This window comes from Streptomyces sp. NPDC111656, from assembly GCF_055656965.1.
In genome coordinates this window covers 1-115343 of record NZ_JBVKCA010000027.1, presented here as the reverse complement: position 1 = coordinate 115343, position 115343 = coordinate 1, and the positions used below count along the sequence as shown (strand labels likewise).

Genomic DNA, 115343 nt, shown 5'->3' with positions numbered 1-115343 from the left:
ATCCTCGCCGTGCTCGGGCAGGCCCCCGAGGGGCAGCTGCGGATGACCGACATCGCCGACCGCCTGGTCCACAGCCGCAGCGGGCTGACCTACCAGGTGGCCCAGTTGGCCAAGGCGGGACTGGTCACCAGGGCACCCTCGGCGGACGACGAACGCAGCGTCAACGTCACCGCCACCCCACAGGGCCAGGAGCTCCTCGACCGAGTGATGCCGGGCCACGTGGCGGTCGTACGCAGCCTCCTCGTCACACCCCTGAACCGCTCCGACATCACCACACTCAGCGACGTACTGGGCCGGGTCCGCACCCACATGCGCACGACCCCACCCCGCTCGGCAACCCCCCGCCGCAAGCCCACAACACACCACGACTGACCACCCGAGGTCGCCGACCACCCGAGGCCGCCATGCGACGCATGGCCACCACACGACGCGAGGCCACCACACGACGCGAGGCCGCCATGCGACGCGAGGGGCCGTGCCGGTACGTCGCAAGCCCGTCGCTTACGCCAGGATCGAGCAGCGGCTCCCATGCCCGGCTCACGTCTGATCCAGCGGCGACGGGCTCGACGTACCGGCACGGCCCCGCCCCACCACCGGCAGCGCACGCCCCACCACCGGCATGGGCGCCCCGCCACACGTCACCCCAGCCCCCACAACCCCTTCCCCAACGTGGTGAGCCCACCAATCAACGCCAGCAACAGCACCAGCATCCGCGCCCGCCGCTCCGGCACCCGTTCGGCAAGCACCCTCCCGACCGAGGCCCCCACCACCATCCCCGTCACCACGACCCCCCACCGCGCCGCCCCAAGATGCGGAACGCCGTTCGAGGCCACCGAGAAGGCGTTCACCACCACCCCGTAGAACAGCGCGTTCGGCACGAACTCCCGCACCGTCCACCCCGCGTTGAGGGCGTACAGAGAGACGGGCGGACCCCCCACCCCCGCCGCGGAGTTCATGAACCCGCCCGCGGCCCCCGCGGCCACCGCGCCCCGCGTGCCCCGCAGCGCGGGCAACCGGGCGCCCCGCATGACCACGACCACGGCCACCGTCACCAGCGCGCCCATGAAAACCAACAGCTCGGCGGGCGGCAGCCGCCGTGCGACCCAGCTGCCCACCGGCACGGTGACCGCCGCCGCCAGACACAACGGCACCATCGCGCGCGGCCGCACCCGCCGCCACCCACCGGCCAGCCCCACGACGCAGATCGCCCCGGCGGCGCAGTTCGCGAGGACGACACCCTGGGCGGGCCCGAGCAGCAGCACCAGCGCCGGCACGGCGACGAGCGCGAAGCCCATCCCGGTCAGCCACTGCACACAGGACCCCAACAGCACGATCCCGCCCAGCATCAACTCGCCCGTCACCCACGCCCCTTACCCCACCCGGCACCCCCGCACCCCCGCACCCCCACGCGCCCGTCACCACCCCCTCGCACAGCGTGAGTTGGCCGGGAGTCGGATCAGCCCTGCACGTCCGCTGGACGGCCCCCGACCAGCGCGAAGAGAGGGTGAAGTCGCTCCCGCAGCAAGCGGAGCACCCCCACCGCGCTGGAGTTCTCATGAAGCGCCGGATACGCAAGCGCGCCGCCGTCATCACCGTCTCCACCCTCGTCGGCTGGAACGCCGCGCTGAAGACCGGCGACCCTGAGACGGTGGCCGACCGCTATGCCGCCGACGCCGTCCTGCTGCCCACCGTCTCCCACAAGATCCGCGACACGCACGCCGAGATCGTCGACTACCTCGAGCACTTCCTCGAGAACAAGCCGGCCGGCAAGAAGATCGAGACGATCGTCGACGTCCTCGACGAGAACTCCGCCATCGACACCGGCCTGTACGAGTTCACGCTCACCGACCCGGACACCGGGGCCCAGCGCACCGTCGAGGCCCGCTGCACGTACGAGTACGAGAAGCGCGGCGGCAAGTGGCTGATCGTCAACCACCACTCCTCGGTGATGCCCGAAGGCTGACGGTCACCCACAGTCCGCCGCCGGGCGCGTCACGCAGGGCCACGGTCCCGCCGTCGTCCGCCACCAGCTGGGCGGGTCCGCAGCGCCTTGCGGACGTCGAGGCCGTCGGTGTCGGGCAGGCCGAGATCGAGGAGGACGATGTCGTACGGGCCCGCGCACAGCCGAACCTTAGTGCTTGAGAGTTAAGACACGGCGGTGTCGTGTGACACGGGGCACTTTCCGGAGTGGCGAGGCGTGTGGGCGGGCAGGTGCCGCTCGGAGCGGCCGGAGGAACCCTGCCGAAACCGGTGGATCTGACGACTCCGGTGGACTCCCGGTGGACCCTGACGGTCCGGAGTGATCACGTCGTGAGCGGGACATCTCACGATTCGATACCCCGGAAGGGAAATCCGGCCGCTCGTTAGACTGAGCCGACCGCAGTTGTGCGGTACAGAGACAGATTGAGCGAGGAGCGCACGTGGGCCTTGTCGTGCAGAAGTACGGAGGCTCCTCCGTAGCCGATGCCGAGGGCATCAAGCGCGTCGCCAAGCGAATCGTGGAAGCGAAGAAGAACGGCCACCAGGTGGTCGTGGTCGTTTCCGCGATGGGCGACACGACGGACGAGCTGATCGATCTCGCCGAGCAGGTATCTCCGATGCCCAGCGGACGAGAGTTCGACATGCTGCTGACCGCCGGAGAGCGGATCTCCATGGCCCTGCTGGCGATGGCGATCAAAAACCTGGGCCACAGCGCCCAGAGCTTCACCGGCAGCCAGGCAGGCGTCATCACCGACTCGGTCCACAACAAAGCGCGGATCATCGACGTCACGCCGGGCCGTATCCGGACGGCGCTCGACGAGGGCAACATCGCCATCGTCGCCGGCTTCCAGGGCGTCTCGCAGGACAAGAAGGACATCACCACGCTCGGGCGCGGCGGGTCCGACACCACGGCCGTCGCGCTCGCCGCGGCGCTGGACGCCGAGGTCTGCGAGATCTACACCGACGTGGACGGCGTGTTCACCGCCGACCCGCGGGTGGTGAAGAAGGCGAAGAAGATCGACTGGATCTCCTTCGAGGACATGCTGGAGCTCGCCGCCTCCGGCTCCAAGGTGCTGCTCCACCGCTGTGTGGAGTACGCCCGCCGCTACAACATCCCGATCCATGTGCGCTCGTCCTTCAGCGGACTCCAGGGCACGTGGGTCAGCAGTGCACCGATCAAGCAAGGGGACCAGAAGGTGGAGCAGGCCATCATTTCCGGTGTCGCTCACGACACCTCCGAGGCCAAGGTCACGGTCGTCGGTGTCCCGGACAAGCCGGGCGAGGCCGCCTCGATCTTCCGCGCCATCGCCGATGCCGAGATCAACATCGACATGGTCGTGCAGAACGTGTCCGCCGCGTCCACCGGCCTGACGGACATCTCCTTCACCCTCCCCAAGACCGAGGGCCGCAAGGCCATCGACGCCTTGGAGAAGGCGAGGAACGTGATCGGCTTCGACTCGCTGCGCTACGACGACCAGATCGGCAAGATCTCGCTCGTCGGCGCGGGCATGAAGACGAACCCGGGTGTCACGGCCGGCTTCTTCGAGGCGCTGTCCGACGCGGGGGTGAACATCGAGCTGATCTCCACCTCCGAGATCCGTATCTCGGTGGTCACGCGTGCCGACGACGTCCCCGAGGCCGTCCGCGCGGTGCACACCGCGTTCGGACTCGACTCCGACAGCGACGAGGCCGTCGTCTACGGAGGCACCGGACGATGACCGTCCTCTCGTACGGCGGCACTGGCCGCCGCTGATGACCAGACCGGCAGGACCGACGCTGGCGGTCGTGGGCGCGACCGGGGCCGTCGGCACGGTCATGCTCCAGATCCTGTCCCAGCACGCGGACATCTGGGGCGAGATCCGTCTGCTCGCCTCCCCGCGCTCGGCCGGCCGCAAGCTGGCCGTGCGCGGCGAGGAGGTCGAGGTGATGGCGCTCAGCGAGGCCGCCTTCGACGGGGTCGACGTCGCGATGTTCGACGTCCCCGACGAGGTGGCCGCGCAGTGGGCGCCGATCGCCGCGGCCAAGGGCGTCATCGTGGTCGACAACTCGGGCGCGTTCCGGATGGACCCGGACGTGCCGCTGGTCGTCCCCGAGGTGAATCCGCACGCCGCGCGCGTGCGCCCGCGCGGGATCATCTCCAACCCGAACTGCACCACCCTCTCCATGATCGTGGCGCTCGGCGCGCTGCACGCAGAGTTCGGCCTGCGCGAGCTGGTGGTCTCCTCGTACCAGGCGGTGAGCGGTGCCGGGCGCGCGGGCGTCGACACCCTGCGCCAGCAGCTGTCCCTCGTCGCCGGTACGGAACTGGGGACGAGCCCCGGTGACGTACGCCGGGCCGTGGGCGACAACACGGGCCCCTTCCCGGAGCCGGTGGCGCTGAACGTCGTCCCGTGGGCCGGGTCGCTGCGCGAGGACGGCTGGTCCTCGGAGGAGATGAAGGTGCGGGACGAGTCCCGCAAGATCCTCGGGCTGCCGGGCCTGCCCGTGGCCGTGACCTGCGTCCGCGTCCCGGTCGTGACCACGCACTCCCTCACCGTGCACGCCCGCTTCGAGGGCAGGGTCACCGTGACCAAGGCCCGCGAGATCCTGGCCACCGCGCCCGGAGTCGTCCTGTTCGACAACCCGGCCGCCGGTGAGTTCCCCACCCCCGCGGACGTCGTCGGCACCGACCCGACCTGGGTGGGCCGCGTCCGCCGGGCACTCGACGACCCGACCGCCCTCGAACTCTTCGTCTGCGGCGACAACCTCCGCAAGGGTGCCGCCCTCAACACGGCCCAGATCGCGGAACTGGTGGCGGCGGAGCTGTTCTAGACAGCCGCGTCAGCCGGGGCTCCGGGCGGTGGCAACCGCCGTAGCCGCGAACCGATCTCGGTGGCGCGCCTCCGAGCGTCGTCCTGCCCGGCCGGTGGATTTCCCTGCTCAGGGTGTCCAGGGGGCAAAATCTCCCTGGCCATGACCGGATTCGTTTGTAGGATCTGTGTCAGTTGTGTGGCCGGAATAATGGTCCGGACCACTTGTACGGGACCCGCTTGGCGTTCGAAGATTTCCCTCCCCGTTCTCCGCAACCGCGCGGAGGGCGGGGAGCGTCTTTGCGGTCGCCCTAAAGGGGTGTCCGGGGGCGGCACGGCATAACGGGGCATAGGGGATGAGCTAGTACGCATGAGGGCATTCAATGCACTGCCAGGCGCGCTTCCGGTCGCGTCGGCAGGCGTTCGGGCACATGGTCCGGCGGGCGTTGCGAGGTGCGTGGGGGCGGGTCTTGTGGAGCGCGTGGGGGCGGGCGTTGTGCGGCGTGTGGGGACGGGTGTCGTGGGGTGCGTGGGGACGGGTGTCGTGGGGTGCGTGGGAGCGGGTGTCGTGGGGTGCGTGGGAGCGGGCGCTTCGGCCGGTGTGAACCCTGGAGCGAATGTGATGCCTGTCGCGTACAACCCTGACGGGGGTAAGCGTGTCCAACTGGCGTGGCAGAGGTTCTCGAATTCACCGCGGTACAGACCAGGGGCACGTCCCTGCGTCCACCCCGCCGACTCCGCAGCCCCGGCGTGCCCGGCGGCATGCCGGTGATCGCGCCCATGCCCGCAGCGCGGCCCGCCCGCATACCGAGTCAGCGCGACGGCGCTGAAGACAGCATGGCCGCCGGCACCACGGTCGACCATCTCACCGAGACCTACCGCGCCCACTACCGGTCGCTGCTGGGCCTCGCGGCACTCCTGCTCGACGACACCGCCTCTTGCGAGGACGTCGTCCAGGAGGCCTTCATCCGCGTGCACTCGGCGCGCAAACGCGTCCGTGACCCCGAGAAGACGCTCGCGTATCTGCGTCAGACCGTCGTCAACCTCTCGCGCTCCGCGCTGCGCCGGCGCATCCTCGGCCTCAAGCTCCTCTCGAAGCCGATGCCCGACATGGCGAGCGCGGAGGAGGGCGCCTATGACCAGCTGGAGCGCGACGCCCTGATCAAGGCGATGAAGGGCCTGCAGCGCCGTCAGCGCGAGGTCCTCGTCCTGCGCTACTTCGCGGACATGACCGAGGCCCAGGTCGCCGAGACCCTCGGGATATCGCTCGGGTCGGTCAAGGCGTACGGCTCGCGCGGCATCGCGGCGCTCCGTGTCGCCATGGAGGCCCCGGCATGAGCCAGCGACGCGACAACCACGACCGACACGAGCCCTTCGAGTGGCATGCGCCGACACACCGGCCCACGCCGGCCGAAGACGAGCAAGAGCACGAGCACGAGCAGCAAGCTGGGAACGAAACTGTGAACCACGGCCCCGACGCAAACGGCCCCCACCCGCAGGGCCCGGACGCACAGGGCCCGGACGCACAGGGCCCGGACGCACTGGGCTCGCACGCACTGGGCTCGGACGGGTCCGGTTCGGACGAGCTGGCGCTGCGCAGGCTGCTGCACCAGGCCGTCCAGGAGATCGAACCCACCGACGGCACGCTGGAGCACCTGCGCCGCGCGGTCCCCGCACGACGGGCCCGCAAGCGTCAGGCCATCGTCGGCGTGGCCGCGGCCGCGCTCTTCATCGGCACCGCCGTCCCCGCCCTCGTGCACGTCTCGAACGCCTCCGGGTCGAACGCCGACCCGTCCATGGCGGGCAACAGCTCACAGGCCCAGGGCGGCACCAGCCAGGGCAAGGGCCCCGACGGCGGCGAGAGCTCCGTGGGCGGCAGCTCAGGCACCTCCAAGGGCACGGGCAAGGGCAGTCAGACCGGTACGCCCGACAAGGGCAAGGGGACGAACACCGGGTCGGCCACGGGCGGCCCCGATCCCTCGGCCTCGGCCGCGATCTCGCCCGCGTGCACACCGGCGCAGCTCGGCGGAGCCACGAGTTCCGTCGGCACCCCGGACGCCACCGGCGCGGTCTACGGCTCCTTCACCCTGTCGAACGTCTCGGCCACCAGCTGCACCGTCAGCGGCGCGGGCACGCTCGGCACCCTCGCGCAGGGCGCCGCGGACTCGGCCAAGATCAGTGTGGTGACGCATGTGGCGGGCGACGCGGCCACCGGGCTGCCCGACCCCACCACGGAGGTCGCCTCGGTGGTGCTGAAGCCGAGCGCCTCGTACGTCGTGAAGTTCGCCTGGGTGCCCTCGGAGACCTGTCCGACCACCGGCGGCGGTCAGCCCTCGCCGACCCCGACCACCACCACGGACGGCTCCACCAGCACGGGCGGCACCGGCACGGACACCGGTGGCACCGGCACCTCGACCCAGATGGTGACGGAGGACGGCGGACTGGCCGACGGCAGCGTCAGCGTGTCGTACACGGCGGAGACGGGCACGGCGACGGCCACGACGACCGTGTCCAACGCGTGCGCCGGGACGATCTACCGAACGGGGATGTTGTCGGCGTCCTGAGGGGTGTCGGCGGCATCGGCTCGGGCGGTGGCTTCGGCAGCGGTCTCGGCTTCGGCGGTGGCTTCGGTGACGGTGGCTTCTTCTTCGTCGTGCTCCGGGACGAGTCCCAGCTCCGCGTCCCGGGCGAACTCCGCCTCGCGGCGCAGCAGCCGGAACCACATGAAGACCACGAAGCCCGCGAAGACGAACCACTCACCGGTGTAACCGAGGTTCTGGAACGCCTTCAGGTCCAGGCCGGTGCCCTGAGGTTCGGTCGCGGGCACCGCACGCATCCCGCTGTCGGCCTTCGCGAGGGTGATCCAGGCGTCGTACACCTCGTACGGCACCAGGTTCACCAGTGACGCCGAGCTGATCGCGCCGGTCTGTCCTGCGGGCAGACCCCCGGCGGCGGTGACGCCGTTCGCCCCCGGGCTCTCGGACGCCTGGAGCGCACCCGTGACGGTGACCTCACCGGTCGGGGCGGCGGGCGCCTTCGCCGGGTCGGCGTTCCCGGGCAGCCAGCCCCGCACGACGGGCAGTGCCTTGCCGCCGTCGACGCGCAGCAGCGTCAGCACGTAGAAGCCGCGCTCGCCGTCGAGCTCGCGGCCCGGCACGAGGAGCTGCTTGCCGTACCGCCCGGTCGCGGTGGCCTGCTTTCCGGAGGTCTCCGTGCTCACGGGCAGCAGTCGGGCGAGCGGACGGGCCGCCTCCGTCCTGGCCGCGGCGGCCTGCTCACCGGCCGCGCGGTGGTCCTGCACCCGAGCCTCGAACCGGCTCAACTGCCACGACCCCATGAAGATGCAGAAGGGGATGGCCAACAGCACGAAGACGTTGATCCCCCACCAGCGGGGCGTCAGCAGGAACCGGTACACGGCTTAAAGGTACGGTGCCGAGCTCGACGCCGAGGCTTCGGGGCCCCTCCTGCCGGTGCTCTTTCGAAGTTCGTTCGACGCGATCGGCGAAGTTATCCACAGGCTGGGGACCTCGTCGGCGCGAGGTCGCTCGGGCCAGGCACTATTGGGGCCATGACTGAGAGCAACGGGTCCATCGAGCAGCAGCGGGCAGCCATGCCCGACTGGGAGAAGCGTTTCCGGGCGCCGCGGGTGTCGCTGCCCGACTGGGCGGAGGACGCCCCGCACCGCGCGCTGTTCGTCTCCAACGCGACGGGGACGTACGAGCTGTACGCGTGGGACCGCGGGACGGGGCAGCAGCGCCAGGTCACGAACCGGGCGAACGGTACGACGGACGGGGTGCTCTCCCCGGACGGCGAGTGGATCTGGTGGTTCGACGACAAGGACGGGGACGAGTTCGGCATCTGGCGCCGCCAACGCTTCACCGCTCCCAAGAGCACGGATGCCGTCGACGGCGACGCCGGCCTCAATGCCGATGCCGGTGTTACTGAGGCCGACGCCCCCGCCGCTCCGGGCCTGGAGCCCTCCTACCCCGGGGGCCTGGCCATCGGCAGGGACGGCCGGACGGCGGTCGTGGGCCGCTCGACGGATGACGACGGCTCGACGATCCACGTGGTCCGCCTCGGCGAGGAGCCGGTGGAGATCTACCGCCACCGGGAGTCGGCGGGCGTCGGCGACCTCTCGCACGACGGCTCCCTGATCGCCGTCGAGCACACCGAGCACGGCGACGCGATGCACTCGGCGCTGCGGGTGCTGCGCCCGGACGGCTCGACGGTCACCGAGCTGGACGACACCAAGGGCGGCACGGTCGAGCTGGGCCTGGAAGTGCTCGGCTTCGCCCCCGTCGATGGCGACACCCGTCTTCTCATCGGCCATCAGCGGCGCGGCCGTTGGGAGCCGCTGGTGTGGGACGTGGCGACGGGGGAGGAGACGGACCTGGCCCTGGACCTCCCGGGCGACGTGGCGGCCGAGTGGTACCCCGACGGTTCGGCCCTCCTCATCGCCCACAGCTTCGAGGCCCGCAGCGACCTGTGGCGCTACGACCTGGCCTCCCGCGAGCTGGTCCAGGTGCCCACGCCGCAGGGCACCGTCTCCGGGGCGACGGCCCGCCCCGACGGAACCGTGGAGTACCTGTGGTCCTCGGCGGCCGAGCCGTCCGTGGTCCGCTCGACGACGGGCGAGATCGTCCTCGATCCCCCCGGCCTGAAGTCCCCGGGCTCGGTCCCCGTGGAGGACGTGTGGGTGGAGGGCCCGGGCGGCCGTGTCCACGCGCTCATCCAGAAGCCGGCGGGCACGACGGGCCCCCTGCCCACTGTCTTCGACATCCACGGCGGCCCGACCTGGCACGACAGCGACTCCTTCGCGGCCGGCCCGGCGGCCTGGGTGGACCACGGGTACGCAGTGGTCCGGATCAACTACCGAGGCTCCACGGGCTACGGCCGCGAGTGGACGGACGCCCTCAAGCACCGAGTCGGCCTGATCGAACTCGAAGACATCGCGGCGGTCCGGGAATGGGCGGTGACGTCGGGCCTCGCCGACCCCGCCCGCCTGATCCTCACCGGCGGCTCCTGGGGCGGCTACCTCACCCTCCTGGGCCTCGGCACACAGCCGGACGCGTGGACCCTCGGCATCGCCGCCGTCCCGGTCGCCGACTACGTGACGGCGTACCACGACGAGATGGAAGCCCTGAAGGCGATGGACCGCACCCTCCTCGGCGGCACCCCGGAGGAGGTCCCCGAACGCTTCGAGGCGTCCTCCCCCCTCACCTACGTCGACGCGGTCAAGGCCCCCGTCTACATCTCGGCCGGCGTCAACGACCCCCGCTGCCCCATCCGCCAGATCGACAACTACGTAGCCCGCCTCACCGCCCGCAGCGCCATCCACGAGGTCTACCGCTACGACGCGGGCCACGGCTCCCTGGTCGTCGACGAGCGCATCAAACAGGTAAAGCTCGAACTCGACTTCGCAACCAGACACCTCCCCCAGTAGCCCACCCCCGACGGGCACAAGGACGCAGTCCACAGAACCCCGGCGACGCCCCCTTCGGCGGCCTGCGGGGACGAATCCCCACGCGGGCTGGGGCGCAGCCCCGAGGAGGTCTGGGGACGGCGTCGTCCGGCGGGGCGCGGGGGTGGAGCCCCCTCACGGGGCTTGGGGCGGCGTCGTTTGGCGGGGTGCAGGGGCGGAGCCCCGAGGGGGTCCTGGGGCGGCGTCCTTTGGCGGGGTGCAGGGGCGGAGCCCCGCGGGGGTGTGGGGGCGGAGCCCCTGGCGGGGTCTGGGGCGGAGCCCCAGAGGGATGGGACGGGTAGGGGCGGCGGGGGCGAAGAAAATCCCCCCACCCCACTCCCCACGCCAGAACCGGCACCGGCACCGGCCCCAGACACCCCCGAGCCCAAAAACCTACGTACCCGCCGATTCCCGTCGCCGCCGCCCCAACAACTCCGCCAGCCCCCTCCGAGTCGCAGCCAACACCACTCGATCCTGCGCCCGAAGCACATACGTAGAGGGAAGATCCCAGACCAGCCCGGAACCACCCCGCTCACCCCCACCGCTCCCACCACCCCCCACGGCGGACGCCGGTTCACCACCCCGCCGTCCCCCCGACGCAGCCGTATCCAACGCAAGCACCCGCCACGCCCCCGCCCGAAACGCCTCCCCCACAGTCCGCCCCTCCAACTGCGGATGCCCACCCACCACGATGGCCGCGAACAGCAACACCCGCCGCTCCACCGGAATCGCCCCAAGGATCTGCCGCCCCATCATGGCCCCGGCAAACGCGGGCGCCGCCAGATGCGACACGCTACGACTCCGGGTCAGCGCCTGCGGATGCGCGGCCCGCAGGGTCCGATACACGGCGGTGGCGAAGTCGTCGTCGTACAACCGCAGCACCACCCGAAGATCGGGCCGCACGCCACGCGCGTACAACGCGGCCTCCAGATTCGTCGTGTCCGCGCTGGTCAACGCGAGCAGCGCATGCGCCCGATGAATCTTCGCGGCTTCGAGCACACCCTCCTGAGTCACATCCCCCAACACCACCGGCACCCGCAACCGCCGCGCCAGCGCCAGTCCCCGCGCCTCCGGATCGGCCTCGACGCACACCACCGGAATGTTCAGCTCCCGCAGCCGCGTCAGCACCCGCGTCCCGATCTTCCCGACCCCGAGCAGCACCACATGCCCGGACAGCCCCCGCGGCGGCTTGCGCAACGCGGACCCGCTCCGGAACGTACCGAGCGCCTCCAGCACGGCGGCGAGCAGCACAGGCAGCAGCAACAACCCGACGAGCCCGGAGAAGAGCTGAAGAATCTGCCGCCCGATGGGCTCACCGATGGCGGGATTGTTGATGGCGAAGAGATCGAGCAGCGTCAGGTAGGTCGCCTGCAGCGGGGGCTCTCCGGTGACGACCATCGACGCGACCGCCAGCCCCACCACACACCCCACCAGCCCGGCGAACGACCAGCGCAGCCGCCGCGACAGCAGCGAGCCGAAGGGCACGACACTGCGCCCGGCGGACGGCGCGGACGCGGCGTACGACACGGTCTCCAGGACGACGGTCCCGCGCCCGGTGGCCGCCGCCACGGCCCGCTCGTCGGGCAGCAGCCGAGGCCCCTGCGAGCCGCTGCTCTCGGAACCGTCCGCGCCGGCAGGGTCGTTGGTGGTGGCCGACAGCAGCGCGAGCGTGCACAGCCCGGGATCGGCGACCTCGCCGGGCCCCGGCGGCGGCCGCTCCACCGCCCGCAGCATCAACCCATCGGTTTGGACAACCTTGCTGGTCCCGGCGACGGCGGTCGCGGCGAGCGCGGGCGCGGCGGTGTCGGCATCGGACAACACGGTGGTCGACGCATCGAACCCGAGCCCCCCGCTCCCGCCGCCACCGTCCCCCTCACCATCGGCCACGGCCATGGCCAACGCCGAGGCCTGATCGAGGAGTTCCTCGATGTGCTGTCCGAGGCGCCGGTTGTAGAGCCGTATGACGAGCCGCAGCCGCGGATTGAGGCGGCGCGCGGTGAGTGCGGCCCGGATGTTGGTCTCGTCGTCGTCATGGACGAGCGCGAGAGCGGCGGCCCGTTCCACACCGGCCTCGGCGAGTACGGCCTCGGTGAGTTCGGTGGCCTCCAACACCCGCTCGGAACCGGCGGGTTCGGCCCTTGGGTTGGGCGGCCCCTGCGGCCCCTCTCCGTTGCCCGCGGCGCGGTTCACCGCCGCGGACATCCGGTCGAACAGAGTCGAGGCCCGCGCCCGCCCGACCATCGGCGGTCGCGCACTGCGCTGGGTGGGCGGCACGACGAGGGTCACCCGTTCGCCGTACACACCCCGTAGTTCGGCGGCCAGTCGGTGCGCCAGGGCGTCGTCACCGGCCACCACCATGTGCGCGGTCGTGTCGGTCGACGGGCTTTGATACGGAAGGGTCCCCACGAGGGAGAAGAGTGCCGCACTGGGAGGCGTGGTTCCAGAGGGCGGCCGGCGGACCGACATCGCCTCAGCGACGCGTACGGGCCCGTGCCTCGCGCGGCGGCCGGACGAACTGCAACTCCAGCGCGACCGGAGGTTCGGCGACCCCCGGCCCTCCGGCGGACGCCCAACTCACCAGCTCCTCGGTGCAGTCGTCCCCCATCGCGAACCCGATCCAGATCGCCCGCGCACCCCGGCGCCGCGCGTCCCCCGAAGGCTGCACGACCACGACATTGGCCTGGTCGCAGGGCCCGAGACAGTCCACGGTCCGCACCACGAACCGTCCCCCGGACGCCTCGGCCCCCGCCCGCAACCGCTCCAGCTGCCAGGCGTGATCATCGTCGGGATACTTCCGCGGATCGCCACAACAACACCCACGGCAGACGACCAGCGTGCAGGGCCGCGACGCGGCGGCACCGATCGCCACCGTACGAGACCTGTCGGCCGAGGCTCGGTTCAACGGATCGGCTCTCCTTGTCGAACGTACGTCTACAGCCGCAGACGATAGTTGACACCGATACCGTCGATCACTGGCAGGTCCGTTGCCAGTGCCCGCGGATATGGTCTCCAACGCGCGGTCGGCTTGCGGGGGTTCCAGCTCCGAAGGGAATGGTTGCATCCCCGGCCTGTCCGGGGGCGGCCCGGAGATTCGTCCGGGACCCAGTCGACGGTCGGGCTTCGTCGATGGCCAGGAGACAACCTGCCGGCGCCGACCGATCATCCCGAGGCGTGCGCCGGGCCGGGGCGGGTTGCGGCGTCGGCCGGGGGGCTCCTGGTCCAGCGCCAGGGCCGCTGCCTGCTGATCGACGCCGGGCTTGGTGTTGCCGATGGCGACCTGGGTGTCGCCGTCAGCAACAGCGGCGCGCTGCTGGACACCCTGACCGCCATGGGGCACGAGCCGCAGGACGTCGAGGCGCTCGCCCTCACCCACCTGCACACCGACCACACCGGCTGGGGCTTCGTTCGTGACGCCGACGGGAAACTCGCAAAGACGTTCCCGAAAGCTCGCTACCCGGTGACGGAAGCGGAATGGGTCACTTACGGCCGAGACGACATCGACCAGGCGCGCCGGGAGACTTTCCTGACCTGCCGTTTTCCGGCCGAGGGCGCCCTCGCCCCGCACCCGTCCCACGGTGAACCGCGCTGTGACCTGGGTGAAGCGCGCTCGAAGGCAAGCCCCGGCTCACGGTGGCTGGACTTTCGTCCGGCTCCGAGGCGCGAGATCCTGGTACTCCGACCGTGGACCAGCGAGCAAGCACGGGCTGGTGCGCCTCTCACGCGTCGTAAAGCCCACCTCATGGTCATACGGCCCTCAGCGCGACGGGTACCGTCGCGCCTTCCCGAAGGAGGCCGGGCGATGAATCTCCCGTCGTACCGTGACTGCAGAAGAGCGACAGCACCGCCGCGGCTCCCCGGCCGGGCCAGGAACGCACGAAGACTGAGCGCTGTCGCCGCAGTGGCGGCGATGCTCCTGGTGGGCTGTGACACGGGCACTCCCAAGGCGTCTCCGCACTCCAGTGGTCCCGGCGTGTCCCTCGCCCCGTCCTCCACGCCTTCCCACTCCCGTTCGACCTTCGCTCCGGCCCTCTCCGCCTCCTCGTCCTCCTCCTCCGCCGCCACCGCGTGCACCAACAGCACGAAGCTGGCCGGGTGGTCGAACCGGCGGCTGGCCATGCTGACCATCGCCGTCCCGGTGTCGGAGACCTCGGTGTCCGACGCCACGTCCGAGGTGAGCGCCGGTGCGGGCGGTGTGCTGCTGTTCGGCAGCAAGGCGCCGTCCGACCTCGGCTCCCGGCTGACCACCCTGAAGTCCCATGTACCCGGCCATCTTGGCCTGTTGGTGATGACCGACGAGGAGGGCGGCGGCATCCAGCGCATGGCGAACCTCGTAGAGTCCCTGCCCTGGCCCGCGTACATGGGCGCGCACTGGACCCCGGCCCAGATCCAGCAGAACGTCACGAAGGTCGCCAAAAAGATGGCTGCCGCCCAGGTGAACATGGACCTCGCGCCGGTGGTCGACGTCGACGGCAGGAACGTGGCACCCAGCAAGACCAATCCCGATGGGTGGCGGTCCTTCAGCGGCAACACCACGGTGGTCTCCAAGGCCGGTGTCGCGTACATGAACGGGCTGCGCGCCGGAGGCGTGATACCCGTCGTCAAGCACTTCCCGGGCCTCGGCGGCTCCACTTACAACTCCGACTTCGGCCCCGCCCGCACCCTGCCCTGGTCCACCCTGCAGAAGGTGGGCATCCCGCCGTTCACGGCGGCCATCAAGGCCGGTGCCCCGGCCATCATGGTCTCCAACAACATCGTGCCGGGCCTGGGCACCAATCCGGCGAGCCTGTCGCCCACCGCCATCAGCTCCGAGCTGCGCGGCAAGATGGGGTTCAAGGGGCTGGTGGTCACCGACTCGCTCAGCGCCAAGGCGATCTCCGCCGCGGGATTCAGCGTCCCCGCCGCCGCCGTCCAGGCCCTGCGCTCCGGCGCCGACATGGTCATGTTCGACCTGCGGGGCAACGTCAGCTCCCAAACGTCCTCGATCGCCACGGCGATCACCAATGCGGTGAGTGGCGGACACCTCTCCCGCAGCCGCCTCATCGACGCGGCGGGGCACGTCCTGGCCGTCCGGCACGTGAATCTCTGCTCCTGAGCCCGACCGGAGCGCATGGCCCTTGGCTCACCCGACTCGGTACTGGCCACCGCTGGGGTCGCTGACGGGTGGCTCGGGTCGGCTACGGGCTGGGAGGCAGCTGCACTTCGCTGCTGTACGGCTGCGCCGGCACCTCAGGAGTTGTGCCCGGACTCCGGGCGAGCATCATCAGATACAGGCCGGCGATGCCGAATGCCGATCCTCCGTAGAAGAGCACGTCGCCGCTGTGGGGGGTGAAAATGATCGTTTGGTCCATGAGCTGCATGGCGAAGAAGAGGCCGAGGATCAGCTCGCCCCAGCCCCAGAGGCGTGGCCGTGCAATCGAGCCTCTGAGCCAGGGGAGCAGCCAGGCCGTTGTCACGGCAGCCAGGCCGGGCCCGAAGCAGATCGTCGCGGCCAAGATCGCCACTGCCCATTCAAAGGTGTCCACGACTGAAGACCCATCCCTCACCACGTCGGCTCTGCGGCTCGTTCCAGCAGCGTAGAGAGCATGTCAGGCCAGTCATACGACGGGAATGGACAGCGGCGGTTGTTGGCGCGATCTTCGCCCGGACCGGTGGAAACTGAGCAGGCCTCCTGCACCCACAACCCGCCCCGGGGCGAACCGAGCGCGACATCGCGGCGCGCACTGACTCGACAGGGGAGTACTCGACAGGGGAGTACTAGAGCACGATGATCACGACACCTCCGTGGTTGAAGAAGCGGTGGTGGTCGAAGCGGTGGTCGAAGCGGAACCCGTGGTGGTCGAAGCGGTGGTCGAAGCAGCGTCCGCCCCAGTCACCGTGGTCGCCGCACCAGTTGGTGGTCACCTGAGTGTGCACGGCAGGGGCTGCGGCGGCGGCCGTGCCTGCCGTGCCGATCGCGGCGCCGCCGGCCATCAGAATGCCGACCGCGGACACCGCGGCGAGACGCCTCGCGCGTTGTGCTCGCATGATGGATGCACCTTTCCTCCACCGTCTCGCGCGGCTCTCAGCGGCACGAGGTGGACAGCCGCAGCCGAAACGAAGAAGCGGCGCGGTCGCAGGCGTCGCCCCGCACAGACGAGGAGCACGTCTTGCAGCCAAGATCCCCTCTGTACGGGAACCAGCCGACCGGGGCGTATCCCCAGGTTGCGGCTCGCTTATCAGTACGTTGACGGCGCCCTTTTGGATTGCGGCGTCGGCTTTGGATTGCTGCGTCGGCCGAAAGTCCGCGAGGTGCCTGCTGGGACGGTCCGCAGGTGTCAGTGGTTGTCCGCCGCCGTGCGTCGCCGTTGTCACGCAGTGGACACTCACCGAGGCCGGCGCCTGGAAGGCTCCCGTGGCGCGGTTACTCGGCGTCGAGCTGGTGGTCGGCCCAGATGTAGCTTTCGGGGAGCAAGTCGGTGATGAGGACGGTTCGGATGCGGTCGTCCTCGCCGACGATGACCTTGAGGGCAGGGAAGTAGTCGAGAAGGACCTGACGGCACCGGCCGCACGGGGGGACAACTCCCCGGTCGCGGTCGCCCACGGCAACGATCGTGTCCAGCTCGTAGGCGCCCTGGGCGGCTGCCGCGCCGATGACGACCAGCTCGGCGCAGGGTCCTCCCGTGAAGTGGTAGGCGTTCACCGCCGTGACGATCCGGCCGTCCCGGGCGCGGGCCGCGGCCGCCATGGTGTGGTTGTCGCCCTGGCAGCGAGTGCGAGCGACGTGCTCCGCGGCCTGGATGAGTTCGTGGTCGAGGGGGTGGATCTGCGGGGTCATCTTCTCCGCCTTCATCAGGTGTCAGGCGACGTTGACCCGAGTGACGATGGCGTGCAAGCGAATATCCGCGGTGTGCCCGCGGCACCCCTGATGCGGACATCCCGGTCCAAATCTAGACTGGCGAAGGCATAGAAAGTATCGAATTAGGGAGATATGCACCATGGCCAAGCGAGGGAACAAGCGACGCGGCCGTAAGAAGAAGAAGGCCAATCACGGCAAGCGTCCCAACGCCTGAGCCAACCGAGCGGAGGGCCGCGGGGTCCCATGTCTTCGCCGCCCGGATCGAGGTCAAGGACTGGGACCCGCCGCGGTGCGGGAGCACGGCAAAGAGCCGGACCCGACGAGACCGAGGCCGGCTCTTGAAGCCTGGGTACCTTCCAGGGTTGCGCAGGAAACGTTCGAACCTGCGCGCGGGGGCATCGACTTTCCAGGCACTCACCGGCTCTGCCCACCGGCTCTGCCCACCACCTTCTTCGTCATGTGACCACCGGCGGTCAAAACCGTCCGCGGTTCCCCGTGTGAGCTCACTGAGCGGGGAAGGCGAGCCGCAGAACGATCTCACCGTCGTCCAACTCCCCGGTGGGCTCGAACCCGAACTTCTGGTAGAAGGGCCACGGTTCGCCGTCGCCGGGCTCGTAGCTGGTCAGCAACTCGGTGGCGCCGTCCGCGCGCACGAGGGCGGCGATCTGCGTGAGCGCCTCTTCGCCGATTCCTCGCCGCTGGTACCGCTTGTCGACGAGGAGGCGCCAGATGAAGTGCCGCCCTTTGAAAGGACCGGACGGCGGCTTCCACGACAGCATCACGAAGCCGACTGGCTCGTCGCCGCGGTACACGGCGCGATACCAGGGATTGGCCTCCGGTTTCTTTGCCGCCTCCTTGAGCGACTTGGACACGGAGGCGACGAACTGCTTCTGGTCACGTCGGACCCGCAGGGCGCGTACGGCTTCCCGGTTCTCGTCGGTGATCTCCCGTAGGTGCACACCTGGGGATCTCATGCCACACCTCTTCCGCATCCGGCAGCCGCGCCATCCGAACCGACGTGAAGAGCCACCACCGGGCGGCATCCCCTTGTGCGTACGCGTTGTCGAGGACGCCAAGTCGGACGTCTTCGCAGCGTATTCGACACGGGCGATATGGAGCGCGACTGGCACGCCGGACTGTGACCGCGTCCGAGGCAACTCCTCGTAGCGAGCAACTCGACCTGACGTGGCGATGCTCGTGCCCAGAGGCTGTCCGATCGGGCTCACAGGGGGCACACGTGCCCTTCTACGGCATCCCAGACCGCGAGTCCGATCCGGAGGACACCGGCCGCGCCCGAACCGTCCACCACCCCGCCCGCGTCACCAGGACTCGGCCTGCAGGAACAGCGTGATCACTTCCGCGAAGAACCAGATGGAGAACACCAGACACGCAAGCCACAGCCCCCACAGGACCCAGCGGACCTCTCGTCGTATGCGCACGAGCGGATCATCCCCCCTCGGTCCTGGCCTTGTCACCGGCCCGGTGCTCGCTCGGCGCGTCGTGAAGGCCGCACGCATACGCCGCTCCTGACCGTCTGCGAGGTGACACTGTGGTCGTACCCGGGCGTCCGAGCAGGGGCCTCTGGCCCAGTCATGTGTCGCCGGGCGCGGAGTTCCCGATCTGCACGGCCATCCTGCGACCGGGGTACCGCATGGGCGAACGCCTGCTGCGACCGGCGGTGGTGAGGGTGACGGGGCCGCCGCCCGGACGAGAACCGTCTGGCGCGGTGCCGTTGCCCGAGGCTCAACTGCCGTAGAACCAAAGGGCACTGCCCTTCGGGATACTGCCCGAAGAGACAATTCCGTCCCCTCACGCCCCCTCATACGCTCCATGGCGTCGATCTTGACAACCCATGCGAAGAGGGGATTCCCGCGTGACCATCAGGACCGCGATACGCGGGACCACAACGCTTGCTCTGTTCAGCTCCGTCTTCCTCGGCAGCCTCGCCGGAACCGGCGTCGCCGCCCCGGCTGCCCCGGCTGCCTCCGTCCCCCAGTGCAAGGGCGAGTTCAAGCACGCCGTCTCCAACGTGAAGTTCGCCCGCATGCCCAACGGCCGGCTCACCTGGAGCTTCAACCTGACCGCTGCGACGAAGAGGAACCTCGGCTCCCTGGTCAACGTCTCCATGCCGCAGGCCTTCGTCTCCGGCCACGAGATCAACCCGCCCTACGGCCCCCACACCCGCTCGAGCAGCTACGACTTCCACTCGAGCATCAAGAGCTACCAGCGCAAGGGCGGCGGCAGTAACTTCACCATCAAGACCAATGACGAGATCAGCTTCTTCTGGCTGATCAAGAGCATCAGCCACCCGAGGTCCGGTGCCTACCGCGCGATCACGTGCAAGGTAGCCTCGGCCTGATCCCGCACACGGGGACAGAAGGGGCGATGAGTCGGATGAAGAACGTTCCCGTTCTGGGCGGACGCCACGAGCTGACCATCGAGGGCTTCGCCGCCACCACCGAACACATGGAGCTGCGTTACCACCTCACCCCCCCTCTTCCTCAGAGCGAACCCGACGAGGAGAACGAGGTCGGCAACCACGAGCCGTACGTCTTCCTCGCCCTGGAAGCGCTCGACGACGTCGGCAACGAATACCTCGATTCGGGAGGAGCCTTCGGCCTCTCACCCGATGGCAGCGCCACCGAGGGTTCCCTCTCGGTGCAGCCCGGACCGTACGCGGACGCCCGTTCGGTCACCCTGCACCTCATCCTGTTCGACGGCACACGCGAGGAAACCCACGACTTCACGTTCCCGCTCGAAGCCGCCGCCGGATAACGCACGAGTACCCACGGCTCAGCGGCCCTCCCGCCGGGGAAGGCCGCCGAGCCGTGCAGGGCCGTCGGTCACGCGGCGGACGGCAGGGGTGGATCCTCGGCCGCCGTCACCGCGTGCCGACATGCGCAGTGCGTGTCGGTGCACAGCGCGTGATGTACGAGTACGGAGAGCACCGCGGCCTGCAACCGCGTCTGCTGACCCAGCTTGTCCACGATCCGCGCGATGTGGGCCTTCACCGTCCGTTCCGCGATGCACAGCTCCTGGGCCAGTTGCCGGTTGCCCAGGCCCGTGCCCAGCACAAGAAGTACTTCCTTCTCCCGCTCCGTCAGACGATCCAGTCCGAAGATCCCCCGCACCGGATCGGCCCCCGTACGGCGATAGGCGCAAGTCGACCTGTTGGTCATGGCAGGTCCTTCCTGATACCGCCGTCCAGCAGAGCCCCGTGCCCCGGTGCGGCGGTGGTCATGGTCAACCTGGCGCCGGCCACTGCATACCGTCTCCCGGCGGCTGAGGTTCGCCGCTCACCGAGCCCGCGTGCAGCCACCCGCCCGCGTCGCTCGCCGCCTTCACCATCACCTCGAACGCCGGCCCCTCGAAGAACTCCGCCTCGCTGACTGTGAAGACACGGTGGACCCGCCCCAATGGGCAAGCTCGGCCACCCGATCCCGGAGGAGCCCGACGGACGCCGCGGACACGTTGCCGCCGGCTGATGAGGACGAGATCGGCAGGCGCACGACTTCTTCGTCTCGAAGCAACCTGGGCGGGGGCCCTGCCTTGGGTTGATGTGCCTCTCGCCTGTGCCGCTGGTTCGCAGGCGTCCACGTCTTCCTCAGGTGCAAGCCGGACGCCGAGCCGCCGCAGCCCCCGCACATCGCGGTGTGGCGTTCGGTCCGGCGCGGCGGGGACACGAAGACTCGGAAGTCCCGGCGCACGCTCGCTCTGCCGGCGCGCTGCGCCGAAGCTCTCTGGCAGCAGTTCGAAGATCAGGGCGGGGAACGGCTCGCCGCTGACGACGCGTGGGAGGAACACGGGCTCGTCTTCTCCTCGGCCGCGGGCAAGCCGCTCGACGCGACCAACGTCCGTCGCGCCTTCCGCCAGGCGCTCAAGGACGTCGACGGGATCAGCGCGGACGAGTGGACGCCTCGGGAGCTCCGGCACAGCTTCGTGTCCCTGCTCTCCGGCCGGGGCGTCCCGCTGGAAGAGATCTCCCGACTCGTCGGTCACTCCGGCACGACCGTGACCGAGGAGGTCTATCGGAAGCAGATCCGGCCCGTGATCCACACCGGCGCCGTGGTCATGGACGGCATCTTCGGCGCCGTCCAGCAGCGGCAGTAGGCGCGCAGGAATCGATAGGCACGCAGATAGGCACGCAGCAACGCCAGAAGGCCCTTACCGATCCGGTAAGGGCCCTCTGAACTGCTATTTAGCTGTCGGGGTGGCGGGATTTGAACCCACGACCTCTTCGTCCCGAACGAAGCGCGCTGCCAAGCTGCGCTACACCCCGATTGTCGCTGCTCTCGTGGCGACGTCGTTTACTTTAGCCCACCGGTGGCCGGAGACGAAATCCGGTTTGCGGGGCGTCGGCCGCGGCGGTGGAACGGGTCGGGGCGGACGTGGTCCAGGGCGATGACGAGGAGGGCGAGGGCGTAGAAGGCGACGCCGAGGATCGCGGTGTTGCCGAGGATGCCCACGTAGCCGTGCCGGTCGACGTCGACGAAGGGGTAGAGGTAGCGCGCCGGGGTGCCCGGCGGCAGCATCTCTCCGCGCACGAGGGAAAAGACCAGGTAGGCGAGAGGGTAGACGAGCCACGTCGTCGCGTGCCGGACGGCGAACGGTGCCGGGCGGGTCAGCAGGAGCCAGTCGATCACCGCGGCGATGGGGATCACCGTGTGCAGGATCTGGTTCGACATCGCCTGCCAGCCGGTGTGCGGGGCGATGCCCCCGGTCATGGAGAAGCCGCTGGAGGGGTCCGCCAGGATCAGGTGGTAGACCAGGCCCGTGATCGAGATGTAGAGCAGCGTGCCGCCCATGAGGGCCGCGGGCAGCGGGCGACGCGCCGCCCGTGCCCGCCGGGCCGAAGCGACGAAGACCACCGCCACCAGCAGGTTGGCCTGGACGGTGAAGTAGCTGAGCACGTGGGGCGGACTGCCCAGGCGCATCTCGATGGCCACGCCCGCGGCCGCGACGAGGGCGACCAGGAGGCGGAAGACGGCCACCAGGGGGCGGCGCACCGGGGCCACCACTGCCGTCGCCGGGACGATGAAGGGGGTCGGCGGGAGGATGCCCGGTATGGCGGGCAGGTCGGGTATGTCCCTGGGGAGAGGTGGGATCATGTCCCCACGCTAAGCATGGGGGGCGAATCGGGCGATATAGGTCACCCGGATGGGTGACGGTCGAGCGCGGACCCGCGCCCCATCAGCATCAGCATCGACAGCTACATCCATCAACGCTGCGATCGACCCGAACGACGCGGTTGACCCCGACGACCTCAACGACCCCGGCGACCCGATCGGCCTGCACGGCGCCGTCGCCCTCGGCGCCGCTTCCGCTCGCCCCCACGCTCGACCGCCGCACTCCGGCCGACCCGCATCCGTCCGGTCCACCGCCCTCCGACCTGCTGCCAAGCGACCTACTGTCGAGCGACCAACGTCAGCAGTGACGCCTCCGGCGGGCACGCGAACCGTACCGGCGTGTAGCGGTTCGTACCGCAGCCCGCCGAGACGTGCATGTACGACGTCTGCCCCTCCGCCGTGTGCGTGGACAGGCCCTTCACGCGGTCCGTGTCCAGGTCGCAGTTGGTGACGAAGGCGCCGTAGAAGGGGAGGCACAGCTGGCCGCCGTGGGTGTGACCGGCCAGGATCAGGGGGTAGCCGTCCGCCGTGAACGCGTCGAGCGCACGCAGGTACGGGGCGTGGACCACGCCCATCGAGAAGTCGGCCGACTCCGACGGGCCGCCGGCCACGCGCGCGTACCGGTCTCGTTTGATGTGCGGGTCGTCGAGGCCGGTCAGCTCGATCTCGGCGCCTTCTATCTTGAGCGTCCCCCGGGTGTTCGTCAGGTTCAGCCAGCCCGCCGTGTCGAAGCCGTCGCGCAGGTCTTCCCACGGGTTGTGGATGACGCCCACGGCCGGCCTGTTGCCGTTCAGACCGTGGCGGCCCTTGGACTTCTCCAGCAGGTACAAGGCGGGGTTGCGGGGTTTGGGGCCGTAGTAGTCGTTCGAACCGAAGACGTACGCACCGGGGAACTCCATCAACGGGCCGAGGGCGTCCAGGACTTCGGGGATGCCCTCCGTGTCGGAGAGGTTGTCCCCGGTGTTGATGACGAAGTCCGGGCGCAGCCCGGCCAGGGAGCGCAGCCAGCGCTGCTTCTTGCGCTGACCGCTCACCATGTGGATGTCGGAGACCTGGAGGACGCGCAGCGGCCGCATGCCTGGTGGCAGGACCGGGACCGTCACCCGTCGGAGGCGGAACGAGCGGGCCTCGAAACCCGCCGCGTACAACAGTCCGGCGGCGCCCACCGCCGCGATTCCCAGGGGTACTCCGTATTGCGCGCGCATACGTCCATCGTGTCAGACCCCGACAGCCCCGCGTTCCACCCTGTGGACAGCCTCGAACCTGTGGACAGCCTCGCGCCCATCGACGGGGCGTCCCAGGGCACGGCACTGAAATCAGCAGGCGACCGCCGCACCACACCTGCGACAATCGACGGCATGACCACGCTCAAGTCGAAGCTGCAGGAAGACCTCAACGCCGCCATCAAGGAGCGCGACGAGCTCCGCTCCGCCACGCTCCGGCTGACCCTCGCCGCGATCACCAAGGAGGAGGTCGCGGGCAAGACGAAGCGCGAGCTCTCCGACGACGAAGTGCAGAAGGTGATCACCCACGAGGCGAAGAAGCGCCGCGAGGCCGCGGACGCCTTCGCGCAGGGCGGGCGTCCCGAGTCGGCCGAGCGGGAGAAGGCGGAGGGAGAGGTCCTCGCCGCGTACCTGCCCAAGCAGCTGTCCGACGAGGAGCTCCAGCAGATCGTCGGGCAGGCCGTCGAGGAGGCCAGGGCGGCGGGTGCCGAGGGGCCGCGCGCCATGGGCCAGGTCATGAAGATCGTGAACCCGAAGGTCGCGGGTCAGGCCGAGGGCGGCCGTGTCGCCGCCGTGGTCAAGAAGCTGCTCGCGGGCTGAGTCCGAGAGGGACCGGAACCAGTAGTAGACGCGGTACCCGGACCCGTACGAGTACCTGCACCCGTACTCGTACCTGCACCTGCACCCGAATCCGCACGAGCACCCGCACCCCCACCACCCCACTCACCAAACGCCATCGGCCTCGGCGCTCCCGATCGGGGAAGCGCCGAGGCCGATGGCTGTGCTGTGCCGTTCTCTGTCAGCGGTCGTGACGGGGTGGGTTACCCGCGACGACCCCCGTTGCCGTTCTGACCCTGAATGAAGCCCGAGGGGATCGAGAACGTGGGCGTCGGGAACCCGCCACCGTTCGTGTCACCTGTGGCGCCGTTGGCGCCACTGATGGTGTTGCCGCTGATCGTGTTCCCGTTGATGGTGTTGCCGTTGGTGGTGTTCCCACCGTTCGCGTTGCCCTTGTTGTCGCCGTTGTTCCCGTCGCCCGGGCCATGGTCGTTGTCCTTGGGCTTCTCGTCGGGAATGTCGACGAGGTTGAAGGACGGGGAGCCCTTGCCCGAGAGGGCGCCGGTCATGGCGTCCTTCCAGATGGGGCCGGGCACCTGACCTCCGTAGACGAGGTCGTGGTAGACGCCGCCGATGCGGATGCCCGTCATCTTGACGTTCTGCTTGGGGCTGCCGACCCAGACCGCGCCCGACAGGTTCGGCGTGTACCCGACGAACCAGGCGTTCTTGCGCTCGTCCGTCGTACCCGTCTTACCGGCGTTGTCGCGGTCGGAGAGGCCGGCCTGCTGACCCGTACCGGAGTCGATCACGCCTTGGAGCAGCGTGTTGACGGTGTCCGCGGTCTTCTCGGACATGGCTCGCGAGCAGGTCGACTTCGGGACCTCGAGCGACTTCTCCTTGCCGTCGGCCTTCTGGGTGATCGACTCGATGGCGATCGGCGTGCAGTACATGCCCCGAGAGGCGAAGGTCGCGTACGCGCTCGCCATGGTCAGCGGGGAGATGCCCTTGGAGCCGAGGGTGATGGCGGGCACCTCGGGCAGCTTGTCGCCGTTGCCCTGCACGACGTGCAGCTTGTCGGTGATCTTCACCACGGGGCAGATGCCGATGTCCGAGATCATCTGCACGAAGTAGGTGTTGACCGACTTGGCCATCGCCGTCTTCAGTGCGTACGGGCCCTTCTCCTCGGTGCTCTCGTTCGACAGCTTCTCGTTGGTCAGGTTGGTCCAGGGCTTGCTGCTGCACGTCTGTACGGGGCTGGGGTAGGCCATCTCGTACGGCGACGGGTACTGCTGGGTCGCCGGCCGGCCCTCCTCCAGCGCGGCCGCGGCCACGAACGGCTTGAAGGTCGAACCGGTCGGGAAGCCGTAGTTCGAACCGCCCATGTCACGGTCGACCGAGTAGTTGTACTCCGTCTCGTTCTTCCCATAGCCGTACGGCCTCGACTGGCCCATGCCGACGATCTTCCCGGTGCCCGGCTCGACCAGGGTGGCCGCCGTGGCGACCGAGTCCGACTTGTTGACGTGGGACTTGATCGAGGACTGCACCGACTTCTGCGCCTGCGGGTCGAGCGTCGTACGGATGGTCAGGCCGCCCTGGTTCCAGAGCTTCGCCCGGGCCTCCTTGGTCTTGCCGAAGACCGGGTCGGTGAGGAACACGTTCTCCACGTACTTGCAGAAGAAGCTCGCGCCCTTGGCCGCCGTGATGCAGCCGTTCTTCGGCTGGCTGACCTTCAGGCCGAGCTTCGCCTCCTTGGCCTGGTCGGCCTCCTGCGGGGAGATGTCGTGCACCTCGGCCATGCGCTGCAGCACGGTGTTGCGACGCTTGGTGGCCTCCGCCTCGTCGTTCACCGGGTCGTACCGGCTGGGCGACTGGACGATGCCCGCGAGCAGCGCCGACTCCTGGAGGTTCAGGTCCTTGGCGGGCTTGGAGAAGTAACGCTGGGCGGCGGCCTCGATGCCGTAGGCCTGCTCGCCGAAGAACGTGATGTTCAGGTAGTTCTCGAGGATCTTCTTCTTGCCGAGCTTCTCTTCCAGCTGGATCGCGTACTTGAGCTCGCGGACCTTGCGGCCGAGGGTCTGCTGGGTGGCCTGGGCGACCTTCGTCGGGTCGTCGCCTGCCTCCTCCACGAAGTAGTTCTTCACCAGCTGCTGGGTGAGCGTGGAGGCGCCCTGGGCGACCCCGCCGTTCTGCGCGTTCTGGTTCAGGGCGCGCAGGACGCCCTTCAGGTCGATCGCGCCGTGCTGGTAGAAGCGGGAGTCCTCGATCGCGACGATCGCCTTCTGCATGTACGGCGAGATGTCCTTGAGGTCGACCACCGTGCGGTCGCGCGAGTAGACCGTCGCGATCTGACCGCCCTTGCTGTCCAGGATGGTGGTGCGCTGACTCAGCGCGGGACTCTTCAGGTTGTCGGGAATCTCGTCGAACCCCTGGACGGAACCCTTGGCCGCGAGACCGAGCGCGCCCGCTGCGGGCAGCGCGATTCCGGCCATGACTGCTCCAGCGAGCACGCTGACACCGAGGAACTTGGCGGCCTGTTGCGTTGGCGACAGACCACCGCCCGAGCGCTTCTTTGGCATAGGGGCAGCCTACGTTCTCATTCGCCGGACACGCGTATATGCCTTGGCCTAAGCTGCTCTCAACTGTCACAGCAGTATGGCCACGTATCAATACGTCCGGCGACCCCGAATCGTTCCGGAGGTTCCCCAACTTTTTTGGGGAGGTCGTGTCCGAATCAGCCTCATGCGTCACCAGGCGTCCGTTGTGACTCAACTGAACTGTCCCGGTTTGCCGGGATACTCACGTATGTCCGCCGCTCACTCCCCCGGGTGATCTGCCGCTTACGCATAGTCCGTTCGGGCCATTCAAGATTGGGCCCGCAGGGGGTGTTGCGCTGTGCCTGCCTTCCGTAACGTCCTCAACTGGCGGCGGTGAATATGCCGCTGCCGCCGTGGGGGAGCCTCGATTCGGGAGAGGACGGCGCCGGTATGGGCTGGGTAACCGACTGGAGTGCGCAGGCGGCCTGCCGCACTACCGATCCGGATGAACTGTTCGTTCAAGGAGCAGCGCAGAACAGGGCGAAGGCAGTGTGCACCGGATGTCCGGTACGCACGGAGTGCCTCGCCGATGCGCTCGACAACCGCGTCGAATTCGGCGTGTGGGGTGGCATGACGGAGCGGGAGCGTCGCGCATTGCTGCGCAGGCGTCCCACCGTCACCTCGTGGCGTCGCCTGCTGGAGACCGCGCGTACGGAGTACGAGCGCGGCGCGGGCCTGCTGCCCCTCGACGAGGAAGAGGTGTACGAGCGCTACGCGGCGGTGGGCTGAGGGCGCCACGGAGGGCGTCCCGCGGGGCCACCTCGGCCCGCGTCGGACCCACCCGCCGCCTCGGACCCACTCACCGCCTCGGACCCACTTGCGTCAGGCCATCTCGGGCTTGCCTCAGGCCATCTCGGGCCGGCCACAGGTGCATGACTATGAGCTCATGACCACGAGCTCATGACTCAGGCCCGGCCCCGGGCCCGTGGACGGCGCCGCTCAGGCGTCGGTTTCAGGCAGCTCCGGCCGGTTGGCCGCGAGCCGGTCTCCGATGTCCCGCAGTCCTGCGAGGTCGTGTACGTCGCCGGGCAGTGCGGCCACTTCGGCAACCGCCACCTCCGGGTGGAGCGCGGCGAAGCGGTCACGCGTGCGCTGCTCGCGGGAGAGCAGCTGCATGCGCTCGGCGTGCAGTCTCAGCAGGCCTGCGGTGAGTTGTTCGACGGTCCGGTGCCCGTGCGGCGGCGTGTCGGTCGGTGCGTCGGTCCTGTCCGTGGCGTCTGTGCTGTCCGTGGCGGCGGGGGAGCCTTCATCGGAACCGTCGGAGCCGGCTGGACCTTCGGAGCCGTCGGGAGCTGATGTCTCGGAAGCGGGAGATTCTGAACTGCCGTACGTGTCGGGAGAGTTACGAAGTCCAGCTTTCCCGCCCTCCTGATCCACAATGCGGGCGTCGTCAAGATTTTCTGCAGCCGTGGATTCAAGATCTTCCGCAGCCTCGGCATCGAGGTTCTCCGCGGCCGCGAGCGCCCGCTCGGCGGAGAGGTGGGCGGCACCGCTGCCGTGCACCCGGTTGAGTACGAGACCGGCGAACGGCATGTCCTCGGCCGCCAGCCGCTCCACGAAGTACGCGGCCTCGCGCAGCGCGTCCCGCTCCGGGGCCGCCACCACCAGGAACGCCGTTCCGGGCGCCTGGAGCAGCTTGTACGTGGCGTCCGCGCGCGTACGGAAGCCTCCGAACGTCGTGTCCATCGCCGCCACGAACGTCTGCACGTCCTTCAGGAGCTGTCCGCCCAGCAGCTTCCCCAGGGTGCCGGTCATCATCGACATCCCGACGTTCAGGAACTTCATCCCCGCACGCCCGCCCAGCTTCGCCGGCGCCGTCAGGAGCCGGATCAGCCGTCCGTCGAGGAAGGACCCGAGCCGCTTGGGCGCGTCAAGGAAGTCGAGCGCCGAGCGGGACGGCGGCGTGTCGACGACGATCAGGTCCCACTCGTCCCGGGCCCGCAACTGCCCCAGCTTCTCCATCGCCATGTACTCCTGCGTGCCCGCGAAGCCCGCCGAAAGCGACTGGTAGAAGGGGTTGTTCAGGATCACGGCCGCCCGCTCGCCGTCCGCGTGCGCCTCGACGATCTCGTCGAACGTGCGCTTCATGTCGAGCATCATGGCGTGCAGCTCGCCGCCCGCGGAGTCGTCGATGCCCTTCACGCGGCGTGGGACGTTGTCGAGGGAGTCGATGCCCATCGACTGGGCGAGCCGGCGCGCCGGGTCGATGGTGAGAACGACCACCTTGCGGCCCCGCTCGGCGGCGCGCAGCCCCAGGGCCGCCGCCGTGGTCGTCTTGCCGACGCCGCCCGAGCCGCAGCACACCACGATGCGGGTGCCGGGGTCGTCGAGCAGGGGGTCGAGGTCGAGTACGCGGGCCGGTTCCAGACTCATGAGATCCCTTGAGTGCGCAGTTCCGTGGCGAGCTCGTACAGGCCCGCCAGGTCCATTCCCTCGGCGAGCAGGGGGAGTTCGTGCAGCGGGAGGTCCTGCTCGGTCAGGACGGCCCGCTGCTCGCGCTCCAGGGTGTGCCGCTCGGCGTACTCCTCGGCCTGCTCCAGGAGGGGCCCGACGAGCCGCTCGGCGTTCCCGCCGCGACGGGCGCCGCCGAGCCCCGCCGCCGAGAGCGACTTGGCGACGGCGCTGCGCGCGACGGCGCCCGTGAGCTCCAGGTCGACGTCGTCCAGGAGCGCGGGCCGCACCATGTTCACGATGATCCGTCCCACCGGCAGCTTCGCCGCCCGCAGCTCGGCGATGCCGTCCGCGGTCTCCTGGACGGGCATTTCCTCCAGCAGCGTCACCATGTGCACCGCCGTCTCCGGCGACTTCAGGACGCGCATCACGGCCTGCGCCTGATTGTGTATCGGCCCGATCTTGGCGAGCCCCGCGACCTCGTCGTTGACGTTCAGGAAGCGGGTGATGCGGCCCGTGGGTGGCGCGTCCATGACGACGTAGTCGTACGCGAACCGCCCGCTCTTGTCCTTCCTGCGGACGGCCTCGCACGCCTTCCCCGTGAGGAGCACGTCCCTGAGACCGGGCGCGATGGTGGTCGCGAAGTCGATGGCGCCGAGCTTCTTCAGGGCCCGGCCGGCGCCGCCCAGTTTGTAGAACATCTGGAGGTAGTCCAGAAGGGCCAGTTCGGGGTCGATGGCAAGGGCGTACACCTCCCCGCCCCCCGGAGCGACGGCGATCTTCCGCTCCTCGTAGGGCAGCGCTTCTGTTTCGAAGAGCTGCGCGATGCCCTGTCTGCCCTCGACCTCGACGAGGAGGGTGCGCTTGCCCTCGGTCGCGAGGGCGAGCGCGAGGGCCGCGGCTACCGTGGTCTTGCCGGTACCGCCCTTGCCGCTGACGACCTGGAGCCTGCTCACGTCTTCGAGCCTAACCAGTCCGCCGCCGTACTACGCAGGAGGCTGTGGACAACGTGCGCGCGAGGCCCCCGAGGCAACGACTACAGTCGGCGACATGACCAAGTGGGAATACGCAACCGTGCCGCTGCTCGTCCATGCCACGAAGCAGATTCTGGACACCTGGGGCGAGGACGGCTGGGAGCTCGTCCAGGTCGTGCCCGGGCCGAACAACCCCGAGCAGCTGGTGGCCTACCTGAAGCGCGAGAAGTCGGCATGAGCGGCGCCGTCGAGGCGAAGCTCGCGGAGCTCGGTCTGACGCTGCCGGGCGTCGTTCCGCCGCTGGCCGCCTATCAGCCCGCCGTGCAGTCCGGCGTGTACGTCTTCACGGCGGGGCAGCTGCCGATGGTGGACGGCAAGCTTCCGCTCACCGGCAAGGTGGGTGCGGAGGTCACGGCCGAGGAGGCCAAGGACCTGGCCCGCATCTGCGCGCTGAACGCGCTGGCCGCGGTCAAGTCCGTCGCGGGCGACCTCGACCGCATCGCGCGTGTCGTGAAGGTCGTCGGCTTCGTGGCCTCGGCCTCGGACTTCACCGGCCAGCCGGGTGTCCTGAACGGCGCGAGCGAGCTGCTGGGCGCGGCCCTGGGTGACAAGGGCGTCCACGCCCGCAGCGCGGTCGGCGTGGCCGTCCTCCCGCTGGACGCCCCGGTCGAGGTCGAGATCCAGGTGGAGCTGACGGCGGTGTAGGCGGTTGGGACCGGGGGCGGTTCTCTTCGCCCCCGCCGCCCCCACCCCCCGGCCCGGGGATCCCCATGGGCCCCTCGAACATTCGCCCGGCTCGGGATAGCCTCCGGCCATGGCGAATGGGCAGTGGTATCCACCGGAGTGGCCCGAGCGGATCCGCGCGCTCGCGGAGGGCACGCTGATCCCGGTAGCCCCCAAGCGCGCGGCCACCGTCATGCTGCTCAAGGACACCCCCACCACCCCTGTGGTGCACATGCTGCGCAGACGCGCCTCCATGGCCTTCGCCGGAGGCGCGTACGCCTATCCGGGCGGCGGCGTGGACCCACGCGACGACGAGCACCAGATCCGCTGGGCGGGCCCCACGCGCGCGTGCTGGGCGAACAGGCTCGGCACCGACGAGACGTCCGCCCAGGCCGTCGTCTGCGCGGCGGTCCGCGAGACGTACGAGGAGGCCGGTGTCCTGCTGGCGGGTCCCACCCCGGACACCGTGGTCGGCGACACCACCGGAGAGGACTGGGAGGCGGACCGTGCGGCCCTGGTCGCCCGCGACCTCTCCTTCGCGGAGTTCCTCGACCGCCGCGGCCTCGTGCTCAGGTCCGACCTCCTCGGCGTCTGGACCCGCTGGATCACCCCGGAGTTCGAAAGCCGCCGCTACGACACCTGGTTCTTCGTGGCCGCCCTCCCGGAGGGCCAGCGCACCCGCAACGCCTCCACGGAGGCCGACCGCACGGTCTGGATCCGCCCCGCGGACGCGGCGGACGGGTACGACAAGGGCGAGCTCCTGATGATGCCGCCCACCGTCGCGACCCTGCGCCAGCTCATCCCGTACGACAGCGCCGCCGACGTCCTCGCCGCCGCATCCGCCCGTGATCTGACCCCCGTCCTGGCCAAGGCCCGCCTGGAGAACGGCGAAGTCGTCCTCGCCTGGCCGGGCCACGACGAGTTCACCAAGCACATCCCGACCGGTGGAGCCTCCGCATGACCGACGCCGCAGCCCTCCCCGGCCAGCCGCGAGGCGGGGTCCTCTCCGGCTCCGCCACCCCGCGCGCCGTCAACGTGCTCGCGCCCAACGCGTCCGCGATGACTCTGGACGGCACCAACACCTGGATCGTCTCCGAGCCGGACTCCGACCTGGCGGTGGTGATCGACCCCGGGCCCCTGGACGACGTACATCTGCGCAATGTCGTGGACACCGCCGAGAAGGCGGGGAAGCGGGTGGCGCTGACCCTCCTGACGCACGGACACCCCGATCACGCCGAGGGCGCCGGGCGGTTCGCGGAACTGACGGACACGAAGGTGCGGGCGCTGGATCCGGCGCTGCGGCTCGGGGACGAGGGGCTGGCGCACGGTGACGTCATCGCCGTGGGCGGGCTCGAACTGCGTGTCGTACCGACCCCGGGCCACACCGCCGACTCGCTGTGCTTCCATGTCCCGGCCGATCGGGCCGTCCTGACGGGTGACACCATCCTCGGCCGCGGTACGACCCTGGTGGCCCACCCCGACGGCCGTCTGGGCGACTATCTGGACTCGCTGCGGCGGCTCAGGTCCCTGACCGTGGACGACGGCGTCCACACCGTGCTGCCGGGGCACGGGCCCGTCCTGGAGGACGCCCAGGGCGCCGTCGAGTTCTATCTTGCCCACCGCGCTCACCGCCTGGCCCAGGTCGAGACGGCGGTCGAGAACGGCTACCGGTTGCCGGCCGAGGTCGTCGCGCACGTGTACGCGGACGTGGACCGCTCGCTGTGGCCGGCGGCGGAGCTGTCGGTCCGGGCGCAGCTGGACTACCTCCGGGAACACGGCCTCATCTAGGCGCGAGAACCGGCGATAGCGGGGATGCCGGGGACAGCGGGGATACGAGAAGGGCCCCACTGTGCAGCGGGGCCCTTCAGGTGCGTCGAAAGTCGGCGCGCGGTGCGGTCAGCGCGAGCGCTTCGCGAGGCGCTCCACGTCCAGCAGGATGACCGCGCGGGCCTCCAGCCGGAGCCAGCCGCGGCCCGCGAAGTCGGCGAGCGCCTTGTTGACCGTCTCGCGGGACGCGCCGACCAGCTGGGCCAGCTCCTCCTGCGTGAGGTCGTGCACGACGTGGATGCCCTCCTCCGACTGCACGCCGAAGCGCCGGGAGAGGTCCAGGAGCGCGCGGGCCACGCGGCCGGGCACGTCCGAGAAGACCAGGTCGGACATCTGGTCGTTGGTCTTGCGCAGGCGCCGGGCGACGGCGCGCAGCAGCGCGGCGGCCACCTCGGGCCGCGCGTTCAGCCAGGGCTGGAGGTCGCCGTGGCCGAGGCCGAGCAGCTTGACCTCGGTCAGCGCGGTGGCGGTCGCCGTGCGCGGGCCCGGGTCGAACAGCGACAGCTCACCGATGAGCTCACCGGGGCCCAGGACGGCCAGCATGTTCTCGCGGCCGTCGGGTGAGGTGCGGTGGAGCTTCACCTTGCCCTCGGTGACCACGTAAAGGCGGTCGCCGGGGTCGCCCTCGTGGAAGAGAGCGTCGCCGCGTGCGAGGGTCACCTCACTCATGGAGGCGCGGAGCTCCGCGGCCTGCTCGTCATCGAGCGCCGCGAAGAGCGGGGCGCGCCGCAGAACGTCGTCCACGAGTTCTCTCCTTGTCGACCTGCTCAGGGGATCTTGCACCCCCGTGATACCAGGGGAGCGTGTTCCCCATCTTGCTGGACGGTCCAAACAGTGTGATCAGTCACAAGTCTGCCGCACTGGCGTGCCGGGCAGTGCGGCAGGGGGCCAATTGGGGGCTGATCTTCTGGGTCCGGGGCGGATGTCGGTGGGGGGCTTTAGGCTGGCCGGGTGTCCAAATCGCCGGTGAGAGCACAGGCCAAGGGGGCTGGGCGGGTGGTTGTACGTCGCGATTCCGCTGTGGGCGAACAGAGTTCCGCTGAAAGTATGAAAACGACAAAAGCGACAAAATCGACGCCGGTGAAGCCGGTCGAGAAGCCGGTCGCGAAGAAGGCCGCGAAGAAGGCTGCCAAAAAGGCGACAGCCACGACCGGGAAGACGACAGGCGTGGCCAAGAAGGCGACGGCCACGATCAAGAAGACGGCGGCTGCTTCCAAGAAGGCGGCACCGGCCAAGACGGCTGCTTCCAAGAAGGTGGCCGCTGCCAAGACGGCCACCAAGAAGGCGGTGCCTGCCAAGACCGTGGCCAAGAAGGCTGCCCCCGCCCAAGCCGCCCCCAAGAAGGCGATCGTCGAGTCCCACGCCGCTCTCGTGCGCCGCGCCCGCCGCATCAACCGCGAGCTCGCCGAGGTGTACCCGTACGCCCACCCGGAGCTGGACTTCGAGAACCCCTTCCAGCTGGTGATCGCCACGGTCCTGTCGGCCCAGACGACCGACCTGCGGGTGAACCAGACGACTCCGGGGCTCTTCGCCAAGTACCCCACGCCCGAGGACCTCGCCGCGGCGAACCCGGAGGAGGTCGAGGAGATCCTCCGTCCGACCGGTTTCTTCCGGGCCAAGACCAAGTCGGTGATAGGGCTCTCCAAGGCCTTGGTGGAGGACTTCGGGGGCGAGGTCCCCGGCCGCCTCGAAGACCTCGTCAAGCTCCCCGGCGTAGGCCGCAAGACCGCCTTCGTCGTCCTGGGCAACGCCTTCGGGCGTCCCGGCATCACCGTGGACACCCACTTCGGCCGGCTCGTGCGCCGCTGGCAGTGGACCGACGAGACCGACCCGGACAAGGTCGAGGCCGCCGTCGGCGCGCTCTTCCCGAAGAGCGAGTGGACGATGCTCTCGCACCATGTGATCTTCCACGGCCGCCGCATCTGCCACGCCCGCAAGCCCGCGTGCGGTGCCTGCCCCATCGCCCCGCTCTGCCCCGCGTACGGGGAGGGCGAGACGGACCCGGAGAAGGCGCGCAAGCTCCTGAAGTACGAGAAGGGCGGCTTCCCCGGCCAACGCCTCAACCCGCCGCAGGCCTACCTGGACGCGGGCGGCATCCCGGCACCCCCACTGGGCGCCGGATGACGGAACGAACACGGCGCCGCCCGGCGTTGGGGAGAGCAGAACGGGGGTGGCGATGACGCACGCGAGCAACACGCACAGCAGGCACGACGAGACGGGCACGCACGGCACGCACGACGAGACGGGCACGCACGGCACGCACGACGAGACGGGCACGCACGGCACGCACGACGAGACGGGCACGCACGGCACGCAGAACGAGACGGGCTCACACCGCACGTACGACGGACCCGGAGCACACCACCGCACGCACGAAGGCTCCGACTCGCACAACGGCCGGGTCGTGGTGACCAAGGACGGTCTGCCCGCCTGGCTCGACCCGGTGGTGCACGCCGTCGAGACCGTGGAGCCGCTCCAGCTGAGCCGCTTCCTGCCGCCGTCGAACGGCGCGGGGCGGCAGTCCGCCGTGCTCATCCTCTTCGGCGAGGGCGTCCGCGGCCCCGAGCTGCTGCTGATGGAGCGTGCCAGCTCCCTGCGCTCGCACGCGGGGCAGCCTTCTTTCCCCGGCGGCGCACTCGACCCGCAGGACGGTGACCCGAAGGCCGACGGGCCGCTGCGGGCCGCGCTGCGGGAGGCCGAGGAGGAGACCGGGCTCGACCCGAGCGGCGTCCAGCTCTTCGGCGTGCTGCCGAAGCTCTACATCCCGGTGAGCGGCTTCGTGGTCACCCCGGTCCTGGGCTGGTGGCGCGAGCCGACCCCGGTCGGCGTGGTCGATCCGGCCGAGACGGCCCGGGTCTTCACGGTCCCCGTGGCGGATCTCACGAACCCCGCCCACCGTGCGACGACCGTGCACCCCAGCGGTCACCGAGGTCCGGCATTCCTGGTCGAATCGGCCCTGGTCTGGGGCTTCACCGCGGGGATCATCGACCGCCTGCTGCACTACGCGGGCTGGGAGCTGCCCTGGGACCGCGAGAAGCAGGTCCCGCTCGACTGGCGCGCATGACAGGGTGGCCCCCGTGAACGTGCTGGACATCCTGTTGCTGGTCGCCGCCGTGTGGTTCGCGATCGTGGGCTACCGCCAGGGCTTCGTCGTCGGCATCCTGTCGGTGATCGGCTTCCTGGGCGGCGGCCTCGTCGCCGTCTATCTGCTCCCCGTCATCTGGGGTGCCCTGACAGACGACTCCAAGGTGAGTACGACCGCCGCCGTGGTCGCGGTGATCGTCGTGATCGTCTGCGCCTCCGTAGGCCAGGCCCTCACCACCCACCTCGGCAACAAACTGCGCCGGTACATCACCTGGTCCCCGGCCCGCGCCCTGGACGCGACCGGCGGCGCCCTCGTCAACGTCGTCGCGATGCTCCTGGTCGCCTGGCTGATCGGCTCGGCCCTCGCGGGCACGACGCTGCCGACGCTCGGCAAGGAGGTCCGCGGCTCCAAGGTGCTCCACGGCGTCTCCGGCGCCCTGCCCTCCCAGGCCGACACCTGGTTCGCCGACTTCTCCTCGGTCCTCGCGCAGAACGGCTTCCCGCAGGTCTTCAGCCCGTTCGCCAACGAACCCATCACCGACGTCCAGCCCCCCGACCCGGCGCTCGCGAACAGCCCCGTCGCCATCCGCGCCCAGAAGTCCATCGTCAAGGTGATGGGCACCGCGCAGAGCTGCGGCAAGGTCCTCGAGGGCAGCGGCTTCGTCTTCGGCAACCGTCGCGTGATGACCAACGCGCACGTGGTCGGCGGAGTCGACGAGCCCACCGTCCAGATCGGCGGCGAGGGCAGGAAGTACGACGCCAAGGTCGTCCTGTACGACTGGGAGCGCGACATCGCCGTACTCGACGTACCGAACCTGGACGCGCCCGCCCTCCAGTTCACCGCCAAGGACGCGGCCAGCGGCAACAACGCGATCGTCGCCGGCTTCCCGCAGAACGGCGCGTACAACGTCCAGCCCGCGCGCGTGCGCGGCCGCATCACGGCCAACGGCCCGGACATCTACCACCGCGGAACCGTGCGCCGCGACGTCTACTCGCTCTACGCGACCGTGCGCCAGGGCAACTCGGGCGGCCCGCTGCTCACGCCCGACGGCAAGGTGTACGGAGTGGTCTTCGCGAAGTCCCTCGACGACGCCAACACCGGGTACGCGCTCACCGCGGACGAGGTCCAGCCGGACGCCACCAAGGGCCGTGCGGCCGATCAGCAGGTGGACAGCGACAGCTGCGCGCTCTGAGAGCGAAGAGTGACGGGCCGCTCTGAGAGCGAAGGGTGACAGGCGGCGGTCTGCGGGGCCTCAGCCTCGTGGGTGACGCAGCCGTACCGAAACCCAGCGGGCCCGGCGGCGCAAAATGCGCGGGATCCCCACTTGGGGGTCCGCGCCCGGCAACTGCGGGGTGCCCCTCTGATGGGAGCTCAGGCCCGTCGCCGAGCGGCGGTTGCGTGGTGCGTCACTGTAGTCGTGCGTCCAGCCCATACCTCGACGTCTGCCCCTGCCCCAAGGTCGATAACCTCGCCCGAGCCCCCCAATTGGCCTATGCGCGAGGCATTTGGCTGTTCGTAGGACAGGCGTTCGCGTCCGCATACCGGGCGGGCCACGGGCCGCAATCGGACAGTCACCGACGGGTCACCGGTCAGGCTCGGGATCCTTCAGCCAGCTGACCAATTCGGTTGAAAACGCCACCGGGTCCTCTTCGTGGGGGAAGTGTCCGAGACCGTCGAACAGCCGCCAACGGTAGGGCGCTTCGACGTACTCCCCGGAACCGGCCGCACTCCGCGTCCGCATCACCGGATCGAGCGATCCGTGCAGATGCAGCGTCGGCACCCGAACCGGCCGCTTCATGCGCCGGTTGAACTGGATCCCGTCCGGTCGTGCCATCGAACGGACCATCCATCGATAGGGCTCGATCGAACAATGTGCCGTCGACGGGATGCACATGGCGCGGCGGTACGTCTCCACGGCCTCGTCGTCCGGCTGTCGCGGCCCCGACCAGTCCCGCACCAGACGACCCACCAGGGCACCTTCGTCCGCGACGAGTTGGCGCTCCGGGATCCAGGGCCGCTGGAACCCCCAGATGTACGAACCCGCCGCCGACTGCTTGACGTCGGAGAGCATGGCCGAGCGCCAGCGCCGCGGGTGCGGCATGGACGACACGGCGAGCCGGCGTACGAGCTTGGGGCGCATCACGGCCGCCGTCCACGCCAGATAGCCGCCCAGGTCGTGTCCGACCAGCGCGGCGTCGGGCTCACCGAGGGACCGTACGACCCCGGTGATGTCGAGGGCGAGGTTGGCGGGGTCGTAACCGCGCGGCGTGCGGTCGCTGCCGCCGACGCCGCGCAGATCCATGGCCACGGCCCGGAAGCCCGCGTCCGCGAGCGTCACCATCTGCCGGCGCCAGGTCCACCAGAACTGCGGGAAGCCGTGCAGCAGCAGGACGAGCGGCCCGTCGCCCATCTCGGCGATGTGGAAGCGCGCGCCGTTGGCGGCGACGTCCCGGTGGGTCACTTCTCTCCCGCCGGGGACGTCGAGCCGCACGACTGAGGTGGGTTGCGCCGAGGGGGTGGCGGGGTCCGTCATGACGTCGAGCGTGCCACAACCTCGACCGCGTCACTCACAGGGGCGGTCCGGGGGTGGGGTTTGGCGTTCTGGAGCACACCCGCGGTCTCCTTGACCGAGGCGGCGACCTTCTGCGGGCCCTTGCCCTTTTTCGCCTTCTTCGCGAAGACCAGGCCGATCAGCGCGAGGGCGCCGGCGACCAGCACGTTCGCGGCGAACGACAGGACGAAGCAGATCGCGAGATTCCAGTGGCTCCAGGTTCGGATGCCGTAGGCCAGGGCGAAGTTCAGCATCGGGAGGGAGAAGATCAGCACCGCTCCGGCCGCGGAGAACGCGCCGCCGCTGACCGCGCCGCGCTTGACGTCCTGCTTGAGCTGCGCCTTCGCCAGCGCGATCTCGTCGTGCACCAGTGCGGACATCTCGGTCGTCGCCGAGGCGAACAACTGGCCGATGCTGCGTTCGGCGCCGACCGGGCTGCCGTCGGGTGCGCTCATCGCGGACTCCCTCTTCTGTATGTGCCTGCTCTGTACGGGCTGCTCTGTACGGTTCGGCTGCCAACGGTGCCGGCACGGCCCTGGCTGCTCCAGTGCCCGTACCGTCTACTGCCGACCGCCCGGCCCCTGACCGTCCGGTCCCGACCATCCGGTCCTGACCGCCCGGCCCCTGACCGTCCGGTCCCGACCATCCGGTCCTGACCGCCCGGCCCCGACCGTCCGGTCCTGACCGTCCGGTTCTGCTCAGATCATGCCGGACCGCCGTTCTCCGCGCTTGCCCCGCCCGCCACTTCGGCAAGCCTTCGGTGCTCGGCGGCCTTCCGTTCGTGGATCTCGGCCATCCGCAGGTGGTACGCCGGGTTGTTCTGCTCGTAGATGTCGGGGATGCCGTCGCTGTCCTCGTCGAGCTCCTCGGCCTCGTACAGCGCACGGTACTTGGCGTTGCGTACCTTCAGCAGCGTCGTGGCGAGTACGGCGGCTATGAGCGAGCCGATCAGTACGGCGGCCTTGACCTCGTCGGTGAGTACCAGGTCGTCCTTGAAGGCGAGTTCACCGATGAGGAGGGAGACGGTGAAGCCGATTCCGGCGAGGGAGGCGACGGCGAAGACATCGGGCCAGGCGAGGTCGTCACTGAGCGAGGCCCTGGTGAAGCGGGCAGCCAGCCAGGTTCCCCCGAAAATGCCCACGGCCTTCCCGACGACGAGCCCCAGCACGACGCCGAGTGTCTCGGGCCGCGTGAACACGTCACCGATCGCCCCGCCGGAGACGACGACCCCGGCGCTGAAGAGCGCGAACAGCGGCACGGCGAGCCCGGCGGAAAGGGGCCGTACAAGATGCTCGATGTGCTCCCCGGGTGAGTGCTCCTCGCCCTCGTGCGGGTGACAGCGCAGCATCAGCCCCATCGCGACGCCGGAGATGGTCGCATGGACGCCGCTGTTGTACATCAGCCCCCAGATGACGAGCGCGAGCGGCACATACACGTACCACCCGCGTACGCCCTTGCGCAGCAGTACCCAGAACACGCCGAGCCCGACGACGGCCCCGCCCAGCGCGCCGAAGTCGATGTGGTCGGTGAAGAAGATCGCGATGATGAGAATTGCGAACAGGTCGTCGACGACGGCGAGGGTGAGCAGGAAGGCGCGCAGGGCGGACGGCAGTGAGGTGCCGATCACGGCGAGTACGGCGAGGGCGAACGCGATGTCGGTGGCGGTGGGTACGGCCCACCCGCTGAGGGATCCGCCCTCGATCGCATTGGTGAGGATGTAGACCAGCGCGGGCACGGCCATTCCGCACACGGCCGCGACGACGGGCAGTATCGCGGCCTTCGGATCGCGCAGATCCCCGGCCACCAGCTCGCGCTTGAGTTCGATACCGGCGACGAAGAAGAACACGGCCAGCAGTCCGTCCGCCGCCCAGTGCTGAACGGACAGGTTCAGCCCGAGCGCGGAGGGCCCGAGATGGAAATGGCTGACGCTCGCGTAACTCTCCCGCAGCGGCGTGTTGGCCCACACCAGCGCGGCAACCGCCGCGACGAGCAACAGCACCCCACCGACGGTCTCGGTCCGCAACGCCTCCGCGACGAAGTTCCGCTCGGGCAGGGACAGGCGTCCGAGGAGCTTGCGGTTGTTGGCGCTGGGCGTCGTCGCCACGGCGGGACCTCCGGGTCGTTACGGCTGTTTGCTGACGGCCGCCACACGGGATCGCCGACGACACCGTCGACCAGACTTCCCGACGCACCCTTGGGCCACTACTTTACCTTGCCATTACAGCGAGATATTTCGCGTTACGGACATATGGTGCGCAAGGGAGGTGGGTGGCCGCGTGGACGCGCGGGGGTGCGCCTCGGCACCAACGAGGGCTGGACACGATGGCTCGCGGCCGTGCCACACAGGCCTGCGAGAGCCCGACCGGGACACGGCGTACGAGAAGCGACCCCACGGCCGGGTAGTGGACGGGCCCCGACGAGCGCGGAGACCGGAGCGGCGGCAGGCCGACTCGACGGAGACCTCACGAGCCTCCAGGCCCAGCACGAGCCCCAGGCCTCAGCGCGGGGTGGTCATGGGGTGCGGTCCCCGCGGGGGTACCGGGGCGGAGCCCCGCAGGGGTGCGGGCGGGCGCAGGGCGGGCCCCAGCGATGCCGGGGCGCAGGGTCCCAACGATGAGACACCGACGGGGCCCAGCGATAGGGGCACGGCGGCGTCGGGGTGCGAGGGCGGGCGAGGCCCCGCGTGAGGTGCGGGCGCGGGGCTCCGCCGATGGCGGCACCGCGGCGTTGGGGGGTGCGAGTCGAAGCCTCGGGCGGGGTGCAGGGGCGGAGCCCTGCCTGGCGTGTGCATGGAGGTCCAGCAACGCTAGTGGCGCTGGTGGGGGGAGCGTCACGCTGCCGGGGATGCGGCGGCGCAGGCCTGCAGGGTGCAGGTGTGCGGCCCCGCGTCGGGTGTGGGCGCGGGTCCAGCGATGTTGGGGTGCTGTGGAGCGGAGCGTCGCGGTACCGGGGATGAAGGGGCGGAACCCTGCCCGGCGTGCGCGCGGAGTCCAGCGCCGCTGGGCAGGGCGCGGAGCGTCGCGGTGTACGGGGATGTGGGGCGGAGCCCCGCAGGGTTTGGGGTTTGGGGCGGAGCCCCGCAAGGTGGGGGTGTGGGGGCACGTCGGGCCCCCACACCCAAAAGGGGCGGGCGGGTGGGGGAACCCTCAGTCCTCGCTCGGCGCCGCCGGCAGCTTCGCCTGGATGAGATCCATCACCGTGGAGTCCGTCAACGTCGTGACATCCCCCAGCTCCCGGTTCTCCGCCACGTCACGCAACAACCGCCGCATGATCTTCCCGGACCGAGTCTTGGGAAGCTCGGCCACCGGCAACACCCGCTTCGGCTTGGCGATCGGCCCCAGCGTCGCCCCCACGTGATTCCGCAGATCCGCCACCAGCCCGGCATCCTCCGCGGAAGCGGTCCCCCGCAGAATAACGAACGCGACAATCGCCTGCCCCGTCGTCTCGTCCGCCGCACCGACCACCGCCGCCTCGGCGACCGAAGGATGCGAGACGAGCGCCGACTCGACCTCGGTCGTCGAGATGTTGTGCCCGGACACGAGCATCACGTCGTCGACCCGCCCGAGGAGCCAGATGTCCCCGTCGTCGTCCTTCTTCGCCCCGTCCCCGGCGAAGTACTTCCCCTCGAACCGCGACCAGTACGTGTCGAGGAACCGCTGGTCGTCGCGCCAGATCGTGCGCAGCATCGACGGCCACGGCTCGGTGAGCACCAGGTACCCGCCACCCCCGTTGGGAACCTCCCGCGCCTCGTCGTCGACCACGGTCGCCGAGATCCCCGGCAACGGCCGCTGCGCCGACCCCGGCTTGGTCTCGGTGACCCCCGGCAGCGGTGAGATCATCATCGCGCCGGTCTCGGTCTGCCACCACGTGTCCACGATGGGCGTCCGGTCGCCGCCGATGTGCTTGCGGTACCAGATCCACGCCTCGGGGTTGATCGGCTCACCCACGGACCCCAGCACCCGCAGGCTGCTGAGATCGAACTTCGCGGGGATGTCGTCGCCCCACTTCATGAACGTACGGATAGCGGTGGGCGCCGTGTAGAGAATCGTCACCCCGTACTTCTGCACGATCTCCCAGAACCGCCCCTGGTGCGGCGTGTCCGGTGTCCCCTCGTACATCACCTGCGTCGCACCGTTCGAAAGCGGCCCGTACGTGATGTACGAGTGCCCGGTGACCCAGCCGATGTCGGCCGTGCACCAGTACACGTCGGTCTCCGGCTTGAGGTCGAAGACGGCGTGGTGGGTGTACGAGGCCTGCGTGAGGTACCCGCCCGAGGTGTGCAGGATGCCCTTCGGCTTCCCCGTGGTACCGGAGGTGTACAGGATGAACAGCGGCTGCTCGGCGTCGAAGGCCTCCGGCGTGTGCTCGGCGGACTGCCGCTCGACGATCTCGTGCCACCACACGTCGCGGCCCTCGGTCCAGTCGACCTCCTGGCCGGTACGGCGGACCACCAGCACCTTGTCGACCCCGTCGACCCGGCTCACCGCGTCGTCGACCGCCGGCTTGAGCGCGGACGGCTTGCCGCGCCGGTAACCGCCGTCGGAGGTGATGACCAGCTTGGCGTCCGCGTCCTGGATGCGCGTGGCGATCGCGTCCGCGGAGAATCCGCCGAAGACGACCGAATGCGCCGCGCCGATCCGTGCACAAGCCAGCATCGCGACGACGGCCTCGGGGATCATCGGCAGATAGACGGCGACCCGGTCGCCCTTTCCGACGCCCAGCTCGATCAGTGCGTTGGCGGCCTTGCTCACCTCGTCCTTGAGCTCGGCGTAGGTGATCGCCCGGCTGTCACCGGGCTCGCCCTCGAAATGGATGGCGACACGGTCGCCGTGCCCCGCCTCCACATGCCGGTCGACGCAGTTGTACGCGACGTTCAGCTTCCCGTCGGCGAACCACTTCGCGAACGGCGGGTTCGACCAGTCCAGCGTTTCGGTCGGCTCGGTGGCCCAGGTCAGCCGGCGGGCCTGCTCGGCCCAGAAGCCGAGCCTGTCAGCCTTGGCCTGCTCATACGCCTCCGCGGTGACATTGGCGTTCGCCGCCAGGTCGGCGGGCGGCGCGAACCTGCGCTCTTCCTTCAGCAGGTTGGCCAGGCTTTCGTTGCTCACGACATCTCCCTTTCCCAGGGTGTCCGTTGTGTCCCAGGCCACAGCTCATCAGACCGGGGGCCTCGATGACAAGGGCCGATCTCAAATTGGTTTAGACCTATCGAGGAGCTGAGGTCCCTTCAGAACTGCGCACCAGGCACGCACGGGGTACGCACTCCGAGCCACGTACGGACAGGCGCGCGGGTTCACCCGCCAACCTTTCCCGCGACCGCCCCCCACGTGGATGCCATGACACACGCGACGCCCGGGCGTGTCGCACCCTCGCCACGCCCGCCCTTCACGCCCGCCCCCATGCCCGGCCCCTCACACCTGGCCTGCACCCCCGACCCCCGCACCCGCCCGGCCCCCGCACCCGGATCCCGCCCCCGCCCCCGGCAAAGGTGCCCTGCGCCCATACACCCGCAGCATCCCCACGCACGGCGTGGCGCGCACCCCCGCCGAGCGGGGTCGCGCACCACGCCGAGGTCACACGGGTGGCGAGGTCAGGCGGGGTGCCGCAGATCCTCCGTCGCCCCCACATGATCGAACAGCTCACCGTCGTCGCGTTCGACCAGCAGATACGCCTGCGCCTCCCCAACGTGGAAGTACATCCCGTGCAGCTCGAGCGCACCCTCCCGCAGGGCCCGCGCCACGGACTCGTGCGCCCGCAGATGCTCCAACTGCTGCACCACGTTGGTCAGACACAGCTGCTCCACCGCGTCGGCCGGCGCTCGCCCGGCGAGCCGGGCCCAGGGACGGTTCTTGGCGGCCATCCGCTCCAGACTGGGCACCCCGTGCCGCAGCCACCGCTTGAGCGGGGTCTGCGCCGCGCCGGGCTCCGCGTTCAACAGGGCCTGCATGGCCCCGCATCCGGAGTGTCCGCACACCGTGATGGATCGCACATGCAGTACGTCCACCGCGTACTCGATCGCCGCGGCCACCGAGTCGTCCCCGCTCTCCTCCCCGGGCCTCGGCACGAGGTTGCCCACGTTGCGTACGACGAACAGGTCGCCCGGTCCGCTGGAGGTGATCATCGAAGTGACGAGTCGCGAGTCGGCACAGGTCAGGAACAGCTGCGACGGCCGCTGCCCTTCCCGCGCCAGCCGTGCCAGCTCACCCCGCACCAGGGGTGCGGTGTTGCGCTGGAACGCGCTGATTCCACGCGCCAGTTGATGCCCGCTCTGCCCGCTGCGGCCATCGGGCCCGGCGGCACCGGATGCACCGTCCGCGCCGTCCGGCGCCTCCGACTCGTCTGTCGGGCCCGCCCCACCCGACCGGTCGTCGGCGGACGCGGGCTGCGGACCGGCGGAGGGTTCGCAGTGGTGGTTGCGCCATGGTGTCCAGGGGCGGCAGCGGCAGTGGGAGGGGCCCTCGGGCTCGGCGATCCGGGTGCCGGTCCGCCCGGTCAACTCGACCGTGCCACCTCGCGCGACATGCGCGCTCTGCCAGTCCTGCAGGGACTCGTATGCCGCGTGGTCCATGAACGATCCGTCCAACTCCAGGTCCACATGTGCCCCTTGAGGTACCAGGTGCAGGGTGCGGCTGAGCCGAGGCACCGCGAGGAACGTCAACTGCCCTCGTACTCGTACGTAATGGACTCCTCCTCTCTCGTCATGCGTGATGCGCGTGCGGGCGAGGCGGTGCAGGGCGACGGCGACGGCCATGGAGACTCCCAGCACCACGCCCTCGAGAACACCGAGGCACACGACGCCGAGCGTGGTGACGACGTACACCAGCACTTCGCGGTGGCGGGTGACCGTGCGGATGTGGTGCAGGGACACCATCTGGATGCCGACGGCCATCACCAGGGCGGCGAGCGATGCGAGGGGGATCAGCTCCAGGATCGGGACCATCAGCAGCGCGGCAACTACTACGAAAACGCCGTGCAGCATCGCGGAGTTCCGGCTCACGGCACCGGCTTGCACATTCGCCGAACTGCGCACGGCGACCCCGGCGATGGGCAGCCCGCCGAGCGCGCCGGAGACGACATTGGCGGCGCCCTGACCGAGCAACTCCCGGTTCAGGTCGGAGCGGCCCACCCGAGTTTGCTGCGCGGGCCGCCTCGCCACCAGCTTGTCCACGGCCACGGCGCCGAGCAGCGACTGCACACTGCACACCAGCGTGACGGTGAGGACGGCGGCGGCGATCCCGAGCACCGGCCCCTCGGGCAGCCCGGCCAGCGCGTGGCTGCTCCAGGACGGCAGGTCGACCTTGGGCAGGACCAGCCCGGTGAGTGAGGCGGTCAGGGTGGCCCCTGCGACGGCGACGAGCGCGGCCGGCACGGTGCGCAGGGCGTGCCCGACCCGTCCGGGAATCCGTGGCCAGGCGAAGAGGAGCGTCAGTGTCAGCACGCTCATCGAGACCGCCGCGGGGTGAACATGCGCCAACTGGGCGGGTAGCGCGCGCAGGTTGTCGAGCACGGAGCTCTGCGGGGTGCCGCCCAGCACGATGTGCAGCTGGGCGACGGCGATGGTCACACCGATGCCGGCGAGCATGCCGTGCACGATCGCGGGGCTGACGGCGAGCGCCGTGCGGGCCACGCGCAGGCATCCCAGGCCCAGCTGGGCGACTCCGGCGAGGACGGTGATGGCGCAGGTCGCACGCCATCCGTAGCGGTGGATGAGCTCGGCGGTGACGACCGTGAGCCCGGCGGCGGGCCCGCTCACCTGGAGTGGTGAGCCGCCGAGCCGGGCGGCGACGATTCCGCCCACGGCGGCGGCGACGAGGCCCGACTGGAGCGGCGCGCCGGTGGCGAGCGCGATGCCGAGGGACAGGGGTAGGGCGATCAGGAAGACCGCGATCGAGGCTGACAGATCGGCGCCCGCGATACGGAATCGGCGGGGCGGGGTCGGTGGGGGGCTGTGGGGTTGGTGGATGCGCCTGGGCCGAGTCGAGTCGGCGGCGCGAGTGGGGACGCAGGCAGGCATTCCCGTCTCCTCCGGGGCAGCGCGGTCGCGGAATTGGTGGTCCCCGTCCAGGGAGGACGGGGGCAGATCGCGGCCGTGGGTCACGGCGTGCAGCGGCGGGACTTTCAACATTCGGTAAATGGATCGTAATCCAGAGTAAAGCCCACATGTGGACTTTAGTGGCAAATGGGGCAGTAATTCACTCCCGTGGGTGAAGCGGGCTTTTTATCGGCTTGTCGTATTTATTCGATCTCGGCCTCGTGCGACCTTGACGGCGCTGTCGGCATTTCGCCGCATAGCACCCTAGAACGCCCAAAGCGGCGTTGCTCTGACAGAAGGAAGAAGGTGGGCGGAGATGGCCGCCACCCAGAGGATCGCCGCGGGCGTAGCAGTCGCCGCGGCCTGCGCCACGGCGCTCGCCGGCTGCGCCACCGGCACCACCGGCTCCAAGGAAGGCACGCACGGCGCGAACGAGGCGGAGGGGGCCCCGGCGCCCCAGAGCGCGGTCCGCCTGATCGGCGACGGTTCCACCGCGTACACCGGAGCGCAGCCGCATCTGCCCAAGCCCGAGCGGCTGAAGCCCGGCCAGAAGCCCCCGCAGTTCGTGGTCTTCTCGTGGGACGGCGCCGGCGAGGACAGTCAGAAGCTCTTTTCGCACTTCCGCGAGGTCGCCAAGGCCAACGGGGCGACGATGACCTACTTCCTGAGCGGCGTGTACCTGCTGCCGGAGGACAAACGCGTGCTGTACAAGCCGCCGGAGCACTCGCCGGGCAGCTCGGAGATCGGCTTCAACGACGAGAAGGGCATCAAGGACACCGTCGAGCAGCTACGCGGTGCGTGGCTGGAGGGCAACGAGATCGGCACGCACTTCAATGGCCACTTCTGTGGACCGGACGGGGGTGTCGGCGAGTGGTCGGTCGCGGAGTGGAAGAGTGAGATCGCCCAGGCGAAGGCGTTCGTGAAGTCCTGGAAGACCAACGCGGCCATGAAGAGCGCGGCTCCGCTGCCCTTCGACTACGACAAGGAGCTCATCGGCGCCCGCACGCCCTGTCTGGAGGGCCAGAAGAACTTCATGAAGGCGGCCCGGCAGCTGGGCTTCCGCTATGACACCAGCGGCGTCAACAACCAGGTCTGGCCCAAGAAGAAGAACGGCCTGTGGGACCTGTCGATGCAGCTGGTCCCCTTCCCCGGGCACACCTTCGAGCAGCTCACCATGGACTACAACTTCATGGTCAACCAGTCGGGCACGCAGACCCAGGGCGACCCCGACAAGCGGGAGTACTGGGGCAACCAGATGCGTGACGGCCTGCTCAAGGGCTTCGACCGCGCCTACGACGGCAACCGCGCGCCGCTGATCATCGGCAACCACTTCGAGTCCTGGAACGGCGGCACCTACATGCGTGCCATCGACCAGGTCGTGGAGAACGTCTGCAACAAGCCCGACGTCCGCTGTGTCTCCTTCCGGCAACTGGCCGACTGGCTCGACGCCCAGGACCCGGCCACGCTGGACAGGCTGCGCGGCCTCAACGTCGGAGAGGTCCCGAAGCAGGGCTGGGCGTCCTTCCTGTCGGGCCGCCCCGCCCCGGCCCCGAAGGGCATCCCCGGGGCGCCGGCCCTCAAGCCGTAGCCACCAGTCCCTCTCCCAGCACGAAACCGGGGTCGACCTGCGCCGCCAGGTCGGCCCCGGTCCTCTCGTTGCCCCAGCTGCCCGCGTTCTTCAGGTGGAAGTGCACCATCTGGCGCGTGTAGCGCTCCCAGTCCCGCAGGTCGTACGTGGCGTCGGCGGCGGTGTGCAAGGTGCGCAGGGAGCGGCGGTTGGCGTCCTCCAGGAGCTCGAACCGGGGCGGGCGGCCCTTCTCCATGGCGCGCACCCAGTCCGAGTGCCCGACTGTGACCAGGAGGTCATCACCGACCTCGGCGCGGAGGAAGTCGATGTCGTCCTGGCCCTGCACCTTGTTGCCGACGACTTTCAGGATGACTCCGAAGTCGCGGGCGTACTCCTTGTACTGCCGATAGACGGAGACTCCCTTCCGGGTCGGCTCGGCGATGAGGAACGTGATGTCGAAGCGGGTGAACATGCCGGACGCGAAGGAGTCGGAGCCCGCCGTCATGTCGACGACGACGTACTCGCTCTGGCCGTCAACGAGATGGTTCAGGCAGAGCTCCACTGCACCGGTCTTGGAGTGGTAGCAGGCCACTCCCAAATCGGCCTCGCTGAACGGGCCGGTGACCATCAAACGGACGGCGCCGCCGTCGAGTTCCACCGGCCGCGCACAGGCGTCGTACACCGGGTTGTTCTCACGCACCCGCAGCAGTCGGGACCCCTCACCGGGCGGGGTCGTCTTGATCATCGTCTCGGCGGACGTGATCCGCGGATTGGAGCCGCGCAGGTAGTCCTTGATCAGCTTGAGCCGCGGGCCCATGGCGGGCAGCCCGGCGGCCACCGCCTCGTCGAGGCCGAGGGCGGCCCCCAGATGTTGGTTGATGTCGGCGTCCACCGCGACGACCGGCGATCCCGAGGCCGCGAGGTGGCGGATGAAGAGGGAGGACAGGGTCGTCTTGCCGCTGCCGCCCTTCCCCACGAAAGCAATTTTCATGTTCACCAAGGGTAGTGGGATGATTGCGCACAGTGTCCTGGTGACGTGAAGAAGACCACTCCTTCGTGGGGTGGGCCGCCGGGGTGCGTAGGGTCGTACTCATGAGTACGACAGGCGCGACCGCCGATCCGCTCGCGGCCCTGGGCTCGCTGCCCGGCGTGGCCGAATCCGTCGAGTCCGTCCGCAAGGCGGTGGACCGGGTCTACGGACACCGGATCATGCGACGCCGCAGCAACGAGATCACTTCCGAGGCCGCACTGCGGGGCGCCCGTGGTTCCGCGGCGCTGTCCGGCGCCGACTGGGCCCTCGAAGAGGTACGCCGCCGCACCGACTTCAGCGGTGACGACGAGGCCCACACGGTCGGCGCGGCCCTGCGGTTGACCGCAGAGGCGGGCCAACTCCTGTCCATCTGGCGACAGTCGCCCCTCCGGGTGCTGGCCCGGCTGCACCTGGTCGCGGCCGCGAGCCAGGAGGACACCGTCGGCAGGCCCCGCCAGGACGGCGAACCGGTCGACGAGCCGCTCGTCGAGCTGCCCCTGCCGGACGCGACCGAGGTGGCGGGCCGACTCGAAGGGCTCTCGCAGCTGATCATCGCGGGCGGTTCGGCGCCGGCCCTGGTGACGGCTGCCGTCGTGCACGGCGAACTGCTCGCCCTGCGCCCCTTCGGTACCCACAACGGCCTGGTCGCGCGCGCGGCCGAGCGCATCGTCCTGGTCGGCAGCGGCCTCGACCCCAAATCTGTCTGCCCGGCGGAGGTCGGTCACGCCGAGCCGGGCCGCGCGGCCTACCTGGCGGCACTGGAAGGCTATGTCTCCGGCACCCCGGAGGGCATGGCGACCTGGATCGCCCACTGCGGCAGGGCGATTGAACTGGGAGCCAGGGAGTCGACAGCCGTCTGCGAGGCGCTTCAGCGCGGCGCGGCGTAAGTCTCCGGACAGGGTTGCGGCGGTACGAGTTTTCGTACCGCCGCTGGCATGCTCACCGGGTTACCAAGCGTCCTCGATATGTTGCCCATCAGGTCGGGAACTCCTGCCCGTCACCTGGTGCGGCTGGCCCGTAATCGACGGGTCGACGTCGCGTGGGTGCTCGATGTCCATGCGCGGTCCGTGGGGCCTTGGTTGCGTTTGAAGGTGATCCTTTCGGATGTCCTTGGTCTCGCGGGCCGTTAAACCCTTTCTACTCCTGGTCCAGAGGAAGCGGAACCCCTGACTGCACTTCTTTACTTTTAGGTTCAAATGGGAGTGAATCGGGACGTAGACGTGCTGCACGCACACGCGTGACGCGCTCACACCACCGTCGTGCGCCGTTTGCTCGCGTACCAGACGAGTCCCGCCGTTGCCGCCGCCGCTCCTATCGCGGCCACCGCGACGAGCGCCGGACGCGGCGGCACCGACAGCGCGGGCAGCCGCTGCTTGAGCCGGACCGGCCGGTGGAAGTCCAGAATCGGCCACGAGCGGGCCAGCGCCTCGCGTCGCAGCGCACGGTCCGGATTCACCGCATGGGGATGGCCGACGGCCTCCAGCATCGGAACGTCGGTCGCGGAGTCGCTGTAGGCGTAGCAGCGCGCGAGGTCGTACCCCTCGGACGCGGCCAGCTCCTTGACCGCCTCGGCCTTCGTCGGACCGTACGCGTAGTACTCCACTTCTCCGGTGAAGCAACCGTCCTCGCCGACGACCATGCGCGTGGCCACCACGCGGTCCGCGCCGAGCAGCTCTCCGATCGGCTCGACCACCTCCGCCCCGGACGTGGAGACGATCACGACGTCGCGCCCGGCGGTGTGGTGCTCCTCGATGAGGGAGGCGGCCTCGTCGTAAATGATCGGGTCGATCAGGTCGTGCAGTGTCTCGGCGACGATCTCCTTGACCTGCTGGACGTTCCAGCCCCGGCACAGCGCGGACAGGTATGCGCGCATCCGCTCCATCTGGTCGTGGTCCGCGCCGCCCGCCATGAACACGAACTGGGCATATGCGGTACGCAACACGGCCCTTCGGTTGATCAGCCCGCCTTGGTAGAACGACTTGCTGAACGTGAGTGTGCTCGACTTCGCAATGACCGTCTTGTCCAGGTCAAAGAAGGCTGCCGTGCGAGGCAAGGAGTGGTTTTCCACGGGCCCGAGCATATGCGCCCACCATTCGGGCTAGTGTGGGGCGCGTGGGTTTGCCTGAGAGGGCTCTCGGGTACACCATGGAAGTCACGGATCGTTCGCGACCGTGCTAACCCGGTCCGACTCCTCCCCCCCCGAGTCGGCCGTGGGGACGACCCCCGCTCTCCCCCCCGGCGGGGGTCGTCGCATGTCCGGGTGGGTTTTTCCCCTCTTTCGCGCGGCCCCAGGATCCCGTTGTCACCGCTGTGGCCGCTCCTCTGGCGCGCCCATGATTCGTCACTCTGCGTATCCGTGAGGCTGCTCTGTGGAAGTCACAGGCGACTCACCGGTATGGGTGAAGGCGATATTCACAACCACTGAGTTGTCCACAGTTATCGACCAAGATCCACACGATTTTCTGGATCGCTGCACCGTGATTCCAGCGCGTCCCGCTTGCGGCGAGTTCCTCGCGGCAAGTTCATGGCGGGTTCCGTTTGTCGGACGCGTTTGGCCGGTTCGTATCGGCCGTTCATATGGAGGCCGCTCGCCGGTTCTTCACACGAGCGGGAATCGCGGGTCCGACGAGGACCTTGCGAGTCCCGCGCAAGGAGCAGCGAAGGGGGCTGGAGATCGTGGCGGGAGCCATCACACACGACCTGCCACCCGCCGCCGACGGGCGGCAGGGCGGACCATTGATTGTCACGGAGGACGCCGAACTCCTCGACGACCTGCTGCGCCTGTGCGCCGCGGCGGGCGCGAGGCCGGAGGTCCACCACGGGGTGCCTGAGGGCCGCGGCAGCTGGGAGGCGGCACCGCTGGTCCTGGTCGGCGACGACGCGGCGTGGCGCCTACGCGGAGCAGCGCGCCGACGCGGAGTCGTGCTGGTCGGCCGGGACCAGGACGACTCCGGCGTCTGGAAACGGGCTGTCGAGATCGGAGCCGACCATGTCCTGATGCTTCCGGACGGCGAGCAGTGGCTCGTCGACCGCATCGCCGACGTGGCCGAGGGAGTCGGCCGACCCGCGCTCACCGTCGGCGTGATCGGCGGCCGCGGCGGGGCCGGAGCCTCCACGCTTGCCTGCGCGCTCGCCGTCACCTCTGCGCGCGAGGGACGCCGCACCCTGCTCGTGGACGCGGATCCCCTGGGTGGCGGACTCGACGTACTCCTGGGCGGTGAGGCCGCCGAAGGCCTGCGCTGGCCGGCGTTCGCCGCCTCCCGCGGCAGGGTCGGCGGCGGCGCCCTGGAGGAGTCCCTTCCCGAACTGCACGCGCTGCGCGTCCTCAGTTGGGTTGTTTCTGCTTACTTGCAGCGTCGCTTTGAGGCCGAAGCCCGTGGTCAGCGGCTGTTTGTGGGCGTACAGCAGGGGTGTCCCACCGGGTAGCGTCCACCGGCATGAAACAAGCGTTCTACTCGTCTTCCGGTTGGGAAACCTGGGGGATCGAGTTCAAGCCGGTCATCCCGGAGGGCATGTCGTTGATCTTCGACGAGGACCTGCTTTTCGAGGACGACCGCGGACTGCGGCCCTCTGTGGTCGTGAACCGCTGGGCCTGTGAGTTGCCGACCAACAAGTGCCCGTCGGACAACTCGTGGCCTTCGTATGTCCGTGCCGTACGGGAATGGATGGAGTTCGGCGACGAGTACGGGGTGGGCCTGCTCGATGGCAGGGATCGGCTCAAGGCCCTGCTGGGCGCCTACTCGGTCCACCGCGCCCGAGGCCCCCTTGAGGCCCGGTTCAAGGCGTCGACGTGGAACCAGCACATGGCCATGCTCGGCAAGTTCTATTCCTGGGCGATCGACAACGGCTACACCACCGCCTTGCCGTTCACCTACGACTACGCCACTGGCCTGTTCGAGGGCCAGATGAGCGAGGTGAAGGTCAACCAGGCCCGTCGCCGTCAGGCGAAGGGGCACGTGACGATCAAGTACCTCGAAGACGACTTCGCCGACCTGTTCCTCAAGGGTCTGGCGCGGTTGGAGCCGGACGGTTCGGAGGAACGCGGCTACCGGGGCCGGGAGATGGCCCGCAATTCGGCCGTGGGCCGGTTCGTGTTCGCCTCCGGGCCGCGCAAGCAGGAGTTCACCTACCTGCTGGCCTGCGAAGTCCCGGCATTGCCGAAGAGGCGAACCGAGGTCCCGACGCTTGTCCCGCTGCCGTGGGGTATCACCAAGGGCGGAAAGTTCCGCAACACGTGGGCGGACTACGACGCGCTGGTCGAGCTCCACAACTATCTGGCGTTCGAGCGGGCGACCGCGGTGGCGGGCTCGGCATGGATGCCGCCGGCACGCTGGGGAGAGCCGCTGATCGTGACCGAGGCCGATGCCCGGGGCGGCCGGGTCAACGGCACCCGGATGCAGTGGGAGGACCTGGGGCCGGGCGAGCGCCGCCGATTGGTCGCGCCCGGCGGCGGATCGATGCTCTTGTCGGTCTGCGGGCCGGGTCGGCCGTTCACCGCGTGGAACACGGTCTTCGAGCGGGCCTCGAACCGGATTCGTGAACGTTACGAGCCGCGGTTTCCCCACGTTCACCCGCACCGAGGGCGTCACACCTTCGCGATGCAGACGATGACGAAGCTCGCGTCGGGCTATTACGCGTGCTTGGCCCAGAAGGTCCAGCCCGGTGACACCGACGCCGCTCTGGCGCTTTACCTCACCAGCCATGAACCGCTGCTGATCCTGCGCGATTTGCTGGGTCACTCCAGTGCCCTGACCACGGAAAAGTATCTAAACCGCCTCGACACGACACGGATCTTCGCCGACCTGCATGCGGCAGGAGACCGGTCCACGGCCCGGTCGCGGGCTGCTGAGCGCGAGGCGGCGGCGGAGTTCGGCGAAGACGACGACGATGGAGACGGTGTCTGATGCCCGCCACCGTGATCGAAGAGCCGCCGGGCATCACTGCGATCTTCAGCGACGGGACCGACTGCACGCTCTGGGCGAACAGTCTGGCTCACGGTGAGAAGGTTTCCACCAAGAATCCGGTGCTGGCCCGTGAACTACTGCACGGCCTGGCTGACCTCGTGCATCCGCACGGCAGAGTCGACCAGGAGAGCACGTTGGCCGGATACATGGGAGGTATCAGGGCTCTCACGAACGGCCTGGTCGAGCTGGGATTCACCGGCGGTGCGGCCGAGTTGACCCGTGGTCGGCTGGCTGCCCATTGGATGAGCGGGAAGTACCGCCCGGTGGACGAAGGGCGTGCGCGGGCGATGCTGCGACGCCTGGACGATCTCCGCGGGCTGCTGCGTCCTGATGTTCGTGAGCTGGTCGTCGGACGGCGGTTCGTCTCGAACCGTCGCCGCGACCGGAACTTCTTGCAGCCCTACAGCGAGACCGAGTGGTCGCGCCTGACCGAGGTCTGCCGAAATGCGGTCAAGGAGTCGTACGCGGCTCACCGGCTCGCGGTGAAGACGGCAGAGTCGGGCCAGGATCCACGCGAGGGCGGGTGGACGGACGCGAACCTGCTCTGGATCTATGCCCAGTTGGGTCCCGTCGAGGCGGCCCCGTTCGCCACCTGGGCCTCGGACTACCCCTCGGGGTTGCCCCGGGTGAGGTTCCCGTGGCGTCCCAGATGGGAGTCCGCCAAGTTGTTCCCCACGGTCAACACCATGCTCGGCTACCGGCTGCTGTTCGGGGTCTACACCGGCATCGTGCCCGACGGTCTGGATGACCTTGGACTGGGCGACGTCGACTGGGCCGGGGACAAAACCATCCTGCTGGACTACGTCAAGGGCCGCACGGCCGAGGAGAGCCGGACGCTGACACCGCGGGCGACTCGACTGCTACAGCAGTGGACCGACCACTCCGCGCTGGCCCGCCAGTTCGCTCCGCCGGACCTGCGGGACGCGCTCTGGGTGCGCTACGACTCGCATGGCCGAGGCCCATGGGTCGCACGGCCGGCCACGGGCAACACGATCCGGCAGTGGGTCGCGGCCAGAGGGCTGGTGGGTGACGATGGTGAGCCACTGGCCTTGAACATGCACCGGATCCGCACCACCTACGACTCCATGCGGGACCGCCGAGTGTGGGCGGGCAGCCGGCGCGCGACCCTGGATCCCAACCGAAGTCCCCAGGTCGAGGGCGACCACTACCTTGGGGCCGGGACCCCGAAGCAACGTGCACTTGTGGACGAGATCATCGCCGAGGCCCAGAACGACATGCTGCGAAGGGCCGAACCACCGGTGGTCCTGGCGGGCGAGGACGTCGTCGAGCTTGTCCGCGACTACCCCCAGAAGGTCGCCTCGCTGGGACTGAACGACGAGGCTCTGGCCGCGCTGGTCGGCGGCGCCCGAGATGTGTTCACCGCCGCCTGCGGAGACCAGCTGTCGGGCCTGCACGGACCGAAGGGGAAGCCATGCCCGGCCCGGCCATGGGTGTGCTTGTTGTGTCCGCTGGCTCTGTTCACCCCTCGACACCTACCCAACTTGATGCGCCTGCGAGCGTTCTTCGCCCGCCAGTGGGACCAGATGACCCAGGCCGAGTTCATGGGCGTCTTCGGCCGCTACGACCAGCGCCTGGCCGAGATTCTGACGCCGGATGCCCACTTCACCTCGAAGGCCCTGCTCGCCGCAGCCGCGCAGGTCACCGATGACGACACCGAGCTGCCGCTGCGGCCGGAAGAAGGAACACGATGACGACTGTGACTGCGGCAGCATCCCCGGATCCCGGATGGCGAGGCAGTCCGTTCACCGGACTCGACGTCTGCGAGGCTGCCGGGCTGCGGGTGAGCCCCGGCGGGACACGACCCCGAGTCGGAGAACCGATCTGGTCCTTCGCCGATGTCGAGGGTCTCCCCGTCAGCCTGCGGCCGAGCGAACGCACGCTGGACTTCTCCAGGATCCGGAATCCGCGCTGGCGAGTCGTGGCCGAGGAGTTCATCCTCGCGCGCCTGGCTCCGGGGCACGAAGCCGTACGCGAACTGCCGCAAGCCTTCCGCTATCCCATCGCGATCAAGACCTGTCTGACTCGACTCAAGAACCTCACCCAGTGGTTCAACTGGCTTACGGAGTACGGAGTTACGTCGCTGAGCGAAGTCACACAGCAGCACTGTCACGCCCACTACCTGCACCGCAGTGATCTGCGGGACCGAAATGGCAAGGTCCTTCGGCCTGCTGCCCCAGCAACGCGGCTGGCCGCAGTGCAGGCCATGCAGGAGCCCGCCTTCTACAGCGAGTTGTTCAGCGCCGACCGGTTGACCGACGGGTTCGTTCCGTGGCCGGGCCGCAACCCCTTCGAAGTGGCCGGCTGCAAGACCCGCGGGGCGAACGTGACCCAGCCGCTGCGGCATGAGGCCCTGCAGCCGTGGCTGGCCGCCGCCCTCTACATCATCGAAAACCTCGGCCCGCACGTCTTGGACATGGCTCGCACGGCCCGGCGGGAGGAGGAACCCGCTCGCTGGACCAGCAGCGATACATGGCAGCCCCGTCTCAGTACGGCGATCCGTGCCCACATCACGGAGGGCGTTCCGCTGGAGGCACTCGAATACACCGAGATGGCCAGGCGCTTGCGCGACGGATGGTCCGAAGACGACCCGCTGCTTTCAGTGAGCATGAACGCCCTGGCCCGGAAGGCAGGCAAGGAGACGTTTCCCCACCGCTGGATTCCCGCCCTGCGTCCGTTGATGGAGCAAGCAGTGGCCGCCGTCGGCGTGAGAGCCCGATGGGGGCGGGATGCGCCAGTGGTGCCGCGCGCAGACGGTGGTGGCGAGGTGCCGTGGACCGAAGGGTTGGAGGACAACCAGGAGGTGAACTACCTGGTGGAGCGGGTGCGGACGGCCTGCATCGTCGTGGCCGCTCTGTTGACAGGTATGCGGGCGAGCGAGTTGATGGAGATGCCGGTCGACGCCTGCGTGCCGGCGCAGGACCTGGGATCCGGCCGGATGCGCTACCGGCTGCGGACCAAACTGATCAAGGGGCAAGAGCTCGGCGGAGTCTGGGACGAGTGGGTCACCGTCCTCCAGGCCCACAGCGCAGTCCAACTGGCAGTCGGGCTGAAAGATCCTCAGGACACGTCCCCATATGCGTTCGGCCGATTCACCTTCATCGGTCGGTGCGCGAGCCTGCGAGCTTGGGTCAACGGCCCCGAGGGGCAAAGGCTGGGATTGGCACCGATTCCGGACGACCCGATCAACCTGCAGATCACCCGTCGCACCCTGGCGATGGAACTCGCACACCGTCCCGGCGGGCTGCTGGCCGCGAAGATCCACCTCAAGCACGTGACCGTGGTGACCACCGAGGGCTACGCGGCACGACCCGGCGGTACACAGGCCGAGTTCCTGGCCGACGTCGCCGCGGAAGAGCAGGTCCGCAACCAGAACCTGACGCTGGCGGCCTTCCGCGACTCTCAGAAGGGGATCATGCCGACCGGCTTCGGGGCACGGGACCTGATCGAATTCTTCGCTTCCGTCGACGAGGAGCTGCAGAGAATGGAGGCATCCGGGCCGGGGATCAAGCCCGGGGATCAGGAAGTCATCAACCTGCTTTCCAAGCGGGCGAAGACACTGCACCTGGGCATCGCCAACTACTGCTGGTTCATCGATCCGTCCAAGGCCCTGTGCTTGATCCTCGCGGGGACGCCGGGGGCGGACAAGCCGCTGGCGGGCATGTGTGACTCCGTGCGCTGCCCGCAGGCCACCCATCATCTGAGCCACCGCCCGGTCTGGGCCGACAGCGCGGAGAACAAGAGGGTCTTCATCGGCAGCATCGGACGCGGCCAGCCGACGGAGAAGGCCCGCCTGCAAGCCGACTTGGACCGCGACCTGCGAGTTCTGTCCGAGATCGACGCCGCGAGCGGAAAGGTGGCGTGACATGGGGCGCATCAGCGAAGAGACCCGGAGCCGGAAAGAAGAAGCGATCCGGACCGCGATGGACCGGTTGCTGCGAGGCGAACTGCCGCCCGGCGGCAAGTGCGATCTCAGCACCCTGGCGGCCGAGGCGGGAGTGACCCGCACGGCGTTCTACCCGAAGAAGAACCGCGATGGCACTGCCCGCCCCGGCCCCTACCAACACCTGGCCGAAGAGTTCGAACGGCGCCTCAAATTGCTCCAGGACGCCGGGACCGTCGTCGACCCCAGAGCCGCGCAGATCCAACGACTCAAGGACAAAAACACCAAACTCGAAGAACGCCTGGAGGACCAGAACACCGAGATCGCTGAACTCAAGGAGTTCCAACAGTTGGCACTGTCCCGAATCGCCGCTCAATATCTTGAGATCGAGCGCCTGCGCGCCGAGAAGGCATCCGGCAACAAGGTCGCCGTTCTACCTCTGAGAGGCTAGGGGCGAGCAACTACCCTCCGGTGCGGCGGGTTTGGTCGCCATCGTAGGTATCACCGGGCTGCATTGAATTACGCCATTTAATCCGAAATTTCCCGGTGATGCCAGGGGCCCGTGATCACGCCCTGAATGGCCTCGTCCAGTTCGGTGCGTAGGGGCTTCACCTCTGTTTGCCACGCCTCGATGCGCTCCTCCAGGGAGGGCAAGCGATGAAAACTCACCTCCATCAGGAGCCCTCTGCACCGGCCGAAGATGGTCCCCGCAATGGCGGCTACCTCTCGAGGCCCCACTTCATCGACCTCATGAATGCCGTCATGCATCTCGTCGAAGGCCCGACGCACCTCATCGGAGTCAAAGTTGGCGGAGAAGAGGGCGCGGCGAAACCGAGACAACGTACTCTGGAAGAGACTGTACGCAGCGCGTCGCGCCTCCACTTCCCACCGCATGCGCTCGGCCTCGACGTTGTCGCGTGCGGCTTCCAAGGCGTTGCGATGGTTCGCTTCCGCCAACTCCAGGGCACTCCGACGACTCGCCTCCGCGGCCTCTAAAGCAGTGCGATGGGCCACTTCTGCCTGCTTCAGGGTGGTGCGCATCTGCCAGCGAGCTATCAGCACACTCGCCGGGATGCCGACGAGGGCAAGGAGGGCCGCGATACCCGAGAGGTTCATGCAGGCCATGGTGGCTGCTTACCCAATACCCGCACCCCCCGGTGCCCAATACGCCCTGAAAAGTACGTCTTCGCGCCTTCGTGAAAAGGGCGGCCTCCGGTCGCCACCGCCGCTTGCCGCATTCCGGCTGACCGCCCGCTCCGGGGTCGCTCCTCCGCCGCCAGCTCTTGGGCCATTGCCCTCCGGGCCCTGCCAGGACGTGCGCGACGTGGGCGGGGGGATTTCGTTGCTTGGGCGTGGTGGAGTTCCGGCGCGAGGTCGGGTTCTCCAAGGCCTCTCGGTCGTGGGCGGTGAGGGGATTGCTGCTCAGTCGACGGGACGGGGCAGTTCCTCGCCGCGCAACGCCGAGGGCATCGCGGCCGCGCTGTGCCCAGGGGCCTCGAGTTGCTGGGGCCCTCACCTGTCTGCGCGAGGTAGCCGAGAGCCGCCTCGACAGGTGACGTGTCACGCCTGGCCTACTTCACCGACGGCGGGCAGGTGGTACCGGAGTTGGGGTGGCAAGACCGGCGGGAAACGCCCGGCCGTCGAGTGCGGATACATCCCTCAGTGTCGCTTCGCGCCGGTCAGGTTCGCGTGGCTCAAGTTCGCCTTGGCCAGGTCCGTGTGTCTCAGGTCCGCGCGGCTCAGGTTCGCGTAGCTCAGGTCCGCGCCGGTCAGGTTCACGTGGGTCAGGATTGTGTCGTACAGGTCCGCGTGGCTCAGCTTCGCGCCGCTCAGATTTGCGCCGCTCAGGTGCGAGCCATGTAGGTCCGTAGAGTCCGGGTCGCTGTTCAGCTTCGCCTTGGTCAGGTTTGCACCAGTCAGTTCCGCGTCGACCAGGATCGCGTAGCTGAGCTTCGCCTTGGTCATGTTCGCGCGGGTCAGTTCCGCGCTGACGAGGTTCGTGAAGGCTAGGTCCACGCCCTGCAGTTTTGCGTCGACCAGTTTTGCTCCGCTCAGGTCCGCGTAGCTCAGGTCCGCGCCGTGCAGGTCCGCGCCGTGTAGATCCGCACCTGGCAAGTACGCGCCGGCCAGGTCCACGAATCCAGCCCCGTCATGGGAGACGTCTCTTTTGCCGAGGACCGTGAGTGCTGCCCCAACGTCTCTGGGGGGCGGCTCGGGTTCCGCTACCGGCCTTTTGGGCTGGGTGGCGTGGGCGCGTATGTAGGCCGATAGCACACTGATCACCGTCGGCTGGTCACGTGAAGAGTCCTGCATGATGCGTTGCAGCGCGTAGATACCCCCCAGGCGCACGTCGAGAGAGGCGTTACCGAGGTTGTCGACGGCTGCGTTGTACCGGTCGGTGATCTGCCCCTCGCGGGTGATGCTCTGCTCCTCCTGGACTTGTTGGATCGAGACCCAGGCGAAGAGCGCCACGAAGAGCGTCGCCGCCGTGGCCAGCGTGCTGACGCCACGTTCCACAATCGCCCACAATCGCCCACGGTGGCCGACTGAACCGGTGTTCGCTTGCTGGTCCTCGTTGGGACGAGCAGGGGCGGCCGTGTTTCTCGTGACTCGAAGACGCTCGGCTGCCCTGCTGCGCTGCCCTGGCTGCCGTGTTCCCAGCGGCGCCCTCGCCCGAGGAAACCTTGGATGCGCCCTTCGCCATGCGATGCGTTGTAACTGCGTGCTGCGTGCCCCTGCCCGGGGTGTCTCCCTCGTCACGACAGTATTCGAGTCGATCCATGCGGTTGCCCGCTACCTCGTTGCCGGAACCGGGTGGTGTTAACGGTCGTGGCGCACCGTCCCGGGCCGGTGCGCGACTGTTAAGACCACCCCGAGTTGGGTGAGAGTGTGTGTCCATGACGGCTGAGCAGAGCGCGCCGCGCGATACGACGGACATCGAGGCCGCCCTCGGGCGCATGGTTTACCAGGCCGCGTCCCTGGAGATGGTGATGCGCTTCGCTGGCGAGATGCTCGCCATGGCTGACAGGGATCGTGACGCGCTCGCGTCCAAGACGGCGGGCAGGTTGCTGCCGGCGGTTAAGGACATCGCCGCCCAGCGGACCGAGATCACCCCAGAGGAGCTCGCCGAGCTCGGTAAGATCATCAAGGATGCAGGGCCCCATCTGGAGAGCCGGAACACCTACCTACACGGGGCGTGGGGTGAGGTGAACGGCGACCTGCTGGCGATGAACCGCAAGCCGAAGAACAGATTCCGCACGAGGCCGCTCGCCGTGGCCGATCTGGAGACGCTCTCGGCCGAGCTGCAAGCCCTGGTGAACCGCACCATGGAGTGGACGTACGTGGTCTTGCAGAAGACGCACTCACACATCTTCAAAGCGGACGACGCCGAGTAGTCCGGCAACAACACCTGACGAAACACTTCCTGGACCACTTGCCTCATGTGCCTGAAAAGGTGATCAGTGGCCTGAGCTGCGGAAAGAAGCTCTGTCCCCTAGATAATCCTCAAGGCGTTGGAAAGCCGTAGCCAGTTCGTGTCTCCAGGGTCAGGTCGCTGATATCGGCAAGCGCAGACGCCGACCAGCCCTCGTCGTGGTCGAACAGGGACAGCGGGGCTCCGGGATGCCTGTAGGAGGCGGTCGTTGACTGGGACTTTCGGTTCCTGCAGCGGACCGTCAGGGCAGAGGTCCCGTCGTACCTCGGCTGGAACAGGCGGCGCGGTCTCTAGATTGCTGTGACTTCTGTCACCCGATATGCTCCCGGCGAGCTTTGGCAAGCGACATAGCGCGCCGAGCGAGCGCGACACGGGCTCAGGCTTCGCCCGTTGCCCAAAGAGACGTGACCTGCGAGGGACACGACTTTTGCGGAAAGAACGTGGGACCGCGGCGACTCCGTCACCATCCCGGCGCAGGCCGTCCGCGCGGTGCTGGCCGCCGCCAGACGGCGCGGCGGCACCGTGGTCGTCGACCTGCCACGCCGCGTCGACGAAGGAGTCGCGGAAGCCCTCGCCCAGCTCGACCTCGGACTGCTGGTCGTCCCCGCCGACCTGCGCGCGGTCGCGGCGGCCAAACGGGTGGCGTCCGTGGTCGGCATGGTCCTGCGCGATCTGCGCGTCGCGGTCCGCGGCCCCTACGCGCCGGGCCTCGACGACCGTGAGGTGGCCCGCCTGCTCGGACTGCCACTCGTCGGCGAAGTGCCGGCGGAGTCCGCGCCGCTGGACGCCGCCATGCCACCTGGGGGAGCGGCGCGGGGGCCGCTCGCCCGGTTCTGCACGGCCTTCTGGCAGCGGGTTCCGGTGGAAGGCGGGGACGTATGAGCCGGGAGGCGGGCACGGGCGCGGGGACCGGCACGGGACTGCTGGACGGCGTACGGCAGTGGCTCGCCGAGAGCGGGTCGGAAGCGACTCCCGCGCGCGTGGCACAGGCCCTGCGCGAGCAGGGGCGAGTGCTCGGAGACGCCGAAGTCCTCGGCGCCGCCGAGCGGTTGCGCTCCGAGCTGGTCGGCAGTGGGCCGCTGGAGCCGCTGCTCGCCGACCCGTCGGTGACCGACGTCCTGGTGTCCGCGCCGGACCGGGTGTGGGTGGACCGGGGCGGTGGCCTGGAACTGACGACCGTCTCCTTTCCGGACGCGGCGGCCGTACGACGCCTCGCGCAGCGCCTCGCAGCCGTGGCCGGGCGAAGGCTCGACGACGCCCGCCCCTGGGTCGACGCCCGGCTTCCGGACGGCACCCGCCTGCACGCGGTGCTGCCCCCGGTGGCCGTCGGCTCCACCTGCCTGTCGCTGCGGGTCGTACGGCCGCGCGCGTTCACCCTCGACGAGTTGGTGGCGGCGGGGACAGTCCCGCCGGGCGGGGACCGGGTACTCAGAGCCCTGCTGGACGCCCGGCTGTCGTTCCTGATCAGCGGCGGCACCGGAAGCGGCAAGACAACCTTGCTGAGCGCGCTGCTGGGGCTGGTCGGTGCCGGGGAGCGGATCGTGCTGGCCGAGGACTCGGCGGAGCTGCGGCCCGACCATCCCCATGTGGTTCGCCTGGAGGGGCGGCCCGCCAACCAGGAAGGCGTCGGACTCGTCGCGCTGCAGGACCTGGTTCGTCAGGCCCTGCGCATGCGACCTGACCGGCTGGTGGTGGGCGAGGTGCGCGGACCGGAGGTCGTGTCGCTCCTGGCGGCGCTCAACACCGGCCACGAGGGCGGCTGCGGAACGGTGCACGCGAATGCGGCGGCGCAGGTACCGGCCCGCCTGGAGGCCCTGGGTACCGCGGCAGGACTCGACAGAGCCGCGCTGCACAGCCAGTTGGCGGCGGCGCTGTCCGTGGTCCTGCATCTCGTACGCGACCGGGCCGGGCGGCGGCGGATCGCCGAGGTGCATGTCCTGGAGCGCGATGCGACGGGGCTGGTGGTGACGGTGCCCGCGCTGCGGTGGGGAGCGGAGGCGTTCGCGTACGAGCGGGGGTGGGAGCGGCTGCGGGGGCTGCTCCGGGACGGGACCGAGGGGAGTGGGCTGTGATGACGGGGGCCGGTGACATCTCGGTGGGAGCGGCCATGGCGTGTGCCGGGGCGGCGGCCTGGTTGATGGGTGGCTGGGACGTGGGGGCACGTAGGGCGCGGCTGCTGTGCGCGGGCGGCGGGGTGGTGGCCAACGGACCGCCGGCGTGGGAGTGGGCCCGGGCGGAGTGGCGGCGACTGCGCGGGCGGCTGCGTCCCGAGGGGTGGTCAATGGTGGCCGGGCTGGTGATCGCGGTACTGGGCGCGTCCGTGGTGCCGCTGTTCCTCGGGGCGGCCGGGATGCCGCTGCTCCGCCGAGTACGGCGGGCCGGGGAGGCGCGGCGCGCGGGGGAGCGTCGGGGTGAGGAGGTGATCGCCCTGTGCGGGGCGCTGGCCGGCGAGGTGCGCGCCGGGCATCAGCCGGGCGAGGCACTGCGGAGAGCCGCGCGCGACTCGGGTGGGCTCGGGGAGGCGCAGGCGGTGGTGCTGGCGGCGGCGCGGTTCGGCGGTGACGTGCCGGGCGCGCTCACCGACGCGGCACGGCAGCCGGGGGCCGACGGGCTGGTGGGGCTCGCCGCGTGTTGGCGGGTGGCGGTGGACCGGGGTGCGGGCCTGGCGGCGGGACTCGACCGCCTGGAAGGGGCCCTGTGCGCGGAGCGGGACCAACGGGCCGATCTGCGTGCCCAATTGGCGGGCTCACGATCTACGGCGGTGATGCTCGCGGGACTGCCCGTTCTGGGCCTTTTGCTCGGTACCGCGCTGGGCGCCGATCCGCTGCACGTGCTGCTGCACAGCGGGCCGGGCCTGGGCTGTCTGGTGGTCGGTGGGGTGCTGGAGAGCGTGGGGCTGTGGTGGGCGCTGCGCATCGTGAGGGGAGCGGAGGCGGCATGAGCACGGAAGTTGTCCACAGGCTGGGGGCGCTCGTGTGCGGGGCGCTGGCGCTGGGGTGGCTGCCGCGAGCGCTCGGTGCGGCGCGGAGTGAGCGACGGGCGCGCAGAAGGCTGACCGAGCTGCTGGCGCTGGAGAGGACGCCTGAGAGACGGCACTTCGCGGTCCGGGACGTCGTGCGGCGGTGGCTGCCGGTGGCGGGCTCGGTGTGCGCCGGCTGGGTGCTGGTCGGGGGTCTTGCCGGGGTTGTGGTGGGGCTGCTGGCCGGGTTCGGGGCCTGGCGGTGGCGGCAGCGACGCAGACCGGGGCCGGTGGAGGAGTACGACGTGGCGCTGGCCGCCCGGCAACTCCCCCTGGCGGCGGACCTGGTCGCGGCGTGCATCGCGGCGGGGGCGGACCCCGTGGTCGCGGCGCAGGCGGTGGGCGAGGCCCTGGGCGGACCGGTGGGGGAGCGGCTCGCGCGGGGCGCGGCGGAGGTGCGGCTCGGGGGCGAACCGGTCGAGGCATGGCGGAGGTTGGCGTCGCTTCCGGGCGCGGGGGCGCTGGCACGGCTGTTGGAACGGGCGGGGGAGTCGGGCGTACCGGCGGCCGTGCCGGTCGGGCGGCTCGCCATGGAGGCCCGCGCCGAGCGGGGCCGCACCGCGACGGCGCGGGCGCGCCGGGCGGCCGTCATGGTCACCGCACCCGTGGGGCTGTGCTTTCTTCCCGCGTTCCTCGCGATGGGTGTCCTGCCCGTGGTGATCGGGCTGGCGGACGGGGTGTTGGGAGGGGGTGGCGGATGACGGGCGGCGGCGTGCGGTGAACGACGGACGATCAACAGGTTCGAACCTTACGGGGGTTGAGATGTGCAAGACGGTGGGCGTACGGATGCGGGCGTGGCTGCTGGGTCTGACGGCGCGCAGGGACGCGGGAATGGTCACCTCGGAGTACGCGGTGGGTGTCCTCGCGGCGGTGGCCTTCGCGGCGGTGCTCTACAAGGTGGTGACAAGCGGCCAGGTCGGCGCGGAGTTGCAGGACATCGTGGGGCGGGCGCTCAATGCGCCGACGTGAACGCGGGACGCCAGGCCGGGACCGGGACCGGGGATTCGTGACCGCCGAGGCCGCCGTGGTGCTGCCCTCCCTGGTGCTCGTCGGAATGGCGCTGGTCTGGGCCCTGCTCGCCGCGTCGGCGCAGATCCAGTGCGTGGACGCGGCCAGGGCGGGCGCCCGCGCGGCGGCCCGCCAGGACCCGCCGGACACGGTGCTGGCGACGACCCGCCGCGCGGCACCGCGCGGCGCCAGGGTCACGGTGACCCGGGAGGGCGACCTCGTCCGGGTCACGGTCAAGGCGAGCGCGCCGGGACCGGACGGACTGTCACTGGAGCTCAGCGACGAGGCCGTGGCGCTGGCGGAGGAGACGGTGGGGGAGGAGACGGTGGGGGTGGTGAGGGGATGAGGGTCTGGAGCCGCGGTCACGTCGCGTGGACGGCCGCTCGGAACAGATGGCACACCTACCGGGTCCGTTGTTCGGACAGAGGATCGGCCACCGTCTGGACCGTCGGGGCGATCGCCGTGCTGTGTGTCGTGTTCGGGGCCGTCCTGGCCATGGGACAGGCGGTCGTGGTCCGGCACCGCGCGGCGGGGGCGGCCGACCTGGCCGCGCTCGCCGCGGCGGACCACTGGGCGGTCGGCGGCACGGCGGCCTGCGCCCAGGCGGACCGGGTGGCGCGGGCCCAGCGTGCCCGGCTGGTGCGGTGCGCCGTGGAGGGCGAGATCTCGGACGTCACGGCCGCGTCGGGAGCCGGCCCTTTCGACGTGGAGGTCAGGTCCAGAGCCGGTCCCGCGAGACCACAGGAACCGTCGCCTAGACCTCCGGCGCTCCCCGCAGCAGCTCCGTGAGCAGTCGCACAGCGCCCCGTTTGTGCAGCGGCTCGTTCCCGTTGCCGCACTTGGGGGACTGGATGCAGGACGGGCAACCGGCCTCGCACTCGCAGGACGCGATGGCCTGCCGGGTGGCGGTGAGCCAGGCGCGGGCGGTGCGGAAGGCGCGCTCCGCGAACCCCGCGCCGCCCGGGTGGCCGTCGTAGACGAAGACCGTGGGCAGGAGCGTGTCGGGGTGCAGCGGGATGGACACGCCGCCGATGTCCCAGCGGTCGCAGGTGGCGAACAGCGGGAGCATGCCGATCGACGCGTGCTCGGCGGCGTGCAGGGCGCCGCCGAGGATCTCCGGGCTGATCCGGGCCGCGTCCAGCTGGTCCTCGGTGACCGTCCACCACACGGCGCGCGTGCGGAGCGTACGAGGAGGGAGGTCGAGTTTCGACTCGCCCAGTACTTCACCGGTGATGACACGACGACGCAGGAAGGAGACGACCTGGTTGGTGACTTCGACGGAGCCGTAGCACAACCGGCCCTCGCCCCAGGGGACTTCGATGTCCGTTTCCAGGACGGAGATGGACGTCGTGTCGCGGGCGACCGTCGAATACGGCGGGTTGGCCTCCTCGACCAGGGCGACGGAGTCCTCCAGGTCCAGGTGCTTCACCAGGTACGTACGGCCCTGGTGGAGGTGGACCGCGCCCTCGTGGACCGTGGTGTGCGCGGAGCCCGCGTCGACCGTGCCGAGCAGCCGCCCGGTCCCGGCCTCGACGATCTGTACCGGACTGCCGCCCTCGCCGCGTATGTCGGTCAGGTCGGCGGCCCGCTCGCGACGGGTCCAGTGCCACGCCGTCGTTCGCCGGCGCAGCAGCTTCGCGGCCTCCAGCTGTGGCAGCAGATCCGCGGCGGCCGGGCCGAAGAGCTCCAGATCCTCTTCGGTGAGGGGGATCTCGGAGGCGGCGGCGCACAGGTGCGGGGCGAGGACGTACGGGTTGTCGGGGTCGAGGACAGTGGATTCCACCGGCTGGTCGAACAGGGCCTCGGGGTGGTGCACGAGGAAGGTGTCCAGCGGGTCGTCGCGGGCGACGAGGACGGCGAGTGCGCCTTGCCCCGAGCGGCCGGCGCGGCCCGCCTGCTGCCACAGGGAGGCCCGGGTGCCCGGGTAGCCCGCGATGACGACGGCGTCCAGGCCGGAGACGTCGATGCCGAGTTCGAGGGCGGTGGTGGCGGCGAGGCCGAGGAGTTCGCCGGAGTGCAGGGCGCGCTCCAGGGCGCGGCGTTCCTCGGGGAGGTAGCCGCCGCGGTAGGCGGCCACGCGCCGGGCCAGTGAGCGGTCGATCTCGGCGAGGCGCTCCTGGGCGATCACCGCGATCAGTTCGGCGCCGCGGCGGGATCGTACGAAGGCGACGGAGCGCACGCCCTGGAGGGTCAGGTCGGTGAGGAGGTCGGCCGTCTCGGCGGTGGCGGTACGCCGAACGGGTGCTCCCTTCTCGCCGTGCAACTCGGTGAGCGGGGGCTCCCAGAGAGCGAACACGAGTTCGCCGCGGGGCGAGGCGTCGTCGGCGATCTCGACGACCGGGAGGCCGGTCAGCCGACGGGCGGCGACCGAGGGCTCCGCGGCGGTCGCGGAGGCCAGCAGGAAGACGGGGGAGGAGCCGTAGCGGGCGCACAGGCGGCGCAGTCTGCGCAGTACCTGGGCCACGTGGGAGCCGAAGACGCCGCGGTAGGTGTGGACCTCGTCGATGACGACGTACTTCAGGGCGCGGAGGAAGGAGGACCAGCGGGGGTGGGAGGGCAATATCCCGCGGTGCAGCATGTCGGGGTTGGTCAGGACGTAGTTGGCGTACTGCCGTACCCACTCGCGTTCCTCGAACGGAGTATCGCCGTCGTACACGGCTGGGCGAACCGCATTGCCCAAAGGTTGTGAAAGTTCCTTCACCGAACGGCGCTGATCGGCTGCGAGGGCCTTTGTGGGGGCCAGATAGAGCGCGGTGGCCCCCCGGCCGTTCGGAGCCTCGGAGCCGTCCAGGAGGGCCGTCAGGACCGGTGTGAGGTACGCCAGGGACTTTCCCGAGGCGGTGCCGGTGGCGACGATCACGGAGTCGCCGTCCAGGGCGTGCTCGGCGGCCAGCGCCTGGTGGGCCCAGGGGTGTTCGACACCCGCGGCCTGCACCGCGGCGATGACCTCGGGACGGATCCGGTCGGGCCATACGGCATGGCGACCCGCCCGCGGGGGCAAGTGCTCCGTATGAGTGATGCGCGAAGCCCGGCTCGGCCCCGAGGCGAGCCGGTCCAGGACAGTGCCCGGATCGGGGCGGGAAGCGGTGTCCGTCGAGGGTCGATCGGATCGATGATTCTTGGCCATCGGCACCGAGTGTGTCACTGGCGTGACGGACAATGGGCCCAAGGCGTCGTGCACGCCTGCCGGTAAGTGATTGAATGCCATCGCGGCTGGCGAACCGTCCCGGGGGCTCTGCCGAGGTGTCCCTTGGGATGACCGCTCGATAGCAAGGTGCTGGAGGATCCGTGGACCTGTCCCTGTCGACCCGTACCGTCGGCGATCGTACGGTCGTCGAGGTCGGTGGCGAAATCGATGTATATACCGCGCCCAAGCTGCGCGAGCAGCTGGTCGAGCTGGTGAACGACGGCAATTTTCACCTTGTCGTCGACATGGAGGGCGTGGACTTCCTCGACTCCACCGGGCTCGGCGTGCTGGTGGGCGGCCTGAAGCGTGTGCGTGCCCATGAGGGCTCGCTGCGACTGGTCTGCAACCAGGAGCGCATTCTGAAGATCTTCCGCATCACCGGTCTCACCAAGGTGTTCCCCATCCACACCTCGGTCGAGGAAGCGGTAGCGGCCACCGACTGACCCCGTCCCCTGGGCGTCACGAGTGATGTGGTGTCCGAGACGGTAGAAGCAATGGACGGGGGACCGGGCCTCGGCGGCCCGGCCCCCTGACAGCACGCCCGTAGTTGAGGGGGATGCATGGCCACCGTTGAACTCCGCTTCAGCGCGCTGCCCGAGCACGTCAGGACCGCCCGACTGGTGGCGGCAGCGGTGGCGCGCAGGGCCGGAGTGGACGAGGCCGTCCTCGACGAGGTCAGACTCGCCGTCGGCGAGGCCTGTACTCGTGCCGTCGGACTGCACCAGAGCAACGGCATCTCGGCGCCGGTGCAGGTGAAGCTGATCGAGGAGGAGAAGCAGTTCTCCATCGAGGTCGGTGACGAGGCGCCGCATTCGGCGCCCGGTGAGACGGCACCCGGAACCTCGGGTGATCCGGACATTGATGCCGAGGAGGACGAGATGGGCCTCGCGGTCATCAGTGGCCTCGTCGACGACGTCGAAGTCACCGCCGGTGAGCACGGTGGACTGATCAAGATGAGCTGGCCGACCACGCCGCCGGCCGCGCTCGTTCCCTGATCGCACCCCCGCAACACACTCGAAGGGCCCTGCTCAGCAGGGCCCTTTTTGTATGCCCGCTCCCGGCCGGGGCCCGGCCCGGCCTTTTCGTGAATTCATTCACGATCAATCACGCGATTATTGGATCAAGCGTCAACGCTTTTAGGGCATTACTTCTTTTGGGTTCCATGGATGCCCGTCGATCATTTGCTGATGGGCATGTGAAGGCGAATTCCGCTTACCGGGCACTGTTTTGATCAGGTTCCGGTACCTACAATCCGTCCACATCTTGAGCTCAGCACAGGCGTCAAGGAGGACGAATGGCGGGGCTTTCTACCCCTCATCAGTTTGACCATCCCACAACCTTCGCATCCGCAGTACTGACCAATGACAATCGCTTGATCGTGATGGTCATCGGTGCCGTGGCCCTGGCGGCCCTGGCGGTCGCCGGGGTGCTGGTACGGCAAGTGCTCGCGGCCGGCGAGGGCACCGACAGCATGAAGAAGATCGCGGCGGCGGTCCAGGAAGGCGCGAACGCCTACCTGGGGCGGCAGATGCGCACGCTCGGTGTATTCGCCGTCGTGGTGTTCTTCCTGCTCATGCTGCTGCCCGCGGACGACTGGAATCAGCGCGCCGGACGATCGATCTTCTTCTTGATCGGCGCGGTGTTCTCGGCGACCACCGGTTATACCGGTATGTGGCTCGCCGTACGAAGCAACGTCCGCGTGGCCGCCGCGGCAAGGGAAGCGACTCCGGCCAAGGGCGAACCCGAAAAAGATCTCACCGCCGTCTCGCACAAAGCCATGAAGATCGCTTTCCGTACCGGCGGCGTCGTCGGCATGTTCACGGTGGGGCTCGGTCTGCTGGGCGCCTCCTGTGTGGTGCTGGTGTACGCGGCCGACGCGCCGAAGGTCCTGGAGGGCTTCGGTCTCGGCGCGGCGCTGATCGCCATGTTCATGCGTGTCGGCGGCGGCATCTTCACCAAGGCCGCCGACGTCGGCGCCGACCTGGTCGGCAAGGTCGAGCAGGGCATTCCGGAGGACGATCCGCGCAATGCCGCGACCATCGCCGACAACGTGGGCGACAACGTCGGCGACTGCGCCGGCATGGCCGCGGACCTCTTCGAGTCGTACGCCGTCACGCTCGTCGCCGCGCTGATCCTCGGCAAAGCGGCGTTCGGCGACTCCGGGCTCGCCTTCCCGCTGATCGTGCCCGCGATCGGCGTTCTCACCGCGATGGTCGGCATCTTCGCGGTGGCACCCCGACGCTCCGACCGCAGCGGCATGTCCGCGATCAACCGCGGCTTCTTCATCTCCGCGGTCATCTCGTTGGTGCTGGTGGCGGTGGCCGTCTTCATCTACCTGCCGGGGAAGTACGCCGACCTCGACGGCGTCACGGACGCGGCGATCAAGGCGAAGGACGGCGATCCGCGGATCCTGGCGCTCATCGCGGTGGCCATCGGCATCGTGCTGGCCGCGCTCATCCAGCAGCTGACCGGCTACTTCACCGAGACCACCCGTCGTCCCGTACGGGACATCGGCAAGAGCTCGCTCACCGGCGCGGCCACCGTCGTCCTGGCCGGTATCTCCATCGGTCTGGAATCGGCCGTCTACACCGCCCTGCTGATCGGCCTCGGCGTCTACGGGGCCTTCCTGCTCGGCGGTACGTCGATCATCCTCGCGCTGTTCGCGGTGGCGCTCGCCGGAACCGGTCTGCTCACCACGGTCGGCGTCATCGTCGCCATGGACACCTTCGGTCCGGTCTCCGACAACGCGCAGGGCATCGCCGAGATGTCCGGCGACGTCACGGGCGCGGGCGCCCAGGTGCTCACCGACCTGGACGCGGTGGGCAACACCACCAAGGCCATCACCAAGGGCATCGCCATCGCCACGGCCGTCCTCGCGGCCTCGGCGCTCTTCGGCTCGTACCGAGACGCGATCCTCACGGCCGCGAACGACGTGGGCGAGAAGGTCTCCGGTCCTGGCGCGCCGCTGAACCTGATGATGGACATCTCGCAGCCCAACAACCTGGTGGGCCTGATCGCGGGCGCGGCGGTCGTCTTCCTCTTCTCGGGCCTCGCGATCAACGCGGTGTCCCGGTCCGCGGGGGCCGTGGTCTACGAGGTGCGGCGGCAGTTCCGCGAGCACCCCGGGATCATGGACTACACCGAGAAGCCGGAGTACGGGCGGGTCGTCGACATCTGCACCAAGGACGCCCTGCGGGAGCTGGCCACTCCGGGTCTGCTCGCCGTCCTGGCGCCCATCGCCATCGGCTTCACGCTCGGCGTCGGCGCGCTCGGTTCGTATCTGGCGGGCGCGATCGGCACCGGCACGCTGATGGCGGTCTTCCTCGCCAACTCCGGCGGTGCGTGGGACAACGCGAAGAAACTCGTCGAGGACGGCCACCACGGCGGCAAGGGCAGCGAGGCCCACGCCGCCACGGTGATCGGCGACACCGTCGGCGACCCGTTCAAGGACACCGCGGGCCCCGCGATCAACCCGCTCCTCAAGGTGATGAACCTGGTGGCGCTGCTGATCGCACCCGCGGTCGTGAAGTTCTCGTACGGCGACGACAAGAACCTCGGTATGCGCATCCTGATCGCGGTGCTCTCGATCCTCGTGATCGTGGGCGCGGTGTACATCTCCAAGCGGCGCGGGATCGCCGTGGGTGACGAAGGCAACGCGGAACGAGTGTCCAAGTCTCACGACGCCGCGGTGGTTTCGTAGCGTTCGGGTCTTTGGGCAGGTCCCCACGGGCGGGCGGCACGCAGCGACGTGCCGCCCGCCCGTCGTTCGGGTGTGTTCACACCCGTGTCGTGAGCCTTCTCTCGTATGGAGCAAATGGCTGCAATAGAGACTAAATCGGAAATTCGCCATAGGGGCGGCGCCCATGCGGCGTGTAAGTTCCGGGGCCGAGAGCCACGGAAGGGACCAAACCGGTGAACAAGAAGCTCACGGCCGCACTGTCCGGCGGTGCGGTACTGGTGCTGGCGCTGTCGGCATGCAGCAGCGGTAGCAGCAAGGACGACAAGCTGGACCCCTGGGCCAAGCAGGTCTGTGACGCGGTGCAGCCGCAGGTCCAGAAGATCGCGGCCGCCAACACCGCGATCCAGAAGGAGACCACGGACCAGAGCGCACCGGCGGACGTGCAGAAGGCCGACTCCAAGGGCTTCCAGGACATCTCCGACGCCTACAAGGCGATGGCGGCCGCCATCGAGAAGGCCGGCCCGCCGGACGTGGACAGCGGTAAGACCAAGCAGGAGAACGCGGTCAAGGAGCTCAACGCCCTCTCCGCCTCCTACGCCGATCTGGGGAAGCAGTCCGACGCGCTGAACACGAAGAACCAGGCGAAGTTCGCGGACGGTCTCGACGGCGTCGCCAAGCAGCTGGAGAAGCTCAGCAAGACCGGGACCGACGCCCTGAAGGAGCTCGAAGCGGGCGACGTCGGCAAGGCGATGGCCAAGCAGGTCAGCTGCAAGTCCGCCTCCGCGTCCGCCTCGCCGGCGACCACCCAGGGCTGACCCCCCGAGGAACGCCCGGAGAGCGACCGCAGAACGGGATTCGGTCCGGCACCCGGAAAGAGCCCGGTACGCGCGCGTACCGGGCCAGTGGCACGTGCCCTACGGCTCCCGCGGTACAAGCACGGCCCACTGCTCCCCGTACAAAGCCCCCAGGACTCCTCGTGCGGGCTTGTCCACATTCGCACGGGCTCTGTCCACAGGTGTACGTCCCTTTCGGCGGGAACGGACACAATGGGGGACGTGAGTCACACCAGCCTGTCACCGTTGCCCTCGTCCGACCGCGTCGACGTCGCCGCTCGGCTGCGGGACGCCCTGCTCGGCGCCTCCTTCACCGCCGACGGTCTGCTCGACCTGCTCGGCGCCCCCGCGTACGCGGCGCTGGCGCGCAGCGAGACCGTGCCCGCGCTCCGGGCGACCCGCGGGGACACACCGCTGGAGACGCTCGTACGGCTGTTCCTGCTCCAGCAACCCGTGCCGCACGCGCGCGTGGCGGACGTGCTGCCGGTGCAGGACTGCCTTGAGAGTGGCTGGCTGACCCGGGCGGGCGCGGACGAGGTCGCCGCGACCGTGGACATCCGGCCGTACGGCGGGCCTGGCGGCGAGGACTGGTTCATCGTGTCCGACCTGGGGTGCGCCGTCGGTGGCGCGGGCGGCATCGGTAGCCGGGAGGAGGGCGTCGTCCTGGGTGTGGGCGGCGCGTCCACGACCCTGGCCGGCATCACCGTCCGTACGCCCGTCTCCTCCGCGCTCGACCTCGGCACCGGCTCCGGGATCCAGGCCCTGCACGCCGCGCAGCACGCCACGCGCGTGACCGCGACCGACCTCAACCCACGCGCCCTGCACATCACCGCACTCACCCTGGCGCTGTCCGGTGCCCCGGCGGCCGATCTGCGCGAGGGCTCCCTCTTCGCGCCGATCGCGGACGACGAGACGTACGACCTGATCGTCTCGAACCCACCCTTCGTGATCTCGCCCGGCGCCCGGCTCACCTACCGCGACGGCGGGATGGGCGGGGACGATCTGTGCCGCACGCTCGTTCAGCAGGCGGGGGACCGGCTCAACGACGGGGGGTATGCGCAGTTCCTGGCCAACTGGCAGCACGTGGAGGGCGAGGACTGGCAGGACCGGCTGCGCTCCTGGGTGCCGCGCGGCTGTGACGCCTGGATCGTGCAGCGCGAGGTGCAGGACGTCACGCAGTACGCGGAGTTGTGGCTGCGCGACGCGGGCGACCACCGCGACGCCCCCGCCGAGTACCAGGCGCGGTACGACGCCTGGCTGGACGAGTTCGAGGCCCGCAAGGTCAAGGCCGTCGGCTTCGGATGGATCACACTGCGCAGAACGGCTGCCGCCGAGCCCTCGATCACGGTCGAGGAGTGGCCGCACTCCATCGAGCAGCCGCTCGGCGAGACCGTGCGTGCGCACTTCGACCGCGTCGACTACCTGCGGGCGAGCGACGACGCTGCCCTGCTCGCCGGGCACTTCAGGCTCGTGGCCGAGGTCGTCCAGGAGCAGGTCGGGCTGCCCGGCGCCGAGGACCCGGAGCACGTGGTGCTGCGCCAGCACCGCGGGATGCGCCGGGCCACCAAGGTGGACACGGTCGGCGCGGGCTTCGCGGGCGTGTGCGACGGCACGCTGAGCGCCGGGCGGATCCTGGACGCCATCGCCCAATTGGTCGGCGAGGACCCGGTGTTGCTGCGTGACCGGACGCCCGCGCAGATCCGGCTGCTGGTGGAGCAGGGGTTCCTCGAGCCCGCGGAGTGAAGGGCTGAGTCGCATGTGCCTGTTCTGACGGGATTGGGCAATATTGATCAGGATTGGTCGGTAAAAGGGCTCCTGTCAGTGGTGCGTGCGAAGCTACCTTCAAGAGACAAGCTCCATGCGTCCTCGGGGGAGGCGCGCTGTCTCGGGGGAGGCGCCATGGCGGGGGAGACGCCGGATCAGGGTGAGGGCAGGATCATCGGCGGCCGATACCGGCTGCTGCGGACGCTCGGCGCGGGCGGCATGGGGAGGGTGTGGCTCGCGTACGACGCGGAGTTGGCCTGCGAGGTCTCCATGAAGGAGATCGCGCTGCCGGACGTGCCGATGGACGCGGCGGAGCATGGGCAGCGCGTCGCCCGGGCGCGCAGCGAGGCCCGGCACGCGGCGCGCCTGCGCGGGCATCCCCATGTGGTCACCGTGCACGACGTGGTGGTGCACGAGGGACTGCCGTGGATCGTCATGGAGTACGTGCCGGACGCGGTCGATCTGCGGGCGGTCGTACGGCAGTCGGGGCCGCTGTCGCCCGCTCGGGCCGCCCGGATCGGGCTGGCCGTCCTCGACGCGCTCTCCGCCGGACACCGGATCGGGATCCTCCACAGGGATGTGAAACCGGCCAACATCCTTCTGGCGCCCCCCTCTTCGGGCGATCCCTACGCGCGCGTACTGCTCACCGACTACGGGATCGCGCTCCAGCCCGAGTCCCGCGAGCCCCGGCTCACCGCCACCGCCGGCATCCTCGGCACGCCCGGCTATCTCGCCCCCGAGCGCGCCCGCGGCGAGCCGCCCACCCCGGCCGCGGACCTCTTCTCCCTCGGCGCCACGTTGTACGCCGCCGTCGAGGGCCGTGGCCCCTTCGACCGGCCGGGGCAGTACGCGACTCTGACGGCCCTGCTCGGCGAGGAACCCACCCCGCCCGTCCGAGCGGGTGAACTGACCTCCGTGCTGCACGGACTGCTCGTCAAGGACCCATTGCGGCGGTCGTCGCCGGAGGCGGTCGCGCGGGGGCTCGAGCGGGTGGCGCAGGCGGCGGCGGGCGGGGTGTTCGGGCCACCGCCGGGGTATCCCGCGGGGCTACCACCGGGGTATCCCATGGAGCTACCGCCCGGGTACGTCGCGGGACCGTCGCCCGGGTACGCCGCCGGACCGTCACCCGGGTATGTCGCAGGGGCGCCGCCCGGGTTCCTTGCCGGGGCACCGCCCGGGCATGTCACGGGCTCGCCTCCGGGAACTCCGCAGACGCCCGGCGTCCCGCAGACCCCAGGCGTTCCGCCGATCCCCGGCGTTCCGCAGACCTTAGGCGTCCCACAGGCCCCCGGCGTTCCGCAGACCTCTGGCGTCCCACAGGCCCCTGGCGTTCCGCAGACCTCTGGCGTCCCACAGGCCCCCGGCGTCCCGCAGACCCCAGGCGCGCCCTCGACCCCGAACACCCCGTACGACCCGAACCACCCAAACACCTCGCACAACCCCAACACTCCGCACACTCCACCAGGCGGCCCGGCCGCCCCCGGTGGCCCGCTCGGACCGCCCTCCGGCTCCCCGCCTGCGTACGGCCCTTGGCGCCCGTCCACTCCGAGTGGCGCGTACGAGTGGAACCCGTACGCCGGGACCGGTGCGCCCACCCGGTCCACGGCCGCTCCGCCCCTGCCGTCGGCGAGCCGCAGGAGGCCTCCGGTCCCCGTCGTCGCCCTCGTCGTGGGCGTCCTCCTGGTGGTCGTCGGCGGCACCTGGGCCGCCGTCTCACTCACCGGCGACGACGGTGGCACGAAGGAAGCGGCCGCGAAGAAGCGCCCCACAGGGAGCCCGTCGTCGGGACCGACGGGGCCGGTGTATCCGTACGGCGAACAGGTGGGCCTCACCAAGCCGTTGCAGGCCGGCGACTGCGTGAAGGCGGTCTGGTCGGGACCCGCTTTCAAGTCGGCGGTCAACCTGGGCGTCGTGAACTGCGCCAAGGACTGGCCGGACGGCCAGGTCGTGGCCGTCGACACGGCCGACGACTACGCCGATGCTCTCGCCCATGGCGCGCAGCGCTGCACCAGCCGGAGCACGGCGACGGCCGACGTCCTGCCCGACGCGGGTGTCTACGCCGTCGCACCGACGAAGGACGGGTTCGGCGCGGCCAAGGGCGGTACGGCATGTCTCGTGCTCGGACGCCATGTCGCGATAGGCGGCGAAGTGGGGCGGTTCCGCGATGCGGGGGTGAATCTGTGGCCCACTCAGATGGGCACCGGGGACTGCTGGATCTACGCGGAGAAGGGCAAGAGCTTCGAGGCTCACCTGACGGACTGTGGTGAGCCGCACACCGACCAGGTGATCGGCACCGCGCGGGCCGCGGCGGGCATGGACTACAAGAAGGCCCTCGCCCAGGGAGGCAAGCTCTGTGCCAACAAGTTCGCGTCGAGTTGGGCGTCCGACACGGAGCACACCGTCTCCGGTTGGCTGGCCAGCGAGGAGGAGTGGAATCAAGGATTCAACAAAGTCGTGTGCACCGTGAGACGGGTCGACGGTGCGCGGACGAGCGAGCGGATACCCGATCCCACCACGGTCTGAGCGGTCCATGGGGCGCCGTCTTCCCGGCGTTCACCGCAGGTTCGCACGTCGGCTTCCGGGGAGTGGCAACCTCCTCACCCTGGGGCTCCTGTGTGGAAGGACATATCAATGGAAAGCGGACCGGCGATCTTCGTGGGGGCGGTGTTCGCCCTGTTCGGAGGCGGACTGCTGGTCTGGACCGCGGTGCGGGTGCGACAGGGCGAGCCCGTCGCCGTCGGTGTGAACCGCGTCGCATCGGCGACGCTCGCCGGCGTCGCCGGAGCTGGTGCGCTGGCACTCGGGATGTGGTGTTTTACGCGCGCGTGAGAGGCGGCTCTCCGGTAACTGAGAGGTCACGCTCCGGATAGGCCCGAAAAGGCTGCTGGACACTCCGGGCGGCAGGAATGGCGGTAGTCGGGTTACCGTTCGAGTGGCCGTTGCGGGCTTTTCCCGTTTGACACGGGGGCGGGATGTACCGTCACACTCCGCAGCGTCAGCATGACCCGACCCCCGGGACCAAGGCCTGGGGGAGACCCCCTGCGTCGACCGGAGAGAAGAGCGAAGTTGTCCCCGACCAGCGACACCGCACACGGCGGCCGCCGACTCGTCATCGTCGAGTCGCCTGCCAAGGCGAAGACGATCAAGGGCTATCTCGGCCCCGGCTATGTCGTCGAAGCGAGCGTCGGGCACATCCGCGACCTCCCCAACGGCGCCGCGGAGGTGCCGGAGGAGTACACCGGCGAGGTGCGCCGCCTCGGCGTGGACGTCGAGCACGACTTCCAGCCCATCTATGTGGTCAACGCCGACAAGAAGGCCCAGGTCAAGAAGCTCAAGGACCTGCTGCGCGACTCCGACGAGCTCTACCTCGCCACCGATGAGGACCGCGAGGGCGAAGCCATCGCGTGGCACCTCCAGGAAGTGCTCAAGCCCAAGGTCCCGGTCAAGCGGATGGTCTTCCACGAGATCACCAAGGCCGCGATCCAGGCCGCCGTCGCCAACCCGCGCGAGCTCAACCAGAAGCTCGTCGACGCCCAGGAGACCCGCCGCATCCTCGACCGCCTCTACGGCTACGAGGTCTCGCCGGTTCTGTGGAAGAAGGTCATGCCGCGGCTGTCGGCGGGCCGTGTGCAGTCCGTGGCGACCCGGCTCGTCGTCGAGCGGGAGCGCGAGCGCATCGCCTTCCGCTCCGCCGAGTACTGGGACCTGACCGGCACCTTCGGCACCGGCCGCGCCGGTGACGCCAGCGACCCGTCCAACCTGGTCGCCCGTCTGACCGCGGTCGACGGAAAGCGCATCGCCCAGGGCCGCGACTTCGACTCGCTGGGCCAGATCAAGGGCGCGAACACGCTCCACCTGGACGAGACGAACGCCCGTGCGCTCGCCGCCGCCCTCCAGGACACGAACTTCGCGGTCCGCTCGGTCGAGTCCAAGCCGTACCGCCGCTCGCCGTACGCGCCGTTCCGCACGACGACCCTCCAGCAGGAGGCCTCGCGCAAGCTCGGCTTCGGCGCGAAGGCCACCATGCAGGTGGCCCAGAAGCTGTACGAGAACGGCTTCATCACGTACATGCGTACGGACTCCACGACCCTCTCGGAAACGGCGATCTCCGCCGCCCGCGCCCAGGTCACGCAGCTCTACGGCGCCGACTACCTGCCGGCCCAGCCGCGGACGTACGCCGGGAAGGTCAAGAACGCGCAGGAGGCGCACGAGGCGATCCGTCCCTCGGGTGATCGTTTCCGCACCCCGGCCGAGACGGGCCTGACCGGCGACCAGTTCAAGCTGTACGAGCTGATCTGGAAGCGGACCGTCGCCTCCCAGATGAAGGACGCGGTCGGCAACTCCGTAACCGTGAAGATCGCGGGCACGGCCTCCGACGGCCGCGACGCCGAGTTCAGCGCGTCCGGCAAGACGATCACCTTCCACGGCTTCCTGAAGGCGTACGTCGAGGGCGCGGACGACCCGAACGCCGAGCTCGACGACCGTGAGCGCCGTCTCCCGCAGGTCAACGAGGGCGACCCGCTGTCCGCCGAGGAGATCACGGTCGACGGGCACGCCACCAAGCCCCCGGCCCGCTACACCGAGGCGTCGCTGGTCAAGGAGCTCGAGGAGCGCGAGATCGGCCGCCCGTCGACGTACGCGTCGATCATCGGCACGATCCTCGACCGCGGATACGTGTTCAAGAAGGGCACGGCACTCGTGCCGTCCTTCCTGTCCTTCGCCGTGGTCAACCTTCTGGAGAAGCACTTCGGGCGGCTCGTGGACTACGACTTCACGGCCAAGATGGAGGACGACCTCGACCGCATCGCGCGGGGTGAGGCGCAGGCCGTGCCGTGGCTCAAGCGGTTCTACTTCGGTGAGGGCGACGCCGCGGGCGCCGCCGAGGCCGGCAACGGCGACGGGGACCACCTGGGCGGCCTCAAGGAGCTCGTCACCGACCTGGGCGCCATCGACGCCCGCGAGGTGTCGTCCTTCCCGGTCGGCGACGGCATCGTGCTGCGTGTGGGCCGCTACGGCCCGTACATCGAGCGCGGCGAGAAGGACTCCGAGAACCACCAGCGCGCGGACGTGCCCGAGGACCTGGCCCCGGACGAGCTGAGCATCGAGCTCGCGGAGGAGCTGCTCGCCAAGCCGAGCGGCGACTTCGAGCTCGGTACGGACCCGGAGTCGGGCCGACAGATCATCGCCAGGGACGGCCGCTACGGCCCGTACGTCACCGAGGTGCTCCCCGAGGGCACCCCGAAGACGGGCAAGAACGCCGTCAAGCCGCGTACCGCCTCCCTCTTCAAGTCGATGTCGCTCGACACGGTGACGCTCGACGACGCCCTCAAACTGATGTCCCTGCCGCGCGTCGTCGGCAAGGACGCCGAGGGCGTGGAGATCACCGCGCAGAACGGGCGCTACGGGCCGTACCTGAAGAAGGGCACGGACTCGCGCTCCCTGCAGTCCGAGGACCAGCTCTTCACCATCACCCTCGAAGAGGCGCTGGAGATCTACTCCCAGCCCAAGCAGCGCGGGCGAGCGGCCGCCAAGCCGCCGCTCAAGGAGCTGGGCGAGGACCCGGTCAGCGGGAAGCCCGTCGTGGTCAAGGACGGCCGTTTCGGGCCGTACGTGACCGACGGCGAGACCAACGCGACCCTGCGCTCCGCCGACAGCGTCGAGGAGATCACTCCGGAGCGCGGCTACGAGCTGCTGGCGGAGAAGCGCGCCAAGGCTCCCGCCAAGAAGACCGCGAAGAAGGCGGCCGCCAAGAAGGCTCCGGCCAAGAAGGCCCCCGCCAAGAAGACGGCCGCAAAGAAGACGACGACTTCGAAGACGGCTGCCAAGAAGGCTCCGGCCAAGAAGGCCGCTGCCAAGAAGACGGCCGCTTCGGAGAACTGAGGTCCGGGCTCGCGGCCCTCGTCACGGCGCGGGCTCTGTCAGATTCAGCGGTCTCCGCCAGATTCAGATGTGGACGCCTCTACACCTTTCGGTGTGGGGGCGTCCACATGTTCGGGCACCCCTACGGGCAGTCAGTGGGGCCGGATAGGCTTGCAGAATGACGCGAGCCGAGCAGCCAACGGCCCACACTCCGGCCCCCGACGACGCCCTGGTCGCGGATTCCCGCGAGCGCGCCGTCCGCGCGCTGCTGCGCCGACCCCAGCTGAAACGGTTGTGGAGCGCCCACCTGGTGGGCGGTGTCGGTGACGCCCTGGCCCTGCTCGTGCTGGTCGTCCTCGTCCTCCAGGCGGCGATCGCGGAGGGTTCCTTCGGCGGTGGCTACCGCGGGGTCGCCCTCGCCGTGGCGGCCGTCTTCGGGGCACGCGTTCTGGCCACACTGCTCTTCGGAGCCGTACTCCTCGGGCCGCTCACCTCGCTGACGTCCCAGGAGGGGCCGCTCGACCGGCGCTGGACCATGGTCGGAGCCGACGGACTGCGCGCCGTGCTCATGCTCATCGCGCCCCTGTGGATCGACTGGACCCCGGACAGCGCACTCGCCGCCCTCCTCGTCCTCGCCTTCGTGACCGGCGTCGCCGAGCGCTTCTGGACGGTGTGCCGGGAGAGCGCGGCGCCCGCGCTGCTGCCCGCGCCGCCGCTGGAGGGCGCCACCGTACGCCCGCTGCCGGACCACCTGGACGCGCTGCGGCGCCTGTCACTGCGTACGGCCTTCGTGGCGGTGCCGATCGCGGCCGCCACGCTCGTCGTGGTGTCACTCGTCAGCAACCTGCTGGGTGCCGGGATCGCCTGGTTCGACCAGCACCAGGGGGCGCTCGCCTCGTACGTCGCCGCCGGACTGTTCGCCGCCTCGCTCTCCGTGCTCACGTCCCTCGAACTGCCCGACACCCGCACCCCGCGTGCGCGCTCGCCCCTGGAGGGCCTGCGCCGCCCCAGGACGGGCACGGGTGTCGACAACGGCCGTACCGGCGCGATCCCGCTCCTGGTGCTCGCCTGCGCGGCCGTCGCCGCGGCGATCGCTGCCGCTGTCGCCGTCTCCGTGCTGCAGGCCAAGGACCTGGGTGGGGGACCGGTCACGTACGGCCTGCTGGTGCTGGCGCTGACCGGGGGCGTCGTCATCGGCATCCGGACGGCCCCCTCCGTGCTGCCGTCGCTGTCGCGGCGCAGGCTGCTCTCGCTGGCGATCGCCTTCACCGGGATCGCGCTGCTGGCCGCCGGTCTGGTCCCGGACGTCACCACGGTGCTGCTGATCGCCGGCCTCGCGGGCATCGGCGCGGGCGTCGCCGCGAACACCGGGCACGCGCTGCTCGACCAGGAGACCGAGGAGTACCGGCGGGCGCGTACGACGGAACACCTGCACGCGGTCGTACGGGTCTCCGTGGCGCTCGGCGTCCTGCTGGCGCCCGTGGTGGCCGCGGCGATCGGCCCGCACCGGCTCGAGAACGGCAAGTTCGTGTTCGCGCACGGAGGCGCCGCCTTCACACTGATGCTGGTGGGCGCCCTGCTGCTGCCGGTCGCCGCCCTGGTGCTCGCCAAGGTCGACGACCGCTCCGGAGTGCCGCTGCGGCACGACCTGCTGGACGCGCTGCGCGGCGGCGACGACCCGGTGCAGAATTCCACCGCGAACGGGTTCTTCATCGCCCTGGAGGGCGGCGACGGGGCCGGGAAGTCGACGCAGGCGGAAGCGCTCGCGGAGTGGATCCGCGCCAAGGGTCACGAGGTCGTGGTGACCCGCGAGCCGGGCGCCACGCCGGTCGGCAAGCGGCTGCGGTCGATCCTGCTGGACGTGTCGTCGGCGGGCCTGTCGCACCGCGCGGAGGCGCTGCTGTACGCCGCCGACCGCGCCGAGCACGTGGACACGGTGGTGCGGCCCGCGCTGGAGCGGGGTGCCGTCGTCATCTCCGACCGCTACATCGACTCGTCGGTGGCCTACCAGGGAGCCGGCCGGGACCTTTCTCCGACCGAGATCGCCCGCATCAACCGATGGGCGACCAACGGACTGGTGCCGCATCTGACGGTGCTCCTCGACGTCTCCCCGGAGGCGGCTCGTGAGCGCTTCACGGAGGCGCCCGACCGACTGGAGTCGGAGCCGGTCGAGTTCCACACGCGCGTGCGGTCCGGTTTCCTGACGCTGGCCGCCGCCGACCCGGGCCGGTACCTGGTCGTCGACGCCGCCCAGGAGCCCGAGGCGGTCACCACCGTCGTCCGGCACCGGCTCGACGTGATGCTGCCCCTCTCCGAGGCCGAGGTGAAGGCCCAGGAGGAGGCACGCAAGGCGGCCGAGGAGGAGGCCCGGCGCAAGGCCGAGGAAGAGGCCGCCCGCAAGGCCGAGGAGGAGCGACTGGAGCGCGAGCGCCAGGAACAGCTCGCCCGGCTGCGTGCGGAGGAAGAGGAGCGCAAGCAGCGCGAGCTGGAGGAGGCGCAGCGGCGCGAGGCCGAGCGCCAGGCGGAGGAGGCCCGACAGCGCGCCGAGGAGGCCCGCCGCCGGGCCGAGGAGGAGCGGGCGCGGCTGCTGGCCCAGGAGCAGGCCCAGGCCGCCGAGCAGGACCGGCTGCGCAGGCTGGCCGAGGAACAGGCACGGCTGCGGGACGAGGCCGAGGAGCGCCGCCTGGAGAAGCAGCGCAAGGCCGAGGAGGCGTTGCTGCGGGCGGAGGAGGCGCGACGGACCGCGACGGAGACGGCGGCAGCGGCGGCGGCGGCCGCAGCCACGGCGGCTTCGACGTCTGCTTCTGCTTCGACTGCGGTTGCCGCTTCATCGCCTACGTCTTCATCGCCTACGTCTTCATCGCCTACGTCGGCTCCTGCTTCCGGTTCGGTGCCTGTGGGTTCTGGTGAGCCGGCGGCCGCGGGTCCCGTGGCCGACAACGAGACGACGGTGCCCACGCCGGTCGTGACGCCCCCGAGCTCCTCGGGCGGCTCGGTGGACGAGACGACGGTGCTGCGGCCCGTGCGCTCCGGAGAGAGCCGCGAGGGTTCCCGCTCCGACTCGGAGGAGACGGCCAAGCTGCCGAAGCCGCCCGTGCCCGAGGCGGCGGCCGAGAAGACGGCCGTGCTCCCGCCGGTGGTTCCGGGTGCCGCGGACGAGACCGCCGTGCTGCCGCCGGTGGCGCCGGGCGCGGCCGACGAGACGGCGGTGCTTCCTCCGGTACGCGACGGGCGCGAGGGTGCCGCCCCGGATGCCGGTGCGGGTGATCCCGCGAACCGGGTGCCTCCGGGCTTCTTCCGGGACGAGCGGCCCGCGCCCCGGCCCGAGACGGCCGGTGACCGTACGCGCGAGCTGCCCCAGGTCAATGCCGAGGGCGCACCGCGTCGCCGCCCCCGTTCCGACTGGGCGGAGGAGACCCCGCTCGACGACCTCCCGACCCTGGCGGACGAACTGCTGGGCCCGCGTGACGACGACGAGCAGGACGACGGGCGCGAGGGACGGGGCGGTCGCCGCCGTCGCTGAGGTCCGGGGACCCGTTGTCAGTGGCGACCCGCACAATGGACGCGGCAAGGCAAAGTGCGACGAAAGGGCGGTGCCCCGTGCCGGTATGGGACGATCTGGTGGGCCAGGACAAGGTGAGCGAGCAGCTCGCCGCCGCCGCTCGTGACGCCGACGCCCTCGTCTCGGCGGTCGCCGCGGACACCCCGCTCCCCGAGGCGTCCAAGATGACGCACGCCTGGCTGTTCACCGGTCCGCCCGGCTCCGGGCGTTCCACCGCGGCGCGGGCCTTCGCGGCGGCGCTCCAATGCGTGAGCCCCGACCGCGCGCTGGGCGGAGTACCCGGCTGCGGCTTCTGCGACGGCTGCCACACCAGCCTGATCGGGACGCACGCCGATGTGCAGATCGTCCGCACCGACCTCCTCTCCATCGGTGTGAAGGAGACCCGCGACCTGGTCCGCCGCGCCCAGTTGTCCCCGGCGACCGGCCGCTGGCAGGTCATCGTCCTGGAGGACGCGGACCGCCTCACCGAGGGCGCGGGCAACGTCCTTCTGAAGGCCGTCGAGGAACCGGCCCCGCGTACGGTCTGGCTGCTCTGCGCGCCCTCCGTCGAGGACGTCCTGCCCACCATCCGCTCCCGCTGCCGCCTGCTCACCCTGCGCACCCCGCCGGTGGACGCGGTCGCCGACATCCTCGTCCGCCGTGACGGCATCGAGCCCGCTGTCGCGGCGGCCGCCGCCCGCGCGACACAGGGGCACATCGGGCGCGCCCGCCGTCTCGCCACGGACCAGCGTGCCCGTGAGCGCCGGGCCGCCGTCCTCAAGCTCCCGCTGCGGGTCGACGACATCGGCGGCTGCCTCAAGGCGGCCCAGGAGCTGATCGACACGGCCTCGGAGGACGCGAAGCAGCTCGCCGAGGAAGTCGACGTCAAGGAGACCGAAGACCTGAAGGCGGCCCTCGGCGCGTCGCAGGGCGGCCGTATGCCGCGTGGCACGGCGGGCGTCATGAAGGAGCTGGAGGACCGGCAGAAGCGCCGGAGAACGCGTACGCAGCGCGACAGCCTGGACCTGGCCCTCATCGACCTCACCGGCTTCTACCGCGACGTCCTCGCCCTCCAGCTCGGCTCCCGGGTGGCCCTCGCCAACACGGAGGCCGAGGATGTACTCGAGCGGCTCGCCCGCGGCGGCTCGCCGGAGGCGACCCTCCGCCGGATCGACGCGATCGCCGCGTGCCGCGAGGCGCTGGACCGCAATGTGGCCCCGCTGCTGGCGGTGGAGGCGATGACGATGGCGCTGCGGGCGGGCTGAGCCGAAAGGCTCGAAGGCGCGGACGGGCTGAGGACCCGGAGCCGACAGCGACCGGCGAACGGCCGACAGCGACCGCTGAGCAGCTGCCGGTGACCGGCGAACGGCCGACAGTGACCGCGACCGGCCGACAGCCGGGGCCGTGCCGAGGAGCCGGAGTGAGGAGCTGAGGCGAGGTGTGGGGAGCAGGAGTTGAGTCGCCGTGTTGACGACATCACTCGTACGAGGCACATCCACGACTGTTGGTGATCACGACGTCGCGCAGGGTTACGCTCGCGAGATGTACTCCAGGTACTTCAGGCGCACCCCTCGGCCGTCCCGGTCCCGTCGGCCGAACCGACCTCGCGGTGCGATCCGCGCGATGCGTACCGTCCGTGCGGGCGGCGTGCTGCTCGCCGCCACCACGCTGCTCGTCTCCGCCTGCTCCACGGGGAGTTCGACCAGGACGGCCACGACGTCGGCGGACGCGGTGCTGGCCGCACTGCCCCGGGCCACACCCTCGACGCTGTCGTCGTACTACGACCAGAAGCTGACCTGGCGCAGCTGCGGCGTCTCCGGCTTCGAGTGCGCCACGATGAAGGCGCCGCTCGACTACGCGAAACCGGCCTCGGGCGACGTCAAGCTGGCCGTGGCCCGCAAGAAGGCGACCGGCCCCGGCAAGCGCATCGGCTCGCTGCTGGTCAACCCGGGCGGGCCGGGCGGCTCGGCGGTGGGCTACCTGCAGTCGTACGCGGGGATCGGCTACCCGGCGGAGGTCCGCGCCCGCTACGACATGGTCGCCGTCGACCCGCGCGGGGTGGCCCGCAGCGAGCCCGTCGAGTGCCTCACCGGCCGCCAGATGGACACGTACACGGAGACGGACGTCACCCCCGACGACAAGAAGGAGACGGGTGAACTGGTCGACGAGTACAAGAAGTTCGCCGAGGGCTGCGGCCGGCACTCGCCGAACCTGCTGCGGCACGTGTCCACGGTCGAGGCGGCCCGGGACATGGACATCCTGCGCGCGGTCCTGGGCGACCAGAAGCTGAACTACGTGGGGGCGTCGTACGGGACGCTCCTCGGGGCGACGTACGCGGGCCTGTTCCCGGCCCGGGTGGGCCGCATGGTCCTGGACGGCGCGATGGACCCGTCCCTGTCCGCACGCAAGCTCAACCAGGACCAGACGGCGGGCTTCGAGACGGCGTTCCAGTCCTTCGCGAAGGACTGCGTGCGCAAGAGCGACTGCCCGCTGGGTGGTCCGGGCACGAGCCCGGACCAGGTCGGCAAGAACCTCAGCGCCTTCTTCAAGCAGCTCGACGCGAAGCCGATCCCGACGGGCGACGCGGACGGCCGCAAGCTCGGCGAGGCGCTCGCGACCACGGGTGTGATCGCGGCGATGTACGACCAGGCGGCGTGGCCGCAGCTGCGCCAGGCGCTCACCGCGGCGATGAAGGACAAGGACGGCGCGGGCCTGCTCGCCCTCTCCGACAGCTATTACGAGCGCGACGCCGACGGCAAGTACGCGAACCTCATGTTCGCCAACGCGGCCGTGAACTGCCTCGACCTCCCGGCCGCCTTCTCCACGCCCGACCAGGTGGAGAAGGACCTTCCCGCGTTCGAGAAGGCGTCCCCCGTCTTCGGTGACGGTCTGGCCTGGGCCTCTCTGAACTGCGCGTACTGGCCCGTGCGGGCCACCGGCGAGCCCCACCGCATCGAGGCGAAGGGTGCGGGTCCGATCCTTGTGGTCGGCACCACGCGGGACCCGGCCACCCCCTACGCCTGGGCCGAGGCCCTCGCCTCCCAGCTCTCCTCCGGCGTCCTCCTCACCTACGTCGGCGACGGCCACACCGCGTACGGTCGCGGCAGCGTCTGCATCGACTCCACGATCGACCGCTACCTTCTCCAGGGCACCCCTCCCGCGAAGGGAAAACGCTGCGCATAGCCCTCCCCCACGCCCCGGAACCGGTCCTTCCGGGGCGTGTACGGAGCACCCCCGGAAACTGTGTAGACTTACCGACGTTGCTGATCGCACCATAGTGCGGACAGCGCGCCGCCTTAGCTCAGATGGCCAGAGCAACGCACTCGTAATGCGTAGGTCTCGGGTTCGAATCCCGAAGGCGGCTCTGTGGAAGCCCCAGGATTCTCACTCGCCGTGACCTGGGGCTTTTGCTTTTTCCCGGACGCGACGGCGGCGCCGTGCACGTGCCGTGCGGCTGTCCGTGGTCTCAAGTGTGGTCTCAATCGTGGGTTCGGCTGGATGGTCGGCATGTCCACGCCCCGTTCATTGAGGATCGTGCCGAGGGAGGGTCCGTGTTCGGCCCGGCCGGTGATCCATGGGCGGCCGTCGGCCCGCTCGATCGCTCCCAACGCCACGGCCGCCGCCGACACTCGACATTCCACCCGGGGGCCTCGACCACCCACAGGTCGTCCACCCCGAGCCCCGTGGCCTGCCGCGCGAACGGAGCAGCCCAACCGGCGCCCAGTCGCGATCGAGCACTACACCGAGGCGGATCAACGCCGTGTACCAGCAATGGAGTTGCTCCGGACCAGCTCGATTACGAACCAGACATCAGGGACTTTCCGAAGATCGAAATGTCATGAACGGGTAAAGATTCCCATTGGGAACCGATCAGATCGGGCCAAACCGGACCATGTCCCAGTTAACTCAATTTTCACTCTTCGCCGCTCTTGTTACGGTCGCCCGTGGTCCTGGAAGCGCAACGACCAACCAGGCTGAACACAAAACGGTAGAAATAATGCGCAAGTTGGCAGTCGGCGCGCTCGCCGGCGGGATCTTCGCCCTGAGCGCCGGGACCGCGATGGCGGTCTCGTGGCACACCATTCCGACGCTCACCACGGGGGGCGCATCCTTCACGGGTGGCCAGTACGCGTTCTGGCCCTCGGGGCAGAACCACGGTGCCTTCGAGTGGAAGGGCAAACTCAACGACACCGACAACGGTGACGGGCACAACGTCTACATGCAGGTGCGGGTCGAGGGCTACGACTGGAGCCGCTACAACGGCAAGCAGAGGAGCTCCGTCTCCTTCGACCAGCTGAACTGGGACGGCGCCGCTCAGTACACCGACGACGCGTACATACGCGTCTGCCGTGACAAGGGCTCGCTGAACCCTGACAACTGCTCGCCGACCAAGCACTACCAGAAGTAGTCGGTCACTCCGTGCAAGACCGCGGGCCCGGGACGTCCTCCTGGGCCCGCTTGCTTCTTGGGGGTAGCCAACAACATGTCAGAAGTCCTTGTCGCCACGGGAGTTGACCTCTCCTACGGCAATCAGCAAGCCGTCCGTGACGCCCACCTCTCGGTCTCCCCCGGGGAAGTCGTGGCGATCACCGGGCAGAGCGGCTCCGGCAAGTCCTCGCTGCTCTACTGCCTCGCCGGCGTCCTGCCCGCCACTCGTGGTCAGGTGCGGTTCGAAGGACGGGCGCTCGGCAATCTCTCCGACGACGAGATCAGCACGCTCCGCCGGGAACGCTTCGGATTCGTCTTCCAGTACGGCGAGTTGCTGCCGGAACTCACCGTCGAGGAAAACACCGCCCTGCCCCTGCGGCTGGCCGGACAGCGCAAGGGCCCCGCCCTCGCGGCAGCCGGCGAGGTGCTCGAACGCCTCGGACTCGAGGAACTGCGTGAGCGCCGTCCCGGACAGGTCTCCGGCGGGCAGAGCCAGCGCGTCGCGGTCGCGCGTTCCCTGGTGCACCGGCCCGCGGTCGTTTTCGCGGATGAGCCGACCGGATCGCTCGACAGCGCCAACGCCTCCGCCGTACTCAAGGAATTCCTCGACCTGGCCCGGTCGCAGGGGACCGCCGTCATTCTGGTGACGCACGACCCCGCCATCGCCGCACAGGCCGACACCCACTACGCGATGGCTGACGGAGTCCTGAGCCCACGAGGTGCGGTGTGAAGGAATTCCTGTTCGGTCTGCGCCTGCTGTTCGGCGCGGGGCGCGGCAACCGCATACGTTTCTTCCTGATGGCCGTCGGCGGTTCCATCGGGGTCTGCTGCCTCGCCCTCGTCCTCACCATCCCGGCGATCCTCGACGCGCACGACGGCCGAGCCGCCGCCCGGCAGCCCGTCACCTCCGCCAAGGGGCCGGCGGACGGCACCCTCGTCCTGCAGCGCAACGACGCCTACGGCTCCCAGTCGTTCACCCGGGTGTTCATTGCCCGGGGATCCCAGGGAACGAAGTCCGCTCCACCCGGGCTGAGTGAACTGCCTTCCCCGGGTGAGGTGTTCGTTTCCCCGCGGGTACACGATCTGCTGCGTGAGGCACCTGCCGTCAAGGCCCTGCTGCCGGGCCGCGAGGCGGGTGTGATCCGCCCGGCCGGGCTCGCTCATCCCGACGAGCTCTACGCCTACATCGGAACCGATCGGACCCGGATCGCCGACGGGGGGCGGACCCTGAAGGGGTTCGGTTACAGCTACGCCCCGTTCCCGGCCGTCGAGCCGTCCACCCTCACCGATGTGCGGTTCGCCCTGGCCACACTGGTCCTGCTGCCCCTGGGAATCTTCCTGTCGGTCTGCGCTCGGCTCTCCGCCGCCAGCAGAATGCGCCGCCTCGCGGCACTGCGGCTGCTGGGACTGAGTATCAAGGGCACCCAGCGCGTGAACGCCGCCGAGACCGTCGCCGCGGCGCTGCTCGGCGCGGTTCTGGGGCTCGGCGAGTACTGGCTGCTCAACCAGGTGATGTCACGCGCCGGTCTGCCTGGCCTGAGGTGGTATCCGGGCGATGGCGCCCTGTCCGCGACCACCATCGCCGTCTGCCTGATCGGCTGCCCGGCCCTCGCCTGGTTCGTCGGCCGCAAGAGCGCGCGGGACGCGACCGCCAACCCGCTGGCGGTACGGCGTACGGTGGTACCGAGACCGCCTTCCAAGTGGGGCGGTCTTCTGCTGGTCGCCGGCCTGGGCATCGTGTGCGCCTACTGCGCCACGGGCCTGATGGGGCGCCCCGCCTCGAGTGTCGGCCTGAACGCGCTTCTCGTGGTTGCCGGAGTCGTACTGACCGGCCTCGGACTTGTGCTGACCCTGCCCCTGCTCTCGTACGTTCTGGCCAGCCGACTGGCGAGGTCCACCCAGTCCCTGACACTCAACCTGGCGATGCGGCGCAACGAGGCGGAGCCGGGAAGCACGATGCGGGTTGTCACCGGACTCGTGCTCCTCGTCTACGCCGCCTCGCTCGCCCAGGGCGTTCTCATCCAGCTGGAGCAGGTCACCCGCCCGTCCGGTCCCGTGCAGGACTACTCGCTTCCGCTGTCGGGACTCAGCACGCAGCAACAGCGGGAGCTCGCCGGCGTGTCAGGCGTACGCACGCACGCCGTCATGATGAATTCCTGGGTCGACCTCAACGCGGACCAGCCCGAAGCGGCCTTCGCGTCCTCGGCCACGGCCCTGGTGGCCACCTGTGCCCAGCTGGACCGTATGACCCGGCGCTCCGAGGGCTGTGTGGACGGCAGGGTGATGCGGCTGGTCGACCCCAACTCAAGCCTGGGATCCGACCTGAAACCCGGCACGTCGTTCCGCTTCCGCATCGACGGGGGCAAGGACAAGAACCTGAACGTCACCCTCCCCTCCGAGCGGATCGTCTACAGCGGGTACTCGGCCTCTGCGGTCGGCAACGCCGTGCTGCTGGTCCCACCGTCCGCGCTGCCCGCCGAAGCGAGCCCACGCGACACGGAACTCCTCCTCACCAGCAGCTCGACTCCCGGCCAGGTCCGCGGTGTCCTCGACGGCATCGCCGCCGTCGTCCCGATCGCCGAGATCGAGCTCGTCGGGCTGAACGTCCAAGGCCTCGAGCAGATCTCCGTGGTGGAGACCCTCTTGGGCCTGGGAATGATCATGGGCCTGGTCATCGGGGTGGCCGCCTTCCTCGTGTCCGTCACCGACCGGGCCGTCGAGCGCCGCGCGCAGGTCACGGCCGTCACACTTATCGGCGCACGGGCGAGAACCATGAGGGCCGTACAGTGCGCCCAGATCGTGCTACCGCTGAGCCTCGGCCTGATCCTGGCTCTGGTCACGGGCAAACTCGCCGAGTCCAGCTACCTGATTACCGGCGGCGGCACGATCCGCTGGGACCTGGCGGGCGTCCCCCTGCTGACACTCGCCGCGGCAGGCGTGGTGGTGACAGCCGCAATGGGCTCATTGCCACTGGTGGGCCGCCGCATCGACCCGGAACTGATCCGCCGGGACTGACGGGTGCGGCCCCGGCTGCACCCCGATGACGCGGTGGCCAACAAAGTGACCACGCTGTTCGGACCTGCCGCGCCATGGGACTACCTCGACGTGAATGCCGCCCTCGCCTCTGCACGGTACTGGGGTGGGCGGCTGCCGCAGCTGGCGTCGGAGGACGACGCCGGGTTCGATCCGCGCCACTTCGCCCAAGCATGCGGGCGCTCGACCGTTGGCCGGACCGGGAGTGCGAGACATGCGGCATCGATGGCGCCCAGGTGGAGGACATGCGTCGACGGTTGCGCGCCTGGGCTGCCGAGATCCTCGATGAAACGGCTCGACGAGAGATGCCCCACCCAGCGGTTCGTCTTTCTGCCCGGTTGACAGTGTCGTCGCAAGCCCAGCTCCAGTCGGCACCGGACAGCACGACGAAGCACCACCCAACACGATCGCTCATGGTCTCGTAATGCATAGGTCTCGGGTTCGAATCCCGAAGGCGGCTCCATAGGAAACCGCAGGTCCGCAACTGACCTGCGGTTTTTTCATTTTCTTGACCAGGGGAATGGCGGTCCTGGGCGGCAGATGACCTACGTATTCGAATGCGGAGGTCTGACGTTCAACAAGGCGAGGCAGAGTGGGCGCGAGCGGTGAGGAGGTGTGCTCTGACCTGCTGGTTCTTCAGTCGCTTCCCAGGCGCCTCATGCCTTGGGTGAGGCGAGCGTGCGCGAGGGGAGCGCATCAGTGCAGGGGCGGAGAGCGCAGGTGGCGGGATGCGTGGGCCTTCGTCGGCAGTGGCCCCGTCCAGGCCGGGGATGTCTGCTCCGCAGCGGGCGTCTCGCGATTTCCATGTCGATGCCGAAGGTGGCGGCGTGTTCGACGAGGCGGTGGCGGTAGCCGCCGTCCACCCATGCCTTGTGCAGCGTGGCATGGGCGGCGACCTGGTCGATCAGACGGCTGCCTGCACGCTCCTCCGGTTCGGACAGCCCGCCCCCGAGTGGTTCGAGGCCCGGCTCTTGGCGCTCAAGGGCGCGCAAGGGGGGCGCGCCCATGAGCGGCGCGCTCCCAATGGGCGCGGAGAATGGCATTAGCTGGGGTACGCGGGGGCCTGGACATCAGAGAATGGACCGACGCGACGCGTCGAGGTCATGTGGGCTCGGCGCAGTTTTTTATGGTGCTTCGGGGAGTAGTTGCAGGCGCGGACAGGCTGATGGCGGCTGCCTTGAACTCAGCACCTTGCGCAGGGCTGGTATTTCACCAGCGTGGACGGGCGCCCGTCGGCTTTGGGGGAGCGGCAGGAGTTCTTTTATGAGGGGGAGCAGTGGGGGAAGTTTCGGGTCGCATCGAAGCGCTTGTGGCTGCACGGCGCGGCCGATTGGGAGAAATTGACGCTGAGATTGCCGGATGGTCCGAGGCCGAAGCCGGCCTCGGCAGGCTCGCGCAGTCGCTCGATGGACCAGTGGACCACGAGGTCGTCGGTCTCTCCAGCGGTCACGCAGCAAGTGCCCCATCCGATCACGCTGTCGTTCTGGATCGGCTGAGGAGTGACGTGTCGGCAACGCTGGAAGATCTGCGAGCGGCGCGCAGTCGTTTTGCCCGACCCACGATCAATATCGGTGTGAGTGGCAAGGCCAGGGTCGGGAAGAGCACACTCCTGCAGAGCGTTTCGGGGCTGACGGACGACCAGATACCGACCGGACCGGACGTACCGGTAACCGCCGTGCGCAGTCGAATCATGCAGAGCGATCGGCAGCGCGCCGTGTTGCACATGCACAGCGTCGAGTCCTTCCTGGCCGACGTCATCGCCCCTTACCACCGGGATCTTGGCCTGGACGGTATACCGCGCACTCTGGCGGACTTCCGGGGCTGGGCCTACCCGAAGCCGGATCGCGACGCTCCCGCTGAGCACAGCAACAACGCCAAGCTGGTGACCCTGCTGGGCATGCAAGAGTCGCTCGATTCGTACGCCGGCCTGCTTACCGGCAAGGACGTGGAGCGCAGTCTGGAAGGGCTGAGGCCCTACCTCGCCTACCCGACGAGCGAAGACGTTGTGGCCGGTACGACGTACCGGCCCCACTTGGCCGTGCGCGAGGCAGTGATCGAAAGCCCCTTTCCGCGCAGCGACGTCGCGCGTCTGGTCATCGTCGACCTGCCGGGTCTCGGAGAGGTGGTGGCCGATGCCGACGAGCGACATGTGCGCAATCTGCGGCATGACGTGGATGCCGTGCTGCTTGTCGTACGTCCGAGCTCCACTGCCGCCTATTACGGCGATTCCGACGACAAGGCGCTCAAGCTCTTGGACAAGGCCAGGGGCCATGTACGGACCTCGGGTGACTATGTCTATTTCGTGATCAACCACGGTGGGGAAGCCTCCGGCAGGATCGACGTGCTGCGGAACCATCTGCACTCTCAGGTGAACGCCGGTACGGACGGCGGGTTCTACGTGGTCCTGGAGACGAACGCCATCGACCCCGATGCCGTGAACCAGACCCTGCTCATCCCGCTGTTGGACACGCTGTCGCGAACATTGCCGAAGATGGACGACGAGGTGTTCGCCGGAGTGATGGCGCGGGCCGGAGTCACCGCCCGCCGGATCGACGAAGCACTGCCCCTGCTGCTCGCCGACCAGGCCGACCCCGCCGAGCTGGCGCATAAGGCCCCGGAACTGCTCCAGCGGCGGGCGTCCGAGCTGCGCTGGAAAGTGGACCAAGGCCTGCGTGAAGTGGTCGAAGAGCTGTGGCGCGCCGCCCACCGGGACGGTGTGGACGAACGGTACACCGACGCAGTGGAGACCGTGTTCGACGAGGTGCGCGAGTGGGCGGAGGACGGCTTCGGACTGGGCACGGCCCGCTGGCAGGAAGAGGCCCAGCTCAGCATGCCCACCGAACGTGCCGCCTCTCCGTTCATCGTCGAGGAGATGCACCGGGTCCGGGTCGAAGTCACTCGACGGTTCCGGGCACTCGACGGCTTCTTCCACGAGCAACTGGCGCGCATCTGGGACCAGATCGCCGCTGCCTTCCGCGGTGCCTGCGAGCCCCTGGTGGAGGGGGAGCGCGGGGAGCAGGCGTTGCGCAATCTGGAAGCTCGTTTGCGTAGGTCGTCGTGTTCCGTGTTGGCGGACGCCGTGCACGACCTGTTGCAGACCCGACTGGACTATCGAACGCATCTCCATCCTCGTGTGCGTGCGGAACTGGACGGGTTCAACTTCGAGGGCGTTGATCCGGACACCGGGCGGCCCAGGGTGGCACTCCTGGTGCCGGCGGACGAGACCGGAGTCGAACTGCTCGAACAGCAACTCCGAGAACGGATTCACAAGGCAGCCTTCGAGACCATGGTCGCCCTCCAGCGCGAAGCCGTGCTGCCCGCTCTGGTGCTCTACGCGGCGGTAAAGCAGTTCGAGGACGAGTTGATTCTCTCGGGTGACTCGCGACGGGAGTTCTTGCGGCTGGCCCGCAGCAACCGCGATGTCCTGTGGCCCGATGACTTCCGCCGGTTGGACGCTGCCACGAAGCAGGCACAGGACCTGGCCGAACTCGCGCGCACGGTCAGCGAAGCCCTTGCCCGGCGAGCCCGGCAAGGGGGTGAGGAAGCATGAGCAGCGACAAGGTCGCCTTCGAAGTCGGCCTTGTCGGCCCGAGCGGCGTCGGCAAGACCTCCTTGATCAGTGCCGTGTTCCTTGCCGGTCAAGACATGCTGGCGGGAAGCGGTGTCACGATCGTCGCGGACGACGAGCCGACTGCGGGCTTGATAGCCGATCACGCTCATGCGCTGGCCGGCGTGGTACAACGCGGCCAGTTCGTGAGCGAGTCGCTCGCAGCGAATGTATCCGTCGTGGACTTCCGTCTGCGGCTCGACCCGGGTCTGCCCGACGGCGGCATCGCCCTGCACCTCAAGGATTATCCGGGCGGCTGGCTGGACCCCAAGATGCGCAGCGAGAGCACGTACGTCAAGCAGGCTTGGGAGCCGCTGAAGGACTTCATGCTGCGCAGCTCCGTGATGCTGGTGCCGGTCGAGGCGCCGCCGCTCATGGAAGCCGTCACACCGCGCCAGAACAGGGCCGTACCCCTGATGTTGCGCCTGCACGACACCATGCAGGTGCTGCGCATGTGGGCCAGGGGACGCGGGGCTGCGCCGGACTCGCCGGCCCTGGTGGTTTTCGTGCCGGTCAAGTGTGAGACGTACGTCCGCCGTCAGAACGACGGCCACCATGTTCGCGGCGCTGATCGCTCGGCCGAGCTCTACGAGCGGTTTCGCACCACCTATGCCGACTGCATCAAGGCGGTGCGTATGGAGGCCCCGCACGTCGGCATGCTCTACACGCCCGTCGACACCCTTGGCTGCGTGGACCGCACCTATGTCACATGGCCGCCCGACCCTGACACCGGGGTGCGGTGCGAATCCCATTTCCGCATCGTCAACGACGGCAAACGCGATATTCGCGGGGTCGACGACCTCCTCATCGCCCTCTGCCGCACCCTTGCCGAGGCCCGCCAGAAGGCCGAGCATGACCACGAGCGGGCACTCACCGAGCAGCATCGATCCGTCCAGTCCTATGCGGACCGGGACCGCGGCCTGGTGGGCAACTTCTTCCGTGCTGCGGACAACGTCGTCGCCGGATGGATCGGCCAGGCCGAACTCATCAGGCTGACCGAGCCGAACGGGCCGTTTCCCCTGCTCAAGTGGTTGCGCGGCGTCGGTCTGAGCCAGTCCGCCCGTGACCAGCAAGCCGCTGACCAGGTCCGCCGTGAGCGTCTGCGAGCTCTGGAAGCGCTCCACAACCTGCAGTCGGTCATCGACGACCTGGCCAAGCGCGAATACAGCGACCGGGTTCGGCGTCTGTGAGCGGGCAGCGGCGGAGTGGGGGACCCATGGACGTGCACATCAAGATGCGCGGCGAGGGGGTGAACGAGGAGTACGACTTCCTCGGCGGCGAGCCGGACAAGGAGTGGTGGCTCGACCTCGCGGATCTGGTGAACTGGAACAGGCAGGGGCTCTGCGTGCAGGCCCGCTCCGGCGACTGGTCGGTGTACCTGTCCCCGATCCCCTCGGGACGGCGAGACGCGCGGGGACGCCAACGCGAGTTCAAACTTGCCCTCAACGGTGCATGCGGTCACCCAAGAGTGACAGCGGTCGTGCTTCCCTTGCTCGCTCTGTGGCTGGAAGAAGTGCCGGGTGCGAAGGGCACCTCGCGCCTGGCCGACGCGCTCTCCGACGAGTTCCCCGATGAGGCAATCAGCCGTCTGCGAGGGAAGCACACCTCGAACCACCGCGGAGAGACAAGGCAACGGTTCGACGCAGCGGTGGGGAACCTGGAGCTGAACCCGTATCCCTCGGCCGACACACAGCCCGAGGAAGTCCTCTCTGAGGTGTGGTGGGGCGTGCACGACCACGCGAAAGACCGGCGCGGATTTCTGGAGAGAGTGGCACGCCTGCTTTCAGGAAGTGAGGCAGGCATCGCGGTCCTGGGCAACCTGGTCTACGAGTCGGATGCGAAGAACGACTTCGCGGAATCCAGCTCCGTGACCAGGCTCCGCGCGGCCTGGCCGGACACCGCACTGACCCTGCTCGTACGCCCCGGCGAGCGCCCCACTGTTCCTGCTCGCCCGGGATCCCCTCGCGTGACCTCCTCGCCGGGAGGAGAGGTGGGGCAGGGAAAAGGGCTGGCGGCGCCGACACCGGTGACCGCACCCCCGAAACCCCGGACAAACGAGCGGACCTCACATGGGACGGATACCGAGCGATCCCTCCGACGGATGGCGTGGAGCTGCGCGGGGTTGGCGGTGCTGTTCATCACGATCTTGATGCTGGTGGTCATGCTGCTTCTGTAGGCGAAGCGGGCAACGGAGCACACGATATCGGCCACGGCTACCAGCCGGATTGGCGACACATGCGGCTGGGTTCGGACGGTGCCAAGACTCTGTGGAAGGTCGTCGAATGGCAGCCTGGAACTTCTGGCTATGAGTGCCACCTAGCGCCCTCCGGTCCTACGGCGGAGACCGACCCGAATGCTGCCGTACTGCGGATCACCTTGTTGGAGAAGGTTGACGCGATATTGGGGGCCGTGCCGGCAGATTGGTTTGACGCACAGGATCTGCCGACATGGATACCGCTCGGGGGAAAGTATCGGCGCTTTGTCGAGTCGTTGATCAGTATGACGCCTCGAGCAATGCGGGAGGGGATGTGGCAGTGGCATGCAAAGGTTGAACTGATCCTGATCTACCGGGATGGTCACCGTACAAAGGCTGTGAGTAAGGAGGCCAATCTGCGCCCGCAGGGTGGCGGTTTTATTTGCATTGTCACCGATTCGCCCGGCGTTCCGTGTCGGATCGAGGTTGAATTGTGGTAGTGAATCCCGAAGCGTGCCGGACGAGCGTCCTCGGTTGCGCGGACTCCTCGGCCGCCCGCATGGCCGCCTCGGTCAGGGCCCCTGCCTCCCCCAGGCCGTCCAGGTGGACAGGGGTGCGTGAGTACATACGTGCGAATGGCCGTCGTTCCTTCGGCCGAGGCTCGGGGGGTCGCAACCGGCCGTTGTGCCGAGGCGGCGGGAGGGGTGGTGACGGCGTGGAACGTGTTCGACAACTCGTCGGTCGCCACCGCGGGCGGAGCTGACCACACGGTTTCCCGTGCGGAGGTCGAGACGCCGGCCAAGGAGAACTACGGCATTCCCTTCGTCCAGGAGCGTCTCGGGATCAATTCCGCCGGCAGGAGGCGGGGGTACGGATCTACGCGCGGGCTTCGTCGAGGTGCTGGGCACCCGCCCCCGGCCGGACGTCGTCGTGGTACTGACCGACGGCCAGACCCCTGGTCGGCCGTACGGCCGACCTGCCGGACGTAGTGGGCCTGTTCCACAGCTGACCGCTCCGGGCGGGATTCTTGACAGCCTTTCAGGCAGGAGCAGTTGAGGTCATCCGCCGGTTCCGTAAACCCTGTTGCTCCCGTGTCAGGGGCAGGCGCTAGAGTCCGATGCGTTGCGTGATGTTCACAGCAACCGTACAAAGAGCGCGGCCGGCCTCCGGATATCCGGGGCAGCGGGGCCGCGCCATTCCCGTGGGGGGAATCCAGCAGTGAGAACACGCTCTTTGGTGTCGGCGGCCGTGTCCGCCGCACTGGGCGCCGCGCTCCTCGCCGCGCCGGCACTGGCGTACGCGGACGAAGGCGGCACGCCCGGGCAGGACCCGGCGGCCACCGCGACCACGAACCCGGCGGCCGATCCGACGTCGACGGACACGCCCACCAGCGATCCGTCCGGCACTCCTTCGGACACCCCGTCCCCGTCCACCCCGCCCATCGGCGAACCGTCGGACACCCCGACCCCCGCCGATCCGACCCCGTCCGACCCGCCCTCCGGCGACCCGACGCCGGACCCGAGCAGCAGCGCGCCTGCCGACGGCACCGGCGCCCCGGTGTTCGGCAGCGTCGGCTCCGACCCTTCCGACGCCGGCTTCCTGACGGTCGCCGTCTCCTCCGATTCGGCGGTCACCGAGGTGTCCGCCGACCTGACCCAGCTGCGTGGCACGGACCCGGCGACCGTCGCAGTCACCGGCTTCACACTCGTTTCCGGCACGCCGCAGGACGGCGTCTGGCGCTCGCCGCGCATGTCGCAACTGCCGTCGTACGGCAGCTACGACGTGACGGTCGGCGCCCAGGACAGCGACGGCGACAACACCTCGTCGGCGCACGTCACGACCGTGGACGTCGAGCCGAAGCCGGTCTTCGCCGACCGCAGCATCAGCCCCGCCGTGCTGGACGTGGAGCACACGCACGTCACGCTCAGCGGCCGCATCTCGCTCTTCGACCCGATCACCGGCGACACCTCGCCGCTGGCCGGCAAGGAGCTGAGCGCGACGGCCGAGAACGGCTCCAGCGCCGTCACCGCCGCCGACGGCAGCTACGCGATCGACGTGAAACCGAAGTTGAACGGCCTGAACGCCACGTCCGTGCCGGTCTCCCTCTCCTTCTGGATCGCCAACCCCGACGGCACGAACACCTATGTGCTCGTCGACAGCAAGACCCTGCCGGTCGTGGTCAGCCCGAGCCGGATCCGGCTGGACCACTCCAGCGTGCGGATCAAGTTCGGCGCCAAGGCGTCCTCGTCCGGTGTCGTGGAGTACCTGTACGACGGCACTTGGCGCCCGGCCAAGGGCGTCGCGCTCGACATGGGCTACTACGCCAAGGCGACCAGCGGTGTCGGCGGGCGCTTCACCCTCACCGACCCGTACATCCCGTACGACGACAGCACGTTCACGGTCGAGACGAGCCTCGACAGCTACCTGGCCGACCCGTATCTGAAGGCCTCGCACGCGCAGTTCAAGGTCGACGTCATCAACCGGACGAACATCTGCTTCTGTTCGAGCTGGATCGACGAGTACTCCGACCTGCACATCCAGGGCAGCGTGAGCGCCAGCAACGGCAAGGTGCCGCCGAACCGGAAGCTGTACCTCCAGCAGTCGGCCGACGGCAAGACCGGCTGGAAGTCACTCGGCTGGTTCAACACGAAGTCCGACGGCACCTTCAACCTCGAGGGGTACGTGGCGGTGCCGAAGGGCTACTGGCGGCTGTACTCGACGGGGTCGTCGGACTACCAGTCCGGCTATTCCAACTCCGTGCACTTCAACCGCACCGCCACCCGGATCACCGGCTTCAACGCCGGTCCCGAGCCGGTGCGAAAGGGCCACACCGTGACCACCACCGGCACCTTGCAGCGGCTGAGCGGCACGAAGTGGGTGGCGTTCGGCAAGCAGCGCGTCTACATCCTCTTCCAGGCCAAGGGCAAGAAGTCCTGGACGGCGTTGGGCTCCGTCAAGGCCGACTCGCACGGCCGCTTCAGCGCCCGCTTCACCGCGAAGCAGGACGGCACCTGGGTCGGGGTCTACCTCTCGTCCGGCTCCTACGTGGACGCCGAGAGCTACCACGACTACGTGGACGTGCGCTGAGCAACCTCTTCTGACGACCACCACGAAGGGCGCCCAGGGAACCCCCGGGGCGCCCTTCACCCCTGTCCGGCCTGGTCAGAGCCGATGTTTCGCGATCACCGGGCAGCCGGGCACAGAGGGCGCTCCGGGACTCCGGCGGGGATGACCACCGCATCGCACGGCCCCTGTCACACCTGGCTTCGTGCACGTCGGGAACCGCTCCCGTTCGCGGGCCGAGGGTTGCCCGATAGAGAAGGCGTATAGGCGGATCACGGAGTTTTGGAGGCGCTCGCCGGGACTGGCCGGCGGGGTACCGAATCCGTGGAGGACCCGTGCGTCGCCGTCCCGCCATGCTGGTCGTCGGCACCGCCACCGCGCTCTCGGCCGTTCCCGGACTCACCGCGCCCGCGGTCGGCACCACCAGCGCCGACGAGTACCTCCTCGGTGGCGCCCTCCATGGCGACCTCAAGCGGGTCCGCGCGGTGTGCAGCGGAGTGAAGAAGACCTCCTGCGACGCCACGGCCTGGACTTGTCACCAAGCCGCTGTCGCGTTCGGCTCCGTCGCTTCCGTCGCTTCCGTCGCTTCCGTCGACGTCCCGGCGGCCTGAGGCCCGTTCGGTGTCCGGCGGAGCACGCCGTTCGCCGCGCGACGAGAGCCGCAACGCGGCTGGGCACATCCGCACCGGCCGCTCCTCACCCCACCGATATCGCCGATTCTCGGAGGTTCCATGTCCACTCTGCCTTCAAGTCTGCCTTCAAGCGCCACATCCGCCTTGCTCCGCAAAGCCGCCGTCGTCCTGCTGGCGGGCGGCGCCACCCTGTCGCTCGCCGCGGGCCCGGCCCAGGCGGCGTCGCCCGGTTGGGAGACCCTTGCCAAGCCCAACACCGACGGCTCGCTCTATGACGTTCTGCCGGTCGGCGACGGCAGCACCGCCTTCGGCCAGACCGTCTGGGGCCGCAACAGCGGGGATGCCGAAGTCGTCCGTTACTGGTTGCGTCAGGGGACGGCGTGGAAGGAGCTGACCTACGAGAAGGATCGTGCGGACGACGGGATCTGGGCCGCCACGTCTGCCAACGACTTCTGGGTCCTGGGCAAGAAGTACCAGCAGTCCCTTTCCGTCAGCCACTGGAACGGCACGGCCTGGGAGAAGCGGAACCCGGCCGACGCGTCCGTCAACTTCCTTGGCATCAAGGCGGTTTCGGCCACCGATGTATGGGCCGTGGGCGAGTCGCGAACGAACACGGCCACGAGTGTCCCGGGCGTCGTCGGGCACTGGGACGGCACCTCCTGGAAGGTCACCAAGCTCCCGCAGGCCACCGGCGGCAGTACCAAGCTGAACTCCGTCCAGGTCAACTCCGCCACCGACATCTGGGCGGCCGGACAGACCTGCACGGATACCGCGGGCACCAACTGCCGGCCGTACGTAGTGAAGTACGACGGCGCCAACTGGAAGGAGGTCGCCACGCCCACCGGCCTCACGGGCTCCCTCACCAAGGTCGTCGCCCGCGGCTCCGGTGATGTGTGGGTCGTCGGCGGCACCACCGCCCTGCACTGGAACGGCACCGGTTGGACCCGCGCGGACATCACCCTGAAGGGAGTCACGAGCTTCGCCGATCTGGCCTTCTACGGCGGACAGTTGTACGCCGGTCTGCACTCCGGTACCGACGGCGCCTTCGCCCGCTGGAACGGACAGGCCTGGGAGGCCGTCACCGGTCCCGTCTCCTACTCGGCGGACGGCGTCCGGCTGACCACGGCTACCGACGGGAGCCTGTGGGTGGCCGGCCGGACCATGTCCTTCTTCGGCAGCTCGTCGCCGTTCGCCGCCAGGCTCGCGGCGTCGGCCGCCGGCTGACGATCCGCGCGGCCGGGACTCCCCGGCCGCGGTTCTGGCACCCCCAGCCGGTTCCGGCACGGTCACTCCATCGTGCCGGAACCGGCCCCTGTGCATTGCCTCCCTCGTCACCCGTGATCCAATCCGCGTCCTCTCCCCATCTCCTTCACGACGTCGCTCAAGACCCTTCCTCCGAAACGGAGTGACCGATGCCCCGCCCCGCCCCGGTTCCGTCTCTTCAACTCCCGCTCCTGGCCGGCCAGTCCGGCATCTGGCATGACCTCCGGGCCGGCGCCACCAGCCAGCAGTACAACGTCGGCCTCTACACCGATGTGCGCGGACCGCTGCATGTCCCGGACTTCCAGGAAGCCGCCCGCCTCGCCGTGACCGAGACCGAGGCGCTGCGGGTGCGATTCGTCGAAGCCGAAGCCGAAGCCGAAGCCGAAGCCGAAGCCGAAGCCGAAGCCGAAGCCGAAGCCGAAGCCGACGGGCATGGGGCGGGCTGGACCGGGGGGCGTGCGGGGCAGTACGCGGACGACGGTGTCCGGCAGGAGGTCGGGCCGCCCCTCGACTGGGAGCTGCCGCTGGTCCGGGCCGGCGACGAGGCGGCCGCCCATGACTGGATGCGCGCCGACCTGGCCCGGCCCGTCGACCTCGGCCGGGATCCGCTGTTCACCTTCGCGCTGATCACCGTCGCCCCCGAACGGCACTTCTTCTACCAGCGCGCCCACCATGTGGTCCTCGACGGGCACAGCGGTGTGCTCGTGCTGCGCCGTACCGCCGAGATCTACACGGCCCTGCGCGAGGGCCGGGATCCTTCGGAGGGCGCCCTTCCGGGCCTCGCCGAGCTCCACGCGGCACAGGCCGAGTACCGGGCGTCGGAACGGTTCACCGCGGACCGTGCCCACTGGGCCGGGCGCATGGCCGACCGGCCGGAGCCCGTCGGCCTGTCCCTCGGCCCGGCCCGGCCGCGAGGGCGTACGGAGCGCACGCAGGGCGCGGACGATCTCGTACGGAGCGCGGCGTGCATTCCGCGGGAGACCCTGGACCTGCTCGGCGCGACCGCCCGGTCGGCCCGCACCAACTGGTCCACCGGTCTCGTCGCCGCCGTCGCCGCCTACCTGCACCGCATGACCGGCCAGGACGACATCCTGCTCGGCCTGCCGGTCGTCGGCCGTGTCACGGAGGTCGCGCGGCGGACGCCCGGCATGACGTCCAACATCCTTCCGCTGCGCATCAGGGCGGACCGCGACACGACCGTCCACACCCTCATCCGCAGTGCGCTCGACGAGACCCGCCAGACCCTGCGCCACCAGCAGTACCGCTACGAGGAACTGCTCCGTGACCCGCGCGACGGCGGATCCGAGAGCGCACGTCGGCAGTTCGGCCCGATGGTCGACATCATGGGCTTCGACCTCGGCATCTCCTTCGACGGCACCCTGGGTAACGTTCACCGGCTCACCTCCGGCCCCGTCGAAGACCTGGAGATCGCGGCCTGTCCGGTGCCCGGTGAGGGCGGTCTCCAGATCCGGCTGGCCGGCCATCCCTCGCGCTACACAGAGTCCGAACTCACCGCCCACCTGCGCCGGTTCGCCCGATTCCTCGCCGCCTTCGCCGCCGATCCCGATGCCCTGGTGGGCGATGTGCCCCTCCTGCTTCCGAGCGAGCGGGAGCGGCTGCTCGAGGAGTGGAACGACACCGCCGTCGAGCTGAGGCCGGCGACCGTGCACGGACTGTTCGAGGCGCAGACCGCCACCACGCCGACCCGGATCGCCCTGATCCACGGCGAGGAGCGGCTCACCTACGCGGAGCTGAACGCGCGGGCCAACCGGCTGGCGCACCGGCTGATCGACCAGGGGGCAGGGCCGCGCACCGTGGTCGCGGTGTCGCTGCCGCCCTCGGTGGAGCTGGTGGTGGCGCTCCTCGCGGTCATGAAGTCGGGGGCGGCGTATCTGCCCGTGGACCCCGGGTATCCGGCCGAGCGGATCGCGTTCATGCTGGACGACGTCAAGTCCGTCGCCGTACTCGCGGAGCCGGCGGACGTGCGGGACACCGGCGGGTGGTCCGAGAGCAACCCCGCCGCGCAGGAAGGCGCGGCCAGGCATCCGGCGTACGTCATCCACACCTCCGGTTCGACGGGTCCGCCCAAGGGCGTGGTGATCCGGCACGAGGCCGTGGCGGGCTATCTGTCCTCTCTGCACGATCTGACGGGGCTCGGGGGCGACGACACCGTCCTGAACCTGGCGTCGGTGTCCTTCGACCCGTCGGTGCGGGACATCTTCGGGCCGCTGACAGCGGGCTCCCGGCTTGTCGTGCCGGAGCAGGACGAGGCCCAGGACCCGGCCGCGCTGTTCGCCCTGCTCAGGCGGCACCGGGTGACCGTGCTGCCCGCTCTGACGCCGACGATGCTGATCGCGCTCGCGGACGCGGCGCGGGATGCGGCGGGCGAGCAGGACGTGCCGTCGCCCTGGCTGCGCATGGGCCTGGTCAGCGGTGAGGAGCTGACCGTCGCGCACCTGCGGCGGGCGGCCTCGATCGGCGCGGACTGGCGGCTGGTCAACCAGTACGGGCCGACCGAGTCGACCATGACGGCCACCGTCCACCCGGTCGGTCCCGAGGACGGGGCGGGCGGGTCGCGGCTTCCGATCGGGCGGCCGATCGCCAACGCCCGCTGCTATGTGCTCGACCGGTGGCTGCGGCCGGTGCCGCCCGGTGCGACCGGCGAACTGTACCTGGCGGGCGACGACCTGGCCGACGGGTACATGAACCGTCCCGGACCCACCGCCGAGCGGTTCCTGGCCGACCCGTACGGGCTGCGGCCGGGAGCGAGGATGTACCGCACGGGCGACCTGGCGAGCTGGCGGGCGGACGGCACCCTGGAGCTCCACGGGCGCGCGGACGACCAGGTGAGGCTGCGCGGTGCAGGGATGGAACTGGGCCAGACCCGACCTGAAAATCCGCCGACATTGGCTCGATAGCCGCGAAATACGGCGCCAAAATGCTTGCGATATGACGAGAATATAGCTGCCGGATAGGTGGCACCTCAAGAATGTCAAGGAGCACGTCGAGCATTCGACGCGATCAAGGTTCGGGAGGTGACAGTCGTGTCGGAGCCACCATTCTCAGGAATTCTTTCGACCGTGGGGAACACCCCGCTCGTGGAATTGGAGAGGCTCCTGCCGGGGTTTGAGGCCCGGGTATTCGCCAAGATAGAGAGATTCAATCCGGGCGGCAGTATCAAGGACCGGTCCGGGCTCAGCATGCTGAGCAGCGCGATCGAGAGCGGCGAGCTGGTGCCCGGCCGCTCCGTGGTGGTCGAGTCCAGCTCGGGGAACCTGGCGGTCGGACTCGCCCAGATATGCCGCTACTTCGGGTTCCGCTTCATCTGCGTGGTGGACGGAAAGACCACGGAGCAGAACCTGGCGATCCTGCGCGCCTACGGCGCCGAGATCGAGGTGGTGACCGAGCGGGACGAGCTGACCGGCGAGTACCTGCCGATGCGGCTGCGCCGCGTGCGGGAACTCGTCGCGCGGATGCCGTACGCGTTCTGGCCCAACCAGTACGCCAACCTGCTCAACCCGCGGGCACACGAGAAGACCATGGGGGAGATAGCGCGCGCCCTCGACGGCCGGGTGGACTACCTGTTCTGCTCGGTCAGCACCTTCGGCACGTTGCGGGGCTGCGCCGACCACATCCGCAAGCAGGGGATGGACACCACCATCGTCGCGGTGGACGCGGAGGGCAGTGCCATCTTCGGCCTGGAGTCCGCCCGCCGTCTCATCCCCGGGCACGGGGCGTCGGTCGTGCCGGCCCTGATGGATCCGACCGCGGCCGACCGGGTCGTTCACGTCTCCGACCTGGACTGCGTAGTGGCCTGCCGCAGGCTCATCCACCGCGAGGCCATCCTGGCCGGCGGCTCGTCCGGGGCGACCGTCGCCGCGCTGGCCCGGCTGAGGGACGAGATCCCGGCCGACTCGACCGTCGCGCTCGTCTTCCCCGACGGCGGCGACCGTTATCTCGACACGATTTATTCCGACGCGTGGGTGCGCCGACATTTCGGTGAAGTCGCGCACCTCTGGAAGGACTGAACCCCGTCATGCTCATCATTCGGCACTCCGAGGTCGGGCAGATTCTGAACGGCCGTGAACTCGAGAACATCGAGGCCGTCGCGGACGCTTACCGAATTCACGCGCAGGGCGACACCGCGGTGCCGCACTCCATATTCCTTCGCTTTCCCGGACAGCCGCGCAATCGCATCATCGGCCTGCCCGCCTACCGGGGCGGAGAGAAGCCGGCCGCGGGTATGAAGTGGATCTCGTCCTTCCCGGCCAACATCGACCGGGGCATTCAGCGCGCCAACGCGGCGATCATCCTCAACTCCCTGGAGACCGGCCGCCCCGAGGCGCTCGTCGAGGGCTCGCTGATCTCCGCCAAGCGCACCGCCGCCAGCGCGGCGCTCGCCGCCGAACTGCTCACGCGCGACCGCCGTCCGGACGGCCTTTCGCTGATCGGCTGCGGCGTCATCAACCTGGAGATCCTGCGCCACACCCGGGCGGCCGTCCCCGGCCTCAAGACCGTGACCCTGTACGACAGTTCGGCCGAGCGGGCCGCTTCGTTCGCCGCCCAGGCGGCCGAGGCCGCCCCGGAGGCGCGGGTGGTCACGGTCGCCACCGCCGAGGAGGCGCTCGCCGCCCACGGCCTGGTCTCCATCGCGACTTCCGCCATCGAACCGCACCTGGACCTGAGGGCCGCCGTGCCCGGCACGGTCGTCCTGCACATCTCGCTGCGCGACCTGCTGCCCGAGTCGCTGCTCGACGCGCACAACATCGTCGACGACGTCGACCACGCGCTGCGCGAGCGCACCTCGCTGCACCTGGCCGAGCAGCTCGCGGGCCACCACGACTTCATCGACCCGACGATCGGCGAACTCCTCCTGGACGAGGGCACGTTCACTCCCCAGCCGGGCCGCACGATCGTCTACGCGCCCTTCGGGCTCGGTGTCCTCGACATCGCGCTGGCCGACGACGTGCTGACCACGGCCCGGCAGAAGGGGCTGGGCGTGGAGGTGGAGGGCTTCCTGCCGTAGCCCCGGGCCGCTCGGCGGCGTACCGGCATCACCTGAACGACGACACGAGAGGAAAGCAACCATGACCGACCGCAACGGCTGGTCGCCGCTGGAGATCACTCCGGGCGACGTGGGCGCAGCGGCGACTCCGGAGGCGCTCGTCGAGCACCTCGACAGCATCGACCTGGCCGGGCTGCTCGTCCGCGAGAAGGCCGTGGTCTTCCGCGGGTTCAAGGTTCCCGGCGAGGGGCTGGACCCGGTCCTCGACCGGCTGCTGCCCCGCCGCCTCGCCTACGTGCACGGCAACTCGCCGCGCACCAAGGTCGGCTCCAACGTGTACACCTCGACGGAGTACCCGCAGGAGTACACCATCTCGATGCACAACGAGATGTCGTACGCCCACGCCTGGCCCACCCGGCTCGCCTTCTACTGCGCCGTCGCGCCGGAGACCGGCGGTGCCACCCCGGTCGTCGACGCCGCGCTGTGGCTGGAGGCCCTCGACCCGCAGGTCCGCGAGGCCTTCGAGGCCGGGGTGCGCTATACGCAGAACCTGCATGGCGGCAAGGGCCTCGGCAAGAGCTGGCAGGACACCTTCGAGACCGGGGACCGGGACGAGGTCGACGTCTTCCTCAAGGAGGCGGAGGCCGAGTGGAGCTGGGGGCCGGGCAACAGCCTGAAGGTCAGCCAGCTGCGTCACTCCACGATGCGCCACCCGGTCACCGGCGCCGAGGTCTGGTTCAACCAGTCCGACCAGTGGCACCCGGCCTCGCTCGGCGACGACACCGCGAAGGCGCTCGCCCAGATCATGCCGGCCGACGAGCTGCCGCAGTCCGTGACCTTCGCGGACGGCAGCCCGATCCCGGACGAGTACGTCCTGCAGGTGCGCGACCGTGGCCTGGAGAACGCGGTGAACGTCGACTGGTACGAGGGCGACCTGCTGCTCATCGACAACCTGCTGGTCGGCCATGGCCGTCGCCCGTTCACCGGCCCGCGCCGGATCCTCGTCGCGATGTCCGACTGACGGCCGGTCCGACCGGCCGACCTTCGTAGGTCGACTGCCGTTGGCCGACCCCGGTCGGCCAACCTCCGTAGGCACTCCCCACAGCGGGGCCCAGCCGGTGGATCCCCCGCCATCGGCCGGGCCCCGCCGGTCTGTTTCAGGCCTCGTATAGGCCGGATATGGGCCCGGATCGAAAACTGGCCAACGCACTACGACCAGCACACCACCGCTCCACCGAAAGCACAGGAGACCACCGTGTCCGAGCAGCACGAATCCGCCATCACCCACCGCGTCGTGCTCAACGACGAGGAGCAGTACTCGATCTGGTGGGCCGACCGCGACCTGCCGGCCGGCTGGCACGCCGAGGGCACCGAGGGCACCCGCGAGGAGTGCCTGGCCCACATCGAGCGGATCTGGACCGACATGCGCCCGGCCAGCCTCCGCCGTCGGATGACCGCCGCGTAACCGGCCCGACTCCGGCAGACGGCGCAGCACGCGTACGACCGGGCTCCGGCCCGTCACCCCCGCTCTCGATCAGTCACTCACCACACGAGGAGCACACCCTCCATGTTTCCCGAGTCACGGACGGACGCATCGGCCGATGCAGCCCAGCTCACCCCCGTGCTCGTCGGCCGTCAGGCTTCGCTGACTCCGGAAGCGATCGCCGTGGAGCACGGTCGGCAGCGGATGACGTACGCGGAGCTCGATGCCCGCAGCAACCGGCTCGCCCACCTGCTGAGGGCCCAGGGTGCCGGACCCGACCTGCCGGTCGGCGTCCGGCTCGCCCGCGGCCTCGACCTGGTCGTCGGACTGCTCGCCATCTGGCGGGCCGGTGCCGCCTACCTGCCGCTGGACACCGAGGCGCCGCGGTCCCGCACCTCCGCGCTGATCGCCGCGTCCGGCACCGCACTCGTCCTCACCGACGCCCGGGGCCGCGCCGCCGTCACCGACGCCGGGGCCCGGCCCGTCGTCCCCGAGGACCTCGCCGCCGAACTCCGGGAGCAGCCCGCCGGCGCTCCGGTCACCGGCGTGCACAGCACCAACGCCGCCTACGTCCTGCACACCTCCGGGTCCACCGGCACCCCCAAGGGCGTCGTGGTCAGCCACGGCGGCATCGCCAACCGCATCGGCTGGGCGGTGCGACAGCACGGACTCTCGACCGCCGACCGGGTGCTGCAGAAGACCGCCCTGGTTTTCGACGCCCATGTCTGGGAGGTCTTCGCCCCGCTGGTCAGCGGCGGCACCGTGGTGCTCGCCCCGGCCGGTGCCGAACGCGATCCGGGCGCCCTGGTCCGCGCGGTCGGCGAACACCGGATCACCGTGCTGCAGGTCGTGCCGTCCGTGCTGCGCCTGCTCGTCGCCGAGGACGGCTGGCAGAAGTGCGGCGAGCTGCGCCTGGTGTGCTGTGCCGGTGAGCCGCTGCACGCCGAACTCGCGCAACGGCTGCGGGCGTTGAGCGACGCCGAGCTGTGGAACACCTATGGTCCGACCGAGTGCTCCATCGACGTCACCGCGCACCGGTTCGACCCCGCCCAGCTGACCGGCCCGGTGCCGATCGGCCGCCCCATCGAGAAGACGCGCGTCCTGGTCGTGGACGCGTCCGGCAGCCCGGTCGGCGTAGGTGTCCCCGGCGAGCTGCTCGCGGGCGGTGCCGGTGTGGCGCGCGGCTATCTCGGCCGCCCCGGCCAGACCGCCGAGCGCTTCGTGCCCGACCCGTTCGCCAAGGACGGCAGCCGCCTGTACCGCACCGGCGACCGGGTCAGCTGGCGTGCCGACGGCGTACTCGAATACCTGGGCCGCATCGACGACCAGGTCAAGGTCAACGGCGTACGCATCGAACCCGCCGAGGTCGAGGCCCAGCTGGCCGCGCACCCGGCGATCGCCGGTGCCGTGGTCCGCCCCTACGCCGCGGCCGACGGCGCCAAGCGGCTCGCCGCCTATTACGTGATCCGCGAGCCGGTCGCCGAGACCGAGCTGCGCGGCCACCTGCTGGAGCGGCTGCCCAGCACCCATGTGCCGGCCGCCCTGATCGAACTGGAGTCCTTCCCGCTGGGCCCGACCGGCAAGGTCGACCGGCGGGCGCTGCCCTCGCCCGACGCGGTCGCCGAACCGGCGGGCACCGCCCCCGCCACCGAGGCCGAGCTCCTGGTCGCCGAGGCCTGGCGGAGTGTCCTCGACTTCGGCCCGCTCACCACCTCCAGCGACTTCTTCCGCGGCGGCGGCACCTCGCTCCAGCTCACCCGGGTCGCCGCCCGGCTGCGCGCCGGCACCGGCCGCGACATCTCCTTGCGGGCCCTGCTCGGCGCTCCCACCCTCGCCGACCACGCGGCCCTGCTGACGGTGGTCGCCGGGGAGGACTCCGCGCCCGTGCGGCCCGTTTCGCGCGAGGGCGGCCTTCCGCTCTCGTACGGGCAGCGCCGCCTGTGGTTCATGGACAAGATGCATCCGGCCAGTCCCGAGTGGGTCGCCGGTCTGCTGCTCAAGGTGCCCGCAGGCACCGCTTCCGAACTCGTCGGGCGGGCCCTGGACACCCTGGTCGCCCGGCACGAGGCGCTGCGCACCCGGTACGCCGAAGTGGACGGCGAGCCGCGCCAGTTCATCGAGGCGCCGGCCGGCGTCCCGGTCCGCGCGATCACCACCGGCCGCGAGGGGCTGCCCGCCGTCCTCGCCGAGCTGCTCGGCGCCGGCTTCCGCCTCGACGGCGGTGAGCTGTTGCGGGCCGCGCACATCACGCTCGACGACGACAGCGAGCTGCTCGCCGTCGCCATGCACCACATCACCACCGACGGCTGGTCCACCGCCGTCCTGGAGCGCGAGTTCCACCAGGTCCTCGCCGCGCTGACCGTCGGCGAGCAGCCGGTCCTACCGCAACTCGCCGTCCAGTACGCCGACTTCGCGGTCTGGCAGCAGGAGCGGCTCACGGGCGAGGCCGTCGGGCGCGAGCTCACGCACTGGCGCGCCGTCCTCGACGGACACCAGCCACTCGCCCTGCCCACCGACCACCCGCGTCCCGCCGTCCGCGACGGCCGCGGCGGCATCACCCCGGTCACCATCGATGCCGGCACCCTCGCGGCCGTCGACACGATCGCCCGCGAGCACGGCACCACCCGGTTCACCGTCCTGCTCACGGCGTACGCCACCGTCCTCGCCCGGCACAGCGGCCAGTGGGACCTGCCGGTCGGCACCCCGGTCGCCGGGCGCGAGCGGCCCGAACTCGACGGCGTCGTCGGCTTCTTCCTCAACAACGTGGTGCTGCGCTGTGTGCTCGACGGCGAACTCGGCTTCCACGACGCGGTCGCCAGGGTCGCCGCCATCACCCGGGACGCCTTCAGCCACCAGGACCTGCCGTTCGACCTCCTCGTCGACGAGCTGGCGCCCGACCGCGACCTGTCACGCACCCCGCTCTACCAGGCCGCCTTCGACCTGCACGGCGAGGACTTCAACGGCACCGTCGACGGCGACACCGAGACGGTCCGCAGGATGTGGCGGATCACCCACACCGACCTCACCCTGCTGCTGCGCCCAGCCGCCGACGGCACGCTGGTGGGCGGCCTGGAGTACGCGACCAGCCTGTACGAGGAGGCCACCGCCGCCCGCCTCGCCGCCGGCCTGACCACCCTGCTCGCGTCCGCCACCGCCGACCCCGACCGCGCGCTCGGCGCCCTCGACCTGCTCACCCCCGGTGAGCACGCCGAGCTGACCCGCTGGGGCACCGCCGAGACGCCCCAGCCCGTCATGTCGACGCCGCAGATGTTCGCCGCGCAGGCCGTGCGCACCCCGCACGCCACCGCCGTCGAGGGCGACGGGTTCGCCCTGACCTACCGGGAGCTGGCGGCCCGCGCCGCGCGGATCGCCCGCCATCTGCGCTCGACCGGAGTCCACCAGGGCAGCACCGTCGGTGTCCTGCTCGACCGGGGCCCGGAGCTGCACGCGACACTGCTCGCCGTCTGGCAGGCCGGCGCGGCGTACGTACCGATCGACCCGGCCTTCCCCGTCGAGCGCGTCACCGGGATGCTCGCCGACGCCGACGCCCGGGTCCTCGTCACCCAGAGCGCCTACGAAACAGGGGTGTTCGACGGCACGGTCGTACGGATCGACGGGTCCGACGCCGACGCCATCGCCGCCCAGGACGCCTGGACGCCGCCGCTGGAGGCCCACTTCGACGACCTGGCGTACATCATCTACACCTCCGGCTCGACCGGCCGCCCCAAGGGCGTCGCGGTCACCCACCGCGGCCTCGCCAACCACCTGAACTGGGCGGCAGCCGAGCTCGCGGGAGCGGGCACCGGCGGCGGCGCGGTCTTCTCCTCGGTCGCCTTCGACCTGGTCGTCCCCAACCTGTGGGCGCCGCTGCTCACCGGCCGGCGGGTGCTGCTCCTTCCGCAGGATCTCGACCTGTCCGAACTCGGCGAACGCCTGGCCGCGCACGCCCCGTTCGGCTTCCTCAAGCTGACGCCGGGCCATCTCGACGTCCTGACCCAACAGCTGTCCGAACGACAGGCAGCCTCGCTGGCCCCGGTCGTGGTGGTCGCGGGCGAGGCCCTGGACGGCTCGCTCGCCGCCACCTGGGCTTCGCTGCTCGGTGAGGGCGGCCGGCTCATCAACGAGTACGGTCCCACCGAGGCCTCCGTAGGCACCAGCGTCCACCCGGTGGCGACCGGCACCGGACCCGGCGTCGTGCCCATCGGCGGCCCGCTGCCCGGCATGGTCATGCGCGTCCTGGACGAGCGGATGCGGCCCGTCCCCGTCGGCGCGGTCGGCGAACTGTACGTCGGCGGCACCGGAGTCGCCCGCGGCTATGTCGGCCGCCCCGGCCTGACCGCCGAGAAGTTCCTGCCCGACCCGTACGGGCCCGCCGGAACCCGCCTCTACCGCACCGGGGACCTGGCACGCTGGCTCGACGGCGGCGCCGTGGAGTTCCTCGGCCGCATCGACGACCAGGTCAAGATCCGCGGCTACCGGGTGGAGACCGGCGAGATCCGCGCGGTCCTGCTCGACCACCCCGGCGTCGCCGACGCGGTCGTCGTGCCCGTTGGCAGCGGCGCCCGGGTCCGGCTCGCCGCCTACTTCACCGCCGTCCCCGGCGGCGACGCGGACGCCGCATCCCTCGCCGCCCACAGCGCCCTGCTGCTGCCTCCGTACATGGTCCCGGGCAGCTTCACCGAGCTGGAGCGCATCCCGCTCAACCCGAACGGCAAGGTCGACCGGCGCGCCCTGCCCGAGCCGGCGGCGGCCGAACGACCGCGGCGCGCGCGCCCCGCCAACCCCGTCGAGGAGCGCCTCATCGACATCTGGCGCGACGCCTGTGGGATCGAGACCGGCCTCGACGACAACTTCTTCCACGCCGGTGGAAATTCGATCCTCGCGATCCGGCTCATCGCCGCGATCCAGACCGACTTCGAGATCACCCTGCCCGTACGCGCCGTGTTCGAGGGCCCGACCGTCGCCGAACTGGCGCAGACGATCGAGGACCGGATCCGCGCGGAGATCGCCGAGATGTCCGACTCCGAAGTGATGGCGGACTCGATGCTGCTGAAGGAGCAGAACGCATGAGCACCGAGGAAGCAACCACCGCCGTGCCCGCCCCGTCGGGCGCCTCGCTCCGCGACGAACTGCTGCGCCGCCGCCTGGCCGGCCGCCGCGGCGCCCGCCGCGACGAGATCACCCGTGCCGACCGCAGCGCCCCTCTGGCGCTCAGCGCCGGCCAGCAGCAGATGTGGTTCCTCAACCGCCTGGAGCCGGACAGCACCGAGTATCTGGTGCCGCTGGTGCTGCGGCTTCGCGGCACCCTCGACGCCGCCGCCCTCGGCCGCGCCTTCGAGACGGTCGCCGCCCGCCACGAGATCCTGCGCACCCGGTACGCCTTCGAGAACGGCGGCCCGGTCCAGGTCGTGGACGCGCCCGGCGCCCGCACGCTGCCGCTGCCGGTCGTCCCGCTCATCGAGGCATCGGCCGCCGAGCGCGAGCGGAAGGCCACCGAGGTGCTGCGCGAGCAGCTCGCCACCGGCTTCGACCTGGCCACCGAGTGGCCGGTGCGCGGCACGCTGCTGCGCCTCGCCGACGACGACCACATCCTGGCCTTCGTCTTCCACCACATCGCCTGCGACGCCTGGTCCACCCGCGTCTTCGGCGGCGAACTCAGCGCCTTGTACGCCGCGTTCGTCTCCGGCCACGAGGCTCAGCTGCCGCCGCTCACCCTCCAGTACGCCGACTACGCGGCCTGGCAGCGGCAGCAGCTCGCCGGCCCCGGCGCCGAGGCTCACCTCGACTACTGGCGCGAGCGCCTGGCCGGCGTCGAGGCGACCGACCTGCCGACCGATCGGCCGCGCCCGGCCGTCCGCGACCACGCGGGCGCCGACCTGGACTTCGAGCTGCCCGACGGGCTCGCCGACCGGGTCCGAGAAGCCGCGCTGAACCACGACACCACGCCGTTCACCGTGCTGCTCACCGCCTACCAGATGCTGATCGCCCGCTACACCGGAAAGCGGGACGTGACCGTCGGAACCGTCGTCTCCGGGCGCGGCCGCCCCGAGCTCCAGCAGCTCATCGGCTACGGCATCAACACCCTCGTCATGCGCGCCGGGTGGGACGGTCAGGCCACGTTCGGCGGCCTCGTCGCATCCGGTCGCCGGCACATCCTGGACGCCTTCGACCACCAGCAGGTGCCGTTCGCGCAGCTGGTCGACGAGCTCCAGCCGGAGCGCGACCAGTCCCGCACCCCCCTCTACCAGGTCGCCTTCACCCTGCACGAGTGGCGCCTGGACTCCTTCGAGCTGCCCGGCCTCACGGTGGACCCGTTCGGTGACAGCGACGGCATCGCCAAGTGCGACCTCGCCCTCCAGGTGCAGGAGCTGCCCGACGGCTCTTTCAGGGCCCGCTTCCAGTACGCCATCGCCCTCTTCGACCAGAGCACGGTCCGCCGCCTCGCCGGCAACTTCGTGCGCCTGCTCGACCACGTCCTGAACGCCCCGGACACCCCCCTGGCCGCCATCGACATCCTCAGCGAGGCCGAGCGCGCCATCGTCACCGGCGCTCTGGACGGCCACCGCACCACCGAGCCGGTCACTTCTCTCGCTCATGAGTTGTTCGAGGCGTGGGTGGTGGGGTCGCCGGGGTCGGTGGCGGTGGTGGCGGGTGGGTTGTCGTTGTCGTATGGGGAGGTGAATGAGCGGGCGAACCGGTTGGCG

Annotated in this window: 88 protein-coding genes, 2 tRNA genes and 5 pseudogenes (1 of these 95 running past the window's edge); 67 read left to right on the top strand and 28 right to left on the bottom strand. The window is 69.8% G+C overall.

Annotated elements, in window-relative coordinates:
* Positions 1-372 carry the 3' portion of a MarR family winged helix-turn-helix transcriptional regulator gene (locus tag ACZ7M3_RS45745; protein ID WP_452972004.1) on the top strand. The gene continues 150 nt to the left of window position 1, outside the view, so 372 of the gene's 522 nt are visible here — the last part of the coding sequence; its start codon lies off the left edge, out of view; the stop codon is at positions 370-372.
* 266 nt (positions 373-638) lie between these two features.
* On the opposite strand, the gene ACZ7M3_RS45740 is transcribed toward ACZ7M3_RS45745, so the two are convergent.
* Entirely contained in the window at positions 639-1346 is a 708-nt protein-coding gene (locus tag ACZ7M3_RS45740) for a sulfite exporter TauE/SafE family protein (RefSeq protein ID WP_355304573.1), read from the bottom strand.
* Between the two features lie 209 nt (positions 1347-1555).
* On the opposite strand from ACZ7M3_RS45740, the gene ACZ7M3_RS45735 reads away from it, so the two are divergent.
* From ACZ7M3_RS45735 to ACZ7M3_RS45715, 5 genes are all read left to right on the top strand, one after another.
* Entirely contained in the window at positions 1556-1963 is a 408-nt protein-coding gene (locus ACZ7M3_RS45735) for an SgcJ/EcaC family oxidoreductase (RefSeq protein WP_472071797.1), read from the top strand.
* A gap of 457 nt (positions 1964-2420) precedes the next feature.
* Positions 2421-3698 carry an aspartate kinase gene (locus ACZ7M3_RS45730; protein WP_095853423.1) on the top strand — a complete coding sequence of 426 codons (1278 nt, stop codon included), beginning with the start codon at positions 2421-2423 and terminating at the stop codon, positions 3696-3698.
* A gap of 34 nt (positions 3699-3732) precedes the next feature.
* Positions 3733-4791, top strand: a complete 1059-nt coding sequence (locus ACZ7M3_RS45725; protein ID WP_452972001.1) for an aspartate-semialdehyde dehydrogenase — start codon at positions 3733-3735, stop codon at positions 4789-4791.
* 740 nt (positions 4792-5531) lie between these two features.
* On the top strand, positions 5532-6107 hold the full coding sequence (locus tag ACZ7M3_RS45720; protein ID WP_054231405.1) for a SigE family RNA polymerase sigma factor: 576 nt from the start codon (positions 5532-5534) through the stop codon (positions 6105-6107).
* On the top strand, positions 6104-7333 hold the full coding sequence (locus ACZ7M3_RS45715; RefSeq protein ID WP_472071795.1) for a hypothetical protein: 1230 nt from the start codon (positions 6104-6106) through the stop codon (positions 7331-7333). Before ACZ7M3_RS45720 ends, ACZ7M3_RS45715 begins: the two co-directional genes overlap by 4 nt.
* Here ACZ7M3_RS45715 and ACZ7M3_RS45710 read toward each other — a convergent pair.
* Positions 7303-8184, bottom strand: coding sequence for an SURF1 family protein (locus tag ACZ7M3_RS45710; protein WP_472071793.1), 882 nt, complete (start codon positions 8182-8184; stop codon positions 7303-7305). The genes ACZ7M3_RS45715 and ACZ7M3_RS45710 overlap by 31 nt on opposite strands.
* Before the next feature lie 153 nt (positions 8185-8337).
* Here ACZ7M3_RS45710 and ACZ7M3_RS45705 point away from each other — a divergent pair, with 153 nt between their 5' ends.
* A complete protein-coding gene (locus ACZ7M3_RS45705; protein ID WP_472071791.1) occupies positions 8338-10212 on the top strand; it encodes a S9 family peptidase in 1875 nt (624 codons plus the stop codon).
* Between the two features lie 411 nt (positions 10213-10623).
* Here the strand turns inward: ACZ7M3_RS45705 and ACZ7M3_RS45700 are convergent, their stop codons facing one another.
* Together ACZ7M3_RS45700 and ACZ7M3_RS45695 are read right to left on the bottom strand one after the other, a co-directional pair.
* A complete protein-coding gene (locus ACZ7M3_RS45700) occupies positions 10624-12588 on the bottom strand; it encodes an NAD-binding protein (protein ID WP_472071808.1) in 1965 nt (654 codons plus the stop codon).
* Between the two features lie 112 nt (positions 12589-12700).
* The gene (locus ACZ7M3_RS45695) at positions 12701-13132 is read right to left on the bottom strand and encodes a (2Fe-2S) ferredoxin domain-containing protein (protein ID WP_235613627.1); all 432 of its coding nucleotides are present in this window, start codon (positions 13130-13132) and stop codon (positions 12701-12703) included.
* 48 nt (positions 13133-13180) lie between these two features.
* On the opposite strand from ACZ7M3_RS45695, the pseudogene ACZ7M3_RS45690 reads away from it, so the two are divergent.
* Both ACZ7M3_RS45690 and ACZ7M3_RS45685 read left to right on the top strand, forming a co-directional pair.
* Positions 13181-13615: pseudogene (locus ACZ7M3_RS45690) on the top strand (MBL fold metallo-hydrolase); the annotation flags it as partial.
* A 585-nt stretch (positions 13616-14200) separates the two neighbouring features.
* Entirely contained in the window at positions 14201-15322 is a 1122-nt protein-coding gene (locus ACZ7M3_RS45685; RefSeq protein WP_472071806.1) for a glycoside hydrolase family 3 N-terminal domain-containing protein, read from the top strand.
* Between the two features lie 82 nt (positions 15323-15404).
* Here ACZ7M3_RS45685 and ACZ7M3_RS45680 read toward each other — a convergent pair whose 3' ends face one another.
* The 3 genes from ACZ7M3_RS45680 to ACZ7M3_RS45670 all read right to left on the bottom strand — a co-directional run bounded on the left by ACZ7M3_RS45680 (position 15405) and on the right by ACZ7M3_RS45670 (position 17044).
* Positions 15405-15752, bottom strand: coding sequence for a hypothetical protein (locus ACZ7M3_RS45680; RefSeq protein ID WP_472071789.1), 348 nt, complete (start codon positions 15750-15752; stop codon positions 15405-15407).
* A 232-nt stretch (positions 15753-15984) separates the two neighbouring features.
* On the bottom strand, positions 15985-16254 hold the full coding sequence (locus tag ACZ7M3_RS45675; RefSeq protein WP_452971987.1) for a hypothetical protein: 270 nt from the start codon (positions 16252-16254) through the stop codon (positions 15985-15987).
* 376 nt (positions 16255-16630) lie between these two features.
* Complete coding sequence (locus ACZ7M3_RS45670) at positions 16631-17044, bottom strand: cytidine deaminase family protein (protein ID WP_351295511.1); 414 nt, start codon at positions 17042-17044, stop codon at positions 16631-16633.
* A gap of 160 nt (positions 17045-17204) precedes the next feature.
* On the opposite strand from ACZ7M3_RS45670, the gene ACZ7M3_RS45665 reads away from it, so the two are divergent.
* Positions 17205-17279, top strand: coding sequence for a 50S ribosomal protein bL37 (locus ACZ7M3_RS45665; protein ID WP_099504217.1), 75 nt, complete (start codon positions 17205-17207; stop codon positions 17277-17279).
* Positions 17280-17568: 289 nt separating this feature from the next.
* Here the strand turns inward: ACZ7M3_RS45665 and ACZ7M3_RS45660 are convergent, their stop codons facing one another.
* Entirely contained in the window at positions 17569-18039 is a 471-nt protein-coding gene (locus ACZ7M3_RS45660) for a GNAT family N-acetyltransferase (RefSeq protein ID WP_452971982.1), read from the bottom strand.
* An 899-nt stretch (positions 18040-18938) separates the two neighbouring features.
* Between ACZ7M3_RS45660 and ACZ7M3_RS45655 the strand changes: the two genes are divergently transcribed.
* On the top strand, positions 18939-19424 hold the full coding sequence (locus ACZ7M3_RS45655; RefSeq protein ID WP_472071787.1) for a hypothetical protein: 486 nt from the start codon (positions 18939-18941) through the stop codon (positions 19422-19424).
* A 35-nt stretch (positions 19425-19459) separates the two neighbouring features.
* Complete coding sequence (locus ACZ7M3_RS45650) at positions 19460-19840, top strand: hypothetical protein (protein ID WP_261688419.1); 381 nt, start codon at positions 19460-19462, stop codon at positions 19838-19840.
* A 68-nt stretch (positions 19841-19908) separates the two neighbouring features.
* Here ACZ7M3_RS45650 and ACZ7M3_RS45645 read toward each other — a convergent pair whose 3' ends face one another.
* On the bottom strand, positions 19909-20244 hold the full coding sequence (locus tag ACZ7M3_RS45645) for a helix-turn-helix domain-containing protein (RefSeq protein WP_472071785.1): 336 nt from the start codon (positions 20242-20244) through the stop codon (positions 19909-19911).
* 415 nt (positions 20245-20659) lie between these two features.
* Here ACZ7M3_RS45645 and ACZ7M3_RS45640 point away from each other — a divergent pair.
* Positions 20660-21175 (top strand): annotated as a pseudogene (locus ACZ7M3_RS45640) (tyrosine-type recombinase/integrase); the annotation flags it as partial.
* A 95-nt stretch (positions 21176-21270) separates the two neighbouring features.
* Here ACZ7M3_RS45640 and ACZ7M3_RS45635 read toward each other — a convergent pair.
* The 3 genes from ACZ7M3_RS45635 to ACZ7M3_RS45625 all read right to left on the bottom strand — a co-directional run bounded on the left by ACZ7M3_RS45635 (position 21271) and on the right by ACZ7M3_RS45625 (position 23396).
* A tRNA-Pro gene (locus ACZ7M3_RS45635) sits at positions 21271-21344 on the bottom strand.
* A 28-nt stretch (positions 21345-21372) separates the two neighbouring features.
* Positions 21373-22173, bottom strand: a complete 801-nt coding sequence (locus ACZ7M3_RS45630) for a Pr6Pr family membrane protein (protein WP_472071783.1) — start codon at positions 22171-22173, stop codon at positions 21373-21375.
* 296 nt (positions 22174-22469) lie between these two features.
* On the bottom strand, positions 22470-23396 hold the full coding sequence (locus ACZ7M3_RS45625; RefSeq protein ID WP_472071781.1) for a metallophosphoesterase: 927 nt from the start codon (positions 23394-23396) through the stop codon (positions 22470-22472).
* A gap of 153 nt (positions 23397-23549) precedes the next feature.
* Here ACZ7M3_RS45625 and ACZ7M3_RS45620 point away from each other — a divergent pair, with 153 nt between their 5' ends.
* Positions 23550-24014, top strand: a complete 465-nt coding sequence (locus ACZ7M3_RS45620; protein WP_472071779.1) for a GatB/YqeY domain-containing protein — start codon at positions 23550-23552, stop codon at positions 24012-24014.
* Between the two features lie 221 nt (positions 24015-24235).
* Here ACZ7M3_RS45620 and ACZ7M3_RS45615 read toward each other — a convergent pair whose 3' ends face one another.
* Positions 24236-26548, bottom strand: coding sequence for a transglycosylase domain-containing protein (locus ACZ7M3_RS45615; protein ID WP_472071777.1), 2313 nt, complete (start codon positions 26546-26548; stop codon positions 24236-24238).
* Positions 26549-26956: 408 nt separating this feature from the next.
* Here ACZ7M3_RS45615 and wblA point away from each other — a divergent pair, with 408 nt between their 5' ends.
* Positions 26957-27295 carry a transcriptional regulator WblA gene (gene wblA / locus ACZ7M3_RS45610; RefSeq protein WP_028799159.1) on the top strand — a complete coding sequence of 113 codons (339 nt, stop codon included), beginning with the start codon at positions 26957-26959 and terminating at the stop codon, positions 27293-27295.
* A gap of 210 nt (positions 27296-27505) precedes the next feature.
* Here wblA and bagB read toward each other — a convergent pair whose 3' ends face one another.
* Both bagB and bagA read right to left on the bottom strand, forming a co-directional pair.
* Complete coding sequence (gene bagB / locus ACZ7M3_RS45605) at positions 27506-28939, bottom strand: ATPase BagB (RefSeq protein ID WP_472071775.1); 1434 nt, start codon at positions 28937-28939, stop codon at positions 27506-27508.
* The gene (gene bagA, locus ACZ7M3_RS45600) at positions 28936-29913 is read right to left on the bottom strand and encodes an ATPase BagA (RefSeq protein ID WP_351295306.1); all 978 of its coding nucleotides are present in this window, start codon (positions 29911-29913) and stop codon (positions 28936-28938) included. Before bagA ends, bagB begins: the two co-directional genes overlap by 4 nt.
* 94 nt (positions 29914-30007) lie before the next feature.
* On the opposite strand from bagA, the gene ACZ7M3_RS45595 reads away from it, so the two are divergent.
* The 4 genes from ACZ7M3_RS45595 to ACZ7M3_RS45580 all read left to right on the top strand — a co-directional run bounded on the left by ACZ7M3_RS45595 (position 30008) and on the right by ACZ7M3_RS45580 (position 32442).
* Entirely contained in the window at positions 30008-30169 is a 162-nt protein-coding gene (locus ACZ7M3_RS45595; protein ID WP_075033571.1) for a DUF4177 domain-containing protein, read from the top strand.
* Positions 30166-30636 carry a RidA family protein gene (locus ACZ7M3_RS45590; RefSeq protein ID WP_095853386.1) on the top strand — a complete coding sequence of 157 codons (471 nt, stop codon included), beginning with the start codon at positions 30166-30168 and terminating at the stop codon, positions 30634-30636. The genes ACZ7M3_RS45595 and ACZ7M3_RS45590 overlap by 4 nt, the downstream gene beginning before the upstream one ends.
* 109 nt (positions 30637-30745) lie before the next feature.
* Positions 30746-31615 carry an NUDIX hydrolase gene (locus ACZ7M3_RS45585; RefSeq protein ID WP_472071773.1) on the top strand — a complete coding sequence of 290 codons (870 nt, stop codon included), beginning with the start codon at positions 30746-30748 and terminating at the stop codon, positions 31613-31615.
* Entirely contained in the window at positions 31612-32442 is an 831-nt protein-coding gene (locus ACZ7M3_RS45580) for an MBL fold metallo-hydrolase (RefSeq protein ID WP_472071771.1), read from the top strand. The genes ACZ7M3_RS45585 and ACZ7M3_RS45580 overlap by 4 nt, the downstream gene beginning before the upstream one ends.
* A 108-nt stretch (positions 32443-32550) precedes the next feature.
* Here ACZ7M3_RS45580 and ACZ7M3_RS45575 read toward each other — a convergent pair whose 3' ends face one another.
* Positions 32551-33225, bottom strand: a complete 675-nt coding sequence (locus ACZ7M3_RS45575; protein WP_006382668.1) for a Crp/Fnr family transcriptional regulator — start codon at positions 33223-33225, stop codon at positions 32551-32553.
* Positions 33226-33528: 303 nt separating this feature from the next.
* Here ACZ7M3_RS45575 and nth point away from each other — a divergent pair, with 303 nt between their 5' ends.
* The 3 genes from nth (at position 33529) to ACZ7M3_RS45560 (ending at position 36758) form a co-directional block, all read left to right on the top strand.
* Complete coding sequence (nth, locus tag ACZ7M3_RS45570; RefSeq protein WP_472071769.1) at positions 33529-34605, top strand: endonuclease III; 1077 nt, start codon at positions 33529-33531, stop codon at positions 34603-34605.
* Between the two features lie 280 nt (positions 34606-34885).
* Positions 34886-35545, top strand: coding sequence for an NUDIX hydrolase (locus ACZ7M3_RS45565; RefSeq protein WP_351295521.1), 660 nt, complete (start codon positions 34886-34888; stop codon positions 35543-35545).
* Between the two features lie 13 nt (positions 35546-35558).
* A complete protein-coding gene (locus tag ACZ7M3_RS45560) occupies positions 35559-36758 on the top strand; it encodes a MarP family serine protease (RefSeq protein ID WP_351295319.1) in 1200 nt (399 codons plus the stop codon).
* Positions 36759-36818: 60 nt separating this feature from the next.
* On the opposite strand, the gene ACZ7M3_RS45555 is transcribed toward ACZ7M3_RS45560, so the two are convergent.
* The 6 genes from ACZ7M3_RS45555 to ACZ7M3_RS45530 all read right to left on the bottom strand — a co-directional run bounded on the left by ACZ7M3_RS45555 (position 36819) and on the right by ACZ7M3_RS45530 (position 46128).
* Complete coding sequence (locus tag ACZ7M3_RS45555; protein WP_075033566.1) at positions 36819-36998, bottom strand: hypothetical protein; 180 nt, start codon at positions 36996-36998, stop codon at positions 36819-36821.
* 150 nt (positions 36999-37148) lie between these two features.
* Positions 37149-38099: an alpha/beta fold hydrolase gene (locus tag ACZ7M3_RS45550; protein ID WP_472071767.1), complete on the bottom strand. Its 951-nt coding sequence runs from the start codon at positions 38097-38099 to the stop codon at positions 37149-37151.
* On the bottom strand, positions 38096-38572 hold the full coding sequence (locus ACZ7M3_RS45545) for a phage holin family protein (protein ID WP_352051312.1): 477 nt from the start codon (positions 38570-38572) through the stop codon (positions 38096-38098). The genes ACZ7M3_RS45550 and ACZ7M3_RS45545 overlap by 4 nt, the downstream gene beginning before the upstream one ends.
* Before the next feature lie 248 nt (positions 38573-38820).
* Positions 38821-40221 (bottom strand): Na+/H+ antiporter NhaA, encoded by a 1401-nt coding sequence (nhaA, locus tag ACZ7M3_RS45540; RefSeq protein ID WP_472071765.1) that lies wholly within the window; start codon positions 40219-40221, stop codon positions 38821-38823.
* Positions 40222-41263: 1042 nt separating this feature from the next.
* Positions 41264-43264 (bottom strand): acetate--CoA ligase, encoded by a 2001-nt coding sequence (gene acs, locus ACZ7M3_RS45535; RefSeq protein ID WP_472071763.1) that lies wholly within the window; start codon positions 43262-43264, stop codon positions 41264-41266.
* 440 nt (positions 43265-43704) lie between these two features.
* Complete coding sequence (locus ACZ7M3_RS45530; protein WP_472071803.1) at positions 43705-46128, bottom strand: SulP family inorganic anion transporter; 2424 nt, start codon at positions 46126-46128, stop codon at positions 43705-43707.
* A 334-nt stretch (positions 46129-46462) separates the two neighbouring features.
* Here ACZ7M3_RS45530 and ACZ7M3_RS45525 point away from each other — a divergent pair, with 334 nt between their 5' ends.
* Positions 46463-47734 (top strand): polysaccharide deacetylase family protein, encoded by a 1272-nt coding sequence (locus ACZ7M3_RS45525; protein WP_452964860.1) that lies wholly within the window; start codon positions 46463-46465, stop codon positions 47732-47734.
* Here ACZ7M3_RS45525 and ACZ7M3_RS45520 read toward each other — a convergent pair.
* A complete protein-coding gene (locus tag ACZ7M3_RS45520; protein WP_472071761.1) occupies positions 47724-48704 on the bottom strand; it encodes an ATP-binding protein in 981 nt (326 codons plus the stop codon). The genes ACZ7M3_RS45525 and ACZ7M3_RS45520 overlap by 11 nt on opposite strands.
* A gap of 101 nt (positions 48705-48805) precedes the next feature.
* On the opposite strand from ACZ7M3_RS45520, the gene ACZ7M3_RS45515 reads away from it, so the two are divergent.
* A complete protein-coding gene (locus ACZ7M3_RS45515) occupies positions 48806-49630 on the top strand; it encodes a Fic family protein (protein ID WP_472071759.1) in 825 nt (274 codons plus the stop codon).
* Between the two features lie 359 nt (positions 49631-49989).
* On the opposite strand, the gene ACZ7M3_RS45510 is transcribed toward ACZ7M3_RS45515, so the two are convergent.
* Positions 49990-50823 carry an HAD family hydrolase gene (locus tag ACZ7M3_RS45510; protein WP_351700102.1) on the bottom strand — a complete coding sequence of 278 codons (834 nt, stop codon included), beginning with the start codon at positions 50821-50823 and terminating at the stop codon, positions 49990-49992.
* Positions 50824-51419: 596 nt separating this feature from the next.
* Between ACZ7M3_RS45510 and ssd the strand changes: the two genes are divergently transcribed.
* The 5 genes from ssd to ACZ7M3_RS45485 all read left to right on the top strand — a co-directional run bounded on the left by ssd (position 51420) and on the right by ACZ7M3_RS45485 (position 58059).
* Positions 51420-52169 (top strand): septum site-determining protein Ssd, encoded by a 750-nt coding sequence (ssd, locus tag ACZ7M3_RS45505; protein WP_472071757.1) that lies wholly within the window; start codon positions 51420-51422, stop codon positions 52167-52169.
* An 11-nt stretch (positions 52170-52180) separates the two neighbouring features.
* On the top strand, positions 52181-53647 hold the full coding sequence (locus tag ACZ7M3_RS45500) for a site-specific integrase (protein WP_472071755.1): 1467 nt from the start codon (positions 52181-52183) through the stop codon (positions 53645-53647).
* A complete protein-coding gene (locus tag ACZ7M3_RS45495; protein WP_403458173.1) occupies positions 53647-55419 on the top strand; it encodes a hypothetical protein in 1773 nt (590 codons plus the stop codon). Before ACZ7M3_RS45500 ends, ACZ7M3_RS45495 begins: the two co-directional genes overlap by 1 nt.
* 227 nt (positions 55420-55646) lie before the next feature.
* Positions 55647-57590: a site-specific integrase gene (locus tag ACZ7M3_RS45490; protein WP_472071753.1), complete on the top strand. Its 1944-nt coding sequence runs from the start codon at positions 55647-55649 to the stop codon at positions 57588-57590.
* Between the two features lies 1 nt (position 57591).
* On the top strand, positions 57592-58059 hold the full coding sequence (locus tag ACZ7M3_RS45485; RefSeq protein ID WP_355580344.1) for a hypothetical protein: 468 nt from the start codon (positions 57592-57594) through the stop codon (positions 58057-58059).
* Between the two features lie 77 nt (positions 58060-58136).
* Here ACZ7M3_RS45485 and ACZ7M3_RS45480 read toward each other — a convergent pair whose 3' ends face one another.
* Both ACZ7M3_RS45480 and ACZ7M3_RS45475 read right to left on the bottom strand, forming a co-directional pair.
* A complete protein-coding gene (locus ACZ7M3_RS45480) occupies positions 58137-58724 on the bottom strand; it encodes a hypothetical protein (RefSeq protein ID WP_472071751.1) in 588 nt (195 codons plus the stop codon).
* 543 nt (positions 58725-59267) lie between these two features.
* Entirely contained in the window at positions 59268-60125 is an 858-nt protein-coding gene (locus ACZ7M3_RS45475) for a pentapeptide repeat-containing protein (protein WP_472071749.1), read from the bottom strand.
* 380 nt (positions 60126-60505) lie between these two features.
* Here ACZ7M3_RS45475 and ACZ7M3_RS45470 point away from each other — a divergent pair, with 380 nt between their 5' ends.
* The 8 genes and pseudogenes from ACZ7M3_RS45470 to ACZ7M3_RS45435 all read left to right on the top strand — a co-directional run bounded on the left by ACZ7M3_RS45470 (position 60506) and on the right by ACZ7M3_RS45435 (position 65857).
* The gene (locus ACZ7M3_RS45470) at positions 60506-61003 is read left to right on the top strand and encodes a hypothetical protein (RefSeq protein ID WP_403458178.1); all 498 of its coding nucleotides are present in this window, start codon (positions 60506-60508) and stop codon (positions 61001-61003) included.
* 476 nt (positions 61004-61479) lie between these two features.
* A pseudogene (locus tag ACZ7M3_RS45465) lies at positions 61480-61923 on the top strand (CpaE-like family protein); the annotation flags it as partial.
* On the top strand, positions 61920-63113 hold the full coding sequence (locus ACZ7M3_RS45460) for a TadA family conjugal transfer-associated ATPase (RefSeq protein WP_472071747.1): 1194 nt from the start codon (positions 61920-61922) through the stop codon (positions 63111-63113). The pseudogene ACZ7M3_RS45465 and the gene ACZ7M3_RS45460, both read left to right, overlap by 4 nt.
* On the top strand, positions 63113-63982 hold the full coding sequence (locus ACZ7M3_RS45455) for a type II secretion system F family protein (RefSeq protein ID WP_472071745.1): 870 nt from the start codon (positions 63113-63115) through the stop codon (positions 63980-63982). The genes ACZ7M3_RS45460 and ACZ7M3_RS45455 overlap by 1 nt, the downstream gene beginning before the upstream one ends.
* Positions 63979-64761, top strand: a complete 783-nt coding sequence (locus ACZ7M3_RS45450) for a type II secretion system F family protein (protein ID WP_472071743.1) — start codon at positions 63979-63981, stop codon at positions 64759-64761. The genes ACZ7M3_RS45455 and ACZ7M3_RS45450 overlap by 4 nt, the downstream gene beginning before the upstream one ends.
* 61 nt (positions 64762-64822) lie before the next feature.
* Positions 64823-65029 (top strand): DUF4244 domain-containing protein, encoded by a 207-nt coding sequence (locus tag ACZ7M3_RS45445; protein ID WP_472071741.1) that lies wholly within the window; start codon positions 64823-64825, stop codon positions 65027-65029.
* Positions 65016-65414, top strand: coding sequence for a TadE family type IV pilus minor pilin (locus ACZ7M3_RS45440; protein WP_472071739.1), 399 nt, complete (start codon positions 65016-65018; stop codon positions 65412-65414). The genes ACZ7M3_RS45445 and ACZ7M3_RS45440 overlap by 14 nt, the downstream gene beginning before the upstream one ends.
* Positions 65411-65857, top strand: coding sequence for an Rv3654c family TadE-like protein (locus ACZ7M3_RS45435; RefSeq protein ID WP_472071737.1), 447 nt, complete (start codon positions 65411-65413; stop codon positions 65855-65857). The genes ACZ7M3_RS45440 and ACZ7M3_RS45435 overlap by 4 nt, the downstream gene beginning before the upstream one ends.
* Here the strand turns inward: ACZ7M3_RS45435 and ACZ7M3_RS45430 are convergent.
* Positions 65823-68276 carry a DEAD/DEAH box helicase gene (locus ACZ7M3_RS45430; protein ID WP_472071735.1) on the bottom strand — a complete coding sequence of 818 codons (2454 nt, stop codon included), beginning with the start codon at positions 68274-68276 and terminating at the stop codon, positions 65823-65825. The two genes, ACZ7M3_RS45435 and ACZ7M3_RS45430, sit on opposite strands and share 35 nt — an antisense overlap.
* 80 nt (positions 68277-68356) lie before the next feature.
* On the opposite strand from ACZ7M3_RS45430, the gene bldG reads away from it, so the two are divergent.
* From bldG to ACZ7M3_RS45355, 15 genes are all read left to right on the top strand, one after another.
* On the top strand, positions 68357-68698 hold the full coding sequence (gene bldG, locus ACZ7M3_RS45425; RefSeq protein ID WP_010986038.1) for an anti-sigma factor antagonist BldG: 342 nt from the start codon (positions 68357-68359) through the stop codon (positions 68696-68698).
* 117 nt (positions 68699-68815) lie between these two features.
* A complete protein-coding gene (locus ACZ7M3_RS45420) occupies positions 68816-69250 on the top strand; it encodes an ATP-binding protein (protein ID WP_351295371.1) in 435 nt (144 codons plus the stop codon).
* A gap of 299 nt (positions 69251-69549) precedes the next feature.
* Positions 69550-71955 carry a sodium-translocating pyrophosphatase gene (locus ACZ7M3_RS45415; RefSeq protein ID WP_472071733.1) on the top strand — a complete coding sequence of 802 codons (2406 nt, stop codon included), beginning with the start codon at positions 69550-69552 and terminating at the stop codon, positions 71953-71955.
* Between the two features lie 212 nt (positions 71956-72167).
* Positions 72168-72749 (top strand): prolipoprotein diacylglyceryl transferase, encoded by a 582-nt coding sequence (locus ACZ7M3_RS45410; RefSeq protein ID WP_351295377.1) that lies wholly within the window; start codon positions 72168-72170, stop codon positions 72747-72749.
* 231 nt (positions 72750-72980) lie between these two features.
* A complete protein-coding gene (locus ACZ7M3_RS45405) occupies positions 72981-74510 on the top strand; it encodes a DUF7059 domain-containing protein (protein WP_388401010.1) in 1530 nt (509 codons plus the stop codon).
* 156 nt (positions 74511-74666) lie between these two features.
* Positions 74667-77054 carry a serine/threonine-protein kinase gene (locus tag ACZ7M3_RS45400; protein WP_472071731.1) on the top strand — a complete coding sequence of 796 codons (2388 nt, stop codon included), beginning with the start codon at positions 74667-74669 and terminating at the stop codon, positions 77052-77054.
* A gap of 108 nt (positions 77055-77162) precedes the next feature.
* Positions 77163-77360, top strand: a complete 198-nt coding sequence (locus ACZ7M3_RS45395) for a hypothetical protein (RefSeq protein ID WP_355304498.1) — start codon at positions 77163-77165, stop codon at positions 77358-77360.
* A gap of 237 nt (positions 77361-77597) precedes the next feature.
* On the top strand, positions 77598-80411 hold the full coding sequence (gene topA, locus ACZ7M3_RS45390; protein WP_472071729.1) for a type I DNA topoisomerase: 2814 nt from the start codon (positions 77598-77600) through the stop codon (positions 80409-80411).
* 157 nt (positions 80412-80568) lie between these two features.
* Complete coding sequence (gene tmk, locus ACZ7M3_RS45385; RefSeq protein WP_472071727.1) at positions 80569-83913, top strand: dTMP kinase; 3345 nt, start codon at positions 80569-80571, stop codon at positions 83911-83913.
* Positions 83914-83990: 77 nt separating this feature from the next.
* Complete coding sequence (locus tag ACZ7M3_RS45380) at positions 83991-85196, top strand: DNA polymerase III subunit delta' (protein WP_472071725.1); 1206 nt, start codon at positions 83991-83993, stop codon at positions 85194-85196.
* A gap of 358 nt (positions 85197-85554) precedes the next feature.
* Positions 85555-87114, top strand: coding sequence for an alpha/beta hydrolase (locus ACZ7M3_RS45375; RefSeq protein ID WP_472071723.1), 1560 nt, complete (start codon positions 85555-85557; stop codon positions 87112-87114).
* Positions 87115-87221: 107 nt separating this feature from the next.
* Positions 87222-87295: transfer RNA gene (locus ACZ7M3_RS45370), tRNA-Thr, on the top strand.
* Between the two features lie 633 nt (positions 87296-87928).
* Positions 87929-88339, top strand: a complete 411-nt coding sequence (locus ACZ7M3_RS45365) for a hypothetical protein (protein ID WP_388515989.1) — start codon at positions 87929-87931, stop codon at positions 88337-88339.
* 75 nt (positions 88340-88414) lie between these two features.
* Entirely contained in the window at positions 88415-89089 is a 675-nt protein-coding gene (locus ACZ7M3_RS45360; protein WP_472071721.1) for an ABC transporter ATP-binding protein, read from the top strand.
* Entirely contained in the window at positions 89086-91374 is a 2289-nt protein-coding gene (locus ACZ7M3_RS45355) for an ABC transporter permease (RefSeq protein WP_472071719.1), read from the top strand. The genes ACZ7M3_RS45360 and ACZ7M3_RS45355 overlap by 4 nt, the downstream gene beginning before the upstream one ends.
* Before the next feature lie 806 nt (positions 91375-92180).
* On the opposite strand, the pseudogene ACZ7M3_RS45350 reads toward ACZ7M3_RS45355, so the two are convergent.
* Positions 92181-92312 (bottom strand): annotated as a pseudogene (locus ACZ7M3_RS45350) (IS5 family transposase); the annotation flags it as partial.
* A 584-nt stretch (positions 92313-92896) separates the two neighbouring features.
* Here ACZ7M3_RS45350 and ACZ7M3_RS45345 point away from each other — a divergent pair.
* The 15 genes and pseudogenes from ACZ7M3_RS45345 to ACZ7M3_RS45275 form a co-directional block, all read left to right on the top strand.
* The gene (locus tag ACZ7M3_RS45345) at positions 92897-94942 is read left to right on the top strand and encodes a GTPase domain-containing protein (protein ID WP_472071717.1); all 2046 of its coding nucleotides are present in this window, start codon (positions 92897-92899) and stop codon (positions 94940-94942) included.
* Positions 94939-96189 carry a hypothetical protein gene (locus ACZ7M3_RS45340; protein WP_472071715.1) on the top strand — a complete coding sequence of 417 codons (1251 nt, stop codon included), beginning with the start codon at positions 94939-94941 and terminating at the stop codon, positions 96187-96189. The genes ACZ7M3_RS45345 and ACZ7M3_RS45340 overlap by 4 nt, the downstream gene beginning before the upstream one ends.
* A gap of 59 nt (positions 96190-96248) precedes the next feature.
* Positions 96249-97175 carry a hypothetical protein gene (locus ACZ7M3_RS45335; protein WP_472071713.1) on the top strand — a complete coding sequence of 309 codons (927 nt, stop codon included), beginning with the start codon at positions 96249-96251 and terminating at the stop codon, positions 97173-97175.
* On the top strand, positions 97106-97693 hold the full coding sequence (locus ACZ7M3_RS45330) for a hypothetical protein (RefSeq protein WP_472071711.1): 588 nt from the start codon (positions 97106-97108) through the stop codon (positions 97691-97693). Before ACZ7M3_RS45335 ends, ACZ7M3_RS45330 begins: the two co-directional genes overlap by 70 nt.
* Before the next feature lie 346 nt (positions 97694-98039).
* Positions 98040-98179, top strand: a pseudogene (locus ACZ7M3_RS45325) (DUF2201 family putative metallopeptidase); the annotation flags it as partial.
* A gap of 262 nt (positions 98180-98441) precedes the next feature.
* The gene (locus ACZ7M3_RS45320) at positions 98442-100280 is read left to right on the top strand and encodes a hypothetical protein (RefSeq protein WP_472071709.1); all 1839 of its coding nucleotides are present in this window, start codon (positions 98442-98444) and stop codon (positions 100278-100280) included.
* A 311-nt stretch (positions 100281-100591) separates the two neighbouring features.
* Positions 100592-100867 carry a hypothetical protein gene (locus ACZ7M3_RS45315; protein WP_472071707.1) on the top strand — a complete coding sequence of 92 codons (276 nt, stop codon included), beginning with the start codon at positions 100592-100594 and terminating at the stop codon, positions 100865-100867.
* 165 nt (positions 100868-101032) lie between these two features.
* Positions 101033-102112, top strand: a complete 1080-nt coding sequence (locus ACZ7M3_RS45310) for a hypothetical protein (protein WP_472071705.1) — start codon at positions 101033-101035, stop codon at positions 102110-102112.
* Positions 102113-102300: 188 nt separating this feature from the next.
* Positions 102301-105069, top strand: coding sequence for an amino acid adenylation domain-containing protein (locus ACZ7M3_RS45305; RefSeq protein ID WP_472071703.1), 2769 nt, complete (start codon positions 102301-102303; stop codon positions 105067-105069).
* 162 nt (positions 105070-105231) lie between these two features.
* Positions 105232-106179 carry a 2,3-diaminopropionate biosynthesis protein SbnA gene (gene sbnA / locus ACZ7M3_RS45300; RefSeq protein ID WP_472071701.1) on the top strand — a complete coding sequence of 316 codons (948 nt, stop codon included), beginning with the start codon at positions 105232-105234 and terminating at the stop codon, positions 106177-106179.
* A gap of 8 nt (positions 106180-106187) precedes the next feature.
* A complete protein-coding gene (gene sbnB / locus ACZ7M3_RS45295; RefSeq protein WP_388516001.1) occupies positions 106188-107177 on the top strand; it encodes a 2,3-diaminopropionate biosynthesis protein SbnB in 990 nt (329 codons plus the stop codon).
* A gap of 61 nt (positions 107178-107238) precedes the next feature.
* Entirely contained in the window at positions 107239-108177 is a 939-nt protein-coding gene (locus ACZ7M3_RS45290; protein WP_472071699.1) for a TauD/TfdA family dioxygenase, read from the top strand.
* Between the two features lie 234 nt (positions 108178-108411).
* A complete protein-coding gene (locus ACZ7M3_RS45285) occupies positions 108412-108621 on the top strand; it encodes an MbtH family protein (protein WP_388516002.1) in 210 nt (69 codons plus the stop codon).
* A gap of 102 nt (positions 108622-108723) precedes the next feature.
* Positions 108724-113709 carry an amino acid adenylation domain-containing protein gene (locus tag ACZ7M3_RS45280; protein ID WP_472071697.1) on the top strand — a complete coding sequence of 1662 codons (4986 nt, stop codon included), beginning with the start codon at positions 108724-108726 and terminating at the stop codon, positions 113707-113709.
* A partial coding sequence (locus ACZ7M3_RS45275) for a condensation domain-containing protein (protein WP_472071695.1) occupies positions 113706-115343 on the top strand: 1638 nt, incomplete at its 3' end. The genes ACZ7M3_RS45280 and ACZ7M3_RS45275, both read left to right, overlap by 4 nt.

Excerpts from the sequence above, each read along its gene's own strand:
- ACZ7M3_RS45740 (WP_355304573.1), bottom strand. The coding sequence starts at position 1,346 with ATGCTGGGCGGGATCGTGCTGTTGGGGTCCTGTGTGCAGTGGCTGACC.
- ACZ7M3_RS45735 (WP_472071797.1), top strand. The coding sequence starts at position 1,556 with ATGAAGCGCCGGATACGCAAGCGCGCCGCCGTCATCACCGTCTCCACC.
- ACZ7M3_RS45725 (WP_452972001.1), top strand. The coding sequence starts at position 3,733 with ATGACCAGACCGGCAGGACCGACGCTGGCGGTCGTGGGCGCGACCGGG.
- ACZ7M3_RS45720 (WP_054231405.1), top strand. The coding sequence starts at position 5,532 with ATGCCGGTGATCGCGCCCATGCCCGCAGCGCGGCCCGCCCGCATACCG.
- ACZ7M3_RS45715 (WP_472071795.1), top strand. The coding sequence starts at position 6,104 with ATGAGCCAGCGACGCGACAACCACGACCGACACGAGCCCTTCGAGTGG.
- ACZ7M3_RS45705 (WP_472071791.1), top strand. The coding sequence starts at position 8,338 with ATGACTGAGAGCAACGGGTCCATCGAGCAGCAGCGGGCAGCCATGCCC.
- ACZ7M3_RS45700 (WP_472071808.1), bottom strand. The coding sequence starts at position 12,588 with ATGGTGGTGGCCGGTGACGACGCCCTGGCGCACCGACTGGCCGCCGAA.
- ACZ7M3_RS45675 (WP_452971987.1), bottom strand. The coding sequence starts at position 16,254 with ATGCGAGCACAACGCGCGAGGCGTCTCGCCGCGGTGTCCGCGGTCGGC.
- ACZ7M3_RS45670 (WP_351295511.1), bottom strand. The coding sequence starts at position 17,044 with ATGACCCCGCAGATCCACCCCCTCGACCACGAACTCATCCAGGCCGCG.
- ACZ7M3_RS45660 (WP_452971982.1), bottom strand. The coding sequence starts at position 18,039 with ATGAGATCCCCAGGTGTGCACCTACGGGAGATCACCGACGAGAACCGG.
- ACZ7M3_RS45650 (WP_261688419.1), top strand. The coding sequence starts at position 19,460 with ATGAAGAACGTTCCCGTTCTGGGCGGACGCCACGAGCTGACCATCGAG.
- ACZ7M3_RS45645 (WP_472071785.1), bottom strand. The coding sequence starts at position 20,244 with ATGACCAACAGGTCGACTTGCGCCTATCGCCGTACGGGGGCCGATCCG.
- ACZ7M3_RS45630 (WP_472071783.1), bottom strand. The coding sequence starts at position 22,173 with ATGATCCCACCTCTCCCCAGGGACATACCCGACCTGCCCGCCATACCG.
- ACZ7M3_RS45625 (WP_472071781.1), bottom strand. The coding sequence starts at position 23,396 with ATGCGCGCGCAATACGGAGTACCCCTGGGAATCGCGGCGGTGGGCGCC.
- ACZ7M3_RS45620 (WP_472071779.1), top strand. The coding sequence starts at position 23,550 with ATGACCACGCTCAAGTCGAAGCTGCAGGAAGACCTCAACGCCGCCATC.
- ACZ7M3_RS45615 (WP_472071777.1), bottom strand. The coding sequence starts at position 26,548 with ATGCCAAAGAAGCGCTCGGGCGGTGGTCTGTCGCCAACGCAACAGGCC.
- wblA (WP_028799159.1), top strand. The coding sequence starts at position 26,957 with ATGGGCTGGGTAACCGACTGGAGTGCGCAGGCGGCCTGCCGCACTACC.
- bagB (WP_472071775.1), bottom strand. The coding sequence starts at position 28,939 with ATGAGTCTGGAACCGGCCCGCGTACTCGACCTCGACCCCCTGCTCGAC.
- ACZ7M3_RS45595 (WP_075033571.1), top strand. The coding sequence starts at position 30,008 with ATGACCAAGTGGGAATACGCAACCGTGCCGCTGCTCGTCCATGCCACG.
- ACZ7M3_RS45590 (WP_095853386.1), top strand. The coding sequence starts at position 30,166 with ATGAGCGGCGCCGTCGAGGCGAAGCTCGCGGAGCTCGGTCTGACGCTG.
- ACZ7M3_RS45585 (WP_472071773.1), top strand. The coding sequence starts at position 30,746 with ATGGCGAATGGGCAGTGGTATCCACCGGAGTGGCCCGAGCGGATCCGC.
- ACZ7M3_RS45580 (WP_472071771.1), top strand. The coding sequence starts at position 31,612 with ATGACCGACGCCGCAGCCCTCCCCGGCCAGCCGCGAGGCGGGGTCCTC.
- nth (WP_472071769.1), top strand. The coding sequence starts at position 33,529 with ATGAAAACGACAAAAGCGACAAAATCGACGCCGGTGAAGCCGGTCGAG.
- ACZ7M3_RS45555 (WP_075033566.1), bottom strand. The coding sequence starts at position 36,998 with ATGGGCTGGACGCACGACTACAGTGACGCACCACGCAACCGCCGCTCG.
- ACZ7M3_RS45550 (WP_472071767.1), bottom strand. The coding sequence starts at position 38,099 with ATGACGGACCCCGCCACCCCCTCGGCGCAACCCACCTCAGTCGTGCGG.
- ACZ7M3_RS45545 (WP_352051312.1), bottom strand. The coding sequence starts at position 38,572 with ATGAGCGCACCCGACGGCAGCCCGGTCGGCGCCGAACGCAGCATCGGC.
- ACZ7M3_RS45530 (WP_472071803.1), bottom strand. The coding sequence starts at position 46,128 with ATGCCTGCCTGCGTCCCCACTCGCGCCGCCGACTCGACTCGGCCCAGG.
- ACZ7M3_RS45525 (WP_452964860.1), top strand. The coding sequence starts at position 46,463 with ATGGCCGCCACCCAGAGGATCGCCGCGGGCGTAGCAGTCGCCGCGGCC.
- ACZ7M3_RS45520 (WP_472071761.1), bottom strand. The coding sequence starts at position 48,704 with ATGAAAATTGCTTTCGTGGGGAAGGGCGGCAGCGGCAAGACGACCCTG.
- ACZ7M3_RS45515 (WP_472071759.1), top strand. The coding sequence starts at position 48,806 with ATGAGTACGACAGGCGCGACCGCCGATCCGCTCGCGGCCCTGGGCTCG.
- ACZ7M3_RS45510 (WP_351700102.1), bottom strand. The coding sequence starts at position 50,823 with ATGCTCGGGCCCGTGGAAAACCACTCCTTGCCTCGCACGGCAGCCTTC.
- ACZ7M3_RS45500 (WP_472071755.1), top strand. The coding sequence starts at position 52,181 with ATGAAACAAGCGTTCTACTCGTCTTCCGGTTGGGAAACCTGGGGGATC.
- ACZ7M3_RS45495 (WP_403458173.1), top strand. The coding sequence starts at position 53,647 with ATGCCCGCCACCGTGATCGAAGAGCCGCCGGGCATCACTGCGATCTTC.
- ACZ7M3_RS45485 (WP_355580344.1), top strand. The coding sequence starts at position 57,592 with ATGGGGCGCATCAGCGAAGAGACCCGGAGCCGGAAAGAAGAAGCGATC.
- ACZ7M3_RS45480 (WP_472071751.1), bottom strand. The coding sequence starts at position 58,724 with ATGAACCTCTCGGGTATCGCGGCCCTCCTTGCCCTCGTCGGCATCCCG.
- ACZ7M3_RS45470 (WP_403458178.1), top strand. The coding sequence starts at position 60,506 with ATGACGGCTGAGCAGAGCGCGCCGCGCGATACGACGGACATCGAGGCC.
- ACZ7M3_RS45460 (WP_472071747.1), top strand. The coding sequence starts at position 61,920 with ATGAGCCGGGAGGCGGGCACGGGCGCGGGGACCGGCACGGGACTGCTG.
- ACZ7M3_RS45455 (WP_472071745.1), top strand. The coding sequence starts at position 63,113 with ATGACGGGGGCCGGTGACATCTCGGTGGGAGCGGCCATGGCGTGTGCC.
- ACZ7M3_RS45450 (WP_472071743.1), top strand. The coding sequence starts at position 63,979 with ATGAGCACGGAAGTTGTCCACAGGCTGGGGGCGCTCGTGTGCGGGGCG.
- ACZ7M3_RS45445 (WP_472071741.1), top strand. The coding sequence starts at position 64,823 with ATGTGCAAGACGGTGGGCGTACGGATGCGGGCGTGGCTGCTGGGTCTG.
- ACZ7M3_RS45440 (WP_472071739.1), top strand. The coding sequence starts at position 65,016 with ATGCGCCGACGTGAACGCGGGACGCCAGGCCGGGACCGGGACCGGGGA.
- ACZ7M3_RS45435 (WP_472071737.1), top strand. The coding sequence starts at position 65,411 with ATGAGGGTCTGGAGCCGCGGTCACGTCGCGTGGACGGCCGCTCGGAAC.
- ACZ7M3_RS45430 (WP_472071735.1), bottom strand. The coding sequence starts at position 68,276 with ATGGCATTCAATCACTTACCGGCAGGCGTGCACGACGCCTTGGGCCCA.
- ACZ7M3_RS45420 (WP_351295371.1), top strand. The coding sequence starts at position 68,816 with ATGGCCACCGTTGAACTCCGCTTCAGCGCGCTGCCCGAGCACGTCAGG.
- ACZ7M3_RS45415 (WP_472071733.1), top strand. The coding sequence starts at position 69,550 with ATGGCGGGGCTTTCTACCCCTCATCAGTTTGACCATCCCACAACCTTC.
- ACZ7M3_RS45405 (WP_388401010.1), top strand. The coding sequence starts at position 72,981 with ATGGGGGACGTGAGTCACACCAGCCTGTCACCGTTGCCCTCGTCCGAC.
- ACZ7M3_RS45400 (WP_472071731.1), top strand. The coding sequence starts at position 74,667 with ATGGCGGGGGAGACGCCGGATCAGGGTGAGGGCAGGATCATCGGCGGC.
- ACZ7M3_RS45395 (WP_355304498.1), top strand. The coding sequence starts at position 77,163 with ATGGAAAGCGGACCGGCGATCTTCGTGGGGGCGGTGTTCGCCCTGTTC.
- tmk (WP_472071727.1), top strand. The coding sequence starts at position 80,569 with ATGACGCGAGCCGAGCAGCCAACGGCCCACACTCCGGCCCCCGACGAC.
- ACZ7M3_RS45375 (WP_472071723.1), top strand. The coding sequence starts at position 85,555 with ATGCGTACCGTCCGTGCGGGCGGCGTGCTGCTCGCCGCCACCACGCTG.
- ACZ7M3_RS45365 (WP_388515989.1), top strand. The coding sequence starts at position 87,929 with ATGCGCAAGTTGGCAGTCGGCGCGCTCGCCGGCGGGATCTTCGCCCTG.
- ACZ7M3_RS45360 (WP_472071721.1), top strand. The coding sequence starts at position 88,415 with ATGTCAGAAGTCCTTGTCGCCACGGGAGTTGACCTCTCCTACGGCAAT.
- ACZ7M3_RS45340 (WP_472071715.1), top strand. The coding sequence starts at position 94,939 with ATGAGCAGCGACAAGGTCGCCTTCGAAGTCGGCCTTGTCGGCCCGAGC.
- ACZ7M3_RS45305 (WP_472071703.1), top strand. The coding sequence starts at position 102,301 with ATGCCCCGCCCCGCCCCGGTTCCGTCTCTTCAACTCCCGCTCCTGGCC.
- sbnB (WP_388516001.1), top strand. The coding sequence starts at position 106,188 with ATGCTCATCATTCGGCACTCCGAGGTCGGGCAGATTCTGAACGGCCGT.
- ACZ7M3_RS45290 (WP_472071699.1), top strand. The coding sequence starts at position 107,239 with ATGACCGACCGCAACGGCTGGTCGCCGCTGGAGATCACTCCGGGCGAC.
- ACZ7M3_RS45280 (WP_472071697.1), top strand. The coding sequence starts at position 108,724 with ATGTTTCCCGAGTCACGGACGGACGCATCGGCCGATGCAGCCCAGCTC.